Source organism: Serratia sp. FDAARGOS_506, from assembly GCF_003812745.1.
GTDB lineage: Bacteria > Pseudomonadota > Gammaproteobacteria > Enterobacterales > Enterobacteriaceae > Serratia.
This window is the reverse complement of record NZ_CP033831.1, coordinates 1,371,641-1,484,699: the sequence shown is the minus strand read 5'-3', so window position 1 is coordinate 1,484,699 and position 113,059 is coordinate 1,371,641. Positions and strand designations below refer to the sequence as shown.

Annotated in this window: 107 protein-coding genes, 1 tRNA gene and 3 rRNA genes (2 of these 111 cut by a window edge); 51 read left to right on the top strand and 60 right to left on the bottom strand. The window is 58.4% G+C overall.

Annotation, left to right across the window (positions count from 1 at the left end):
• Positions 1-987: the 5' portion of an ATPase RavA gene (ravA, locus tag EGY12_RS07305; protein ID WP_123893009.1), read on the bottom strand. Its footprint begins 522 nt before the window's first position; only the first 987 of its 1,509 coding nucleotides appear in the window; the start codon lies at positions 985-987; its stop codon lies off the left edge, out of view.
• A gap of 283 nt (positions 988-1,270) precedes the next feature.
• On the opposite strand from ravA, the gene kup reads away from it, so the two are divergent.
• The 7 genes from kup to rbsR all read left to right on the top strand — a co-directional run bounded on the left by kup (position 1,271) and on the right by rbsR (position 9,123).
• The gene (gene kup / locus EGY12_RS07300; protein WP_123893008.1) at positions 1,271-3,139 is read left to right on the top strand and encodes a low affinity potassium transporter Kup; all 1,869 of its coding nucleotides are present in this window, start codon (positions 1,271-1,273) and stop codon (positions 3,137-3,139) included.
• 171 nt (positions 3,140-3,310) lie between these two features.
• Positions 3,311-3,730 (top strand): D-ribose pyranase, encoded by a 420-nt coding sequence (gene rbsD / locus EGY12_RS07295; RefSeq protein WP_123893007.1) that lies wholly within the window; start codon positions 3,311-3,313, stop codon positions 3,728-3,730.
• 7 nt (positions 3,731-3,737) lie between these two features.
• Positions 3,738-5,243 carry a ribose ABC transporter ATP-binding protein RbsA gene (rbsA, locus tag EGY12_RS07290; protein ID WP_123893006.1) on the top strand — a complete coding sequence of 502 codons (1,506 nt, stop codon included), beginning with the start codon at positions 3,738-3,740 and terminating at the stop codon, positions 5,241-5,243.
• Between the two features lie 6 nt (positions 5,244-5,249).
• The gene (gene rbsC / locus EGY12_RS07285) at positions 5,250-6,218 is read left to right on the top strand and encodes a ribose ABC transporter permease (protein WP_019455467.1); all 969 of its coding nucleotides are present in this window, start codon (positions 5,250-5,252) and stop codon (positions 6,216-6,218) included.
• 24 nt (positions 6,219-6,242) lie between these two features.
• Entirely contained in the window at positions 6,243-7,130 is an 888-nt protein-coding gene (gene rbsB / locus EGY12_RS07280) for a ribose ABC transporter substrate-binding protein RbsB (RefSeq protein ID WP_060453010.1), read from the top strand.
• 60 nt (positions 7,131-7,190) lie between these two features.
• The gene (gene rbsK / locus EGY12_RS07275) at positions 7,191-8,117 is read left to right on the top strand and encodes a ribokinase (protein ID WP_123893005.1); all 927 of its coding nucleotides are present in this window, start codon (positions 7,191-7,193) and stop codon (positions 8,115-8,117) included.
• Between the two features lie 4 nt (positions 8,118-8,121).
• Complete coding sequence (gene rbsR, locus EGY12_RS07270; RefSeq protein ID WP_123893004.1) at positions 8,122-9,123, top strand: ribose operon transcriptional repressor RbsR; 1,002 nt, start codon at positions 8,122-8,124, stop codon at positions 9,121-9,123.
• Here rbsR and mdtD read toward each other — a convergent pair.
• Positions 9,120-10,535 (bottom strand): multidrug transporter subunit MdtD, encoded by a 1,416-nt coding sequence (gene mdtD / locus EGY12_RS07265; protein WP_123893003.1) that lies wholly within the window; start codon positions 10,533-10,535, stop codon positions 9,120-9,122. The genes rbsR and mdtD overlap by 4 nt on opposite strands.
• Before the next feature lie 67 nt (positions 10,536-10,602).
• Positions 10,603-11,292, bottom strand: a complete 690-nt coding sequence (locus EGY12_RS07260; protein WP_123893002.1) for a FadR/GntR family transcriptional regulator — start codon at positions 11,290-11,292, stop codon at positions 10,603-10,605.
• A 482-nt stretch (positions 11,293-11,774) separates the two neighbouring features.
• Here EGY12_RS07260 and EGY12_RS07255 point away from each other — a divergent pair.
• From EGY12_RS07255 to rrf, 4 genes are all read left to right on the top strand, one after another.
• A 16S ribosomal RNA gene (locus tag EGY12_RS07255) occupies positions 11,775-13,315 on the top strand.
• Positions 13,316-13,403: 88 nt separating this feature from the next.
• Positions 13,404-13,479 (top strand) — tRNA-Glu (locus tag EGY12_RS07250).
• Between the two features lie 239 nt (positions 13,480-13,718).
• Positions 13,719-16,623: ribosomal RNA gene (locus EGY12_RS07245) — 23S ribosomal RNA — on the top strand.
• Between the two features lie 106 nt (positions 16,624-16,729).
• A 5S ribosomal RNA gene (rrf, locus tag EGY12_RS07240) occupies positions 16,730-16,845 on the top strand.
• Together the 16S, 23S and 5S rRNA genes with 1 tRNA gene alongside form the textbook arrangement of a ribosomal RNA operon.
• A 72-nt stretch (positions 16,846-16,917) precedes the next feature.
• Here rrf and mobB read toward each other — a convergent pair.
• Positions 16,918-17,436, bottom strand: coding sequence for a molybdopterin-guanine dinucleotide biosynthesis protein MobB (gene mobB, locus EGY12_RS07235; RefSeq protein ID WP_123893001.1), 519 nt, complete (start codon positions 17,434-17,436; stop codon positions 16,918-16,920).
• Positions 17,433-18,023 carry a molybdenum cofactor guanylyltransferase MobA gene (mobA, locus tag EGY12_RS07230; protein ID WP_123893000.1) on the bottom strand — a complete coding sequence of 197 codons (591 nt, stop codon included), beginning with the start codon at positions 18,021-18,023 and terminating at the stop codon, positions 17,433-17,435. Before mobA ends, mobB begins: the two co-directional genes overlap by 4 nt.
• Positions 18,024-18,171: 148 nt before the next feature.
• On the opposite strand from mobA, the gene EGY12_RS07225 reads away from it, so the two are divergent.
• The 3 genes from EGY12_RS07225 to dsbA all read left to right on the top strand — a co-directional run bounded on the left by EGY12_RS07225 (position 18,172) and on the right by dsbA (position 20,179).
• Positions 18,172-18,441: a YihD family protein gene (locus EGY12_RS07225; RefSeq protein WP_004931268.1), complete on the top strand. Its 270-nt coding sequence runs from the start codon at positions 18,172-18,174 to the stop codon at positions 18,439-18,441.
• 98 nt (positions 18,442-18,539) lie between these two features.
• Positions 18,540-19,526, top strand: a complete 987-nt coding sequence (locus EGY12_RS07220) for a serine/threonine protein kinase (RefSeq protein WP_123892999.1) — start codon at positions 18,540-18,542, stop codon at positions 19,524-19,526.
• A gap of 29 nt (positions 19,527-19,555) precedes the next feature.
• Positions 19,556-20,179, top strand: a complete 624-nt coding sequence (gene dsbA / locus EGY12_RS07215; RefSeq protein ID WP_004931264.1) for a thiol:disulfide interchange protein DsbA — start codon at positions 19,556-19,558, stop codon at positions 20,177-20,179.
• A 42-nt stretch (positions 20,180-20,221) separates the two neighbouring features.
• Here dsbA and EGY12_RS07210 read toward each other — a convergent pair whose 3' ends face one another.
• Complete coding sequence (locus tag EGY12_RS07210; RefSeq protein ID WP_015379457.1) at positions 20,222-21,118, bottom strand: acyltransferase; 897 nt, start codon at positions 21,116-21,118, stop codon at positions 20,222-20,224.
• Between the two features lie 497 nt (positions 21,119-21,615).
• Between EGY12_RS07210 and polA the strand changes: the two genes are divergently transcribed.
• Complete coding sequence (polA, locus tag EGY12_RS07205; protein ID WP_123892998.1) at positions 21,616-24,414, top strand: DNA polymerase I; 2,799 nt, start codon at positions 21,616-21,618, stop codon at positions 24,412-24,414.
• 516 nt (positions 24,415-24,930) lie between these two features.
• Here polA and yihA read toward each other — a convergent pair.
• Positions 24,931-25,575 carry a ribosome biogenesis GTP-binding protein YihA/YsxC gene (gene yihA, locus EGY12_RS07200; protein ID WP_019452177.1) on the bottom strand — a complete coding sequence of 215 codons (645 nt, stop codon included), beginning with the start codon at positions 25,573-25,575 and terminating at the stop codon, positions 24,931-24,933.
• A gap of 734 nt (positions 25,576-26,309) precedes the next feature.
• Here yihA and yihI point away from each other — a divergent pair.
• Positions 26,310-26,849 (top strand): Der GTPase-activating protein YihI, encoded by a 540-nt coding sequence (gene yihI / locus EGY12_RS07190; RefSeq protein ID WP_074188611.1) that lies wholly within the window; start codon positions 26,310-26,312, stop codon positions 26,847-26,849.
• Positions 26,850-27,031: 182 nt separating this feature from the next.
• A complete protein-coding gene (hemN, locus tag EGY12_RS07180; RefSeq protein ID WP_123892997.1) occupies positions 27,032-28,405 on the top strand; it encodes an oxygen-independent coproporphyrinogen III oxidase in 1,374 nt (457 codons plus the stop codon).
• Positions 28,406-28,439: 34 nt separating this feature from the next.
• On the opposite strand, the gene EGY12_RS23315 is transcribed toward hemN, so the two are convergent.
• The 4 genes from EGY12_RS23315 to glnA all read right to left on the bottom strand — a co-directional run bounded on the left by EGY12_RS23315 (position 28,440) and on the right by glnA (position 32,749).
• Positions 28,440-28,562: a YshB family small membrane protein gene (locus tag EGY12_RS23315; RefSeq protein ID WP_015379453.1), complete on the bottom strand. Its 123-nt coding sequence runs from the start codon at positions 28,560-28,562 to the stop codon at positions 28,440-28,442.
• Positions 28,563-28,675: 113 nt separating this feature from the next.
• The gene (glnG, locus tag EGY12_RS07175; protein WP_015379452.1) at positions 28,676-30,088 is read right to left on the bottom strand and encodes a nitrogen regulation protein NR(I); all 1,413 of its coding nucleotides are present in this window, start codon (positions 30,086-30,088) and stop codon (positions 28,676-28,678) included.
• An 8-nt stretch (positions 30,089-30,096) separates the two neighbouring features.
• Positions 30,097-31,146 (bottom strand): nitrogen regulation protein NR(II), encoded by a 1,050-nt coding sequence (glnL, locus tag EGY12_RS07170; RefSeq protein ID WP_004931246.1) that lies wholly within the window; start codon positions 31,144-31,146, stop codon positions 30,097-30,099.
• A 193-nt stretch (positions 31,147-31,339) separates the two neighbouring features.
• Positions 31,340-32,749 (bottom strand): glutamate--ammonia ligase, encoded by a 1,410-nt coding sequence (glnA, locus tag EGY12_RS07165; protein WP_019452181.1) that lies wholly within the window; start codon positions 32,747-32,749, stop codon positions 31,340-31,342.
• 370 nt (positions 32,750-33,119) lie between these two features.
• Here glnA and typA point away from each other — a divergent pair, with 370 nt between their 5' ends.
• From typA to fabY, 5 genes are all read left to right on the top strand, one after another.
• A complete protein-coding gene (typA, locus tag EGY12_RS07160; RefSeq protein WP_004931243.1) occupies positions 33,120-34,943 on the top strand; it encodes a ribosome-dependent GTPase TypA in 1,824 nt (607 codons plus the stop codon).
• Between the two features lie 166 nt (positions 34,944-35,109).
• Positions 35,110-35,700, top strand: a complete 591-nt coding sequence (gene yihX, locus EGY12_RS07155) for a glucose-1-phosphatase (RefSeq protein WP_004931242.1) — start codon at positions 35,110-35,112, stop codon at positions 35,698-35,700.
• Between the two features lie 51 nt (positions 35,701-35,751).
• Positions 35,752-36,645, top strand: coding sequence for a virulence factor BrkB family protein (locus tag EGY12_RS07150; protein WP_123892996.1), 894 nt, complete (start codon positions 35,752-35,754; stop codon positions 36,643-36,645).
• Positions 36,642-37,079 (top strand): D-aminoacyl-tRNA deacylase, encoded by a 438-nt coding sequence (gene dtd, locus EGY12_RS07145; protein ID WP_025304712.1) that lies wholly within the window; start codon positions 36,642-36,644, stop codon positions 37,077-37,079. Before EGY12_RS07150 ends, dtd begins: the two co-directional genes overlap by 4 nt.
• Before the next feature lie 21 nt (positions 37,080-37,100).
• On the top strand, positions 37,101-38,048 hold the full coding sequence (gene fabY / locus EGY12_RS07140) for a fatty acid biosynthesis protein FabY (protein WP_025304711.1): 948 nt from the start codon (positions 37,101-37,103) through the stop codon (positions 38,046-38,048).
• A gap of 36 nt (positions 38,049-38,084) precedes the next feature.
• Here the strand turns inward: fabY and EGY12_RS07135 are convergent, their stop codons facing one another.
• Positions 38,085-39,746, bottom strand: a complete 1,662-nt coding sequence (locus EGY12_RS07135) for an AsmA family protein (RefSeq protein WP_123892995.1) — start codon at positions 39,744-39,746, stop codon at positions 38,085-38,087.
• 128 nt (positions 39,747-39,874) lie between these two features.
• Positions 39,875-41,275, bottom strand: coding sequence for an NCS2 family protein (locus EGY12_RS07130; RefSeq protein WP_123892994.1), 1,401 nt, complete (start codon positions 41,273-41,275; stop codon positions 39,875-39,877).
• A gap of 240 nt (positions 41,276-41,515) precedes the next feature.
• On the opposite strand from EGY12_RS07130, the gene gltS reads away from it, so the two are divergent.
• Positions 41,516-42,727, top strand: a complete 1,212-nt coding sequence (gene gltS, locus EGY12_RS07125) for a sodium/glutamate symporter (RefSeq protein ID WP_038872558.1) — start codon at positions 41,516-41,518, stop codon at positions 42,725-42,727.
• 42 nt (positions 42,728-42,769) lie between these two features.
• On the opposite strand, the gene recG is transcribed toward gltS, so the two are convergent.
• From recG to EGY12_RS07095, 6 genes are all read right to left on the bottom strand, one after another.
• Positions 42,770-44,851: an ATP-dependent DNA helicase RecG gene (gene recG / locus EGY12_RS07120; protein ID WP_019452188.1), complete on the bottom strand. Its 2,082-nt coding sequence runs from the start codon at positions 44,849-44,851 to the stop codon at positions 42,770-42,772.
• The gene (trmH, locus tag EGY12_RS07115) at positions 44,848-45,543 is read right to left on the bottom strand and encodes a tRNA (guanosine(18)-2'-O)-methyltransferase TrmH (protein ID WP_123892993.1); all 696 of its coding nucleotides are present in this window, start codon (positions 45,541-45,543) and stop codon (positions 44,848-44,850) included. Before trmH ends, recG begins: the two co-directional genes overlap by 4 nt.
• Before the next feature lie 5 nt (positions 45,544-45,548).
• Positions 45,549-47,660, bottom strand: coding sequence for a bifunctional GTP diphosphokinase/guanosine-3',5'-bis pyrophosphate 3'-pyrophosphohydrolase (gene spoT / locus EGY12_RS07110; RefSeq protein ID WP_019452189.1), 2,112 nt, complete (start codon positions 47,658-47,660; stop codon positions 45,549-45,551).
• Between the two features lie 18 nt (positions 47,661-47,678).
• The gene (gene rpoZ, locus EGY12_RS07105) at positions 47,679-47,954 is read right to left on the bottom strand and encodes a DNA-directed RNA polymerase subunit omega (RefSeq protein WP_004931221.1); all 276 of its coding nucleotides are present in this window, start codon (positions 47,952-47,954) and stop codon (positions 47,679-47,681) included.
• 54 nt (positions 47,955-48,008) lie between these two features.
• Positions 48,009-48,632 (bottom strand): guanylate kinase, encoded by a 624-nt coding sequence (gene gmk, locus EGY12_RS07100; protein WP_004931218.1) that lies wholly within the window; start codon positions 48,630-48,632, stop codon positions 48,009-48,011.
• 211 nt (positions 48,633-48,843) lie between these two features.
• The gene (locus EGY12_RS07095; RefSeq protein WP_025304704.1) at positions 48,844-49,461 is read right to left on the bottom strand and encodes a trimeric intracellular cation channel family protein; all 618 of its coding nucleotides are present in this window, start codon (positions 49,459-49,461) and stop codon (positions 48,844-48,846) included.
• A 253-nt stretch (positions 49,462-49,714) separates the two neighbouring features.
• On the opposite strand from EGY12_RS07095, the gene EGY12_RS07090 reads away from it, so the two are divergent.
• Positions 49,715-50,149, top strand: coding sequence for a DUF3574 domain-containing protein (locus EGY12_RS07090; protein WP_123892992.1), 435 nt, complete (start codon positions 49,715-49,717; stop codon positions 50,147-50,149).
• 33 nt (positions 50,150-50,182) lie between these two features.
• Here EGY12_RS07090 and EGY12_RS07085 read toward each other — a convergent pair whose 3' ends face one another.
• A complete protein-coding gene (locus tag EGY12_RS07085) occupies positions 50,183-51,367 on the bottom strand; it encodes a NupC/NupG family nucleoside CNT transporter (protein ID WP_123892991.1) in 1,185 nt (394 codons plus the stop codon).
• A 362-nt stretch (positions 51,368-51,729) separates the two neighbouring features.
• Here EGY12_RS07085 and EGY12_RS07080 point away from each other — a divergent pair, with 362 nt between their 5' ends.
• Positions 51,730-52,119, top strand: coding sequence for a hypothetical protein (locus EGY12_RS07080; protein WP_123892990.1), 390 nt, complete (start codon positions 51,730-51,732; stop codon positions 52,117-52,119).
• Positions 52,120-52,174: 55 nt separating this feature from the next.
• On the opposite strand, the gene EGY12_RS07075 is transcribed toward EGY12_RS07080, so the two are convergent.
• Positions 52,175-53,038 carry a YicC/YloC family endoribonuclease gene (locus tag EGY12_RS07075; RefSeq protein ID WP_015379441.1) on the bottom strand — a complete coding sequence of 288 codons (864 nt, stop codon included), beginning with the start codon at positions 53,036-53,038 and terminating at the stop codon, positions 52,175-52,177.
• A gap of 126 nt (positions 53,039-53,164) precedes the next feature.
• Between EGY12_RS07075 and rph the strand changes: the two genes are divergently transcribed.
• Positions 53,165-53,881 (top strand): ribonuclease PH, encoded by a 717-nt coding sequence (gene rph / locus EGY12_RS07070; protein WP_025160305.1) that lies wholly within the window; start codon positions 53,165-53,167, stop codon positions 53,879-53,881.
• A 96-nt stretch (positions 53,882-53,977) separates the two neighbouring features.
• Complete coding sequence (gene pyrE, locus EGY12_RS07065; RefSeq protein ID WP_004931204.1) at positions 53,978-54,619, top strand: orotate phosphoribosyltransferase; 642 nt, start codon at positions 53,978-53,980, stop codon at positions 54,617-54,619.
• Between the two features lie 31 nt (positions 54,620-54,650).
• On the opposite strand, the gene slmA is transcribed toward pyrE, so the two are convergent.
• The 3 genes from slmA to coaBC all read right to left on the bottom strand — a co-directional run bounded on the left by slmA (position 54,651) and on the right by coaBC (position 57,152).
• On the bottom strand, positions 54,651-55,247 hold the full coding sequence (slmA, locus tag EGY12_RS07060) for a nucleoid occlusion factor SlmA (RefSeq protein WP_025304700.1): 597 nt from the start codon (positions 55,245-55,247) through the stop codon (positions 54,651-54,653).
• 251 nt (positions 55,248-55,498) lie between these two features.
• Positions 55,499-55,957, bottom strand: coding sequence for a dUTP diphosphatase (dut, locus tag EGY12_RS07055; RefSeq protein ID WP_172962907.1), 459 nt, complete (start codon positions 55,955-55,957; stop codon positions 55,499-55,501).
• Positions 55,935-57,152, bottom strand: a complete 1,218-nt coding sequence (coaBC, locus tag EGY12_RS07050; protein ID WP_172962906.1) for a bifunctional phosphopantothenoylcysteine decarboxylase/phosphopantothenate--cysteine ligase CoaBC — start codon at positions 57,150-57,152, stop codon at positions 55,935-55,937. The genes dut and coaBC overlap by 23 nt, the downstream gene beginning before the upstream one ends.
• 183 nt (positions 57,153-57,335) lie before the next feature.
• On the opposite strand from coaBC, the gene radC reads away from it, so the two are divergent.
• The 4 genes from radC to mutM all read left to right on the top strand — a co-directional run bounded on the left by radC (position 57,336) and on the right by mutM (position 59,594).
• A complete protein-coding gene (gene radC / locus EGY12_RS07045; protein WP_123895567.1) occupies positions 57,336-58,019 on the top strand; it encodes a DNA repair protein RadC in 684 nt (227 codons plus the stop codon).
• A 262-nt stretch (positions 58,020-58,281) separates the two neighbouring features.
• Positions 58,282-58,518, top strand: coding sequence for a 50S ribosomal protein L28 (gene rpmB, locus EGY12_RS07040; protein ID WP_004931195.1), 237 nt, complete (start codon positions 58,282-58,284; stop codon positions 58,516-58,518).
• Between the two features lie 11 nt (positions 58,519-58,529).
• Positions 58,530-58,697, top strand: coding sequence for a 50S ribosomal protein L33 (gene rpmG, locus EGY12_RS07035; protein WP_002442576.1), 168 nt, complete (start codon positions 58,530-58,532; stop codon positions 58,695-58,697).
• An 81-nt stretch (positions 58,698-58,778) separates the two neighbouring features.
• Positions 58,779-59,594: a bifunctional DNA-formamidopyrimidine glycosylase/DNA-(apurinic or apyrimidinic site) lyase gene (gene mutM / locus EGY12_RS07030; protein WP_123892988.1), complete on the top strand. Its 816-nt coding sequence runs from the start codon at positions 58,779-58,781 to the stop codon at positions 59,592-59,594.
• 3 nt (positions 59,595-59,597) lie between these two features.
• Here the strand turns inward: mutM and coaD are convergent, their stop codons facing one another.
• From coaD to waaA, 3 genes are read right to left on the bottom strand one after another with little or no spacing between them, the layout of a single operon-like run.
• A complete protein-coding gene (gene coaD / locus EGY12_RS07025) occupies positions 59,598-60,083 on the bottom strand; it encodes a pantetheine-phosphate adenylyltransferase (protein ID WP_004931181.1) in 486 nt (161 codons plus the stop codon).
• A gap of 3 nt (positions 60,084-60,086) precedes the next feature.
• Positions 60,087-60,860: a glycosyltransferase family 2 protein gene (locus EGY12_RS07020; protein ID WP_123892987.1), complete on the bottom strand. Its 774-nt coding sequence runs from the start codon at positions 60,858-60,860 to the stop codon at positions 60,087-60,089.
• Complete coding sequence (waaA, locus tag EGY12_RS07015) at positions 60,861-62,138, bottom strand: lipid IV(A) 3-deoxy-D-manno-octulosonic acid transferase (protein ID WP_025304695.1); 1,278 nt, start codon at positions 62,136-62,138, stop codon at positions 60,861-60,863.
• 125 nt (positions 62,139-62,263) lie between these two features.
• On the opposite strand from waaA, the gene EGY12_RS07010 reads away from it, so the two are divergent.
• Positions 62,264-63,277, top strand: coding sequence for a glycosyltransferase family 9 protein (locus EGY12_RS07010; RefSeq protein ID WP_123892986.1), 1,014 nt, complete (start codon positions 62,264-62,266; stop codon positions 63,275-63,277).
• Positions 63,278-63,320: 43 nt separating this feature from the next.
• Here EGY12_RS07010 and EGY12_RS07005 read toward each other — a convergent pair whose 3' ends face one another.
• From EGY12_RS07005 to rfaQ, 3 genes are read right to left on the bottom strand one after another with little or no spacing between them, the layout of a single operon-like run.
• Positions 63,321-64,421: a glycosyltransferase gene (locus EGY12_RS07005; RefSeq protein WP_123892985.1), complete on the bottom strand. Its 1,101-nt coding sequence runs from the start codon at positions 64,419-64,421 to the stop codon at positions 63,321-63,323.
• Between the two features lie 2 nt (positions 64,422-64,423).
• The gene (locus EGY12_RS07000; protein WP_123892984.1) at positions 64,424-65,551 is read right to left on the bottom strand and encodes a glycosyltransferase family 4 protein; all 1,128 of its coding nucleotides are present in this window, start codon (positions 65,549-65,551) and stop codon (positions 64,424-64,426) included.
• Entirely contained in the window at positions 65,548-66,630 is a 1,083-nt protein-coding gene (rfaQ, locus tag EGY12_RS06995) for a putative lipopolysaccharide heptosyltransferase III (RefSeq protein ID WP_123892983.1), read from the bottom strand. Before rfaQ ends, EGY12_RS07000 begins: the two co-directional genes overlap by 4 nt.
• Positions 66,631-66,840: 210 nt before the next feature.
• Here rfaQ and EGY12_RS06990 point away from each other — a divergent pair, with 210 nt between their 5' ends.
• Positions 66,841-67,797 (top strand): polysaccharide deacetylase family protein, encoded by a 957-nt coding sequence (locus tag EGY12_RS06990; protein WP_123892982.1) that lies wholly within the window; start codon positions 66,841-66,843, stop codon positions 67,795-67,797.
• Between the two features lie 6 nt (positions 67,798-67,803).
• Positions 67,804-68,886, top strand: a complete 1,083-nt coding sequence (locus tag EGY12_RS06985; protein WP_123892981.1) for a glycosyltransferase family 9 protein — start codon at positions 67,804-67,806, stop codon at positions 68,884-68,886.
• Between the two features lie 43 nt (positions 68,887-68,929).
• Here EGY12_RS06985 and EGY12_RS06980 read toward each other — a convergent pair whose 3' ends face one another.
• From EGY12_RS06980 to rfaD, 7 genes are all read right to left on the bottom strand, one after another.
• Positions 68,930-69,706 carry an O-antigen ligase gene (locus EGY12_RS06980; RefSeq protein ID WP_123892980.1) on the bottom strand — a complete coding sequence of 259 codons (777 nt, stop codon included), beginning with the start codon at positions 69,704-69,706 and terminating at the stop codon, positions 68,930-68,932.
• Between the two features lie 123 nt (positions 69,707-69,829).
• On the bottom strand, positions 69,830-70,171 hold the full coding sequence (locus tag EGY12_RS06975) for a hypothetical protein (RefSeq protein WP_123892979.1): 342 nt from the start codon (positions 70,169-70,171) through the stop codon (positions 69,830-69,832).
• A 9-nt stretch (positions 70,172-70,180) separates the two neighbouring features.
• Positions 70,181-71,203 (bottom strand): glycosyltransferase family 8 protein, encoded by a 1,023-nt coding sequence (locus EGY12_RS06970; protein WP_123892978.1) that lies wholly within the window; start codon positions 71,201-71,203, stop codon positions 70,181-70,183.
• Positions 71,193-72,113, bottom strand: a complete 921-nt coding sequence (locus EGY12_RS06965; protein ID WP_253722946.1) for a glycosyltransferase family 2 protein — start codon at positions 72,111-72,113, stop codon at positions 71,193-71,195. The genes EGY12_RS06970 and EGY12_RS06965 overlap by 11 nt, the downstream gene beginning before the upstream one ends.
• A gap of 28 nt (positions 72,114-72,141) precedes the next feature.
• Positions 72,142-73,107 (bottom strand): lipopolysaccharide heptosyltransferase RfaC, encoded by a 966-nt coding sequence (gene rfaC, locus EGY12_RS06960; RefSeq protein WP_123892977.1) that lies wholly within the window; start codon positions 73,105-73,107, stop codon positions 72,142-72,144.
• A 2-nt stretch (positions 73,108-73,109) separates the two neighbouring features.
• Positions 73,110-74,156, bottom strand: a complete 1,047-nt coding sequence (gene rfaF / locus EGY12_RS06955) for an ADP-heptose--LPS heptosyltransferase RfaF (protein ID WP_123892976.1) — start codon at positions 74,154-74,156, stop codon at positions 73,110-73,112.
• A 22-nt stretch (positions 74,157-74,178) separates the two neighbouring features.
• Complete coding sequence (gene rfaD, locus EGY12_RS06950) at positions 74,179-75,108, bottom strand: ADP-glyceromanno-heptose 6-epimerase (RefSeq protein ID WP_074053592.1); 930 nt, start codon at positions 75,106-75,108, stop codon at positions 74,179-74,181.
• A gap of 240 nt (positions 75,109-75,348) precedes the next feature.
• Here rfaD and kbl point away from each other — a divergent pair, with 240 nt between their 5' ends.
• Complete coding sequence (gene kbl / locus EGY12_RS06945; protein ID WP_004931154.1) at positions 75,349-76,545, top strand: glycine C-acetyltransferase; 1,197 nt, start codon at positions 75,349-75,351, stop codon at positions 76,543-76,545.
• A gap of 9 nt (positions 76,546-76,554) precedes the next feature.
• Positions 76,555-77,580 carry an L-threonine 3-dehydrogenase gene (tdh, locus tag EGY12_RS06940; protein WP_123892975.1) on the top strand — a complete coding sequence of 342 codons (1,026 nt, stop codon included), beginning with the start codon at positions 76,555-76,557 and terminating at the stop codon, positions 77,578-77,580.
• 41 nt (positions 77,581-77,621) lie between these two features.
• Here the strand turns inward: tdh and EGY12_RS06935 are convergent, their stop codons facing one another.
• Genes EGY12_RS06935 through gpmM form a run of 3 tightly spaced genes read right to left on the bottom strand, consistent with a single transcriptional unit; the run spans position 77,622 to position 81,466 of the window.
• Positions 77,622-78,575 carry a divergent polysaccharide deacetylase family protein gene (locus EGY12_RS06935; protein WP_123892974.1) on the bottom strand — a complete coding sequence of 318 codons (954 nt, stop codon included), beginning with the start codon at positions 78,573-78,575 and terminating at the stop codon, positions 77,622-77,624.
• A gap of 2 nt (positions 78,576-78,577) precedes the next feature.
• Positions 78,578-79,912 carry a murein hydrolase activator EnvC gene (gene envC, locus EGY12_RS06930; protein WP_123892973.1) on the bottom strand — a complete coding sequence of 445 codons (1,335 nt, stop codon included), beginning with the start codon at positions 79,910-79,912 and terminating at the stop codon, positions 78,578-78,580.
• Positions 79,913-79,921: 9 nt separating this feature from the next.
• On the bottom strand, positions 79,922-81,466 hold the full coding sequence (gene gpmM / locus EGY12_RS06925; RefSeq protein WP_123892972.1) for a 2,3-bisphosphoglycerate-independent phosphoglycerate mutase: 1,545 nt from the start codon (positions 81,464-81,466) through the stop codon (positions 79,922-79,924).
• A 297-nt stretch (positions 81,467-81,763) separates the two neighbouring features.
• Here gpmM and EGY12_RS06920 point away from each other — a divergent pair, with 297 nt between their 5' ends.
• The 5 genes from EGY12_RS06920 (at position 81,764) to cysE (ending at position 84,947) form a co-directional block, all read left to right on the top strand.
• Positions 81,764-82,198 (top strand): rhodanese-like domain-containing protein, encoded by a 435-nt coding sequence (locus EGY12_RS06920; protein WP_038872623.1) that lies wholly within the window; start codon positions 81,764-81,766, stop codon positions 82,196-82,198.
• A 28-nt stretch (positions 82,199-82,226) separates the two neighbouring features.
• Positions 82,227-82,475, top strand: a complete 249-nt coding sequence (gene grxC / locus EGY12_RS06915; protein WP_004931142.1) for a glutaredoxin 3 — start codon at positions 82,227-82,229, stop codon at positions 82,473-82,475.
• A gap of 57 nt (positions 82,476-82,532) precedes the next feature.
• Positions 82,533-83,003 carry a protein-export chaperone SecB gene (gene secB / locus EGY12_RS06910; protein ID WP_123892971.1) on the top strand — a complete coding sequence of 157 codons (471 nt, stop codon included), beginning with the start codon at positions 82,533-82,535 and terminating at the stop codon, positions 83,001-83,003.
• Positions 83,003-84,022, top strand: coding sequence for an NAD(P)H-dependent glycerol-3-phosphate dehydrogenase (gene gpsA / locus EGY12_RS06905; protein WP_123892970.1), 1,020 nt, complete (start codon positions 83,003-83,005; stop codon positions 84,020-84,022). The genes secB and gpsA overlap by 1 nt, the downstream gene beginning before the upstream one ends.
• A gap of 103 nt (positions 84,023-84,125) precedes the next feature.
• The gene (gene cysE / locus EGY12_RS06900) at positions 84,126-84,947 is read left to right on the top strand and encodes a serine O-acetyltransferase (RefSeq protein WP_004931135.1); all 822 of its coding nucleotides are present in this window, start codon (positions 84,126-84,128) and stop codon (positions 84,945-84,947) included.
• Positions 84,948-85,008: 61 nt separating this feature from the next.
• Here the strand turns inward: cysE and EGY12_RS06895 are convergent, their stop codons facing one another.
• From EGY12_RS06895 to cpxR, 5 genes are all read right to left on the bottom strand, one after another.
• Positions 85,009-85,680, bottom strand: a complete 672-nt coding sequence (locus EGY12_RS06895) for a DUF3313 domain-containing protein (RefSeq protein WP_123892969.1) — start codon at positions 85,678-85,680, stop codon at positions 85,009-85,011.
• A gap of 104 nt (positions 85,681-85,784) precedes the next feature.
• Positions 85,785-86,558: a CHAD domain-containing protein gene (locus EGY12_RS06890; protein ID WP_123892968.1), complete on the bottom strand. Its 774-nt coding sequence runs from the start codon at positions 86,556-86,558 to the stop codon at positions 85,785-85,787.
• Positions 86,559-86,619: 61 nt separating this feature from the next.
• Positions 86,620-87,093, bottom strand: coding sequence for a tRNA (uridine(34)/cytosine(34)/5-carboxymethylaminomethyluridine(34)-2'-O)-methyltransferase TrmL (trmL, locus tag EGY12_RS06885; RefSeq protein WP_123892967.1), 474 nt, complete (start codon positions 87,091-87,093; stop codon positions 86,620-86,622).
• Between the two features lie 43 nt (positions 87,094-87,136).
• Positions 87,137-88,531, bottom strand: coding sequence for an envelope stress sensor histidine kinase CpxA (cpxA, locus tag EGY12_RS06880; RefSeq protein WP_123892966.1), 1,395 nt, complete (start codon positions 88,529-88,531; stop codon positions 87,137-87,139).
• The gene (gene cpxR / locus EGY12_RS06875; protein ID WP_004931124.1) at positions 88,528-89,226 is read right to left on the bottom strand and encodes an envelope stress response regulator transcription factor CpxR; all 699 of its coding nucleotides are present in this window, start codon (positions 89,224-89,226) and stop codon (positions 88,528-88,530) included. The genes cpxA and cpxR overlap by 4 nt, the downstream gene beginning before the upstream one ends.
• Before the next feature lie 148 nt (positions 89,227-89,374).
• Between cpxR and cpxP the strand changes: the two genes are divergently transcribed.
• From cpxP to EGY12_RS06855, 4 genes are all read left to right on the top strand, one after another.
• Entirely contained in the window at positions 89,375-89,854 is a 480-nt protein-coding gene (cpxP, locus tag EGY12_RS06870) for a cell-envelope stress modulator CpxP (RefSeq protein ID WP_004931122.1), read from the top strand.
• A gap of 132 nt (positions 89,855-89,986) precedes the next feature.
• Positions 89,987-90,889, top strand: coding sequence for a CDF family cation-efflux transporter FieF (fieF, locus tag EGY12_RS06865; RefSeq protein WP_123892965.1), 903 nt, complete (start codon positions 89,987-89,989; stop codon positions 90,887-90,889).
• A gap of 231 nt (positions 90,890-91,120) precedes the next feature.
• Positions 91,121-92,083, top strand: a complete 963-nt coding sequence (pfkA, locus tag EGY12_RS06860; protein WP_004931116.1) for a 6-phosphofructokinase — start codon at positions 91,121-91,123, stop codon at positions 92,081-92,083.
• Between the two features lie 186 nt (positions 92,084-92,269).
• A complete protein-coding gene (locus tag EGY12_RS06855) occupies positions 92,270-93,259 on the top strand; it encodes a sulfate ABC transporter substrate-binding protein (protein WP_123892964.1) in 990 nt (329 codons plus the stop codon).
• A 65-nt stretch (positions 93,260-93,324) separates the two neighbouring features.
• Here the strand turns inward: EGY12_RS06855 and tpiA are convergent, their stop codons facing one another.
• Together tpiA and EGY12_RS06845 are read right to left on the bottom strand one after the other, a co-directional pair.
• Positions 93,325-94,092 carry a triose-phosphate isomerase gene (tpiA, locus tag EGY12_RS06850; RefSeq protein ID WP_004931113.1) on the bottom strand — a complete coding sequence of 256 codons (768 nt, stop codon included), beginning with the start codon at positions 94,090-94,092 and terminating at the stop codon, positions 93,325-93,327.
• A gap of 127 nt (positions 94,093-94,219) precedes the next feature.
• Complete coding sequence (locus EGY12_RS06845; RefSeq protein ID WP_123895565.1) at positions 94,220-94,804, bottom strand: DUF1454 family protein; 585 nt, start codon at positions 94,802-94,804, stop codon at positions 94,220-94,222.
• Between the two features lie 199 nt (positions 94,805-95,003).
• On the opposite strand from EGY12_RS06845, the gene EGY12_RS06840 reads away from it, so the two are divergent.
• Positions 95,004-95,423 (top strand): DUF805 domain-containing protein, encoded by a 420-nt coding sequence (locus tag EGY12_RS06840; RefSeq protein WP_016929710.1) that lies wholly within the window; start codon positions 95,004-95,006, stop codon positions 95,421-95,423.
• Between the two features lie 11 nt (positions 95,424-95,434).
• On the opposite strand, the gene fpr is transcribed toward EGY12_RS06840, so the two are convergent.
• Together fpr and EGY12_RS06830 are read right to left on the bottom strand one after the other, a co-directional pair.
• A complete protein-coding gene (fpr, locus tag EGY12_RS06835; protein ID WP_123892963.1) occupies positions 95,435-96,181 on the bottom strand; it encodes a ferredoxin--NADP(+) reductase in 747 nt (248 codons plus the stop codon).
• Positions 96,182-96,184: 3 nt separating this feature from the next.
• A complete protein-coding gene (locus EGY12_RS06830; RefSeq protein WP_123892962.1) occupies positions 96,185-96,796 on the bottom strand; it encodes a metalloregulator ArsR/SmtB family transcription factor in 612 nt (203 codons plus the stop codon).
• 297 nt (positions 96,797-97,093) lie between these two features.
• Between EGY12_RS06830 and emrD the strand changes: the two genes are divergently transcribed.
• Positions 97,094-98,278 carry a multidrug efflux MFS transporter EmrD gene (emrD, locus tag EGY12_RS06825; RefSeq protein ID WP_004931102.1) on the top strand — a complete coding sequence of 395 codons (1,185 nt, stop codon included), beginning with the start codon at positions 97,094-97,096 and terminating at the stop codon, positions 98,276-98,278.
• 30 nt (positions 98,279-98,308) lie between these two features.
• Here emrD and glpX read toward each other — a convergent pair whose 3' ends face one another.
• The 3 genes from glpX to EGY12_RS06810 all read right to left on the bottom strand — a co-directional run bounded on the left by glpX (position 98,309) and on the right by EGY12_RS06810 (position 101,844).
• Positions 98,309-99,319, bottom strand: a complete 1,011-nt coding sequence (gene glpX / locus EGY12_RS06820; RefSeq protein WP_123892961.1) for a class II fructose-bisphosphatase — start codon at positions 99,317-99,319, stop codon at positions 98,309-98,311.
• Between the two features lie 128 nt (positions 99,320-99,447).
• Complete coding sequence (gene glpK / locus EGY12_RS06815) at positions 99,448-100,956, bottom strand: glycerol kinase GlpK (RefSeq protein ID WP_019452234.1); 1,509 nt, start codon at positions 100,954-100,956, stop codon at positions 99,448-99,450.
• Positions 100,957-100,998: 42 nt separating this feature from the next.
• Positions 100,999-101,844 (bottom strand): MIP/aquaporin family protein, encoded by an 846-nt coding sequence (locus EGY12_RS06810; protein WP_123892960.1) that lies wholly within the window; start codon positions 101,842-101,844, stop codon positions 100,999-101,001.
• A gap of 523 nt (positions 101,845-102,367) precedes the next feature.
• Between EGY12_RS06810 and zapB the strand changes: the two genes are divergently transcribed.
• On the top strand, positions 102,368-102,607 hold the full coding sequence (zapB, locus tag EGY12_RS06805) for a septal ring assembly protein ZapB (RefSeq protein WP_004931092.1): 240 nt from the start codon (positions 102,368-102,370) through the stop codon (positions 102,605-102,607).
• 60 nt (positions 102,608-102,667) lie between these two features.
• Here the strand turns inward: zapB and rraA are convergent, their stop codons facing one another.
• The 7 genes from rraA to priA all read right to left on the bottom strand — a co-directional run bounded on the left by rraA (position 102,668) and on the right by priA (position 110,737).
• Entirely contained in the window at positions 102,668-103,153 is a 486-nt protein-coding gene (gene rraA, locus EGY12_RS06800) for a ribonuclease E activity regulator RraA (protein WP_123892959.1), read from the bottom strand.
• 75 nt (positions 103,154-103,228) lie between these two features.
• The gene (locus EGY12_RS06795; RefSeq protein WP_123892958.1) at positions 103,229-104,146 is read right to left on the bottom strand and encodes a 1,4-dihydroxy-2-naphthoate polyprenyltransferase; all 918 of its coding nucleotides are present in this window, start codon (positions 104,144-104,146) and stop codon (positions 103,229-103,231) included.
• Positions 104,147-104,242: 96 nt separating this feature from the next.
• Positions 104,243-105,577, bottom strand: a complete 1,335-nt coding sequence (hslU, locus tag EGY12_RS06790) for an HslU--HslV peptidase ATPase subunit (RefSeq protein WP_049201789.1) — start codon at positions 105,575-105,577, stop codon at positions 104,243-104,245.
• Positions 105,578-105,589: 12 nt separating this feature from the next.
• On the bottom strand, positions 105,590-106,120 hold the full coding sequence (gene hslV / locus EGY12_RS06785) for an ATP-dependent protease subunit HslV (protein WP_004931085.1): 531 nt from the start codon (positions 106,118-106,120) through the stop codon (positions 105,590-105,592).
• Between the two features lie 102 nt (positions 106,121-106,222).
• Positions 106,223-107,155, bottom strand: coding sequence for a cell division protein FtsN (ftsN, locus tag EGY12_RS06780; protein WP_123892957.1), 933 nt, complete (start codon positions 107,153-107,155; stop codon positions 106,223-106,225).
• A gap of 65 nt (positions 107,156-107,220) precedes the next feature.
• Positions 107,221-108,249, bottom strand: a complete 1,029-nt coding sequence (gene cytR, locus EGY12_RS06775) for a DNA-binding transcriptional regulator CytR (protein ID WP_060435288.1) — start codon at positions 108,247-108,249, stop codon at positions 107,221-107,223.
• A gap of 292 nt (positions 108,250-108,541) precedes the next feature.
• Positions 108,542-110,737, bottom strand: coding sequence for a primosomal protein N' (priA, locus tag EGY12_RS06770; protein ID WP_123892956.1), 2,196 nt, complete (start codon positions 110,735-110,737; stop codon positions 108,542-108,544).
• Positions 110,738-110,937: 200 nt separating this feature from the next.
• Here priA and rpmE point away from each other — a divergent pair, with 200 nt between their 5' ends.
• On the top strand, positions 110,938-111,153 hold the full coding sequence (gene rpmE, locus EGY12_RS06765; protein WP_004931078.1) for a 50S ribosomal protein L31: 216 nt from the start codon (positions 110,938-110,940) through the stop codon (positions 111,151-111,153).
• Between the two features lie 77 nt (positions 111,154-111,230).
• On the opposite strand, the gene metJ is transcribed toward rpmE, so the two are convergent.
• Positions 111,231-111,548 carry a met regulon transcriptional regulator MetJ gene (gene metJ / locus EGY12_RS06760; protein WP_004931076.1) on the bottom strand — a complete coding sequence of 106 codons (318 nt, stop codon included), beginning with the start codon at positions 111,546-111,548 and terminating at the stop codon, positions 111,231-111,233.
• Between the two features lie 303 nt (positions 111,549-111,851).
• Here metJ and metB point away from each other — a divergent pair, with 303 nt between their 5' ends.
• Both metB and EGY12_RS06750 read left to right on the top strand, forming a co-directional pair.
• Positions 111,852-113,012: a cystathionine gamma-synthase gene (gene metB, locus EGY12_RS06755; protein ID WP_123892955.1), complete on the top strand. Its 1,161-nt coding sequence runs from the start codon at positions 111,852-111,854 to the stop codon at positions 113,010-113,012.
• A 2-nt stretch (positions 113,013-113,014) separates the two neighbouring features.
• Positions 113,015-113,059 carry the 5' end (the start) of a bifunctional aspartate kinase/homoserine dehydrogenase II gene (locus EGY12_RS06750; RefSeq protein ID WP_123892954.1) on the top strand. Its footprint extends 2,391 nt past the window's final position, so only the first 45 of its 2,436 coding nucleotides appear in the window; its start codon is at positions 113,015-113,017; its stop codon lies off the right edge, out of view.

Genomic DNA, 113,059 nt, shown 5'->3' with positions numbered 1-113,059 from the left:
CTGTTGCTGATCCTGCAGCCAGCGGGTATGGATTTGTTGCAGCTGGATCAGCATCGACTGCTGCTGATAGGCCGATTCGGTCAGCAGCTGGTCGATCTGCTGTTGCAGCAGCTTCAGCGAGGTGAGATCGTGCCACAGGCAGTCTTTCAGCAGCATCAGATCGAGCGGAGCGATGGCGTCGCGCCCGCTGAAGAAAGCGCAGGCCTGCAGCAGGCGCAGGGCTTTCTTCCAGCGCCGATCGGAGACGTACGGCGCCTGTTCCAGCGCGTCCAGCCGCTGGCGCAGCTGGAAAATCAGCTCAAAGCAGGCTTCCGGCAGCGCCACCTTGTCGATCTGCGGTTGCCACTGCAGAAACTCTTCGTCGCTGACGCTCAGCGCCGCCGGCACCGGGTTTTGGCTCTCGTTCTGGCGGTTGACCAGCAGCGCGCGGAAATTCTGTTTATCCTGCACCTTGTCCAGCCACAGGCGGATCAGCATGCGGTCATATAAGGCTTCGAGGCTGTTGTCCGCTTCGGGCAGTTCGTTGGAGGCGGTGACCAGCAGGCGCAGCGGGATCGGTTCTTCGCTGTTGCCGTTGCGAAAGCGCCGTTCGTTGATCGCCGTCAGCAGGGTGTTAAGGATCGCCGGGCCGGCCTTCCAGATTTCGTCCAGAAACACGATCTCCGCTTCCGGCAGGTAGCCGGCGGTCAGGCGCTGATAGCGCCCTTCATCTTTCAGCGCCTGAATAGAGAGCGGGCCGAAGACCTCTTCCGGCGTGGAAAATCGCGTCATCAGGTATTCAAAGGAGCGGGCATTGCGGAAGGCAAACTTCAGCCGGCGCGCGATCAGGCTCTTGGCGATGCCGGGCGGGCCGAGCAGGAATACGCTTTCGCCGCTCAGCGCCGCCAGCAGGCACAGGCGGATCGCTTCTTGCCGCTCATAAAGACCGCTCTCCAGCGCGCTGCTGAGGCGGGAAATTCGTTCTGCCAGAAGGGATGATGGCGTCATATAATTGTCGCATTGTCCGAGAGTTAGCCAATCTTGGTCGATAATCCGATGATAAACCACCATTATTTTTAGTGGTATAGCTTATTGATTAGTAATATTTTTCTAAGCTGTGTCGGATATCCGGTTCACATTTTGTTTATTTTTCGGCTCTGATATAAGGGTAGGCAAGCCGTATAAATGGTGCATACTGTGCGGCTTTCTGGTGGGCGTGACGGATCTTTGAGCCCGTATTTTGCCTGATGCGGATGCATCGCTAACGGATGTTCTGATAAAGAAACGAATTATGAGCGCAGAGCATAAGCAGTCCTTATCGGCGGTAACCCTGGCGGCCATCGGCGTGGTCTACGGTGATATCGGCACCAGCCCTCTCTATACGCTGAGAGAGTGTTTCTCCGGCCATTACGGCTTCGATGTTCGTCCAGACGTGGTTTTCGGCTTCCTGTCGCTGATTTTCTGGATGCTGATCGTGATCGTTTCCCTCAAATATCTCACCTATGTGATGCGTGCGGACAACGCCGGCGAGGGCGGTATTTTGACGCTGATGTCGCTGGCCGGGCGCAACACCTCGGCACGCACCACCGCGGTGCTGGTGATACTGGGCCTGATCGGCGGCAGCTTCTTCTATGGAGAGGTGGTGATCACCCCAGCTATCTCGGTGATGTCGGCGATAGAGGGGCTGGAAATCGCCGCGCCTGCGCTTGATGCCTATATCGTGCCGCTCTCCATTCTGGTGCTGACGCTGCTGTTCGCCATTCAAAAGCACGGCACCGGCAGCGTCGGCAAGCTGTTCGCTCCGGTGATGCTGCTGTGGTTCATCGTGTTGGCGGTGCTGGGCGCGCGCAGCATCATTTCGAACCCAGAAGTGCTGCAGGCGCTGAACCCCAAATGGGCGCTCAACTTCTTCATTGAATATAAGAAGGTGTCGTTCTTCGCGCTGGGTGCGGTGGTGTTGTCGATCACCGGCGTCGAGGCGCTGTATGCCGATATGGGGCACTTCGGCAAGTTCCCGATTCGCCTGGCCTGGTTCACCGTGGTGCTGCCTTCACTGGTGCTCAACTACTTCGGCCAGGGCGCACTGCTGCTGAAAAACCCTGAGGCGATCAAGAACCCGTTCTTCCTGCTGGCACCCGACTGGGCGCTGATCCCGCTGCTGATTCTGGCGACCCTGGCAACGGTTATTGCCTCACAGGCGGTAATTTCCGGCGTCTTCTCGCTGACCCGCCAGGCGGTGCGTCTGGGCTATCTGTCGCCGATGCGCATCATTCACACCTCGGAAATGGAATCTGGCCAGATCTATATTCCGGTGATCAACTGGACGCTGTACATCTCGGTGGTGTTGGTGATTATTGGCTTCGAACACTCCAGCAACCTGGCGGCGGCGTACGGCATTGCCGTCACCGGCACCATGGTGCTGACCAGTATTCTGGTCACCTCGGTGGCGATCAACAACTGGCACTGGAATCGCTTCCTGGCGATCGGCATCGTGACTATCTTGCTGATCATTGATGTGCCGATGTTCTCCGCCAACGCCCTGAAGCTGTTCTCCGGCGGTTGGTTGCCGCTGACCCTGGCGCTGGTGATGTTCCTCATTATGACCACCTGGAAGAGCGAGCGCTTCCGCCTGCTGCGCCGCCTGCATGAACACGGCAACTCGCTGGAGGCAATGATTGCCTCGCTGGAGAAATCGCCGCCGGTGCGGGTGCCGGGAACCGCGGTGTTCATGTCGCGCGCCACCAACGTCATTCCTTTTGCGCTGTTGCATAACTTGAAGCACAACAAGGTGCTGCATGAGCGGGTGGTGCTGCTGACGCTGCGCACCGAAGATGCGCCTTACGTGCACAATGTGCGCCGGGTGACCATCGAACAGCTGTCGCCGACCTTCTGGCGGGTGGTGGCCAGCTACGGCTGGCGTGAAACGCCGAACGTCGAGGAGGTGTTCCACCGCTGCGGGTTGGAAGGCTTGCCGTGCCGCATGTCGGAGACCTCGTTCTTCATGTCCCATGAATCGCTGATCCTCACCAAGCGGCCGTGGTACCTCTACCTGCGCGGTAAACTGTTCGTCGCCCTGAGCCGCAATGCGCTGCGCGCGCCGGATCAGTTTGAGATCCCGCCGAACCGGGTCATCGAGCTCGGTACGCAGGTCGAGATCTAACCCGCCTGATAAGGGGCTCAGCATAGCTGAGCCCCTTTTGTTTGTGCATTGTCCGGGTGTGAACGAAACGTTTCGATAGCGATCACACTTCTGCATTGTCCCGGTTGCCTTCCCCTGCCGTTTTTTTAAACTCCCTCAGAGAGCGAAACGTTTCGCTAGCGGAGTGAGAAGATGAAAAAAGGCGTATTACTGAATTCCGACGTGTCTGCCGTGATTGCCCGGCTGGGGCATACCGACCAGCTCACCCTGTGCGACGCGGGCCTGCCGATACCGGCGGAAACGCAGCGCATCGATCTGGCGCTGACGCAGGGCGTGCCGACCTTCATGCAGGTGTTCGCGGCGGTCACGCAAGAGATGCAGGTAGAAAGCGCCATCCTGGCGGAAGAGATCGTGAAACAGAATCCGTCGCTCCACGAGGCACTGTTGGCAGAACTGAGCGCACTGGGCCAACGCCAGGGCAATACCATCGGTGTGCGTTATATCAGCCATCAGGCGTTTAAAGCGCAAACCGAGCACAGCCGGGCGGTGATCCGCAGCGGGGAGTGTTCGCCTTACGCGAACGTGATCCTGTGCGCCGGCGTAACTTTCTGAGGCGCGTATGCAACCTTTACTGCAACTGAAAGGGATTGATAAAGCCTTTCCCGGCGTGAAGGCGCTTTCCGGCGCCGCCCTCAGCGTCTATCCCGGCAAGGTGATGGCGCTGGTGGGGGAAAACGGCGCCGGGAAGTCCACCATGATGAAAGTGCTGACCGGCATCTACCAGAAAGACGCCGGCAGCCAGTATTTTCTCGGTAAAGAGGTGGCGTTCAACGGGCCTAAGGACTCGCAGGAAGCGGGCATCGGCATTATCCATCAGGAGCTGAACCTGATCCCGCAGCTGACGATTGCGGAAAACATCTTCCTCGGCCGCGAGTTCGTCAACCGTTTCGGCCGCATTGATTGGAAGCGCATGTACGCCGAGGCCGATCGCTTGCTGGCGCGTCTCAACCTGCGTTACAGCAGCCACCGGCTGGTGGGCGAACTGTCGATCGGCGATCAGCAGATGGTGGAGATCGCCAAGGTGCTGAGCTTCGAATCGAAAGTGATCATCATGGACGAACCGACCGATGCGCTGACCGACACCGAAACTGCCTCGCTGTTCAAGGTGATCAACGAGCTGAAGGCCGAAGGGCGCGGCATCGTTTATATCTCGCACCGCCTGAAAGAAATTTTTGAAATCTGCGACGACGTGACCGTATTTCGCGACGGGCAGTTTATCGCCGAGCGGCCGGTGAGCGAGCTGCAGGAAGATTCGCTGATTGAGATGATGGTCGGCCGCAAGCTGGAAGAGCAGTACCCGCGCCTTGATTTGCCGCGCGGGGAAAAGCGGCTGGAAGTCAGCCACCTTTCCGGCCCCGGCGTTGAAGACGTCAGCTTTACGCTGTACCGCGGCGAGATCCTCGGCGTGGCAGGGCTGATGGGCGCCGGGCGTACCGAATTGATGAAGATTCTGTACGGCGCCGCCCCGCGCAAGGCCGGCACCGTCAGCCTGGACGGCCGCGACGTGGTCACCCCTTCGCCGCAGGACGGGTTGGCGAACGGCATCGTCTATATCTCGGAAGACCGCAAGCGCGACGGCCTGGTGCTGGGCATGTCGGTGAAGGAAAACATGTCGCTGACCGCACTGCGCTACTTCAGCCGCGCCGACGGCAGCCTGAAACAGGCCGACGAGCGACAGGCGGTGGGGGATTTTATCCGCTTGTTCAATATTAAAACGCCATCGATGGAGCAGCCGATAGGCCTGCTTTCCGGCGGCAATCAGCAAAAAGTGGCGATCGCCCGCGGCCTGATGACCCGGCCGAAGGTGCTGATCCTCGATGAGCCGACGCGCGGCGTCGACGTCGGCGCCAAAAAAGAGATCTATCAGTTAATCAACCAGTTCAAGCAGGAAGGGCTGAGCATCATTCTGGTGTCTTCGGAAATGCCGGAGGTGATGGGCATGAGCGATCGCATTCTGGTGATGCACGAAGGGCATCTCAGCGGCGAGTTCCCGATTGAACAGGCCACCCAGGAAGCGTTGATGGCGGCAGCCGTCGGCAAGCAATACGGCGTAAAGCAGGAGTAATCAGATATGAGTTCCCAGACTATCGCAGCTAAGCGCTGGTTCAGTAAAGAGTGGCTGTTAGAGCAGAAATCGTTGATTGCGCTGCTGGTGCTGATCGCCGTGGTCTCTTCCATGAGCCCGAACTTCTTCACCCTGAACAACCTGTTCAATATTCTGCAGCAGACCTCGGTGAACGCCATCATGGCAGTGGGGATGACGCTGGTGATCCTCACGTCCGGCATCGATCTGTCGGTGGGATCGCTGCTGGCGCTGACCGGCGCGGTGGCGGCGTCGATCGTCGGCTTTGAGGTCAATGCGCTGGTGGCGGTGGCGGCGGCATTGGCGCTGGGCGCCGCGGTTGGCGCCTGTACCGGGGTGATCGTCGCCAAAGGCAAAGTGCAGGCCTTTATCGCCACGCTGGTGATGATGCTGCTGCTGCGTGGCGTCACCATGGTGTACACCAACGGCAGCCCGGTCAACACCGGTTTCACCGACGTGGCCGACACCTTCGGCTGGTTCGGCATCGGCCGCCCGCTGGGCGTGCCAACGCCGATCTGGATCATGGCGATCGTGTTCATCGCTGCCTGGTATATGCTGCATCATACGCGCCTGGGCCGCTATATTTATGCCCTGGGCGGCAATGAAGCGGCGACCCGTCTGTCCGGCATCAGCGTCGATAAAGTGAAGATTATCGTTTACTCGCTGTGCGGCCTGCTGGCGGCGCTGGCCGGGGTGATCGAGGTGGCGCGCCTGTCGTCGGCGCAGCCGACCGCCGGCACCGGCTATGAGCTGGACGCCATCGCCGCTGTGGTGCTGGGCGGCACCAGCCTGGCCGGCGGCAAGGGCCGCATCGTCGGCACGTTGATCGGGGCGCTGATCCTCGGCTTCCTGAACAACGGCCTGAATTTATTGGGTGTTTCTTCCTACTACCAAATGATCGTGAAGGCAGTGGTGATACTGCTGGCGGTTCTGGTAGATAACAAAAGCAACAAGTAACCTCCCCCTACAGGAATCACGATGATGAAAATGAAAAAACTGGCAACCTTAGCTTCCGCCATCGCGCTGAGCGCCACCCTGAGCGCCAATGCCATGGCCAAAGACACCATCGCGCTGGTGGTGTCCACCCTCAATAACCCGTTCTTCGTCTCGATGAAGGACGGCGCGCAGCAAGAGGCCAACAAGCTGGGCTACAACCTGGTGGTGCTGGATTCCCAGAACAACCCGGCGAAAGAGCTGGCCAACGTGCAGGATCTGATGGTGCGAGCGCCCAAGCTGCTGCTGATCAACCCGACCGACTCCGACGCGGTGGGCAATGCCATCAAGATGGCCAACCAGGCTAAGATCCCGGTCATCACGCTGGATCGCGTGGCGAGCAAGGGTGACGTAGTGAGCCACATCGCTTCGGACAACCGCGTGGGCGGCAAAATGGCCGGCGACTTCATCGCCAAGAAAGTGGGCGCCGATGCCAAGGTGATTCAGCTGGAAGGCATCGCCGGCACCTCCGCCGCGCGTGAACGCGGTGAAGGCTTCAAACAGTCGTTGGATCAGAATAAATTCAAACTGTTGGCCAGCCAGCCGGCCGATTTCGATCGCACCAAGGGTCTGAACGTGATGCAGAACCTGCTGACCGCGCACCCGGATGTGCAGGCGGTGTTCGCCCAGAACGATGAAATGGCGCTGGGTGCGCTGCGCGCGCTGCAAACCGCCGGTAAAACCGACGTGATCGTGGTAGGCTTCGACGGCACCGCAGACGGCGTGAAAGCGGTCGAAGGCGGCAAGCTGGCGGCAACCGTGGCGCAGCGTCCCGATCAGATCGGCGTGATCGGTGTGGAAACCGCCGATAAAGTGCTGAAAGGCGAAAAAGTGCCGGCGACCATCCCGGTCGATTTGAAACTGGTTACTAAGTAAGTCATACCAGCGCCATCGGAACGGGCGTTTACGATGGCGCGCAATTCAGGAATCAATGCGATGGAAACAGGTAAGCTGGTGGTTCTTGGCAGCATCAATGCCGACCATATCCTCAATATTGAACAGTTCCCCCACCCGGGCGAAACGGTGATCGGGAAACAATATAAGGTGGCGTTCGGCGGCAAGGGCGCGAATCAGGCGGTGGCGGCCGGGCGCAGCGGGGCGGATATCGCCTTTATCGCCTGCGTGGGCGCCGACGACATCGGTGAACGTGTCCGCCGGCAGCTGGCGAACGATCGCATTGATACCCAACCGATTGAAGCCATCGCCGACAGCACCACCGGTGTGGCGCTGATCTTCGTCAACGCCGAAGGCGAGAATGTGATCGGCATCGATGCCGGCGCCAACGCCGCGGTGACGCCGGATTACCTGGCGCGCTACCAACAAAAAGTGATCGATGCCGATGCCCTGCTGATGCAGCTGGAGTCGCCGCTGGAGACGGTGATCGCCGCCGCCCGCCTGGCGAAGCAGCATCACACGCAGGTGATCCTTAATCCGGCCCCGGCGCGTGAGCTGCCGGACGAGCTGCTGGGCATGATCGATATGATCACCCCGAATGAAACCGAAGCCCAGCGCCTGACCGGCATCGCCGTGGACAACGACGCCGATGCGGCGCGCGCGGCGCAGGCGCTGCATGACAAGGGCATCGCGACGGTGATCATCACCCTCGGCAGCCGCGGCGTGTGGCTGAGCGAAAACGGCAACGGCAAACTGGTGCCCGGCTTCAAGGTGCAAGCGGTGGATACCATCGCCGCCGGCGATACCTTTAATGGTGCGCTGGTGACCGCCCTGTTGGAAGGCAAGAACATGGCCGACGCGGTGCGTTTTGCCCATGCGGCGGCGGCGATCGCCGTGACCCGCCCAGGCGCGCAGCCTTCGGTGCCGTGGCGTGAAGAGATCGACGCCTTCTTGCTGCAGCAGGGGTAATCTTTTGGCCACCATGAAAGATGTCGCCCGCCTGGCGGGTGTTTCAACCTCTACCGTTTCGCATGTGGTCAACAACAATCGCTTTGTCAGCGACAGTGTGCGCGACAAGGTCATGGCGGCCGTGGAACAGCTGAACTATGCGCCTTCCGCGCTGGCGCGCAGCCTGAAACTCAATCAGACGCGCACCATCGGCATGCTGGTGACCGCCAGCAACAACCCGTTTTATGCTGAAGTGGTGCGCGGCGTGGAGCGCAGCTGCTATGAACGCGGCTACAGCCTGATCCTGTGCAACACGGAAGAAGACGCCGCGCGCATGAACCGCAGCATGGAGACGCTGCTGCAAAAGCGCGTCGATGGTTTGCTGCTGATGTGCACCGAAAACCACCGGCCATCGCAAGATGCCTTGAGCCGCTACCCGTCACTGCCGATCGTGATGATGGACTGGGCGCCGTTCGAGGGCGCCAACGACATTATTCAGGATAACTCGCTGCTGGGTGGCGAGATGGCGACCGATCATCTGATCGCCCGCGGCTACCGCAAGATCGCCTGCATCGCCGGCCCGCAGGATAAAACCACCGCCCGTCACCGGCTGGAAGGCTATCGCAACGCGATGCGGCGCGCCGGATTGCTGGTTCCGTCAGGGTATGAAGTGCATTGCGATTTTGAGTTTGAGGGCGGTGTGAACGCCATGCACCAACTGCTGGCGCTGGACGAGCCGCCGCATGCGGTGTTCGCCGGTAACGACGCGGTGGCGGTGGGCGTTTATCAGGCTCTATATCAGGCCGGGCTTTCCGTGCCGCAGGATATGGCGGTGATGGGTTACGATGACATTGAGCTGGCCCGTTATCTGGCGCCGCCGCTGAGCACCATTCATCAGCCGAAGGATTCGTTGGGCGAACTGGCGATCGATGCGCTGATCAACCGCCTGCAAAACCCGGAGCGCGCACCCCAGGTGCTGGTGCTGACGCCCGAGCTGGTGGAGCGCGCCTCGGTGGGCCGCCGTTAACTCGCCGCTTTCGCTTCTTTCTTGCTTTCCTGGCCGCTAATCAAATTGCGGCCATCTTTCCTTCTCAGCAACATAAATACCAGCGCCGACGCCACGGTGACGATCCCCATCGTGATAAAGGTGTAATGGAAGTGGTCGATCATGGTGCCTAACGACAGAGATTCGTAAAAACGCAGTACCGCCGCGCTGATCGCCACGCCGAAGCTGATGGACAGCTGCTGAGTGACTGCAAGGACGCTGTTGCCGGCGCTGGCGTTGGCGTCGTTCAAATCCGCCAGGCTGATGGTGTTCATGGCGGTGAACTGGGTGGACATCGCCATGCCCAGCACGAACAGCGGCAGGATCATCAGCCACAGTGGCATGCCCGGGCTTTGTAGGGAGAACTGGGCGATCAGCACCCCGATGATAACGGTGATGCCGACCAGTGTTTTACGGTAGCCGAACCAGCGCAGCACTTGAGTCACTGTGGATTTCGCCATCAGCGAGCCGATGGCGGTTGGCGCCATCATGCAACCGGCGACGATCGCCGTATAGCCGAATCCCACCTGCAACATGAGCGGCATTAAAAACGGCACGCAGCCGGTGCCCAGCCTGGAAGCGACGTTGCCGGCGATGCCGACCGAGAAGGTGCGGGTTTTGAACAGGTCGAGACCGATCAGCGGCTGAGGGTGACGGCGTGCGTGCGCGATGTAGCCGAACAGCATCACAAAGCCGCTAAGCAGAATACCCAGCGAAACATAGCTCGCCAGTACCCGCTCGCCAAACAGCTCCAGCCCGGTAGAGATCAGCACCAGGCTCAGGCCGAACAGCATAAAGCCAAGGAGATCGAAGCGGCGCTTGGGCGTGGTGAAATCCGGCATGTATTTGCGCGCATAGAAGATGCCGAGCAGGCCGATAGGGATATTGATCAGGAAAATCCAGTGCCAGGTGGCGTAAGTTACCAGCCAGCCGCCCAGCAGCGGCCCCAGAATCGGCCCGACCAGACCGGGCATGGTGACGAAGTTCAGCACTGGCAGCAGTTCGCTGCGCGGGTAGGCGCGCAGCAGCGCCAACCGCGCGACCGGCATCATCATCGCGCCGCCGATGCCTTGCAGCACGCGAGAAGCAACCAGCACGCTCAACGTAGGGGACAGGGCGCACAGCAGCGAGCCGAGGGTGAATAACGTGACGGCGAAGATGAACACGCGGCGGGTGCCGAAGCGGTCCGCCAGCCAGCCGCTGACCGGGATCAGCATCGCCACCGTCAGCGTATAGCTGATGACGGCCGATTGCATCGCCAGCGGCGAACGCCCCAGGCTTTCGGCGATCGCCGGCAGCGCGGTGTTGAGGATGGTGGCGTCCAGCGCCTGCATAAAGAACGCCATTGCGGCGATCCACGGTAGTCCTGCCATACTGCGCGCGGATTGGGTCATGGTCGGTCCTGGTTAAATGGTCGTCTGTCCCTCGTCTCTTTCTTCTATATATAAGCGGGGAGCGTGTCTAGTCTTTCTCTTTCAGCAGCACCTGGCAGGCGACGAGCGCGCCGGCGCTGTCTCCGGCGAGTATCGCATCGACGATAGCCTGATGATGGCGCAGCTTGATCACTTCATTGCCGGTGATGGCGCGGAAGTAGCTTTGGTACACCGAACTGAACAGGTTGGCGAACGAGGTCAGGAACGGGTTGCCGCTGGCCTCGTAGATGAGCTGGTGGAATTGGGTATCGACCAGGATCCAGCGCTCGCGATCAAACTGGGTATGCAGTGCGCGCATTTCCGCCATCAGCTCCGCCAGCAGCTTGGTTTGCTGCGGGCTGGCGTGGTTTGCCGCCAACGCGCAGGCCTGCGGCTCCAGCGAAGTGCGCAGGATAAGGAAGTGTTGCATCACCTGATCGAAGTTTTCCCGCGTCATCCACCAGGTCAGTAAATCCTGGTCGAGAAAATTCCATTGGCTTTGCGGCATCACGCGGGTGCCGATGCGCGGGCGCGGCAACAACATGCCTTTGGCGGCTAACATCTTTACCGCTTCGCGTACAGCGGTGCGGCTGACGCCGAATTGCTCGCCCAGTTCCATTTCACCGGGCAGGATGCTGCCGGCCTGATAATCGCCCGCCAGAATTTGTTGGCCGAGTTTCTCTGCAAGCAGATAAGAAAGATTACGTTGGGCGGCCTGTTGTTGTGCATTTAGCGGCATGGCTGCGGGTCCTTACTGACATCGTTATTTCTATTTTACTCCAGTGATCGCCAGCTTTTATGGCTGTTTGCCGGAAAAAGTGACATAAATTCGCCGCTTTTTCGCCCTTTTGCTGAAAAAATCCGCGCTTGAAAAGTTTTTTGCATTTAGGGGTTGCGGCCCGCCGAGAACTCCCTATAATGCGCCTCCACTGACCGGGAACAACGACTGACAAGCCGCCGGGTCAGCGAGAGGAAAGCGAAATAATCGCTTGACTCTCCGGGTGAAAAGCGTAATATACGCCACCTCGAGTTAGCAAGCGAAAGCGCCTAACTCACTGCTCTTTAACAATTTATCAGACAATCTGTGTGGGCACTCCACAAGACGATATCCAGCATCTTCGGATGCAAAAAATATCAAGTCTTGAAGAGTGACTAACTGAAGTAAAATTCATGCAGTAAATCTTTGAGCATCGCTTCTCGAGTGGAAGCAAATCAAGCTTTTAATTGAAGAGTTTGATCATGGCTCAGATTGAACGCTGGCGGCAGGCTTAACACATGCAAGTCGAGCGGTAGCACAGGGGAGCTTGCTCCCTGGGTGACGAGCGGCGGACGGGTGAGTAATGTCTGGGAAACTGCCTGATGGAGGGGGATAACTACTGGAAACGGTAGCTAATACCGCATAACGTCGCAAGACCAAAGAGGGGGACCTTCGGGCCTCTTGCCATCAGATGTGCCCAGATGGGATTAGCTAGTAGGTGGGGTAATGGCTCACCTAGGCGACGATCCCTAGCTGGTCTGAGAGGATGACCAGCCACACTGGAACTGAGACACGGTCCAGACTCCTACGGGAGGCAGCAGTGGGGAATATTGCACAATGGGCGCAAGCCTGATGCAGCCATGCCGCGTGTGTGAAGAAGGCCTTCGGGTTGTAAAGCACTTTCAGCGAGGAGGAAGGTGGTGAACTTAATACGTTCATCAATTGACGTTACTCGCAGAAGAAGCACCGGCTAACTCCGTGCCAGCAGCCGCGGTAATACGGAGGGTGCAAGCGTTAATCGGAATTACTGGGCGTAAAGCGCACGCAGGCGGTTTGTTAAGTCAGATGTGAAATCCCCGGGCTCAACCTGGGAACTGCATTTGAAACTGGCAAGCTAGAGTCTCGTAGAGGGGGTAGAATTCCAGGTGTAGCGGTGAAATGCGTAGAGATCTGGAGGAATACCGGTGGCGAAGGCGGCCCCCTGGACGAAGACTGACGCTCAGGTGCGAAAGCGTGGGGAGCAAACAGGATTAGATACCCTGGTAGTCCACGCTGTAAACGATGTCGATTTGGAGGTTGTGCCCTTGAGGCGTGGCTTCCGGAGCTAACGCGTTAAATCGACCGCCTGGGGAGTACGGCCGCAAGGTTAAAACTCAAATGAATTGACGGGGGCCCGCACAAGCGGTGGAGCATGTGGTTTAATTCGATGCAACGCGAAGAACCTTACCTACTCTTGACATCCAGAGAACTTTCCAGAGATGGATTGGTGCCTTCGGGAACTCTGAGACAGGTGCTGCATGGCTGTCGTCAGCTCGTGTTGTGAAATGTTGGGTTAAGTCCCGCAACGAGCGCAACCCTTATCCTTTGTTGCCAGCGGTTCGGCCGGGAACTCAAAGGAGACTGCCAGTGATAAACTGGAGGAAGGTGGGGATGACGTCAAGTCATCATGGCCCTTACGAGTAGGGCTACACACGTGCTACAATGGCATATACAAAGAGAAGCGACCTCGCGAGAGCAAGCGGACCTCATAAAGTATGTCGTAGTCCGGATTGGAGTCTGCAACTCGACTCCATGAAGTCGGAATCGCTAGTAATCGTAGATCAGAATGCTACGGTGAATACGTTCCCGGGCCTTGTACACACCGCCCGTCACACCATGGGAGTGGGTTGCAAAAGAAGTAGGTAGCTTAACCTTCGGGAGGGCGCTTACCACTTTGTGATTCATGACTGGGGTGAAGTCGTAACAAGGTAACCGTAGGGGAACCTGCGGTTGGATCACCTCCTTACCTAAAGATATTAGTTCGAGTGGCGTGCTCACACAGATTGTCTGATGAAAAAGTAACGAGCAAAAGCGTCATAAAAGTACGGTGTCGTGTCCCCTTCGTCTAGAGGCCTAGGACACCGCCCTTTCACGGCGGTAACAGGGGTTCGAATCCCCTAGGGGACGCCAAGCTTCCGACCCACCCGGTGAAAGCGGCGGTCCTCAGTATCTGACGATACACCATATCTTAAAGATGACTTTCGAGTCATGTTTAAGATATTGCTCTTTAACAATCTGGAACAAGCTGAAAATTGAAACATGACGGCTGAAATTTGTCCCTCCGTAGATGTACTGGGATAAAGAGTAACCTGTCATAGAGTCTCTCAAATGTTTGCAGCGCGAACGATGGAAACATCTTCGGGTTGTGAGGTTAAGTGACTAAGCGTACACGGTGGATGCCTAGGCAGTCAGAGGCGATGAAGGGCGTGCTAATCTGCGAGAAGCGTCGGTAAGGTGATATGAACCGTTATAACCGGCGATACCCGAATGGGGAAACCCAGTGTGTTTCGACACACTATCATGTCATGAATACATAGTGGCATGAGGCGAACCGGGGGAACTGAAACATCTAAGTACCCCGAGGAAAAGAAATCAACCGAGATTCCCCCAGTAGCGGCGAGCGAACGGGGAGGAGCCCAGAACCTGAATCGGCTTGTGTGTTAGTGGAAGCGTCTGGAAAGTCGCGCAGCAAAGGGTGATAGCCCCGTACACTAAAATGCACAGGTCGTGAGTTCGATGAGTAGGGCGGGACACGTGACATCCTGTCTGAATATGGGGGACCATCCTCCAAGGCTAAATACTCCTGACTGACCGATAGTGAACCAGTACCGTGAGGGAAAGGCGAAAAGAACCCCGGCGAGGGGAGTGAAATAGAACCTGAAACCGTGTACGTACAAGCAGTGGGAGCACCTTCGTGGTGTGACTGCGTACCTTTTGTATAATGGGTCAGCGACTTATATTTTGTAGCAAGGTTAACCGTATAGGGGAGCCGTAGGGAAACCGAGTCTTAACTGGGCGATTAGTTGCAAGGTATAGACCCGAAACCCGGTGATCTAGCCATGGGCAGGTTGAAGGTTGGGTAACACTAACTGGAGGACCGAACCGACTAATGTTGAAAAATTAGCGGATGACTTGTGGCTGGGGGTGAAAGGCCAATCAAACCGGGAGATAGCTGGTTCTCCCCGAAAGCTATTTAGGTAGCGCCTCGTGAACTCATCTTCGGGGGTAGAGCACTGTTTCGGCTAGGGGCCATCCCGGCTTACCAAACCGATGCAAACTCCGAATACCGAAGAATGTTATCACGGGAGACACACGGCGGGTGCTAACGTCCGTCGTGAAGAGGGAAACAACCCAGACCGCCAGCTAAGGTCCCAAAGTCATGGTTAAGTGGGAAACGATGTGGGAAGGCATAGACAGCCAGGATGTTGGCTTAGAAGCAGCCATCATTTAAAGAAAGCGTAATAGCTCACTGGTCGAGTCGGCCTGCGCGGAAGATGTAACGGGGCTAAACCATGCACCGAAGCTGCGGCAGCGACGCTTAGCGTTGTTGGGTAGGGGAGCGTTCTGTAAGCCGTTGAAGGTGGCCTGTGAGGGTTGCTGGAGGTATCAGAAGTGCGAATGCTGACATAAGTAACGATAAAGCGGGTGAAAAGCCCGCTCGCCGGAAGACCAAGGGTTCCTGTCCAACGTTAATCGGGGCAGGGTGAGTCGACCCCTAAGGCGAGGCTGAAAAGCGTAGTCGATGGGAAACAGGTTAATATTCCTGTACTTGGTGTTACTGCGAAGGGGGGACGGAGAAGGCTAGGCTAGCCGGGCGACGGTTGTCCCGGTTTAAGCGTGTAGGGGGTGTGACCTGGTAAATCCGGTTGCATATCAACCCTGAGGCGTGATGACGATGCACTACGGTGCAGAAGTAGTTGATGCCCTGCTTCCAGGAAAATCCTCTAAGCTCCAGGTAACATTGAATCGTACCCCAAACCGACACAGGTGGTCAGGTAGAGAATACCAAGGCGCTTGAGAGAACTCGGGTGAAGGAACTAGGCAAAATGGTGCCGTAACTTCGGGAGAAGGCACGCTGGCATGTAGGTGAAGTCCCTTGCGGATGGAGCTGAAGCCAGTCGAAGATACCAGCTGGCTGCAACTGTTTAATAAAAACACAGCACTGTGCAAACACGAAAGTGGACGTATACGGTGTGACGCCTGCCCGGTGCTGGAAGGTTAATTGATGGGGTCAGCCGCAAGGCGAAGCTCTTGATCGAAGCCCCAGTAAACGGCGGCCGTAACTATAACGGTCCTAAGGTAGCGAAATTCCTTGTCGGGTAAGTTCCGACCTGCACGAATGGCGTAATGATGGCCAGGCTGTCTCCACCCGAGACTCAGTGAAATTGAACTCGCTGTGAAGATGCAGTGTACCCGCGGCAAGACGGAAAGACCCCGTGAACCTTTACTATAGCTTGACACTGAACATTGAGCCTTGATGTGTAGGATAGGTGGGAGGCTTTGAAGCGTGGACGCCAGTCTGCGTGGAGCCATCCTTGAAATACCACCCTTTAATGTTTGATGTTCTAACTCGGCCCCATAATCTGGGGTGAGGACAGTGTCTGGTGGGTAGTTTGACTGGGGCGGTCTCCTCCCAAAGAGTAACGGAGGAGCACGAAGGTTAGCTAATCACGGTCGGACATCGTGAGGTTAGTGCAAAGGCATAAGCTAGCTTGACTGCGAGAGTGACGGCTCGAGCAGGTACGAAAGTAGGTCTTAGTGATCCGGTGGTTCTGAATGGAAGGGCCATCGCTCAACGGATAAAAGGTACTCCGGGGATAACAGGCTGATACCGCCCAAGAGTTCATATCGACGGCGGTGTTTGGCACCTCGATGTCGGCTCATCACATCCTGGGGCTGAAGTAGGTCCCAAGGGTATGGCTGTTCGCCATTTAAAGTGGTACGCGAGCTGGGTTTAGAACGTCGTGAGACAGTTCGGTCCCTATCTGCCGTGGGCGTTGGAAGATTGAGAGGGGTTGCTCCTAGTACGAGAGGACCGGAGTGAACGCACCACTGGTGTTCGGGTTGTCATGCCAATGGCATTGCCCGGTAGCTAAGTGCGGAAAAGATAAGCGCTGAAAGCATCTAAGCGCGAAACTTGCCTCAAGATGAGTCTTCCCTGGGCCTTTAAGGCCCCTGAAGGAACGTTTAAGACTAAGACGTTGATAGGCTGGGTGTGTAAGTGCAGCGATGCATTGAGCTAACCAGTACTAATGATCCGTGAGGCTTAACCTTACAACACCGAAGGTGTTTTGGTGAGACCAGGACAATATTCAGCTTGTTTACAGATTGGTTCTGATGGCGACACGAAAGTGACGCGGTTGGAATGAAACAGAATTTGCCTGGCGGCAATAGCGCGGTGGTCCCACCTGACCCCATGCCGAACTCAGAAGTGAAACGCCGTAGCGCCGATGGTAGTGTGGGGTCTCCCCATGCGAGAGTAGGACACTGCCAGGCATCAAATAAAGCCGAAAGCCCTGAACTGACGTTCAGGGCTTTTTGCTGTGCGTAAAACGCAAAAAAGCGCAGCTACGCTGCGCCTTTCAACCATTCGACAATAAAGTCAGCGATGCTTTCCGGTTGATTGAGATCCAACTGCTTAGCCACGATGGATAGCGGTCGGTCACTGGCTACCGCTACGACAAACTGATCCAGCATGTCTTCCAAGGGTCTGCCGATCTCAGCCCGATAAAGCAGGATCTTGCTGACCGGCTCATGTTTGAACCCTTCCACCAGAATCAAATCGACCTTATCGGCATCAAAACGTTCTGCCAGGTAGCGTAGATCCAAAGGTTGTTGCTCCGGTGTCTCGGTCATCAATGCCCAACGACGATCGCTGGCGACCAGCGTTTGGTCGGCCCCCGCTTTGCGCAGCTCATAGCTGTCTTTACCCGGCGTATCCACATCCATGTCATGATGCGTATGCTTTATCAGCCCAACCCGTACCTGGCGCTGTTTCAGCATAGGGATCAACTGCTTGAGCAGGGTGGTTTTTCCCGTTCCGCTGTAGGCACCGATGGCCAGTAAGGGGGGCAATGAACGATTCATTTTTTAAGCTCTCGTGCTTGCTGCCAGCGTCGGCAGTCTTCCGGCGTATTCAGGTTATCAAATGCCGCTTGTTGCCCGTTGAACACCACGCGTTGTGCGTTAATCTGATGCAAGAACAGCATCAGTTTGCGTTCACCACGCGCCAGATAGTCAGCCAACTGTGGCGCTATTTGGGTGTGCAACAACGCCAACGTAGGGTGATCCCGTTCGCCATCGCTGGCAAAGGCGGCTGGCGCTGCGCCTTTTTGCCGCCAGAGTTGCGCGACTAAGTCGGCGGGAAAGTCGGGGACGTCACAAGGGACGAAGGCCACCCACTCACTGGGAGATTGCTTGAGCCCGGCGAGCATTCCGGCCAATGGCCCGGCGAAATCGGGCGTCAGATCGCCAATCACCGGCAAACCGCTCGCTTGGTAGCGTGCCTGATTGCGGTTGGCGCTGATGGCGACGGAAGCCACCTGCGGCCGTAGCCGAGCCAGAACATGCTGATAGAGTGCGGTACCGCCAATCAACACCAGGCCTTTGTCTTCACCGCCCATACGCGTGGCTTGCCCGCCGGCCAAAATTACGCCGCTGATTTCTTTATGCATCTTGTTTATTCCGCCTTGTCGATGCGCTGATTGTAGCGCTAAAGCTGGTGTGACATCAGGATTTACCTTTATTGACAAGCCGGTTCTTTCACTGTGTGGGTAAGCCTGTTACTTTGTGAGTTTATTCATGCTATTGGACGATATTGAGATGAAAACGCATCGCGTAAACGAGTTGATCGAGCTGTTGCACCCGGCCTGGCAGGAAGATCCCGATCTCAATTTGATGCAGTTTTTGCAAAAGCTGGCGAAGGAAGCGGGGTTTCAGGGCGAATTGTCCGAACTGAGTGACGACATTCTTATTTACCACCTGAAAATGCGCGGCAGCGCAGGCACAGATCAGATCCCTGGCCTGAAGAAAGATTACGAAGAAGATTTTAAAACGGCGCTGTTGCGCGCTCGCGGCGTTATCAAGGACTGATCCTCGTGCGGTGCGAGAAAGCTTAGCTCGTGAAATGCGCCATTAATGCTACTATTTCTCATTCCCGGCACCGTGCTGTCAGCGATCAAACGAACGTTATGAATAACTCTGCTTTTAATTTCGAAACTCTGTCGCCCGATGTGATTATGGACGCGCTAGAAGGGGTTGGCCTGCGCGTCGACTCCGGTCTGACGGCGTTGAACAGCTACGAGAACCGCGTCTATCAGTTTATGGACGAAGATCGCCGGCGCTACGTGGTGAAGTTTTACCGCCCGGAGCGCTGGAGCGCCGCGCAGATTGGTGAGGAGCACCAGTTCGCTCTGGATCTGGCGAATGCGGAGATCCCGGCGGTGGCGCCGCTGGCGTTGCAAGGTGCTACGCTGCATACGCACGGTGGTTTCTTCTTTACCCTGTTCCCCAGCGTGGGTGGACGGCAGTACGAAATAGACAACCTGGATCAGTTGGAATGGGTGGGCCGTTTCCTGGGGCGCATCCATCAGGTCGGCGGTGAGCGTTTGTTCGCCGAGCGGCCGACGATGGGGGTTGAAGAGTATCTCACCGCTCCACGTCAGGTGCTGGCCAGTTGCGAGCTATTGCCGGCAGCGCAGCGTGATGCGTTTTTGCAGGCGACGGATAACCTGATCGCGGCGATCCAGCCGCACTGGCATCTGAACTGGCAGCCGCGCCGTTTGCACGGTGATTGCCATCCGGGCAATATTCTGTGGCGCGACGGCCCGCTGTTCGTCGATCTTGATGACGCGCGTAATGGCCCGGCGGTGCAGGATCTATGGATGCTACTGCATGGCGAACGGCGCGATCAATTGATGCAGCTGGACGTCTTGCTGGAAGCGTACGGCGAATTTGCCGAGTTCGACCAACGAGAGCTGGAGTTGATCGAGCCGCTGCGGGCGATGCGCATGGTGTATTACCTGGCTTGGGTCGCCCGCCGTTGGCAGGATCCGGCCTTTCCTAAGAGTTTTCCGTGGATGGCGGAGTCTGATTTCTGGTTGTCTCAGACTGCGGCCTTCACCGAACAGGTTAAGCTGTTGCAGGAGCCTCCTCTGCAGCTGACGCCAATGTATTGAAGCTTTAACACAATGGAGAGTTTAGTCTTATGAAAAAAATATGGTTGGCGCTCGTTGGCATGGTGATGGCATTCAGTGCCTCGGCTGCACAGTTTAGCGATGGCGCTCAATACGTGACCCTGGACAAGCCGGTGACCGGCGAGCCGCAGGTGCTGGAGTTCTTCTCCTTCTACTGCCCGCACTGCTATCAGTTCGAGCAGGTCTATCACGTGTCCGAGAACGTGAAGAAGGCGCTGCCTGCCGGCACCAAAATGACCAAGTACCACGTTGAGTTCCTGGGGCCGCTGGGCAAACAGCTGACTCAGGCCTGGGCGGTGGCGATGGCGCTGGGCGTGGAAGATAAGGTGAGCCCGCTGATGTTTGAAGCGGTGCAAAAAACCCAGACCGTGCAAACGCCGGACGATATCCGTAATGTCTTCGTGAAAGCGGGCGTGACCGCCGCAGATTATGATGCGGCCTGGAACAGCTTCGTGGTGAAATCTCTGGTGGTTCAACAGGAGAAGGCGGCGGAAGATCTGCAGCTGCGCGGTGTGCCGGCGGTATTCGTCAACGGCAAATACATGGTGAAAAACGATGGCCTGGATACCAGCTCGATGGACGCTTACGTGAAGCAGTTCGCCGACGTGGTTAAATTCCTCAGCCAACAGAAATAAGCCAGACTCAACATGAAAAACGCCGGCATTGCCGGCGTTTTTTTATCCGTATTGCCGCTTCAATTTATCCAGCAACCGATCTTTTTCTTGCCACAGCGTATTCAGCCACAGCTGGAAGCGCCGCTTGAACTGTTTGTCGTTGAAATAGTCCCCGTGCAGGGTTTCATCGATCGGCAGCGTCTCTATTCTTACCACTATACGCGTCAGCCGCCCGCACAGCATATCCATAAAGGGCCGTTGGTTATTTTCCGGATAGAGCAGGGTAACGTTCAACACTTTGTCGAACTGATTGCCCAGCGCGCTGAGCGTAAACGCAATGCCGGCGGCTTTGGGCGCCAGCAAATTGCGGTACGGCGAATTGCTTTTAATTTTCTTGGCTTCAGTGAAGCGCGAACCTTCGACGAAATTGACGATAGTGGTTGGACGCTGGCGAAATTTTTCGCAGGAACGGCGCGTCGTTTCGATATCCTTGCCGCGCTTTTCCGGATGCTTAAGCAAATAGGCGCGGGAGTAGCGCTTCATGAATGGCATGTCCAGCGCCCAGCAGGCCAGACCGACAAAAGGCACCCAGGCTAACTGTTGCTTGAGGAAGTACTTGTTCATTGGGATATGATTTCTGAACAGCACGCACAACACGACAATATCCGACCAACTTTCGTGGTTGCTGATCAGCAGATACCAGTTTTTACGATCCAGTCCTTCCAGCCCTTCAATATCCCAACGCAATTGCCCGTTAATGCGCAATAACAGCGCCAACCCCTGACACCAACACCACATCATGAAATCGGCGAAAGCCGAGATATATCGCCAAACGGCGGGAATAGGCACCAAGAGTTTCACGATGCCGGCCAGCGTGATTGGGATAGAACACAACACCGTCACCAGAATGGTGAGTATGACGGAAATGATAAAGATAACAGGCGTTAACAATCTTGGCATGGTTATGGGCTGACGGTTGTTGAGAACATCGTTGCATGCCGAAGCGCATGAACAAAAACATATTTTAACAGAAATCATCGGGGTAAAGCGCCGCTAAAAATCACTGTTTTTCGTCTCATTGGATAACCATTTGCTGAGTTTTCGTGCAACTTTTCCAGTTTGTGCTAGGGTAATTGAGGCGCCGAATTTGATTAATAGTGCGATTAAAATCCGGCGAAAGTTATATCCACAAATTCAATAAAAGCCAGTAATAAAGCGTCGCCGGAATTCGTTCTTTTAACGCGGTGATTTAAATAGGAATTTTATTCGCCGTTATAACGATAATCGCAGCGTTATAATTCGGTCTCTTTTCTATGCACAAAGTTATCCACAGGCAAGATCTTGCGGATCCTCACGCACCATCACATCATTTTCGTCCGTAATGCACGCTAAGGTTCGTCTCCGGCGGCCAGCTATGGCATGCTTACCCCTATGTCCGATCACGATAAAGAAACGCTATGGCCCAGATTGCAGAAAACCCACTAATCCTGGTTGACGGTTCCTCCTACCTCTACCGCGCTTATCACGCCTTCCCGCCGCTGACCAACTCGGCGGGCGAGCCGACCGGCGCGATGTACGGCGTGCTGAATATGCTGCGCAGCCTGCTGCTGCAGTATCAACCGAGCCACGTTGCCGTGGTGTTTGATGCCAAAGGGAAGACTTTCCGCGATGAGCTGTTCGCCGAATACAAGTCGCATCGGCCACCGATGCCGGACGATCTGCGCGCGCAGATCGAGCCGTTGCATAGCATGGTCAAGGCCATGGGCCTGCCGCTGCTGGTGACGCCCGGCGTTGAGGCGGACGACGTTATCGGTACGCTGGCGCTGGAGGCCGAAAAGGCAGGCCATGCGGTGCTGATCAGCACCGGCGACAAAGACATGGCGCAGCTGGTGACGCCGAACGTTACCCTGATCAACACCATGAACAACACAATCCTTGGCCCGCAGGAAGTGTGCGACAAGTACGGTATTCCGCCGGAGCTGATCATCGACTTCCTGGCGTTGATGGGCGATTCATCGGACAACATTCCCGGCGTGCCGGGTGTGGGCGAGAAAACCGCCCAGGCGTTGCTGCAGGGCATCGGCGGGCTGGATGCCTTGTACGGCAATCTGGAGAGCATCGCCACGCTGAGCTTCCGCGGTGCCAAAACCATGGCGGCCAAGCTGGAGCAGAATAAAGAGGTCGCGTATCTCTCCTATAAGCTGGCGACGATCAAAACCGACGTCGAGCTGGATCTGACGTGCGCTGAGCTGACGGTGTCCGAGCCGGATGTCGATACGTTGCAACAGCTGTTCAAACAGTACGAGTTCAAACGCTGGCTGGCGGACGTGGAGGCCGGCGTATGGCTGGAAAACAAGAAAGGCGCGGGTGCGAAAGCTGCCGGCGGCGCCAAACCGGCCGTCGCCGCGGAAGCGCCGAAAGCGCAGGCGGAGGCCAAGCTGTCCCAGGACGGGTATGTCACTATCCTGGATGAAGCGACATTTACCGACTGGCTGGCGCGGCTGAAAAAGGCCGACGTGTTTGCCTTCGATACCGAAACCGACGGCCTGGATACCCTGACCGCCAACCTGATCGGCCTTTCCTTCGCGATCGCACCGGGCGAAGCGGCCTATTTGCCGGTGGCGCACGATTATCTGGATGCCCCGGCACAACTGGACCGCGCCTACGTGTTGGAAGCGCTCAAGCCGCTGCTGGAGGACGATAAAGCGCTGAAGGTCGGGCAAAACCTGAAGTTCGATATGAGCCTGCTGGCGCGCTACGGCATCGAGATGCGCGGCATCGCCTATGACACCATGTTGGAGTCCTATGTGCTGGACAGCGTCGGCGGCCGTCATGATATGGACAGCCTGGCCGATCGCTATTTGGGCCACAAAACCATCACCTTCGAAGAGATCGCCGGCAAGGGTAAAAACCAGCTGACGTTCAATCAGATCGCGCTGGAGCAGGCGGCGCCTTACGCCGCCGAAGACGCCGATGTCACGCTGCAGCTGCACCTGGCGATGTGGCCGCAGCTGAAGCAGAGCCCAGAGCTGATGACGGTGTTCAACGAGATTGAAATGCCGCTGCTGCCGGTGCTCTCGCATATTGAGCGCACCGGGGTGCTGATCGATCCGGCCATTTTGTCGGCTCACTCCCAGGAGCTGGCCAAGCGTCTGGCGGAGCTGGAGGCGCAGGCCCATGAGCTGGCGGAAGAGCCGTTCAACCTGGCGTCGACCAAGCAGCTGCAGGCTATCTTGTACGAAAAACAAAAGCTGCCGGTGCTGAAGAAAACTCCGGGCGGGGCACCGTCCACCAATGAAGAAGTGCTGGCCGAGCTGGCGCTGGACTACCCGCTGCCGAAGGTGATCCTGGAATACCGCGGTCTGGCGAAGCTGAAGACCACCTATACCGACAAGCTGCCGCTGATGATCAACCCGGTGAGCGGCCGGGTGCATACTTCGTACCATCAGGCGGTGACTGCCACCGGCCGTCTCTCCTCGAGCGATCCGAACCTGCAGAACATCCCGGTGCGCAACGAAGAAGGGCGGCGCATCCGCCAGGCCTTTATCGCACCGGAAGGTTACCGCATCGTCGCGGCCGACTACTCGCAGATCGAGCTGCGCATCATGGCGCATTTGTCACAGGATGAAGGGCTGCTGAAGGCCTTCGCCGAAGGGAAAGACATCCACCGCGCCACGGCGTCGGAAGTCTTCGGCGTGCCGTTGGATAAAGTGACCGGCGAACAGCGCCGCAGCGCCAAGGCGATTAACTTCGGTCTGATTTATGGCATGAGCGCCTTCGGTCTGGCGCGTCAGTTGGGGATCCCGCGTGGGGAAGCCCAGCGCTATATGGATCTGTACTTCGAGCGTTACCCGGGCGTGTTGGACTACATGGAGCGCACCCGCCAGCAGGCTTCCGAACAGGGCTATGTCAGCACGCTGGATGGGCGCCGCCTGTACCTGCCGGACGTCCGCTCCAGCAACGCCATGCGCCGTAAGGCGGCCGAGCGAGCCGCCATCAACGCCCCGATGCAGGGCACGGCGGCCGATATTATCAAGCGTGCGATGATCGAGGTCGACGCCTGGTTGCAAGGGCAAGAGAAGCCGCTGGTGCGCGCGATCATGCAGGTGCACGATGAATTGGTCTTTGAGGTGCACGAGTCGGTGATCGAAGAAGCCAGCCAACGCATCCGCCAATTGATGGAGGGCAGCATGACGTTGGCGGTGCCGCTGAAGGTCGATGTGGGCGTCGGCATGAACTGGGATGAGGCGCACTGATCGCCTTTTTATCGCTGGATGCGCTAACTGGCGAGAACCTAAGCATTTTTCGTAATTAAGCTACAAGATGCGGCGATAGTTTCCCCAACTTCGCCGTTCTTGCGCCGCAAATTGTGTAAGTAAACTACAAAAAATTCTTTTGCCCTGCGAAAAAATGATGTAGAGTTACAGGCGTAGGGTACAGAGGTAAGATGTTCTATCTTTCAGACCTTTTACTTCACGTAATCGGATTTGGCTGAATATTTAGCCGCCCCAGTCAGTATTGACTGGGGCGTTTTTTATTGTAAAAACAGCAGTAAACCATACGTTTTTCCTATCGCACCGCCCCGCTTTTCGTTCCCGCTTCCGCTCCCTCAACGCCGTAAACCGGCGAGATAAGCCTGCTTTGGCGATAAGTTTTTATGATGGCTTTATTTCAGAACTGTAATTAGATAACAAAAAATTCCGCCGGCGGCTGAACTGCGGGCATAAAAAAGCCGATGCGGTGAGGCATCGGCTCTGGCGTTCAGCCTGGGTTTATTCGCCTGCTTCGTCTTCCGGCAGCACTTCCGGCGGGATTTCGTTAAACCAGGTATCCAGTTTCTGGCGCAGCTTGTCGACGCCGATCTTCTTTAGCGACGAGAAGGCTTCAACCTGGATATCTCCCATAAACGGCAGCACCGCTTCACGCACCATATTGAGCTGCGCCTTGCGTGCGCCGGAGGCCAGCTTGTCGGCCTTGGTCAGCAGCACCAGCACCGGGGTGCCGACGTCGACCGCCCACTGGATCATCTGCTGGTCGAGATCTTTCAGCGGATGGCGGATATCCATCAGCACCACCAGGCCTTTCAGGCTGTTGCGCATCTGCAGGTATTCGCCCAGCGCGCGCTGCCATTTGCGCTTCATCTCTTCCGGCACTTCTGCGTAGCCGTAACCCGGCAGGTCGACCAGGCGGATGCCGTCTTCCACTTCGAACAGGTTGATCAGCTGGGTGCGCCCCGGCGTCTTACTGGTGCGCGCCAGGCTTTTTTGGTTGGTCAGGGTGTTCAGCGCGCTGGATTTCCCGGCGTTGGAACGGCCGGCAAAGGCGACTTCAATTCCTGCATCCCCCGGCAGATGGCGAATATCGGGTGCGCTGGTGACGAAATGGGTCACATGATAGTTGTAGTTCTTGCTGGTCAAAATTTTTCGTCTCCGTGAGGATGGCTAACTGGTTGGCGATTATAACTGCATCAGCGGTAAAAATGGCGTGTTTCTCGGTTTTTAAGCGGCGGGACGCGATAAAACGACAGTTATGCCGCGCGTAGGTTGTGAGACATTTGCCATTCGAATCGCGGGTAATGTCGCTTTATTCGAAAGTGATATTTCTTTTTTTATTTTAAAAACAACATGTTGTTTTTTCGTTGTAGGGAAATCTCGTCCAAATCGGCGTCAGGTGCCTTGAGCCTTCGCAACAATAACGTAAAGTAGTCGTTAACGCAGGGTTGCGCAGGATTAGGGAACATCCGGGAAGGATGACAAATCTCAGGGAAAGCACAGGGCGTGCAATGAGTGCCAGGATGAACGCAAAAGGAAGTGACCCTTTCGCACCGGAATAGGCGACAGGCACATCGGATGGTGAAGTATCGGCAATTTGGATGCCCGCAGGAAGCGCGCTCGGGAAGAGCGGATGCGAATGGATTGCGCCATGGACGATTTTTCTTTCAGGATGAAGGACGTAGTGGCAGGGAATGCGGTTATAGCAGAGGGAAAAACCGGGATGTTGCATGTGCGCAAGGAGCGCGTAACAGGAATACCCTTCGCGAGAAGGTGCGAAATAGGCGGCAGGTTTAACCTGCCGCCTTTTTTCTTTGTCCGCTTTCTGCTAGATTCCGCCGCAATTCTATACTGAATCTACATACCTAAGAGCACATGCTATGAACCAGCCATCAAAAGCACCTCGCGGCAGCGCGGCGAAGTCAAAAACGAAAAAGAAAAGCCGTATGGAGCTCGATCAGGAAGCGCGCGAGCGTAAGCGCCTTAAAAAGCGTCGTGGCCTCGCTTCCGGTTCGCGCACCCAGGTCGAGTCCGGCAACCAGAAAAACAAATCGGCGGCGGCAGCCAAAGATCCGCGTATTGGCAGTAAAGTGCCGGTTGCGCTGGTGGTAGACGAAACCAAAGTGAAGGCCAAACCGCAGCCGAAGCCAAAGGCCGAAGCGAAACCGCGCCTGTCGCCGGAAGAAGAGCTGGCGAAGCTGGAAAATGACGAACGCCTGAACGCGCTGCTGGATCGTATCGACGACGGCGAAACGCTGAACGCGGAAGAGCAGACCTATGTCGACAAAACGTTGGATCGCATCGATGTGCTGATGGACGTGCTGGGCATCGAGCTGGGCGAAGACGACGACGAAGAAGAAGAGAAGCAGGAAGATATTCTGAAGCTGCTGAAAGGCGGCAATCCGAAAGACGCCTTTTAACGCGCTATGTGGCTAATCCCGACAATAGCCCTACTCTTGATGTGTTATCTGCTGTGGTTATTCGGTAAACTATGGCGGCTGTCTAAGCGCAAAGCGCGTTTTCGCAGCGCTTCCGTGGCCAGACAGCGCAGACAACCGCCCCTCTCCCGGCCCGGTAGAAAAAGATATCGGAAGGAGTGAGCATGTCAGAGCAGACGATTGTCTGGGATTTGGCCCTGATCCAAAAATATAACTACTCAGGGCCGCGTTATACCTCATACCCTACGGCGCTGGAGTTTAACCAGAGCTACGACGAAGCGGCGTTTCAACGCGCCGCTGCGCGCTATCCTGATCGGCCGCTGTCGCTGTACGTGCATATCCCTTTTTGCCATAAGCTGTGCTACTTCTGCGGCTGCAACAAGCTGGTGACGCGCCAAACGCACAAGGCCGACGAATACCTGAACGTTTTGGCGCAAGAGATCGCCAGCCGTGCGCCGCTGTTTGCCGGACGTAAGGTCGGCCAAATGCACTGGGGCGGCGGTACGCCGACCTACCTGGATAAAGCGCAAATCAGCCGGCTGGTGGCGTTGCTGCGCGAACACTTTGATTTCCTGCCCGATGCGGAGATGTCGATCGAGGTCGATCCGCGCGAGATAGAGCTGGATGTGCTCGATCATTTACGCGCAGAAGGCTTCAACCGTCTGAGCATGGGGGTGCAGGATTTCAACAAGCAGGTGCAGCAGCTGGTCAACCGCGAGCAGGACGAGGCCTTTATCTTCGCCCTGATTGAGCGGGCCAAAGCGCTGGGTTTCCGCTCGACCAATATCGATCTGATTTACGGCCTGCCGAAACAGACGCCGGAAAGCTTCGCTTTCACGCTGCAGCGGGTGGCTGAGCTGAATCCCGATCGCCTCAGCGTGTTCAACTACGCGCATATGCCGAACTTGTTCGCCGCCCAGCGCAAAATCAAAGACGCCGACCTGCCGGGCGCGCAGCAGAAGCTGGATATCCTGCAGCAAAGCATCGCTTTCCTGACCGGCGCCGGCTATCAGTTCATCGGCATGGATCACTTTGCGCGCCCGGACGACGAGCTGGCAATCGCCCAACGCGAAGGCAAGCTGCACCGCAATTTCCAGGGCTACACCACCCAGGGCGACAGCGATCTGCTGGGGCTGGGCGTGTCGGCCATCAGCATGCTAGGCGACAGCTATGCGCAGAACCAGAAAGAGCTGAAGCATTACTATGACAGCGTACAGGCGCAGGGTAATGCGCTGTGGCGCGGGCTGGCGTTGACGGACGACGATTGCCTGCGGCGCGATCTGATCAAAACCCTGATCTGTAATTTCCGGTTGGCGTATCAGCCGCTTGAACGGCAATACGGCATCGACTTCACCACTTACTTCGCCGAAGACCTGCAGCTGCTGGCACCGTTTGAACGCGATGGGCTGGTGGAGCGAGACGAGCAGGGCATCCGCGTTACGCCGCGCGGGCGCTTGCTGATCCGCAATATCTGCATGTGTTTTGACCGCTATCTGCGGCAACAGGCGCGCAGCCAGCAATTCTCACGGGTGATCTGAGGATGAAAAAACAGCCGCTGATGCGGCTGTTTTTTTAACTGAAGAAGTTAATCAGCGCGGCGCACAACACCGCGGCAACCGCCGCCTGCGGGGTGTGGCTGGCAGCGGAGCCCAGCTCCGCGCCTTGAGAAATGAATACGATGAATGAGTCCAGCATCGTCAACCTCCAGAGTGTGCGACACGATCATACTGCGCCTGCACCGGCTGTAAAGCCTGCGGTTGGCGTTTTTTTGTGCGCTGGGCTGTGTTTCTTATCAACAATCTCGACACCTATTCCATGCCCAGTTCTTTGAGCTTGCGGGTCAGGGTATTGCGCCCCCAGCCCAGCAGGCGCGCGGCTTCCTGTTTGTGCCCCTGGGTGTGCCGCAGGGCGGTGGTGAGTAGCGTGCGTTCCATTTCCGGCTGCGCTTCCGACAGCAGGTTTTGATGACCGGAACGCAGCGCGCGATCGGCCCACTGCGCCAGCAGCGTGGCCCAGCTGTCCGGCAGACTGTGGCTGGGGCTTTCCGGCGCGGCGGTTTCGAACAGCTCACCCGGCAGATCCTGGATCAGCACTTCCTGCCCGGCGGCCATCACCGTCAGCCAGCGGCAGGTATTTTCCAGCTGGCGCACGTTGCCCGGCCAGGGCAGGCGGGTAAGCGCGGTTTCGGTTTCCGGGTGCAGGTTCTTGGCCTCTACGCCCAACTCTTTGGCGGCGATCTGCAGAAAGTGGCGCGCCAGCCGCGGGATGTCTTCACGGCGCTCGCGCAGCGGCGGCAGGTGTACGCGGATCACGTTCAGGCGGTGGAACAGATCCTCGCGGAACTTGCCTTCCTGCACCCGCAGCTCCAGGTTTTGGTGCGTGGCGGCGATGATGCGCACGTCGACCTTCACCGGCGCATAGCCGCCGACCCGGTAGAACTGGCCGTCCGCCAGCACCCGTAGCAGGCGCGTTTGCACGTCGAGCGGCATATCGCCGATCTCGTCGAGGAACAGCGTGCCGCCGTCGGCCTGTTCAAAGCGGCCCTGACGGATTTGGTTCGCGCCGGTGAAGGCGCCTTTCTCGTGGCCGAACAGCTCGGACTCGATCAGATCCTTGGGGATGGCGGCCATGTTCAGGGCGATGAACGGCGACTTGGCGCGCGGGCTGTGGCGGTGCAGCGCATGCGCCACCAGCTCTTTGCCGGTGCCGGATTCGCCGTTGATCAACACGCTGATCGACGAACGCGACAGCCGACCGATGATGCGAAACACATCCTGCATCGCCGGCGCTTCGCCGATGATGTCCGCCGCCGGATCGCTGGCCGGCTGGCTGCGCACCGGCTGCTGCTGCTCTTGGTAATGGCTGATGGCGCGCTCGACCAGCGCCACCGCTTCGTCGATGTCGAACGGCTTCGGCAGGTAGTCGAAGGCCCCTTGCTGATAGGCGCTGACGGCGGCGTCCAGATCCGAATGCGCGGTCATGATGATCACCGGCAGCATCGGATGGCGCTGTTTGATCTGCTTGAGCAGCGCCAGGCCGTCTATACCCGGCATGCGGATATCGGACAGCAGCACGTCGGGGGTTTGCGTGGCCAAGGCTTCCAGCACGTCATTGCCGCCTTCGAAGGTGGCGCAGCTCAGGCCAGCGCCGGTGAGCGCGCGCTCAAGCACCCAGCGGATGGAGCTATCGTCATCGACGATCCAGACTATCCCTCGTTGCATAGCAAACCTCACTGACGAATGGGCAGGTAGACCGAGAATTCGGTATGACCTGGCCAACTGTTGAATTCAATTTTTCCGCAATGCTGATCGATAAGATTGCGGGCGATGGATAATCCCAGGCCGGTACCGCCTTCACGGCCGCTGACCATCGGGTAGAACAGCGTGTCCTGCAGCTGCGCCGGTACGCCAGGGCCGTCGTCTTCGACGTCGATGCGCGCCGCCAGGCGGTAGCGGGTGCCGTGCAACGTAATCTGAAACGCGGTGCGGGTGCGCAGCGTGATGGTGCCGCCCGCCTCGCCCAGCGCCTGCAGCGCGTTGCGGGTGATGTTCAGCAGCACCTGTTCAATCTGATCCGGGTCGTGGGCCATTTCCGGCAGGCTCGGATCGTAGTCGCGCACCAGCGTGACGTTATCCGGCATTTCCAGCGACACCAGCTGGCAGACGCGCTCCGCGACCTGATGAATGCTCTGGGTAATGTGCTGGCCGGGCCGCTGTGGGCCGAGCAGGCGATCCACCAGATTGCGCAGCCGATCGGCCTGCTCAATGATCACCTTGGTGTATTCGGTCAGCGCCGGATCGGGCAGCGCCTTGGCCAGCAGCTGCGCCGCGCCGCGCAGGCCGCCCAGCGGATTTTTAATCTCGTGCGCCAAACCGCGTACCAGATCGCGGGCGGCTACCTGTTGGGCATGCTGCAGCTGTTCCTGGCTCAGGCGGCGCTGATTGTCCATCGGCGCCAGCTCGACCAGGATATAGCCTTCCGGCAGCGCCTGAGCGGTCAGGGAAAGGATGTGCGCGCGGCCGTCGACCACCAGGGTCACTTCGTTGTCGGTGAAGCCCTGACCGGCGCGCAGGCTTTCGCGCATCAAAGAGACGTTCAGCGAAAAATAACCGAGCAAATCGGGCAGCGGCGTGCCGAACAGCTTGCGGGAGCTTTGCGCCAGCAGCTGCTGTGCCGCCGGGTTGGCGTAGTGAACCGCCAGTGAGTCATCCAACAGCAGGATGCTGTTGATGAGTGAATTGAGGATCTGCCCAGCATCGGGCAGCTTGCCAGTTGCCATACAGCAGACTCCTGCACCTTTTTAGTGCATCTATCCTACTCCATCCGGGATCGGCGCGGTATGGAATAGTTTTGCAGAAAATACGGTGGAGAAAAAAACCCATCCGAAGATGGGCTGAAAGTTTCCACGGCAACAAAAAAGCGATAACAAAAATGTGGGCGCCATCCGCCTGTGCAGACGGCGCGGGTAGGGCTTAGACGCTGTAGTACAGTTCGAACTCAACCGGGTGTGGCGTCATGCGAACGCGGTCCATCTCTTCTTTGCGCAGTTCGATGTAGGCATCGATCGCATCGTCGGTGAACACGCCGCCGCGGGTCAGGAACTCGCGGTCTTCGTTCAGTGCGGCCATTGCTTCGTCCAGCGAGCCGGCCACTTTTGGGATCTCGGCTTCTTCTTCCGGCGGCAGGTCGTACAGGTTTTTATCCATGGCGTCGCCAGGGTGGATCTTGTTGATGATGCCGTCCAGGCCGGCCATCAGCAGTGCGGCGAAGCACAGGTATGGGTTAGCCGCCGGATCCGGGAAGCGGGCTTCGATGCGGCGCGCTTTCGGGCTGGAGACCACCGGGATACGGATGGACGCGGAACGGTTACGGGCGGAGTAAGCCAGCATCACCGGCGCTTCGTAGCCTGGCACCAGACGCTTGTACGAGTTGGTGGTCGGGTTGGCCAGGGCGTTGATCGCTTTGGCGTGCTTGATGATGCCGCCGATGTAGAACAGCGCGGTTTCAGACAGGCCGCCGTATTTGTCGCCGGCGAACAGGTTGGTACCGTTCTTGGACAGCGACATGTGGCAGTGCATGCCGGAACCGTTGTCACCGAACATTGGCTTCGGCATGAAGGTCGCGGTTTTGCCGAAGGCGTGCGCCACGTTGTGCACCACGTATTTGTAGATCTGAATTTCGTCGGCTTTCTTGGTCATGGTGTTGAAGCGGGTTGCCACTTCGTTCTGACCGGCGGTTGCTACTTCGTGGTGGTGCGCTTCAACCACCAGGCCCATCTCTTCCATGGTCAGACACATGGTGGAACGCAGATCCTGCGAAGAGTCGACCGGTGGAACCGGGAAATAACCGCCTTTCACCGCCGGACGGTGGCCTTTGTTGCCGCCGTCGTATTTTGTACCGGAGTTCCAGGCGCCTTCGATGTCGTCGATAGCCACGTGGGAACCGCGGATGCTGCTGCCGAAGCGGATGTCGTCGAACAGGAAGAACTCAGGCTCTGGCCCGAACAGCACGGTATCCGCGATGCCGGAGGAGCGCAGGAAGTCTTCGGCGCGTTTGGAGATGGAGCGCGGGTCGCGATCGTAGCCTTGCATGGTGCCCGGCTCGAGAATGTCGCAGCGAATGATCAGCGTAGGTTCTTCGAAGAACGGATCCAGAACCGCCGTGCTGGCGTCCGGCATCAGCACCATGTCAGATTCGTTGATGCCCTTCCAACCACCGATAGAGGAGCCGTCAAACATTTTACCTTCTTCGAAGAAGTCGGCGTTTACCTGGTGAGCCGGGATAGTCACGTGCTGTTCCTTACCCTTGGTGTCAGTGAAACGCAGGTCTACGAATTTCACTTCATGCTCATTCAGCATCGTCAAAACGTGTTCAGCGGACATACTTAACTCTCCCGGTTTATCATTGTCGTCGTCGTGGAACGAATCTGTGGAACTGGCTTTTTTTCGCCTTGAAAAGACTAAAGCGAAAAGCGTGCCAACTTTTAGAAAAGGCTTTTATCGCCTCTCTGCGCGGGTTTTACCCAGCCACAGTATGCACCATCAACGATAAATTGCACTGTTATGGTGCAATAAGGGTGAGCGTGAGCACCGAAATGGTGCAAAAGTGCAACGATTGCGGCTTTTTGCACCGTGAAAGGGATCACAAACTGACCGGTACGCGGTTGTTTATAAGAGATGGTTGTGATCTTGTTTAGTCCCTCGCTTAATACGTGTACAATAGCGCGCTATTTCTAATGCCCGAGGCAAAGCTGTGATCGAAAATTTGCGTAACATCGCCATTATTGCCCACGTTGACCATGGTAAAACCACCCTGGTTGATAAGCTGCTGCAACAATCCGGTACTTTCGGAGAGCGTGCGGAAGCCACCGAACGCGTAATGGACTCCAACGATTTGGAGAAAGAGCGTGGGATTACCATCCTCGCAAAAAACACCGCCATTAATTGGAACGGTTACCGTATCAACATCGTGGATACCCCAGGACACGCCGACTTCGGCGGCGAGGTAGAGCGCGTGATGTCGATGGTTGACTCGGTGCTGCTGGTTGTGGATGCAATGGATGGCCCTATGCCGCAAACCCGCTTCGTGACCAAGAAGGCCTTCGCCAACGGTCTGAAGCCGATCGTGGTCATCAACAAGGTTGACCGTCCTGGCGCGCGTCCTGACTGGGTTGTGGATCAGGTGTTCGACCTGTTCGTGAACCTCGACGCGACCGACGAGCAGCTCGACTTCCCGATCATCTACGCTTCTGCGCTGAACGGCATCGCCGGCGTTGACCACACCGACATGGCGGAAGACATGACCCCGCTGTATCAGGCGATCGTCGACCACGTGTCTGCGCCGCAGGTTGAGCTGGAAGCGCCATTCCAGATGCAGATCTCCCAGTTGGACTACAACAACTACCTGGGCGTTATCGGCATCGGCCGCATCAAGCGCGGTAAAGTGAAGCCGAACCAGCAGGTCACCATCATCGACAGCGAAGGTAAAACTCGCAACGGTAAAGTGGGCAAAGTGCTGGGTCACCTGGGTCTGGAGCGTATCGACAGCACCCTGGCGGAAGCGGGCGACATCATCGCCATCACCGGCCTGGGCGAGCTGAACATTTCCGACACCATCTGCGACACCAACGCCGTAGAAGCGCTGCCGGCGCTGTCCGTCGACGAACCGACCGTAACCATGTTCTTCAACGTCAACACCTCGCCGTTCTGCGGTAAAGAAGGCAAGTACGTGACGTCGCGTCAGATCCTTGATCGTCTGAACAAAGAGCTGGTACACAACGTAGCGCTGCGCGTTGAAGAAACCGACGATGCGGACGCCTTCCGCGTATCCGGCCGTGGCGAGCTGCACCTGTCGGTGCTGATCGAAAACATGCGCCGTGAAGGTTTCGAGCTGGCGGTTTCCCGTCCGAAAGTTATCTTCCGTGAAATCGATGGCCGCAAGCAGGAGCCATTCGAGAACGTGACGCTGGATATCGAAGAGCAGCATCAGGGTTCCGTGATGCAGGCGATGGGTGAGCGTAAAGCTGACCTGAAAAACATGGATCCGGACGGTAAGGGCCGCGTGCGTCTCGACTACGTGATCCCAAGCCGCGGTCTGATCGGCTTCCGTAACGAATTCATGACCATGACTTCGGGTACCGGTCTGCTGTACTCCACCTTCAGCCACTACGACGACGTGCGTCCGGGCGAAGTGGGCCAGCGTCAGAACGGCGTGCTGATCTCCAACGGCCAGGGCAAAGCGGTAGCGTTCGCGCTGTTCGGCCTGCAGGATCGCGGCAAGCTGTTCCTGGGCCACGGTGCGGAAGTGTATGAAGGCCAGATCATCGGTATTCACTCACGCTCTAACGACCTGACCGTAAACTGCCTGACCGGTAAGAAGCTGACCAACATGCGTGCTTCCGGTACTGACGAAGCGACTACCCTGGTTCCGGCCATCAAAATGACCCTGGAGCAAGCTCTGGAGTTCATCGATGACGACGAACTGGTAGAAGTGACGCCAACCTCGATCCGTATCCGTAAGCGTCACCTGACGGAAAACGATCGTAAGCGTGCCAGCCGCGGTCCTAAAGACGCTTAATCGCTGATTGAGTGTCTCATGCTTAGGGCGCGGTTCTCGCGCCCTGAGTTTTTTCCTCTGTTGTTCCCCGTTTGTGCGGCGCGCTATGCGCTTTTCCTTTCGCTCCCTGTTCAGCTGTTCCTTTTCCCGCTACAGTGAAATCTCACCGGCCCATCAGGAGAGGACTATGCTGTATATCTTTGATTTAGGTAATGTGATCGTCGATATCGATTTCAAGCGTGTGCTGGGCGTGTGGAGCAATTTGAGCGGCACGCCGTTGGCGGTGCTGTCCGATCGTTTCGCCATGGGTGAGGTGTTCCAGCAACATGAACGCGGTGAAATCAGCGACGAAGACTTCGCCGGCAAACTGTGCGATGAAATGGGCATTGCGCTCAGCTTCGAGCAATTCGCCACCGGCTGGCAGGCGGTATTCGTCGCGCTGCGCCCGGAAGTGATCGACATCATGCAGCGCCTGCGCAACGAAGGTCACCGGGTGGTGGTGCTGTCGAACACCAACCGTCTGCACTGCAATTACTGGCCGCAGCATTACCCTGAAGTGGCCGCCGCCGCCGATCATCTCTATCTGTCGCAAGATCTCGGCATGCGCAAGCCGGAGGCCGATATCTATCAACATGTGCTGGCCGCAGAAAACACCGCCGCCGCCGACGCGGTGTTCTTCGACGATCACCCGGCGAACGTTCTGGCCGCGCAGGCGCTGGGGATCAAGACGGTGCACGTCACCGATCGCGACGTGGTGCCGGCCTATTTTGCCCAATGAGCGCAGGGCGCGTTAAGCTTAAGGCGTATCAACGGACATCAAGGAGTGACCATGTCGTTTTTCCGCCGCAAGAAGCTGCCCTCTGCGATTAAACCCGGCGTTACCTTCGGACGGTTGCTGTACCAGCGTATCGATCACGATGGCCTGACGATGTTGGCGGGCCATCTCGCCTATGTTTCCCTGCTGTCGCTGGTGCCGCTGGTCACCGTGGTGTTTGCCCTGTTCGCCGCTTTCCCGATGTTTTCCGACATTAGCGAACAGCTGAAGAGCTTTATCTTTTCCAATTTCGTGCCGGCCGCCGGCAACGTTATACAGAACTACCTGGAACAGTTCGTCGCCAACTCCAACAAGATGACCGCCGTCGGCACCTGCGGGCTGATCGTCACCGCGCTGCTGTTGATCTCTTCGGTGGACAGCGTGCTGAACACCATCTGGCGCAGCAAAAACAAGCGGCCGATCGTCTTCTCCTTCGCCGTATACTGGATGGTGCTGACGCTGGGGCCGCTGCTGGTGGGCGCCAGCATGGCCATCAGTTCCTATCTGCTGTCGCTGAACTGGCTGGCGCAGACCGGCGTCAACGGCCTGGTGGATCAGGTGCTGCGCATCTTCCCGCTGATTTTGTCGTGCATCTCCTTCTGGCTGCTGTATTGCATCGTGCCGACGGTGCGCGTGCCACCCAAAGACGCGCTGATTGGCGCGGTGGTGGCCGGATTGCTGTTCGAACTGGGCAAGAAGGGCTTTGCGCTGTATGTCACCATGTTTCCCTCCTATCAGCTGATTTACGGCGTGTTGGCGGTGATCCCGATTTTATTCCTGTGGGTCTACTGGAGCTGGTGTATCGTGTTACTCGGCGCGGAAATCACCGTGACCATCGGCGAATACCGCGACTACCGCCGGCAGAAGGCGGAGCAACAGGAACAAAAATCAGAAGGGCAGCAGGAATGATTGCATTGATTCAACGGGTGTTAAACGCCAGCGTCACGGTGGGTGGCGAGACGGTAGGCAAGATTGGCCCCGGTTTGTTAGTGTTATTGGGCGTGGAGCAGGGCGATAACGAGCAAAAAGCGCAGCGCCTGTGCGAACGCGTGTTGGGATACCGCATTTTCGGCGACGAGAACGACAAGATGAATCTCAACGTCCAACAGGCCGGGGGCAGCGTGCTGGTCGTCTCGCAGTTCACCCTGGCGGCGGACACCCAAAAGGGCATGCGGCCCAGCTTCTCGCGCGGCGCCGCGCCGCAGGAAGCCGATCGGTTGTATCAATATTTTGTTGGCCAATGCCGCGAACGCGGCGTAGAGACCCAGACCGGCGAGTTTGCTGCCGACATGCAGGTGGCGCTGGTCAACGACGGTCCGGTGACATTCTGGCTACAGGTCTAAGCATTCGGAGAATAGGCGTCTATGTATCACCTACGAGTACCCGTAACAGAGCAAGAACTGAAGGAGTATTACCAGTTTCGCTGGGAAATGCTGCGCAAGCCGCTGCACCAGCCGGTGGGTTCGGAAAAGGATGCCTATGACGCCATGGCCCATCACCAAATGGTGGTGGACGAGGCCGGTAAAATCGTCGCCATCGGGCGGCTGTACATCAATGCCGACAACGAGGCGGCGATCCGTTTTCTGGCGGTAGACCCGACGCTGCAGGATAAAGGGCTGGGGACGCTGGTGGCGATAACGCTGGAGTCCGTTGCGCGGCAGGAAGGCGTGAAGCGAGTGGTGTGTAGCGCCCGTGAGGACGCGGTGGATTTCTTCGCCAAGTTGGGATTCGTCAATCAGGGGGAGATCACCGCGCCGCAGACCACTCCGATCCGCCATTTTTTGATGATCAAACCGGTAGCGACGCTGGACGATATCCTGCATCGCCCCGACTGGTGCGGCCAATTGCAGCAGGCCTGGTATGAGCATATCCCCCTGAGCGAAAAGATGGGCGTGCGCATCAGCCAATACACCGGCCAGCGCTTCGTTACCACCATGCCGGAAATCGGCAACCAGAATCCACACCATACGCTGTTTGCCGGCAGTCTGTTCTCGCTGGCGACGCTGACCGCCTGGGGGCTGATTTGGCTGCTGCTGCGCGAGCGCCATCTCGGCGGCACCATCATTCTGGCGGACGCGCATATTCGCTACAGCAAACCGATTACCGGCAGACCGCGGGCAGTGGCGGATCTCGGCTCGTTGAGCGGCGATTTGGCGCGTCTGGCGCGCGGCCGCCGCGCGCGCGTACACGCTGAAGTGCATCTGTTCGGCGACGAGGACAAAGGCGCAGTGTTCGAAGGCACCTACATGGTGTTGCCGGCCGAGCCGGATGTACCGCTGGACCAGGGTGGCTCTGAAGCGCTGGAGGAGTAGGGCGGCGGCCCTGCCTGAGGCGGGCCGCGCAGTGCATTATGGCAGTTGTTGGTTCACCGTCTGGCCGTCGCCGGCGGTGGCCTGCAGATTGCCCTTCAACGAGGCTTTGAACGGCCCGTCGCTGTTCAGCAACCCTTTCAACTGCAGTTCAAGATTGCCGTCGCCCGTTAGCGGTACTGGCTGCCATCCCCATTGCTGCAAGGTGTTGATTGGTATCGAGCGGCCGTGCAGCGTCAGCTGGAACGGTTTGCCCGGCAGCTGATCGACGACCGCTTTGGCCTCAAGCAACCCATTAGGCATAAAGGCGCTGAGCTCGGTGACATTGATCTGATTGGCGTCGGCGTTCAGCGCCAGCGAAGGGCGGCGCACGTCTATCTTGTTGAAGGTGGCCTCGCTGCCGTTCAGGTTCAGCGAGCCGGACCATATGCCCCACTGGTGATCGCGCGCCAGCAGCAGATTGCTGCCATAGCCGTCCAGCGCGGTGATCTGGAACGGGAATGCCGGGTTGATATCGATGATCAGATTGCGGTTGGTGGTCAGCTTGGTGACGTATACCTCCGCCAGCCAGTCCGGCAGCGGTTTCAGCCACAGCTCGCGCCAGTCGATCGGCAGGGTGTACTCCAGTGCCGCCATGGCCACTTCATCCAGCTGCAGGCGTTTGCCGGCGCGCAGCCAGTTGCCGGAGGTGCGCAGCAGCCCACCTTCCCAGCGGGTGGTAAATTGCTGAATGGCGATGCCGGCCGAAGAGAGCCGCAGAGTGGCGATCGGGTCGATCAGGTGGAAACCGCCGTTGACCACATCGCTGGTGTTGAAGTTGAGCGAGCCGTCTTCGCTGCGCCAGTCGCCTTTTTCGACGCTGACGTTTTGCAGCGACAAATCGAGATCGTTAAACGCCCACGCTTTACCTTCCAGGCGCGCGTCGATCAGATCGAAACGTTTGAGGGTGACCGGCGGCAGGGTGGTAAATCGCTGCATGAATTCTGTCAGCGTCAACGGAGTCTGCATGCGCACGCCGCTCAGCCGCAGGCGATCCACCTGCCAACTGCCGTCGGCGGCGCGGCTGGCCACGCCGGTCAGATCGCCCTGTGCCAGATCGGCGCCGAAGTTGTTCAACAGCAGCTGGCCCTGTTTTTGCTCCCCTTGCACCAACACCTTCGACGCGGGGATGCCGTTCAGCGTCATCGAACCGGCGCTGAACTGGAACTGGTTATTGTCGCCCAGCAGATGGCCGGCCTGCGGGCGCCACGGCGTGATGCCGGCAGTGACCTGCTGCGCGTTGAGCTGCCACTCGTTATCGTTGGACTGCAACGCCATGTTGCTCAGCTGCAGCACGTCGGCCTGTACAGGCAGCGCCGCCGCCTGCGGCTGCATGTTCAGCGTGCCGTCGCGCAGCGTGACGCTGTGAAAATAGCGCGGTTCGGTGATTTGGCGCAGACTGAGGCCGAGATCGACGCGTTTGGCGACCAGCGCCTGTGGCTGGCCGCTGCGCGCGAGCTGCACGTCTTCCAGACCGATCTGGTCCGGCTGGCTCCACGAATGGGTGATTTTCCCTATCGACAGGCGGTATTCGCTGTTGTCGCTGATCCAGGCGCTCAGGCGGCCTGCCGCCCAGCGGGTTTGCCCGACCAGGTACAGCACCACCACCGCCAGCACGATCAGCAGCAGCAACGTCAGCAACAGCTTTCCGATAAATTTCATCGTCTACATCCGCATCGGTCAAAAAAGATACCCTGTTTATGCCGCAATTGGCCGGGCATCTCAAGGGCAATGGTCTGATAGACAATAAAAAACGGCCGCAAGCGGCCGTTTGAACATCAATGGACGGGTTACTTTTTCTCGTGTTCCTGCGGGAACACCAGGTTCAGCACGATGGCGGTAATACCGCCGGCGGCGATGCCGGAAGAGAGCAGGGTTTTCAGCCAGTCCGGCGCGAACTGCAGGATCAGCGGCTGCTGGGAGACGCCCATGCCGACGGCCAGCGACAGTGCCATGATCATGATGGCGCGGCGGTTCAGACGCTCGCGCGACACGATGCGCACGCCAGAGGCGGCGATGGTGCCGAACATCACGATGGTCGCGCCGCCCAGAACCGGCTCGGGAATGTGCTGTACGAAGCCGGCCACCGCAGGGAACAGCCCCAGCGCGATCAGCATCAGCGCCACCACGAAGCCGACGTAGCGGCTGGCGACGCCGGTCAGTTGGATCACGCCGTTGTTCTGGCCGAAGCAGGAGTTGGGGAAGGTGTTGAACACCGCCGACAGCATCGAGTTCAGGCCGTTGGCCAGCACGCCGCCTTTCAGCCGCTTCATATACAGTGGCCCGCTGACCGGCTGTTCGGAGACGTCGGAGGTGGCGGTGATGTCACCGATGGTTTCCAGCGAGGTGACCATAAAGATCAGCATCAGCGGCAGCAGCAGGTTCCAGTCGAAGCCCAGGCCGTAATAGAGTGGCGTTGGGATGGTGATCGCCGCCGTTGGGGCCGCCGGTGCGTCGGCGGGCAGCATGTCCATCGCCCAGGCCAACAGATAGCCGACCGCCATGGCGATCACCAGCGAAGCCACGCGCAGGTAAGGGTTGCGCTGGCGATTCAGCAGAATGATCACGACCAGCACCGCGCCGGCCAGCAGCAGGTTTTTCGGCGAGCCGAAGCTGTGATCGTTCATCGCGGCGTAGCCGCCGCCGATCGAGGTCAGGCCGACCTGAATCAGCGACAGACCGATGATCATCACCACGATGCCGGAAACCAGCGGGGTGATGATGCGGCGCGCCAGATGCAGCACGCGCGACAGCAAAATTTCGGTGCAGGAGGCGACCATCAGGGTGCCGAACAGCGCGGCCATCATGGTCGGCACGTCGGCACCGCCGTTTTTCAGCGCCAGACCGCCCATGATCAGCGGCGAAACGAAGTTGAAGCTGGTGCCCTGAATGGACAGCAGGCCGGAGCCCACCGGCCCCCAGGTTTTGATTTGCAGAATGGAAGCCAGACCGGAGGCGAACAGCGACATGCTGATGATGTGCTGGGTATCCTGTGCCGGCAGGCCCAGAGCCTGGCAGATCAGCAGGGCCGGAGTGATCACCGCGACGAACATCGCCAGCAGATGCTGGCCTGCGGCAAACAGCGTTTGCGGCAGCGGCGGGCGATCTTCCAGGCGGTAAATCAGTTCACTGGCGCGGGGTTCAGAGGCGGCTTGGCGTGCGGCATCAAGCTCGGAGGATGACATGCTCATGGTGTGGCGTTTCCAGATACGGCAAAGCAGGCATTTTAATGCTCCGCCCCGCAAAAGCAAACGGTTGCGCGCAAATATTATGTTGCCGACTTTCTCGTTTATGTCGCATTTTCATTCATTTTTTCTTGTCATCTCAGCGTTTTTTACTTCTAATCCTGCACTCATCAAGTTTAAAAACTAAGTGGTTTTCTATAACTTATTATTTTTATTTGGATCTTTTCCCTTACATGGAGTACCTGGATGTTTCATCTTGATACTTATGGCACGTTGGTCGCGGCGACGCTGGTTTTGCTCCTCGGGGGCAAGTGCGTCAGAACCATTCCCCTGCTGCGAAAATATACCATCCCTGCTCCCGTCGCCGGCGGTTTGCTGGTGGCCCTCCTGCTGTTAGCCCTGAAAAAGCTCGTCAACTGGGAAATCAGTTTTGACATGTCGCTGAAGGACCCGCTGATGCTGGCCTTCTTCGCTACCATTGGCCTGAACGCCAATCTGGCGCGTTTGCGCGCCGGCGGCAAGGTGCTGGTGGTGTTCCTGTTCGTGGTGCTGGGGTTGCTTATCGTGCAGAACGCCATCGGCATCGGGATGGCGAAAATGCTGGGGCTGGATCCGTTGATGGGCTTGATCGCCGGGTCGATCACCCTGTCGGGTGGCCACGGCACCGGGGCCGCCTGGAGCAAGCTGTTCATCGAGCGCTACGGTTTCGAGAACGCCACGGAAGTCGCCATGGCCTGCGCCACCTTCGGCCTGGTGCTGGGCGGCCTGATCGGCGGCCCGGTGGCACGCTATCTGGTTAAACACTCCTCCACGCCGGAAGGCACGCCGGAAGACAGCGTGCAGCCGAGCGGTTTTGAGAAGCCGGAAAGCGGCCGCCTGATCACCTCGCTGGTGATGATCGAAACCATCGCCATGATCGCCATCTGTCTGAGCCTGGGGCAGTTGATTGCCGGCCTGCTGAGCGGCACGGTGTTTGAACTGCCGAACTTCGTTTGCGTGCTGTTCGTCGGGGTGATCCTCAGCAACACGCTGGCCTTCACCGGTTTCTATACCGTGTTCGAGCGGGCGGTATCGGTGCTGGGTAACGTCAGCCTGTCGCTATTCCTGGCGATGGCACTGATGAGCCTGCGCTTGTGGGAGCTGGCCTCGCTGGCGCTGCCGATGCTGGCGATCCTGGCGGTGCAGACGCTGGTCATGGCACTGTACGCGATCTTCGTTACCTACCGGGTGATGGGTAAAAACTACGACGCGGCGGTGCTGGCCGCCGGCCACTGCGGCTTCGGTATGGGCGCCACGCCGACGGCGATCGCTAACATGCAGGCGATCACCGATCGTTTCGGCCCCTCGCACGTGGCGTTTTTGGTGGTGCCCATGGTGGGGGCGTTCTTTATCGATATCGCCAATGCCATCGTCATCAAGCTGTATCTGCTGCTGCCGGTGTTCCCGGCGGTGGGGTGATATCGCGAGTCATAAGGAAAAGGGCGCCTGCGGCGCCCTTTTTTATGCGTTGGAATAACGCGCTTTCTCCGGCAGCCAGCGTTCGATCAACGCCTGGGCGTGCTCCGGATAGTGCTGATGGAGATGGCGAGCGACGCGCTGCACTTCGGGGATCATCGCCTGATCGCGCAGCAGATCCGCCACCTTGAATTCGGCGCTGCCGGTCTGGCGGGTGCCCAGCAGCTCGCCCGGGCCGCGGATCTCCAGATCGCGCTGCGCGATGACGAAGCCATCGTTGCTGTCGCGCAGCACCTGCAGGCGCGTTTGCGCAGTCTTGCTCAGCGGCGTTTTGTACAGCAGCACGCAGTGTGAGGCCACCGCGCCGCGCCCTACGCGGCCGCGCAGCTGGTGCAGCTGCGCCAGGCCCAGCCGTTCCGGGTTTTCGATGATCATCAGGCTGGCGTTCGGCACGTCGACGCCGACCTCGATCACCGTGGTGGCGACCAACAGCTGCAGCTCGCCCTGTTTAAACGCCTGCATCACCGCCTGCTTTTCCTGCGCTTTCATGCGGCCGTGCACCAGCGCCACCTTCAGCTCCGGCAGCGCGGCTTTCAATTCTTCCCAGGTGGCTTCCGCCGCCTGCGCCTCCAGCAGCTCGGACTCTTCGATCAGCGTGCACACCCAGTAAGCCTGCCGTCCCTCTTCCAGACAGGCGCTTTTCACCCGTTGAATGATGTCGGCGCGACGGGTATCGGGGATAGCGACGGTGGTCACCGGCGTGCGGCCCGGCGGCAGCTCGTCAATGACCGAGGTATCGAGATCGGCATAGGCGGTCATCGCCAGCGTGCGTGGGATCGGCGTGGCGGTCATGATCAGCTGATGGGCGTGGAAGCCTTGTTCTTCACCTTTCTCCCACAGCGCCAGCCGCTGATGCACCCCGAAGCGGTGCTGCTCATCGATGATCACCAGAGCCAGGCCGTTGAACTGCACCTGCTCCTGGAAGATGGCGTGGGTGCCGACCACCATTGATACCTGGCCGCTGGCGATGGCTTCCTGCTGCGCGATGCGCGCTTTGCCTTTCTGTTTGCCAGCCAGCCAGCCGACTTCCAGCCCCAGCGGCTCGAACCACTGACGGAAATTGTTGGCGTGCTGCTCGGCCAGCAGCTCGGTCGGTGCCATCAGCGCCACCTGCTTGCCGTGCGCGATAGCGCGCAGCGCCGCCAGCGCCGCCACCAGCGTTTTGCCGGAACCGACGTCGCCCTGCACCAGCCGCATCATCGGGAAGTCTTTTTGCATATCGGCTTCGATGTCGGCCACCACGCGCGTCTGCGCGCCGGTCGGCGAGAACGGCAGCTGGGCGAGAAAACGGTTTTTCAGCCGATCGTCCGGCAGCAGCGGCTGCGCCCGGTAACTTTGGGCGCCGGCGCGCACTGCCAGCATGCTGAGGTTATGCGCCAGCAGTTCTTCGAGGATCAGGCGTTTTTGCGCCGGGTGTTTGCCCAGCTCCAGATCCGCCAGCTGGATGTCCGGCGGCGGGCGATGCAGGGTGTGCAGCGCCTGCGGCAGGCTCATCAGGCCGCCGCTCAGCTCCGGCGGCAGCAGTTCGGCGATGGCGCAGGTATCCAGCAGCTCCAGCGCCTGGTCAGTCAGTTTGCGCAGCGTGGCTTGCCGAACCCCTTCGGTGGTGGGGTAGACCGGCGTCAGCGACTCCTGCAGCTCAACCTCGCTGGTTTCGCCCTGAATGCGGTATTCCGGATGAATGATCTCCGCGCCGTGGTTGCCGCGTTTGATCTCGCCGTAGGCGGTCACGCGGCGGCCGGTGGCCAGGCTGTTCTTCATTGCGGCGTTGAAGTTGAAGAACCGCATGGTGAGGATGCCGGTGCCGTCGCTGATCTGGCAGGTCAGCATGCGGCGACGGCCGAAGCTGATGTCGCTGCGCAGCACTTCCCCTTCTACCGTGGCGTAGATGCCCGGCAGCAGATCGTTGATCGGGTAGAGGCGGGTGCGGTCTTCGTAGCGCAGCGGCAGATGCAGCAGCAGATCCTGAATGGTGTCGAGGCCAAGCTTGGCCAGTTTGCCCGCCTGGCTGGCGCCAACCCCGGAAAGCGTGGTGAGTGGGACAGCATCCAGCAGGCGGCCTTTCATTTGCGCACCGTCGCCTGCATGGCCGCCCACCACTCGGCGCTGGCGACCACCTGGCCTTGCTCGTCAATCAGCGGGCGTGGCAGCCCTTTGCGCTTGGCCACGTTGGCCAGCACCGGATAGCCGCCTTCGAACAGCAGACGCTGCTGCTCTTCTTCATCCAACATGCTGTTGTCGCGGCGATACAATCCGGCGTTCTGCCGCTGGCGCTGCGCTTCATACAGGATCAGTGCCGAAGCCACGGAGACGTTGAGCGATTGCACCATGCCGATCATCGGAATGACGATGTCTTGATCGGCGAGCGCCAGCGCTTCTTCGGTGATGCCGGTTTTTTCCTGGCCGAGCAGCACGCAGGTGGGCCGGGTATAGTCCACTTCGCGGAAATCGACCGCGCGCGCAGACAGATTGGTGGCCAGAATTTGCATGCCCTGCGCTTTCAGATGACTGACAGCGTCGCCGATGGAGCGATGGGTTTTGACGCTGACCCAGCTGTTACTGCCGGCGGCGGAGGAAACCAGGGTGCGCATGCGGGTGGTGGGCCACACGGCATGAACCTGATGCACGCCGACGGCGTCGGCGGTGCGAATAATGGCGGAGACGTTATGCGGCTTGTGCACTTGCTCCAGGCAGACCGTCAAATCCGGCTGCCGGGTCGCGAGCATTTCACAAATCCGCGCATAGCGTTCAGGACTCATAAGCGCTAGTTTCGGTTGCGGTTAACTTTGATCACATCCGGCATGATACGGATTTTACGCATAATGTTTGCCAAATGGATGCGATCGCGGGTGGTCAAGCGGATAAAGGCGCTATAAACCCGACCGTCTTTCTCTTCGGTGTTCAGGCTCTGAATATTGGACTCGGCTGCATTGATCGCCGCCGTCAGGTTGGCCAGCGCGCCCTGGTGGTTGAACATGTCCACCTTGATCTCGGCGATGAACTCCTGCTCGGTCTCTTTATCCCACTCGACCGCCATGAACTTCTCAGGCTCTTTCTGATAGCCGCGAATATTGCGGCAGGATTCATGGTGGATCACCAGCCCTTTGCCCGGGCTGACGTGAGCAATAATCGGATCGCCCGGAATCGGGCGGCAGCACTTGGCGAAGGTGATCAACACCCCGTCGGCGCCCTTGATGGCCAGATTGCGCACGCCGGATGACGCGCCCAGGCTGGACTGATCGCCCTGCAGATTCTTCGCCACCACCACGCTCATGGCGTTGCCGAGGCCGATTTCCGCCAGCAGATCGTCCAGCGTTGCCAGCTTCATGCGGTCCAGCTCGTGCTGAATATTTTCCTGCGGGATTTCGGCCAGCTTGCGGCTACCGCCCAGCGCGTGGTTGAGCAGACGGCGGCCGAGGCCGACGGAGTCGTCGCGCTTGAGGTTCTTCAGCATCTGGCGAATCTTGGCGCGCGCTTTCGAGCTGACCACGAAGTTCAGCCAGGCGGCGTTGGGCCGTGCGCCCGGCGCGGTGATGATCTCGACGGTCTGGCCGCTGGTCAGCGACTGCGACAGCGGGTATGGCTGACGATCGACGCGCGCCCCGACGCAGGCATGGCCGATATCGGTATGCACCGCATAGGCGAAGTCGACCGGCGTGGCGCCGGCGGGCAGCTCAACGATGCGGCCTTCCGGGGTGAAAACGTAAATCTCATCCGGGAACAGATCGGATTTGACGCTCTCGATAAATTCAAACGAACTGCCGGCGCTTTGCTGCAGCTCCAGCAGGCTTTGCATCCAGCGCTGGGCGCGGATCTGCGCCGTAGTGCCGGTTTCGCCCTGTTCTCTTTCCTTGTAAGCCCAGTGCGCGGCCACCCCCATCTCAGCCATTTGGTCCATGTCTTCGGTGCGGATCTGCACTTCGACCGGCACGCCGTGCGGGCCGATCAGCGAGGTATGCAGCGATTGATAGCCGTTGGCCTTGGGAATGGCGATGTAATCTTTCACCCGCCCCGGGCGCGGTTTGTACAGGCTGTGCACCTGGCCGAGCACGCGATAGCAGGTATCGACCTCTTTCACGATCACCCGGAACGCGTAGATATCCATGATGGAATGGAAACGCTGTTCTTTGAGGTGCATCTTGAGGTAGATGGAGTAGAGGTGTTTTTCCCGCCCGCTGACGCGGCAGGCGATGCCGGCTTCGGTCAGCCGCCCTTCGATCTCGGAGAGGATTTTTTGAATCATCTCTTTGCGGTTGCCGCGTGCGGCTTTCACCACTTCCTTGATCACGCGATAACGGTTCGGGTACAGCGCCTCGAAGCCCAGCTCTTCCAGCTCGGTCTTCAGGTGATGAATACCCAGACGGTGGGCGAGCGGGCTGTAGATTTCCAGGGTTTCACGCGCGATGCGCCGGCGTTTGTCGGGGCGCAGCGAACCGAGGGTGCGCATGTTGTGCGTACGGTCGGCCAGCTTGATCAGCACGACGCGGATATCCTGCACCATCGCCATGATCATCTTGCGGAAGTTTTCCGCCTGCGCTTCTTTCTTGTCCTGGAACTTCAGCTTGTCGAGCTTGGAGACGCCCTCAACCAGTTCGGCGACGCTCTTGCCGAACAGCTGTTCCATATCTTGATAGGTGGCTGGGGTGTCTTCGATGACGTCGTGCAGCAATGCCGCCATCAGCGTCTCGTGATCGAGACGCATTTCCGCCAGAATGCAGGCCACGGCGACCGGGTGAGTAATGTAGGGCTCACCGCTGGAGCGTGTCTGGCCCTCGTGCGCGTCGCGCGCGACGAGGTATGCCTGTTTGAGGCGCTTAATCTGCTCCTCGGGCAGGTAACGTTGAATCAGCAGATTCAGGCTTTCAAACAGGTACAAGGCGGACTCGCAGTCTAATTAACGACGACCTTCAGCAATCGCGGTAACCGCTTGAATCTCTGCGGCTTCCTGCTCTTGCTGCTCCTGGCGCTCACGCACGTCGAGGATCTGGCTGGTGATCAGGCCTTCTTCGATTTCGCGCAGGGCGATAACGGTGTACTTGTCGTTCTCTTCCGGAACCAGTGCATCTTTGCCGCCGGTCTGGATCTGACGCGCCCGACGAGCAGCGACCAACACCAGGTCAAAACGGTTACCAATTTTCTCTACAGCGTCTTGAACAGTTACGCGTGCCATATTTGTGCTACTCCACAGGTGACGAAAAGACTGGGCATGATACTGAAACTGCCTTCAGTCTGCCAATAGTTTGCTGATTAAAGCGTCATGCCGCAGCAACTGGCGGCCCAAACGCAGGCGTTCGGCGCGAATGATGGTCTTCAGATCGGACAGCGCCAGATCGAAATCATCGTTCACGATCAGGTAATCGTACTCCGCGTAATGCGTCATTTCCGCCACGGCCTGAGCCATGCGCTTGGCGATCACCTCTTCGGAGTCCTGCCCGCGCCCGCGCAGGCGGCGGCCCAGTTCTTCCTTCGACGGCGGCAGAATGAAGATGCTGCGCGCCTGCGGCATTTTGGCGCGGATTTGCTGTGCGCCCTGCCAGTCGATATCCAGAAACACATCTACGCCGGTCGCCAACACTTGCTCGATGGCGGCGCGCGAGGTGCCGTAATAGTTGCCGAACACTTCGGCGTGCTCAAGAAACGCGTCCTGCTCGATCATCCGGCGGAATTCGTCTTTCGAGACGAAGAAATAGTGTTCGCCGTGATTTTCACCCGGGCGGCTGTCGCGCGTGGTGTGCGAAACCGAAACCTGCGTGTCGTACAGCGGTTGCGTCTTTAACAAAGCCTGAATCAGACTTGATTTACCTGCGCCACTGGGAGCAGAGACAATATAAAGCGTGCCTTGAGCCATGATGATGTTCGTTGATAACGGTTGATATGCCAATAACAGCGGATGTGTATTTTCTCCGCACAGTATACACGGCTAACGCGCCGGGTGCAGCGTTAGCTCGCATTTTGCCCGCCGCTTTGCGCGGAAAAAGCGGCGAATGAGCGAATTTGCGCGTCGAAGGGCAACATTTCTGAAGTTTTGGCCTCGGCGGCGGCGCGTTGCGGCTCCGAGATCAGTGATCCGGATGTTGGTAGTTAAACACCGGCAGGCCGAGGCGGAAGCGCAGGGCGATAAGACGCGCGCTCAGGCCGGCGACCAGGGTGAGGATTACCACCAGATTGTGCGGCAGGCTGAGGTGCTGCAGGCCGATATACAGCCAGGCGGCGCTGAAGGAGATGCCGGCATAGATCTCTTTCTGGAAAACCAGCGGGATACGGTTACAGAACATATCGCGCAGTACCCCGCCGAAAACGCCGGTGATCACCGCGGCGATGGCGGCGATAATCGCGCTGTGCCCCATGTCCAGCGCCACTTGGGCGCCGATGATGGAGAAGACGATCAGGCCGACGGCGTCGAGCACCAGGAACAGGCGGCGCAGATGGCGCATCAAAGGGGCCACCCAGGTGGTGACGATCGCCGCTATCGCGACGATGACAATGTATTCCGGGTGCTTGACCCAACCCAGCGGGAAATGCCCGAGCAGCATATCGCGCACCGACCCGCCGCCGATCGCCGTGACCGAGGCGATAATGATCACGCCGAACATGTCCATTTGGCGGCGGCCGGCCGCCAGCGCGCCGGTCATGGCTTCGGCGGTGATGCCGATGATATAAAGGATGCTCAGTAACATAAGGGGTTCACAGCGTACTTGCGTCAGAATGATGGCCGGCAGGGTAATCGCCGCCGATAATGTGCGCTACTGAGTTTTTTTCACCGATAACGTTTCGGATTAATGTGACTAATCCAAAATGTGTTTTTATTGCCGATAACCAGCCTTTATTAACATCTTGGTGTTAATGAAAGCATTAGAAATTTCGCGCTGATTTCCATCGCTGACTATGCTTTTTGCAGCGAATCCTTCAACCGAGAAACTGAGATTGCAGATGAATAACTCCCCGAAGCTGGCCGCCGGCACCTTGGTGGTTGCCCTGTTGCTGAGCGGCTGCGTGGCGCCGGGCCACCAGGCTGTTTCACCCGCCCCGGCTTGTCGCACCGGCGATCCGATGATGCAAACAACGCTCTACTTCGGCCTGAATCGCCCGGCAGGGCCGGCGATCACCGCCGCCGAGTGGCAAACCTTCGTCGATAGCCAGGTGACGCCGCGTTTTAAAGATGGGTTGACGGTCTTTGATGCCAAAGGGCAGTGGCTGGGCCACGACGGCAAGCTGGCGCGCGAGAACAGCAAGGCGCTGTTGTTGATTCATGCGCCGGGCAAAGAGAGCGAGGCGAATATCGAGGCGCTGCGCAGCGGCTATAAGCAACAGTTTGCGCAGGATTCGGTGATGCGGGTGGATGCGCCGGTGTGCGTGGCGTTTTAAAGCGAACCCCCGGCCATGCGGCCGGGGGGAGGATTACAGCACCAGGCCGGCGACGGCCGCCGACAGCAGGCTCACCAGCGTCGAACCGTAAACCAGCTTCAGGCCAAAACGGGAAACCACATTGCCTTGCTGCTCGTTCAGTCCCTTGATGGCGCCGGCGACGATGCCGATGGAGGCGAAGTTGGCGAACGACACCAAGAAGACCGATAGAATGCCCAGCCCGCGCGGCGACAGCTCCGCCGCGATTTTCTTCAGCTCAATCATCGCCACGAATTCGTTGGCCACCAGTTTGGTCGCCATGATGCTGCCCGCTTTCAGGGCCTCTTCCGCCGGAATGCCGATCAGCCAGGCCAGCGGATAGAACACATAGCCGAGGATCTGCTGGAAGCTGATGCCGAGCACCGCAGAGAACAGCGCATTGACGGCGGAGATCAGCGCGATAAAACCGATCAGCATGGCCGCGATGATCATCGCAATCTTGAAGCCGGCCAGAATGTACTCGCCCAGCATTTCGAAGAAGCTCTGATCTTCGTGCAGTTTGTTCAGTTTCAGCTCCGGCTCGTCTTCGACCTGATAAGGGTTGATGATCGACAGGATGATAAAGGTGCTGAACATATTAAGGATCAATGCCGCCACCACGTACTGCGCATCGATCATCGACATGTAGGCGCCGACGATGGAAAGCGATACCGTCGACATGGCGGTCGCGGCCATGGTGTACATGCGGCGCGGCGAGATATCGCCGATGATGCCCTTGTAGGCGATAAAGTTCTCCGATTGCCCCAGCACCAGCGTGCTGACGGCGTTGAACGACTCCAGCTTGCCCATGCCGTTGACCTTGGACAGCAGGGTGCCGACCAGGCGGATGATCAGCGGCAGGATGCGGAAGTGTTGCAAAATGCCGATCAGAGCGGAAATAAAGATGATAGGGCATAAAACGCCGAGGAAGATAAAGGCCAGGCCATCCTTGCTCATGCCGCCGAATACGAACTCCGATCCTTGGGCGGCGTAGGCGAGCAGGGTGTCGAAGAAGCCGGCGACGTGTTTGATCACGCCGAGCCCGCTGGCGGAGTGCAGGAAGAAGTAGGCCAGCGCGCCTTCGATCACCAGCAGCTGGATGATATAGCGTAGGCGGATTTTCTTGCGATTATTGCTGACCAGCAGCGCCAGGGCGATGATCACCACCAGAGCCATAATAAATTGCAGAATTTGTGGCATAAACGGTCCGTACGGTTCACGGGCAGGAAAAAAACACATTTAGCCACAGCATCGCCGTCCTTTCATTACCTTGCGTGATAATTAGAACAAAATACTTATGGCATGCGGTATATCTTGCCGAATGTCACCCACACGTGCTGTCCGACAGTTTTTCATAAGCTCCCCGATGAACCGTCTCCCCAGAAGCCTGCCGCCTCGCAACCTGATGCAATCGCCGTCACTCGCGTGCAAGCGCCTGGAATCTGACTCGCAATCGGCGCTTTTTCATCGCTTAAAGCGTGGTTTTTTCGACGCAGGCAGCGAAAAATGCCTGAACAAGGCGCCATGACCGGCGTGCATTCTCTTGGATAAGGAGGCGAACGATGAATACCGGCATGTTGCTTAGAGCGTTGGCCAACGGGGTTAATCCCGATACCGGCGAGCTGTTGAGACCGGCTTCGGCGGCCTGCGCGCCGGAGGCTATCCGCCTGCTGTTCGCGTTGGCCAACGAGTTTGACTGTGAATCCGAACTGCAGAAAAAAGCCAGGCTGACGCTGGAAGAGAAGCGGCAGAAGGATCAGGCCGAGGGGGGGCGGGCCAATGCCTACTTCCCCTGGCCGGAAGAGGAAAAGCAGCGGCTGCGCGAGAGCCATGCGTCCGGGGCGACGCTGGAAGCGCTGAGCGATGAGTTCGAGTGCTCAACCTGGAGCATTGCGGTGCAGTTGCAGAAAATGGGGCTGATCGGTGAGGAGCAGGTGGCTGCCCATCGCTGATCTGCAGCCATAAAAAAGCCCGCATGGCGCGGGCTTGATGGCGTGTGGGGCACGATCACTCGATATTCTGGATCTGCTCGCGCATTTGCTCGATCAGCACTTTCAGCTCGATAGCGGAAGCGGTGACGTCGGCATTGATCGACTTGGAGGCCAGGGTGTTCGATTCGCGATTGAACTCCTGCATCATAAAGTCGAGGCGGCGGCCGACGGCTTCTTTCTTCTTCAGGATGTTGTGCGTCTCTTTCACGTGCGCTTCCAGGCGGTCCAGCTCTTCGGCGACGTCGATGCGCTGCGCCATCAGCACCAGCTCCTGTTCCAGGCGGGTGTTTTCCAGCTGTACCTGGGCTTCTTCCAGCTTGCTGACCAGGCGTTCGCGCTGCCATTGCAAGATGTTCGGCATCTGGGCGCGCACTTTGACCACTTCGGCGCTGACGCCGTCGAGGCGCTGTTCGATCAGCGTTTTCAGCGCGGCGCCTTCGCTTTCGCGTGCGACGATGAAGTCATCCAGCGCGCCGTCCAGCGCCTGCATCAGCTCGGCGCTGATGGCGTCCAGATCCTGCTCCTGTGCGGACATTACGCCCGGCCAGCGCAGTACGTCGATCGGGTTGATTTCCCCTTCGTCGCTCTGCATTTTCACCCAGTTGGCGGCTTCAACCAGCTGTTTGGCCAGTTTTTCGTTCAGGATCAGCGAGCTTTGCGCGCTTGGATCCAGTTCGAAACGCAGGTTGCATTCGACTTTGCCGCGGGTCAGGCGGCCACGGATACGTTCACGGATCACCGGCTCCAGGCTGCGGAATTGTTCCGGCAAGCGGATGTAGGTTTCTAAGTAGCGCTGGTTAACGGAACGCAGCTCCCAGGCTGCGCTGCCCCATTCACCCTTGATTTCACGCCGGGCGTAGGCGGTCATGCTGCGGATCATTGATGCGTACCCGTAATAGGAAAAGATGGGGCGATTATAGCGTCGCGGCTGCGGGCAGGATAGGCATTACGTCACGAAGCCCGTATAATGCGCAGCCAATAGTTGATTTGAAGCCGGAGAGAGCCCATGCGTCCTGCAGGCAGAGCACCACAGCAAGTTCGCCCCCTGACACTGACCCGTCACTATACCAAACACGCTGAAGGTTCAGTGCTGGTTGAGTTTGGCGATACCAAAGTCTTGTGCACCGCCACGGTAGAAGAAGGCGTTCCGCGCTTCCTGAAAGGCCAGGGGCAAGGTTGGATCACCGCCGAGTATGGCATGCTGCCGCGCTCCACCCACAGCCGCAACGCCCGTGAAGCCGCCAAAGGCAAACAGGGTGGCCGCACGCTGGAGATCCAGCGCCTGATCGCGCGCTCGCTGCGTGCCGCGGTGGATCTGAAAAAGCTCGGTGAGTTCACCATCACCCTCGACTGCGACGTACTGCAGGCCGATGGCGGTACCCGCACCGCCTCCATCTCCGGCGCCTGTGTGGCGCTGGCCGATGCGCTGAACACGCTGGTGGCCAACGGCAAGCTGAAAGCCAACCCGATGAAGGGCATGGTGGCGGCGGTTTCAGTCGGCATCGTCAATGGCGAAGCGCTGTGCGATCTGGAGTATGTGGAAGATTCAGCGGCGGAAACCGACATGAACGTGGTGATGATGGAAGACGGCCGTATGATTGAAGTGCAGGGCACCGCCGAAGGCGAGCCGTTCAGCCACGATGAGCTGTTGGCGCTATTGGCGCTGGCCCGAGGGGGCATCGAAACCATCTTCCAGGCGCAGAAAGCGGCGCTGGCGGACTGATTTTTTAAGGCGACTGAGAAGTCGCCTTTTTTATGCCCGGCGATCGGGCGGCAGTAATGACAAGATCCAAACAGATTCAGACGAGGAGAAGCAGTAATGAAAGCCTATCAGCGCCAGTTTATCGAGTTCGCGCTTAACAAGCAGGTATTGAAATTCGGCGAGTTCACCCTGAAATCCGGCCGTACCAGCCCGTATTTCTTCAACGCCGGCCTGTTTAATACCGGGCGCGATCTTGCGCTGTTGGGGCGCTTCTACGCCGAGGCCCTGATGGATTCCGGCATCGATTTCGACCTGCTGTTTGGCCCGGCCTATAAAGGCATTCCTATCGCCACCACCACGGCGGTGGCGCTGGCGGAACACCATGAGCGCGACGTGCCTTACTGCTTCAACCGCAAGGAAGCCAAGACTCATGGCGAAGGCGGTTCGCTGGTGGGCAGCCCGCTGCAGGGGCGCGTGATGTTGGTGGATGATGTTATCACCGCCGGTACCGCGATCCGCGAGTCGATGGAAATCATCGGCGCCAGCGGCGCTTCGCTGGCGGGCGTGTTGATCTCCCTCGATCGCCAGGAACGCGGCCGTGCGGATATCTCCGCCATTCAGGAAGTGGAACGCGACTATCACTGCAAGGTGATCTCGATCGTGACGCTGAAGGACCTGATCGCTTATCTGGAAGAGAAGCCGGAAATGGCGGACCATCTGGCGGCGGTGCGCGCTTACCGCGAGCAGTACGGGGTATAAATAAAAACGCCGGGCATGCCCGGCGTTATCTTTATTGCAACTGCGCCGCCAACAGCGGCCAGCGGGCGTCGAATTCCTGCGTTGGGCGATAGCGGAACTCCGAACGCACATAGCGCGACAACATGCCCTCGCAGAAGGCCAGCAGCTGGCTGGCCAACAGCGTTTCATCGACGATGAAGCCTTTGCCTTCGCGCAATTTGCGCTCTTTCAGCACCTGGCGCAGCTGAGCCTCGATGCGTTCGAACAGCTGGTTGATGCGGCCCTGCAGGCGATCCTGTTCAAACATCAGCGCGTGGCCGGTCATGATGCGCGTCAGCCCCGGGTTGCGTTCCGCAAAGCCCAGAATCAGCAGTAAAATCAGGCGCAGGCGGTTAAACGTCTCTTTCTCGTCCTGCAAGATCAGGTTGATGCGGGTGATCAGGCTGTCTTCGATAAACTCGATCAGACTGTCGAACATCCGTGTCTTGCTGGGGAAATGCCGGTACAGCGCAGCTTCAGAAACACCCACGTTCGCAGCGAGCTTGGCGGTGGTGATGCGTTGGCTGCCGTCGCTGGATTCCAGCATCTGGGCTAATGCCTGCAATATTTCCTCGCGCCGATTCCTTTTCGTATTTTCTTTTTCTGCCATGTCTGATTAGACCCTTGCTAAAACTTAACTGACGGAAACCCGCGCACCGGCCGCTGCAGAGCAGGCTCTGTGCGGCTTATGTGATAGCTTTTTTACGATGCTGGGGTCAGCGGCCTTAACGGCCTTTTTCCGCGCTGCCTGGTGTGCGCTGCAATTGTCGCGGTAAAGCCTTGCCGCAGAGATGTCCTTCTCCCCGGAAAGGCAAGGTTCAGGCGACGTTTCCCTGCCGGCCATCGTGCATTGGGTGGCGCTTAATGGCGCCCCGAGTGGCCGAAGCCACCTTCGCCGCGTTCGCTGCCGTCGAACTCTTCCACCAGGTTGAATTCGGCCTGCACCACCGGCACGAAGACCATCTGCGCGATGCGTTCGCCCGGCTCGATGGTGAAGGACTTCTGGCCGCGGTTCCAAACGGACACCATCAGCTGGCCCTGATAATCGGAGTCGATCAGGCCGACCAGGTTACCCAGCACGACGCCGTGCTTATGGCCCAGGCCTGAGCGCGGCAGGATCACCGCTGCCAGGCTGGCGTCGGCGATGTGGATCGCGAGGCCGGTAGGCAGCAGCGTGGTTTCACCCGGCGCCAGCTCCACCGCGCTGTCCAGGCAGGCGCGCAGGTCGAGACCAGCAGAACCCGGAGTGGCGTAGGTCGGTAGCGGGAAATCCTGACCGATACGTGGGTCGAGGATCTTAACGTCGATTTTTTTCATCATAACGGCTGACTATCTCGTCTATTAAACGTTGGCCAAGGAGTGCCTTGTCGCTCAGCGCCAGGCGTTTTTCTCCATCCTGCCAAAAAAGATGCAGGGCATTGGTATCACTGTTGAACCCGTGCTCTGCAAGCGATACATCGTTAGCGCAAATCAAATCCAGCTTCTTACGCGCCAGTTTTTGCCGCGCGTATTCTTCCACATTCTGGGTTTCGGCGGCAAACCCCACGACAAACGGTCGATTTTTGGTCATCGCCGCCACGCCGGCGACGATATCGGGGTTTTTTACCATCTTGAGGACGATTTCATCACCCTGTTTTTTAATTTTTTCATCGGCGATCTGTTCGGGTCGGTAGTCGGCCACGGCGGCGCAGGAGATGAAAATCTGCTGTTGCGCGGCGCGCTGTTGCACCGCTTGCTCCATCTCCAGCGCACTGGTGACGTCCACTCGGGTGACCGATGGCGGCGTCGGCAGGCTGACCGGCCCGGCGATCAGCGTCACCTGTGCGCCGCGGGCGGCGGCGGCGCGGGCAATCGCGAAACCCATTTTGCCGGAGCTGTGATTGCTGATGAAACGCACCGGATCCAACGCTTCACGCGTCGGGCCGGCGGTGATCATAACCTGCAAATGTTGCAGATCCTGCGGGGCGGAGAAATGCGCGTTCGCCAGGTCGACGATGTCCAGCGGATCCAACATGCGGCCCGGTCCGACGTCACCGCAGGCTTGGCTGCCGCTATCAGGCCCCCAGAGCAGCATGCCGCGCGCCAGCAGCGTTTGCAGGTTGGCCTGCGTGGCGGCGGCGCGATACATCTGCTGGTTCATGGCGGGCGCGGCGGCGATGGGAGCATCGGTCGCCAGGCAAACGGTGGTCAGTAGATCGTTGGCCATGCCGGCGGCGACGCGCGCCAGCAGATCGGCGGTCGCCGGTGCCAGGACCACCAGATCTGCCCATTTGCCGAGTTCGATGTGGCCCATGGCGGCTTCGGCGGCGGGATCCAACAGATCGTCGGATACCTGATAGCCGGAAACGGCCTGCAGCGTCAGCGGTGTAATGAACGCCTTGGCGGCGTGGGTCATCACCACGCGCACTTCTGCGCCCCTGTCGCGCAGGCGGCGCACCAGCTCTGGGCATTTGTAGGCGGCGATGCCGCCGCTGATGCCAAGCACAATATGTTTGCCGGAAAGTCCCGTCATCATCATTGTCCGATTGAAAGCCGAAAGATGCGCCATTTTAGCATATCCGCCGTTCAGGTGAGCGATTCCGCAATGGCTGCAGGGCGTTACATTGTGCTTTGCGAAACACTTCGCAATGTTATCAAACACCTGTCGAACGCGCCGGGCAGCACATGGCATGCTGTAGCCCTTTCAGGGAGGAACACGATGAGCAACCCGATTGTGGCGTGCTGGCCGGGCGCGCTGGCGCCGCGCGAAAAGCTGTTGATGCAAGGGGCGGCGGCGCTGTCCGACGCAGAGCTGTTGGCCATTTTTTTGCGCACCGGGCTGCCCGGCGTGCACGTGATGCAGTTGGCTGAGCAGCTGCTGCGCCGGTTCGGCTCGCTTTATCACCTGATGTCGGCCGATCATCAGGCTTTTTGCAGTCAAAAAGGCCTGGGCGACGCCAGCTATACGCAGCTGCAGGCGATTGCCGAGTTGGCGCTGCGCTTCTTTTCCAGCCATTTGTCGCAGGAAAACGCCATGCACAACCCGCGCGTTACCCAGCATTATCTGCAAAGCCTGCTGGCGCACCGTGAGCGAGAGGTCTTTTTGGTATTGTTTTTAGACAATCAGCACCGGGTTATTCGCCATCAGGAGATGTTTGCTGGTACCATCAGCAGCGTCGTCGTCTACCCGAGAGAAATTGTGCGTGAAGCGTTGAAGGCTAATGCAGCCGCGCTGATTCTCGCGCATAATCACCCTTCGGGTAAGGCTGAACCCAGTCATGCCGACCGTTTGATAACGGAACAGGTGGTGAAAGCCTGCCGGTTATTGGAGATCCGAGTGCTTGATCATTTGGTGATCGGTCGGGGTGAATGCGTCTCTTTTGCCGAGCGCGGATGGCTTTAAGCGATTTTTTCGCGATCCTTGTGGGATCTTTAGCTGTTCGGGACTTGAGCACTTACGCTTCAGAGCGTATACTACGCCACCTTTGAGAATCTTGGGTTTGGCGCAAGAGCCTATCTCAGCAGGTTTCTGACCTGATGTGTGGTTTCTACCTGATGACGAGAGTCTCCTCAGTATGAAGTTTGCTGAGATGGGCTCTAAAAGCCTGACGAGGCAGCCATACCCTATACGAAGCTCGAGCTGATTTGATTTTTGGAGAATAGACATGTCCCGAGTCTGCCAAGTTACTGGCAAGCGCCCGGTGAGCGGTAACAACCGTTCCCACGCAATGAACGCGACCAAACGCCGTTTTCTGCCTAACCTGCACTCACACCGTTTTTGGGTTGAGGCTGAGAAGCGCTTTGTAACTCTGCGTGTATCTGCTAAAGGTATGCGTGTTATCGATAAGAAGGGTATTGAGACGGTTCTGGCCGATCTGCGTGCCCGTGGTGAGAAGTATTAAGGAACTGAATCATGGCTAAAGGTGTTCGCGAGAAGATCAAGCTGGTTTCTTCTGCTGGTACTGGTCACTTCTATACCACCACGAAGAACAAGCGTACTAAGCCGGAAAAATTGGAACTGAAGAAATTCGATCCAGTTGTCCGTCAGCACGTAGTATACAAAGAAGCTAAAATTAAATAATTTTAGTGGATTAATGAAAAACCCGGCCTTGGCCGGGTTTTTTGTTTTATAAAGGGTAGAAAACGTCGGAGGGGAAGCCAGATGCCTGAATTACCGGAAGTTGAGACGAGCAGACGCGGTATAGAGCCTTATCTTGTTGGCCACAGCATTCAGTATGCGGTGGTGCGCAACGCGCGCCTGCGCTGGCCGGTTTCCGAACAGATCCTGACGCTGAGCGATCAGCCGGTGCTTAGTGTACAGCGCCGGGCCAAATACCTGCTGATCGAGCTGGAACGCGGTTGGATTATCGTGCACTTGGGCATGTCGGGCAGCCTGCGTATGCTGCGTGAGGAAAACGAAGACGAAGCAGGCAAACACGACCACGTCGATCTGGTCATCAGCAACGGCATGATCCTGCGCTATACCGATCCGCGTCGTTTCGGTGCTTGGCTGTGGTGCGAAGATTTGGCGGCCAGCAGCGTGTTGGCGCACCTGGGGCCGGAACCGCTGAGCGAAGCGTTCAACGGCGACTACCTGTATGAAAAATCACGCAATAAGCGCACGTTGATTAAACCGTGGCTGATGGATAACAAGCTGGTGGTCGGGGTCGGCAATATTTACGCCAGCGAATCGCTGTTCAGCGCCGGGATCTTGCCCGATCGTCCGGCGGGATCGTTGAGCAAAGCCGAAGCGGAACTGCTGGTGAAAACCATCAAGGCGGTGTTGCAGCGCTCTATCGAGCAGGGTGGCACGACATTGCGCGACTTTTTGCAGTCGGACGGCAAACCGGGGTATTTCGCGCAGGAACTGCAGGTTTACGGGCGGGCGGGGGAACCGTGCCGCGCGTGCGGCACGCCGATCGAATCCGCCAAGCACGGGCAGCGCAGCACCTTCTTTTGCCGCCGCTGCCAGCGCTGAGCATTACTCGGCGGCGAGCTTCGCCATCAGTGCCTGGGTGACCACATCAGGCAGGAAAGGCGCGATATCGCCGCCGTGGCGGGCGACCTCCTTCACCAGTGAGGAGGAGATGAACGACCACTCTTCGGAAGGCATCAGGAACACGCTTTCCAGCGTCGGCATCAAATGGCGGTTCATGTTCGCCAGCTGCAATTCGTATTCAAAATCAGACACCGCACGCAGGCCGCGCACCAGGATATTGGCATTTTGATGAGCGGCAAAGTGCGCCATCAGCTCGCTGAAGCCCAGCACTTCCACATTATCCAGATGCGAGGTGACCTGCGTCGCCAACGCCACGCGCTCGTCCAGGCTGAACAGCGGTTTTTTGCTCGGGCTGGCGGCGATGGCCAGAATCACGTGATCGAACATCAGTGACGCGCGCGTCACTAAATCCAGGTGGCCGTTGGTCATGGGATCGAAGGTCCCGGGATAGATGGCTTTGCTGGTCATGATTCACTTCTCTGAGTAGTTGCGGCCCAATGCCCATAATGCGGCATATTTATTGAAGGTATATTGCGCGTTGACCACCGCTAACAGCAACCCCTGTTTGCCATCCAGGAAGCCGGCGCGCAGCAGCCAGGTTTTGACGAAGGCGCCGAGCGTGTGGGTCAGGATAGAAAGATAGCCGCAACGTTTGCCGGCCCGGTGGCGCTGCGTGGCCCACTCTTCGGCGTAGCGCAGCTGTTTGCGCTGGAAGGCGAAGAAATCGCGACAGGTCAGGTGCAACATATCGCCGTTGAGGGGGATCACTTTGGCGCCGCCGATGTTCAGCGATTCGTGCACCAGATCGTCGTTATAGCGATAGCGTTGGTTGGCGTACAGGCGGTTGACGCGGTCGGGATACCAGCCGCTGTGGCGCATGAAGCGGCCTAGAAACAGGTTGCGCCGCGCACAGCTGTAGACGGCGGCGTCGTCCGGCGCGCTCAACACCTGTTCGATGGATTGCCGCAGCTCGGGCGTGACGCGTTCGTCGGCGTCGATCATCAAAACGTAGTCATGGCTGGCGTAGCTTTGCGCCAGCTGACGCTGCTTGCCGAACCCTTGCCAGTCGGTGTGCGTGAAGACTTTGGCGCCCAGGCTTTCGGCGACGGCGACGCTGTCGTCTTCGCTGCCGGAGTCCAGAACGATGATTTCATCGGCCCACTCGACTGAGCGCAGACAGTCCGGCAACAGCCCGGCTTCGTTTTTGGCGATCATCACCACCGACAGGCTTTTGCGGCTGCTCATTCAGTGACTCCGGGGCGGAAGATGCGGTTCCAGCAGCTGCAGCAGGCGCTGCAACGCTCCCTGATTCTGATACAACACTTCCACCGCATGGCGGCCGTAGTAGCGGCGGTAGTCTTCGTCGGTCAGCAGGGTTTCCACTTCCTTCACCAACGAATCCACGTCGGTCACGGTGATCAGGCCTTCGGCCTGCGAGAGCTTGGCGCAGATGTCTTTGAAGTTGAAGGTATGCGGGCCCATCAGCACCGGGATGGCGTGCGCGGCGGCTTCCAACGGGTTGTGCCCGCCGCGCTCCACCAGACTGCCGCCGACAAAGGCCAGATCGGCGATGCCGTACAGTAGCATCAGTTCGCCCATGGTATCGCCAATCACCACCTGGGTGCTGCCGGATGGGATTTCGCCGCTGCTGCGCAGGGTGTAGCTGAAGCCGGCCTTCTGCACCAGCTCTTTGGCGGTCGGGAAGCGTTCCGGGTGACGCGGCACCAGGATCAGCAGCAGATCGGGGTGTTTTTCCAGCAGTTTGCGGTGCGCTTCCAGCAGGATGGTTTCTTCGCCGTCATGGGTGCTGGTGGCGATCCACACCGGACGGCGCGGGGCCCATTGGCGGCGCAGTGTAACGGCGCGGGCGGCCAGTTCCGGGGTGACGGAGATATCGAACTTCAGGCTGCCGGTGACGGCCAGCTGCGAGCGCTTCAGGCCCAGCTCGATAAACCGATCGCCGTCTTCCTGGTTTTGTGCGGCGATCAGCGTAATGCGGCGCAGCATATCGCGCATGAAGCCGCCAATTTTCTTATAGCCGGCGGCGGAGCGGGCCGACAGGCGAGCATTGGCGATCACCAAAGGGATCTGCCGCTGATGCAGTGCGTTGATCAGGTTGGGCCACAGCTCGGTTTCCATGATGATCACCAGCTTGGGATTCACCTGGTCTAGGAAGCGGTTCATGGAGCCGGGCAGATCGTAGGGCAGATAGACATGATGCACGTCTTTGCCGAAAGCAGACTGGACGCGTTCTGAACCTGTTGGAGTCATTGTGGTCACAGTTATCGGCAAAGCAGGGTAACGGTGGCGCAGTGCCCGTACCAACGGGATGGCCGCCAGCGTTTCACCGACGGAGACGGAATGCAGCATGATGCCGCCTGGCACGACTTTCCCGGCGCAGAATCCATAGCGTTCCGCCCAGCGTTTACGGTAGGCAGGAGCTTTGCGGCTGCGCAGCAGTAAGCGGAGCCAGATCAGGGGTTGGATGAGGTAGAGTAGTACCTGATATAAACGCAGCAACATTCTATCAATTTCATTTATATGGGTTATTCGGAATAGTACCATAACTGGAAGGGAAAGGCGCTAATTTGGTAACCTTGGGTGTCAGTTTCAGACAACCGGCGAGCGATTTCGCCGATAGGCTCGGAATGAAGAATATTTTAATTATTCGCCGCGATAACATCGGCGATCTTGTTTGCACCACGCCTCTGATTGAAGGGGTAAAAATTGCCTATCCGGACGCTAAAGTTTATCTGCTGATCAATAAAGTCAGCCAGGATGTTGTTAAAAACAATCCTCATGTCGAGAAGGTCTTTGTCTATAAAAAGGCCAAGCACAAGACGAAAGATGAAACGACGTTGGGTGTTTATTTCGAACGTCTGATGATCTTCCTGAAACTGCGAAAAATAAAGTTTGATGCGGTTATTCTGGCTAATCCAGTGCCTTGCAAATACAGTCTGCGTTTAGCGAAAATGGCCGGCGCTACCCATATCATCGGCGCCGATTTGGGCACGAAAGATATTCATCGCCCGTTCCGCAAGGAAGATTTCTACGGTCAACATCAGGTCGAACATACCTACAGCTATTTATCGGCGATCACCGACCAATCCATTCCGACCCCGCCGGTGCGGGTGTTTCTGACGCCTGAAGAGCGGCAATTGGCGGCGCAACGGCTGCAGGAATGTCTGCCACCGGTCGAACGGGTATGTGCCGTGCATATCAGCAGCCGCAGCCCGAAAAGGCGCTGGCCGGTTGAGCGCTATGCTGAAATCATTAACCGTCTGGTCGCAGACCCTCGCACCGGTGTGCTGATCTTCTGGTCGCCACAGGGCACGTTGGCGCCGGACGATATCGGCGACCAGCAGCGTGCCGAACAGCTGTTGTCACTGTGTCAAAGTGAACGCGTTGCGCTTTATCCGACGGCCTCGGTGCGCGAGCTGCTGGGCGGGTTTGATTTATGCGACCGCGTGCTGTGCAGCGATGGTGGACAGATGCATCTTGCTGCCGCGTTGAATAAAGACATGGTCGTGTTCTTTGGCGATACCGATAAAGCGTCCTGGCGTCCATGGACAGGTCGTCATCATATTTTGCAAAGTGAGTCTGGGCACTGTGAAGATGTATCTGTCGATGAAGTTTGGCAGAAAATACAGGAGCTCAACTAACCGATAAAATAAGGCAGGTATTCCCTGCCTTATTTAATGTCTATTATTGTTTTTTCAGTTCCAGATATTGACGGCAAATAGGTTCAAGCCCATAGCTCAGCAATTGTTGTTGATTTATCTGCGGCGGATTGGCGTAAATCTCTGCCATTTTTTCTGCCAGCGACGCTTCGTTTAATTCCGCCAGCGCGTTAGCCATGCCGGCTTTTTCCAGAATTTCCGCAGGGCCACCCGGGCAACGGGTGCTGACCACCGGCGTGTCGCACAACAGCGATTCTACCAGCACGTTGCCAAACCCTTCGCTGTCTGAGCTGAGCACCAGCAGTGAGGCATGGCGAATGAACGGGTAGGGATTGGCCTGGAAACCAAGGAACAGCACGCGTTCTGCTATGCTCAATTCCGTCGCCAGGTGTTTGATCTCGGCGACTCTGGCGTCACTTCCTGTGCCGATCAAGGCCAGCGGTGCCTGAATACCGGAGCGCGCATAGGCTTTCAGCAGGCGGTCATGCCGTTTGGTGGTGTGAAAGCGGCCGACGTGCACCAGGTAATCCTGGCCGGCCAGGTCGCAAGGTTCCGCCGCCTGTTGCTGAATGGCGTCAATATCGAACGGATTGTTGATCACTGCCAGCCGGCGTGGGCGGATAGGTAAATTCTGCTGCAGATCGTCGCTGACCGCCTGTGAAACGGCGACGATATTTCTTCCCTGGTAAACGTTGGCGATTTTGCGTTGCTTCAGCCAGCGGTCCAGACCCTTGCGGTGGCCGAGGTAGGAGGTGGAGAGAATGCCGTGAATGCAGAACCACAGGCGATCCGCGGCCAACCGCTTGCTGCGGCTGACGATGCGATCGGTTTTATGCAGGTTGGAGAACACCAGATCGAACGCGCCGTGTTGGCGTTCGTGTTCGGCTATTGCCCGATCCAGCGCGGCGGCGCGGCGCGACAGCTCGGTCAGCTTGCGCCAGGGAGCACGGCTGCGATCGGCCACCACCTGATAATCAATGCCTGGCGGGATAGGGTAATTGCAGACGTCGCGCAGCGAGATCAGACTGACGTCATGCCCCTGTTGCTGCATGCCCTGGCACAGGGTCAGCACCACTTTTTCCGCGCCGCCTCCCGGCAGGCCGTCGATGATCATCAGAATACGCATAGCTAATACAGTAACCGGTTATAGAGGGAAATCAGCTGTTCGGACAGATGCGCCGGCGTAGCTGTCATAATGCGCAATCTTGCCGCTTCGCCCATGGATGATCCCAGCGCCTGGCGCGGCAGCGCCCGAATGGCCTCCGTGATGGCCGGTACGTCGAGCGCGTCGGTCACGAAGCCGTTCTGGCCGGGGGTGATAAACTCGGCGCCGCCGCAGGTGGTGCTGGTGATCACCGGCAGGCCGCACGACATCGCTTCCAGAATCACATTCGGGAACGGATCGTAAAGCGTCGGCAGCAGCAACGCGTCCGCGGCCTGATAGAACGGCAAGGTCTGCTTCTGCACGCCCATAAAGTGAACCCGATCGCCGCAGCCCAGCGACTGCGCCAGCGCCCGGTAGCGTTTTTCGGCCTTGTCTTTGCCGACTACCAACAGGTGGCTGTCGGTCGCCGCCACGGCGCGGATGGCGGCGGCCAGCCCTTTGCGTTCAAAGCCGGAGCCGACGAAGATCAGGCAGTGCGCCTGTTGCGGGATCTGATACTGCTCGCGCAGACGTTGGCGCTGGGCCTCGTCGGCGGGTGGGAATTTTTGATTATCGATGGCGTTATAGATCACCGTGATTTTGTCGGCGGGCACGCCAAAGTCGGCGATGATTTCCTGCTTGATCATCTCGGCGTTGCAAATGACGGCTTTCAGCTCCGGTGCGGCGTACATGGCGCGTTCGGCGCACATCACATAGCGGTGATAACGGTTGGAGAACAGCCATTTGCGGCGCCATTCCGGCAGCAAACGCGCGCGTTGCAGCAGCCAGCGGCGGTGTACGCCATCGCCTGCGCGGTAGATGTCGCAGCCGGGAATACGCTCGTGGCTTTGCACCAGATCGAAACGCTCTTTCTGCCACAGCGCCCTGGCCGCCACGGCGAAGCCCCGTTCTCGGCTGATGCGGCCGAGCTTTAACGGATTGCACAGGTGGATGTGCCAGTTGGGATTGGCATCGCCCTGCCATTCGCGGGTGATGACGTTCAGATCGAGATCCTGTTGCTCCAGTGCCTCCAGGGCGCGGGAAACGAAACGTTCGGCTCCGCCGTCCGGGCGGTACTTTTGGCGAACGATCGCCAAACGAAATGCTTTCATGCCAGCGTGCTCCGCGCGGCTGCAATCACCGCGTCTGTAGGAATAAGGTCGAGATACCGTTCGTCGGTGCCGGTATCAATGGCGTCCGGATCGGGCAGCTCGCCGAAGTCGCCGGCCCAGATCACGGTGCCGATGGCTTGCCATGGCCGCCAGAAGGTGAGCTTGGAAGGGCCGAACAGCGCCACACACGGGGTTTGTAGCGCGGCGGCCATATGCATTGGCACCGAATCTACGCCGATAAACAGTTTGGCGTGGTCGATCAGAGCGGCCAGTTGGCGCAGCGTCAGCTGACCGGCCAACGAGATTACGCCCTGCGGCGGGCAAAGCGCCAAAATGCGCTCTACCATGGCTTTTTCTCTGGCGTCGGGGCCGGAGGTGATCACCAGCTGGTGGCCGTCGGCCTGCAAGGCGGTGAGGGTGGCGGCCATTTTCTCTTCGCTCCAGCATTTGAAGAACCAGCGCGACGTAGGCTGCACCACAATATAACTGCCGGCGACGCCCTGTTTCTGCAACAGTTGCTCACAGATCTGCCAATCCTGCGGATCATAACTCATGGTCACATGTTCATTGAGCGCAGGCAGGTTTAGCGGCGACAGCAGCGAAAGATTCTGTTCGACGGTATGCAGGTGGGCGTGATTGTCGACCGGCACCAGATGCGTGTGGCAGTGGCGCCACAGGAAGCCGCGGCGTTTGGGAAAATCGAAGCCCAAACGGATGCGCGCACCGGTCAGGCGCGTAAGGATGGCGCTGCGCCACTGATCGGCCAGATTGACCACCAGATCGTAGCGTTGCGCTTTCAGGCGACGCAGTAACGCCAGCTCGTGCCCCAGATGAGCGCGGGCGCCCTGTTTTTTCCATTGACGGTCGATGGCGAACAGGGTCGACAGTTCCGGATTGCTGGCCAGCATCTCCTGCGTTTCCTGATACAGCAGCACATCGATCTGCGCCTGAGGGTAGTTTTGCCGCAGGCTGTTGATGACCGGCGTGACCAACAGCATATCGCCATGGTGACGCAATTTTATGATCAGAATACGCTGTACGGATGGGGCGGAAGTTAGGACTGACGCGTCGTTCATCATGAGTCGCTTTCTGGGAAACCAATTCTTGATTCTAAATGACCCGATCGCATGTGGCTACTGTTGCACGGTTTTCTTACCGGGCCGCAAAAAAATCGCTGGGCAGGGGACGAATATGCCTCAACGTTGTCCAAACCAAGCAGCAAAGTCGTTTGCCCTGGTTAAACGGCCTGCGTAACATAACGTATTCTGTTGATATCAGGCTCGATATTCATGACTAAACCGGCGTTTCTCATCACTATTGATACCGAAGGCGATAATCTGTGGCAAAACCACGATCGCATCGCGACCGAAAACACGCGTTTCTTGCCGCGCTTTCAGGCGCTGTGTGAGAAATATGCTTTCAAACCGGTTTATCTCACCAACTATGAAATGGCGATGGATCCGGCTTACGTCGAGTTCGCACGCGACGTGATCGCCCGCGGTGCGGGCGAAGTGGGTATGCACCTGCACGCCTGGAACAGCCCGCCTCTGACGCCGTTGACCGACGACGACTGGCGTCACAAGCCTTATTTAATCGAGTATCCCGCCGATCAGATCCGCGCCAAGGTCGATCATATGACCAAGCTTTTGGAAGATGCCTTCCAGACTAAAATGCTCAGCCATCGCGCCGGCCGTTGGGCGTTCAACGAATATTATGCCTCGCTGCTGCTGGAGTATGGCTATCAGGTGGACTGTTCGGTGACGCCGCGGGTCAACTGGCAGTTTTCGCCGGGCAATCCGCAGGGCAACGGCGGCACCGATTACAGCCGGTTCCCGTCGCAGGCTTATTTCATCGATCCGCAAAACATTTCCAAACCGGGCGCTTCGCCGCTGCTGGAAGTGCCGATGAGCATTCAGTACAAGCACTCGGCGCTGATGAACGCGTTCAAGCAAGGTTATGATCGGCTGCGCGGCAAGCGGCGTTCGCCGTCCGTCAACTGGCTGCGGCCCAGCGGCGGCAACGTGGCCAAGATGATAAGCGTGGCTGAGGCGTCGCTGGCGCAGGGGCATGATTACGTCGAATTTATGCTGCACTCCTCCGAATTTATGCCGGGCGGCAGCCCGACGTTCAAAACCGAGCAGGATATCGAAGGGCTGTACCGCGATCTGGAGCAGCTGTTTGACTGGCTGCAGCAGCGTACGGTGGGCATGACGCTGGCCGAGTATTATCAGAGCAAAAAGAGCTGAGCATCGATGAAAAAAAACAAGATTGACACCGTCAATCGCTTTCTGCGTTCTTACACCCGGCTTTTTGGGAACTTAAAAGACGTAAATAGCTTGGGTGCCGAGCAAGAATTCAAGAGTATCGTTATTTACTCCAGCACAGCGCTTGGCGATCTGATGTTTAATACACCGGCTATCCACGCGTTAAAGAAACGCTACCCCAACGCAAAGTTCACGCTGGTCTCGAGTGATAAAAATCGCCACTTGGTGATGAATAGTCGCTATTTTGACAAAATCATCTATTGGGACAATAAGGTTAAGGATATTTTCAGCCTGGTGGCACGCCTGCGGAGAATGAAGCCTGAACTTTCGGTGATCTTACACTCTTATATTCCCTATGATGTTCTTAGCGCTGTGTTATCTGGTAGCCAATATATCATTCGTGATAATTACAGCTGTGATGGTGACTATATGAACCATTGGGTATATCACCATCAGGGACAGTATGACGGGCATCTGATTCAGCGAAAACTGGATCTGTTGAAGGTTCTTGGTTGCGATAACCAGGACACCCGCATGCATATTCCGGTGAGTTTTGACTCCTTGCCGAAGATGACTGACCAGACGCTGATCGGTTTCCAGATGGGTGCTTCCGAAGCCTCGCGCTGTTGGCCTAAAGAGCGATTTGTCGCCCTGGCCCGTCAGCTTTTTGCCGCCAATGAGAAGTACCATATTGTGTTGATTGGCAGCGGCAAAGAAAAAGAACTTGGGCAGCAGTTCCTGGCGGCATTGTCTGAGGAAGAGCGCCGGCGAGTGACCAGCCATATTGGCAAGACCTCGCTGCCGCAGCTGTTGGCGATCATCCAGCAGCTGGACGTATTGATTACCGGTGATACCGGTCCACTGCATCTTGCCGTGGCTCTACAGACGCGAACGGTTAGCCTGTTCTATACGGCTAATCCGCAGCATACCGGGCCATATCAAGATCCTGAACGGCACCGCATTATTTATATCAATCCGGATGAGAATAGGGCCTCGTTGAACGCCAAATACCCATTGGAAGTGATTGATGAAGACGTGGTTTACCGTTTGCTGAGAGAGATTTTAAACTGAAACTTCTGAGGTGCCGGGGTAACACCAGGCACCTCAGCGTTCGTTACTGCGCTTTTTTCAAAAACGGAAGTGAAAGTGCTAATGCAATAATGATCACTAATGCGCTGTTACTCTGTATCAATACCACGTCGGTAAGGCCGAAGGTGAAAACAGGAATAATAACGAAAAGCAGATTGCCGTTTTCAAACCTCTGTTGCCGATTCACCGCAAAGTACACGCCGAAACCGTAGAAGCACAGCAGTGAGAAAATGCCGAAAATGCCCTGAAGCGACAGCGTTTCCAACATGTCATTATGCAAATGATAAACTAAATTCCGCACTGCTTCCGGGTTATCCCGTTCATATAAACGAACATAATCCTCTACTTTCTGATAGCGGTCATCTGTGTTTTGACCGAACAGGCTAGGCTGCACGCTATACCAACCGGCTTTCCAGATAGAAAGGCGGGCACCCACTGAGGTGTCATTATTGGTGTGATATTCTGCAATATCCGTTTGGATTTGGGAAATGCGATCCCAAGAAAAATACAATACCGTAATCGCACCTGATAATATAACCACCGTCAGTAATGACTGTGCTTTTTTGCTTATTCCACGGTAATAGACTAGGAAGAACACCAGATAGAGAACCGGCGCAAAGAATATGGCTGCGCGAGTTTCCGTTAACAGTACCATGATCATGCTGAGTATAAAGATACCGAGAAAAAGCAGTAAGGAGAGTGCTGATTTTTGGAAACATTTACGAATCAGGATAATGGCGAGCATGGAAATGCATACAACCAGATAGGCTCCGGTAGTGGCTGCATCAGTGGTCCACTTCACTCTGGGTTCGAGCTCGGTTCGAGAAAGATAGCCAAACCAGAGCGCGGCAGCGAGGCCTATGAAAAGAACGGCGATGCTGGCTTTGAGCGTGTTTTTTTGGATTAAACAGCGACACTGATAAAATTAAAAAATCACGAAGGCTGCGAGCAGAAAGCGTTTGCCGACGGTACGGTAATTATCTCTGATATCGATAAATTGGGTATCTTTAAACAGCTGCGCCCAAATTATTTTACTGGCGGCAAAGAGCAATAACGAGAGGCAAAAAAGCATCAGCGGTTTATTGCCGTATAACGTTTCTCTTTTACGGTATGCGACCATGACAGTATAAATAACGGCGACATAGCTGACAAGATAAAAAATCTTCTCTGGATATCCCTTAATGAGCAGATTTAGAGAAATAGCACACGCCAATGCAAAAAAACAAAGGTTGAAAATAATAGTGCTGTTACGTGATGCTGTCGGCACGTTGTTTCCTCACTTACTGTAACGAAGTTTATAATAGGCTAGATACCAACGCAGGAATGATAAGTATTTTTTCTCTCTAAGCATAAGTTTATACATTTTCTTTGCTTGAGCGTCATTCTTTGGTATGTCAAAAACGTGGGAAGCCCACATCGAATTAGCATATATTCGGGTGTAGAAAACGGTGCCAGCTTGTTTATTCCATTGTTGCCACGGCTTATCTGCACCGGCATAGTGCAGAAAGACAGTGTCAGCGGGGGGCATAAGCTGATAATCGCGTTCCGTATGTCCAAGCATAAATATCGAGTTATATTTTTTCTCAACAAACTTGACGTGTCCCGCCAAAACAATATTCAGTGCGTCCTGATCCATGTATTTGAAGGTATGGCCACGCGACTCGAGTACGGACAAAACCTGAGCGCTGATCTTTTCCTGGAGCCAACGCTGAACGTTAATGAGCAGCATGCCCGAGTTGAAATAGTTCGTTCCTGGCGGAAGGCCAATATTGGCCGCTAAGGCGGGCGCCTGTTTTTCCCCTTCACTGACGACATGAGCGATCTCTTCGCTGGATGTCCTGCTGTTATAAAAGTCAGTAAAGGCGTTCAAGCAAACCATATCTGCATCCAAATACAGGACGGTGGCTTTATCTTGGAGTAAATAAGGGGCCAACAGGCGGTAGTAAATCGCTTTGCTGAATAATTCGGTCGAAGGTAAACGGGAGAAAAATTGCTCGGGCAGCTGGTGTACATGAATGCTGTGTGCTGTACCCGTGACAAGCGCGCGTAAGGTGTCTGCGATGCCAACCGTCTCTTCTGAGGTAATCAGATGGCAATGAAGTTGCCCTTTATCAATCTGTCCAATGAGCGATTGAATGGTGATACAGGCATGGCGGAGAAAATTGCCGTCCACGCCAAACGCGACGTGGTACTGTTCTTGCGCATTCTGATGCAAGTTGCCTGCATACAGCGTTTCTTTTATCATTCCATCAGCGTTTTGCAACGACTGAAACAGGTCATCGATAGCATTACTTTCCATTGCGGACCTTCAGGTATTTCTTCTTGAAACTCAGACGAATGGCGGGATCCAGCAAGAAAGAAAGCGAGTTTATGCTTTTGATCTTGCTTATGATTTTTCTTCTACTCTCTGAATTCTCCATCGACTGGCCATAGCGATGGAAGATATTGATCCAGTGGCACATGAGTAAATTGGCGTATTGTTTGCCAAACACGCGTTCCGTCTCTTCCATCGCCTCGATCAGCAGATCTATCTTTTGGTTGTCGATCTGATTTGACAGACTATTGCCTCGTTTGAAGTAGAGGTAGGGGCTGTGGCGAGAGAAAACGGTGTTCTGGCTGAGCGTCAATATCGTTGGGAAGAGGAAAGCGTCTTCATAGCAACGGAAGGCCGGGAAAGGATGCGCTGACAGAAGCTCGCGTTTAACGAACTGACCGATGAAATGCGCTTGTATGTCCTTGTGGATGAGGTATTTCTTTATTGCCTGGTGGCCTGACCACGATTGGGGGCGCAGTCCGTCCCAAGAGACGTTCAGATCGCTATCGTCATGGACTTCATTAAGCTTTGTCAGCAGCACATCAGGTCGCGATGCGGCCAGGAAGGGCACGATATCGCGCAACGCACCCGGCAATAGCCAATCGTCCCCGTCGAGCATCGTGATATAGTCGCCGGAACACTGTTGAACGCCATAATTCCTGACTTTGCCGATATTGCGAAAATCGACCTGGAATAGGTGAGCATGCGCCCGGTGCTCGGCAAACTGCTGCAATATGTCCGCCGTGCGATCGGTAGAAGCATCGCTAATCAGAATGATTTCATACCCTTCTTTCAGATCGGCAAGTGAATCCACCAAACTGGCCAGCGTTTTGTCCAGGTAGGCTTCGCAATTATGCGCGGTGAGGACAATACTGAGTAATTTCTGGTCCGCCATTATCAATATCCAGCTTAAGAAAACGAGTCTATTGCCTTTGTTCCAGCAAGGCATAAACCTGTTGTGCACCGATATCCGCCATGTCATTGCTGTTCGATGGGCGACACGCATGCTGATTTTGCCCGTAGCCGCCGATCAGGCCAGGATCGGTTGGCCCGAACAACGTGATATTGGGTTTGTCGAGCGCGGCGGTCAAATGGCTGAGCCCGGTATCGACCGAGACTACGCCTCTGGCGCCGGCCAGTACTTCAGCCACCTGCTGCAGGCTAAGTTTCGGCAACACCTCGACATGTGGAAAACCTTCCGCCAAGCGCAGCGCGCGCTGATGCTCATGCTCCGCGCCCCACGGCAGTTTGATCTTCAGCCCGCTGTCGGCCGTCAGCGCTATCAGCTCGCGCCAGTTCTGCTCCGGCCAGTGTTTGTCGTCACGGGTGGTGGCGTGCAAAAACACCAGATATTGGCCGGCATCGGCCGGCGGGTGGCTGAGAAAGCGCGCGGCGATGGCGTAATCGCCGTAGCTGCTCGGTTTATCGTAACCGAGGCTTTTGGCGAACAGTTCACGCGTGCGTTCCACCGCGTGCTGCTGTTTGTCTATCTCATGGCGTACATTGTAGAACCAGCTGGCGAACGGTTCGCGCGCGCTCTTGCAGTCCGGCCCATGCTTGTTGCCTTTGGCGATGCGCGTGATCAGCGCAGCGCTTTTGATCAGGCCCTGCGCGTCGATCACCACGTCGTAACGGCGTTCTTGCAGCGTGCGCTTGAAGTCGCAGCGCTGTTGCCGGGTGTCGTTGCCGAACCAGTTTTTGCGCCAGCGGCGAATGGCCACCGGGATCACGCGATCCACCGCCGGGTGCCAGGTGGGGATTTGGCTGAAGCCTTCTTCCACCACCCAGTCGAAGCGAATATCGGGAATGGCCTGCAGCGCGTCGGTCAGGGCGGGCAGCGTATGCAGCACGTCCCCCATCGAGGAGGTTTTTACAATTAACACCTGCATGACTATTCCTCGCTGGCGACAAGTAACGGCGTCAGCGCGTCCAACACTTGCTGCGGCTGAATATCGATCAAACTTTGGTGATACCCCTGCTCGGCATCGCCCTTACGCACTTTGTGATAGCCACTGATCAAGCGAATCACCCGCGCCTTGTCGGAGAGCGGCGGCGTGAAGTCGGGGCTGCTTGGGCCGTACAAGGCTATCAGCGGTTTGTTCAACGCTGCGGCAACGTGCATTAAACCGGAGTCGTTGCTGACCACTGCCCGGCAGGATGCGATCAGGATCACAGCCTGCTCCAACTGGGTTTTTCCGGCCAGGTTAAGGCAGAAATCGCGCGCGTCTTCCTGCAACGCAGCGCGGATCTGTTCGCCGGCCTCGTGATCTTTCGCCGAACCGAACAGCGCTATTTGATAGCCGCTCTCGATGAGCTTCTGAGCCAGCGTCGCGTAGTGATAGTGTGGCCAGCGTTTGGCGGGGCCAAACTCCGCGCCCGGGCAGAAGCCGACGATCGGTCGGCTGTCGGTCAGGTTGAAAGCTGCGGCGGTTTCGGCGATCTCTGCGTCGTTTACCTGCAGCCGCGGCCAAAGCAGCGGCTGCGGCAGATCGTCGGCGCGCTGAATGCGGCCTTTATCATAGGCCAGCGCCACATAGCGCTGCACCATCAGCGGGAAGGCCGCCTTGTCAAGCACGCGGAGGTCGTTCAGCAGGCCGTAACGCATTTCGCCCCGCCAGCCGGTACGCTGCGGGATATCGGCGAAGAAAGGCACCAGCGCGGATTTGAACGAGTTGGGTAGAACGTAAGCGCGATCGTAACGGTTGGCGCGCAGGGCACGCCCTAAGCGGCGACGCTCGCCGAGCCCCAGCGCGCCGTGGCCCAACGGCATCGCCAGCGCCTGATTGACTTCCGGCATGCGCGCCAGCAGCGGGCGGCACCAGGCCGGCGCCATCACATCGATCTCCGCCGATGGATATTCGGCCTTCAGGGTGCGATAGAGACTTTGCGACATCATCATGTCGCCAACCCAAGAAGGGCCGATAACCAGTATTTTCATACCCAGCGTTAATTCCTTCAGCTTATGCGGTGCGGTTCAACCAGGCCATGTACTCTTTCACGCCTTCGGCGACCGTTTTGAACGGTGCGTCGTAGCCGGCGGCGCGCAGCTTGGTCAGATCGGCCTGGGTGTACGCCTGATAGCGGCCCTTCAGCTTCTCCGGGAACTCGATGTATTCCACCGCGCCCTTCTGGTGGAAGTCCACCACCGCGTCGGCCACCGCCTGGAAGGTTTCCGCCCGGCCGGTGCCGCAGTTAAAGATGCCGGATTTGCCGGTCTCCCAGAACCACAGGTTAACCGCAGCTACATCGCCGACGTAGATGAAGTCACGCTTGAAATTTTCGCTGCCGGCGAACAGTTTCGGGTTTTCGCCGCGGTTGATCTGGGTATTCAGGTGGAAGGCGACGCTGGCCATGCTGCCTTTGTGGCCTTCGCGCGGGCCGTAAACGTTGAAGTAGCGGAAGCCGCAGATCTGCGAGTCCGCTTCCGGCAGGATCTCACGCACGTACTGATCGAACAGGAATTTGGAGTAGCCGTACACGTTGAGCGGCGCTTCATACTGGCGCTCCTCGATGAACTCTTCGCGGCCGCCGTAAGTGGCGGCGGAGGAGGCGTACAGGAACGGAATTTCGCGATCCAGGCAGTAGTGCAGCAGGTCTTTGGAGTACTGATAGTTATTGTCCATCATGTACTTGCCGTCCCACTCGGTGGTCGCTGAGCAGGCGCCTTCGTGGAAGACCGCTTCGATATCGCCCAGATCGTCGCCGGCCACGATGCTGGCGATAAAGTCTTCTTTATCGATATAGTCGGCGATGTCCAGATCGACCAGGTTGACGAACTTGGTGCCGTCTTTCAGGTTATCCACCACCAGGATATCGCGATATCCCTTGTCGTTCAGTGCCTTAATGATGTTGCTGCCGATCATGCCGGCGCCGCCTGTGACGATAATCATTGGGTTACCCCTGCTAAGCTGCCTGGTGGGGCACAATGCCCCACGCTCAATGGCGGTTATCATAGCATTTCATGCCGCGTCAAACAGCGGAAGGGCTCCGAATATCCCGCATTGCCATTGAAGTCCGCTTTTTGCCGTGATATCTGCTGCAATTTTAATATTCTCTCCCGCGCATTCTCGTCAGTTTGGTTACAAATCAGTAAAATATGCCGCAAATAGCCCAATCCTGGAGATAACCGAATGTCAGCGTCTTTTTATCAGCAGTTGGAACAACAGCTTGCCGCCACTCGCAGTGAAGGGCTGTTCAAGGAAGAACGCATCATCACCTCCGCGCAACAGGCGGATATCGCCGTCGCCGACGGCAGCCATGTGATCAACTTTTGCGCCAATAACTACCTGGGGCTGGCCAACCATCCGGCGCTGATCGCCGCCGCCAAGTCGGGAATGGACAGCCACGGTTTCGGCATGGCGTCGGTGCGCTTCATCTGCGGCACCCAGGACAGCCACAAGCAGTTGGAACAGAAGCTGGCGGCCTTTTTGGGCATGGAAGACGCGATCCTCTACTCCTCCTGCTTCGACGCCAACGGCGGGTTGTTCGAAACCCTGCTGGGCCCGGAAGACGCCATTATCTCCGATGCGCTGAACCACGCGTCGATCATCGACGGCGTGCGCCTGTGCAAGGCCAAGCGTTATCGCTACGCCAATAACGACATGACCGAGCTGGCCGCGCAGCTGAAGCAGGCCAAAGCCGACGGCGCGCGCCACATTTTGATCGCCACCGACGGCGTATTCTCGATGGACGGCGTGATCGCCAACCTGAAAGGGGTTTGCGATCTGGCGGACGAATACCAGGCGCTGGTGATGGTGGATGACTCCCATGCGGTGGGCTTTGTCGGCGCCAACGGGCGCGGCACCCATGAGTACTGCGAAGTGATGGGCCGCGTCGATATCATTACCGGTACGTTAGGCAAAGCGCTGGGCGGCGCTTCCGGCGGCTACACCGCCGCCAAGAAAGAAGTGGTGGAGTGGCTGCGTCAGCGTTCGCGCCCGTACCTGTTCTCCAACTCGCTGGCGCCGGCGATCGTCGCCGCGTCGATCAAAGTGCTGGAACTGTTGGAAGAGGGCGATGCGCTGCGCGATCGCCTGTGGGCCAACGCGCGTCTGTTCCGCGAAAAAATGACCGCTGCCGGCTTCACGTTGGCCGGCGCCGATCACGCCATCATTCCGGTGATGCTGGGTGAGGCGAAGTTGGCGCAGGAATTCGCCAATGCGTTGCTCAAGGAAGGTATCTATGTGACCGGTTTCTTCTATCCGGTGGTGCCGAAAGGCCAGGCGCGCATCCGTACCCAGATGTCCGCCGACCACACCCCGGAGCAAATCGAACGCGCAGTGGCGGCGTTTACACGTATCGGTAAGGATCTTGGCGTTATTGCATAAGGTAAAACCATGAAAGCACTGTCAAAACTGAAAGCGGAAGAAGGGATTTGGATGACCGACGTGCCTCAGCCGGAGCTGGGCCACAACGACATCATGATCAAAATCCGCAAAACCGCGATCTGCGGCACCGATGTGCATATCTACAACTGGGACGAGTGGTCGCAAAAAACCATTCCGGTTCCGATGGTGGTCGGCCATGAATACGTGGGCGAAGTGGTGGCGATCGGTCAGGAAGTCAAAGGCTTCAACATCGGCGATCGCGTGTCCGGCGAAGGCCACATCACCTGCGGCCACTGCCGCAACTGCCGCGGCGGCCGCACGCACCTGTGCCGCAATACCATCGGCGTGGGCGTGAACCGCCCGGGCAGCTTCGCGGAATACCTGGTGATCCCGGCATTCAACGCCTTCAAGATCCCGGATAATATCTCCGATGAACTGGCTTCGATCTTCGATCCGTTCGGTAATGCGGTGCACACCGCGCTGTCGTTCGATCTGGTCGGCGAAGACGTGCTGGTGTCCGGCGCCGGCCCGATCGGCATCATGGCGGCGGCGGTGTGCAAGCACGTCGGTGCCCGCCATGTGGTGATCACCGACGTTAACGAATACCGTCTGGAGCTGGCGCGCAAGATGGGGGTGACCCGCGCGGTGAACGTCAGCAAGGAAAACCTCAACGACGTGATGGCCGAGCTGGGCATGACCGAAGGGTTCGACGTCGGTCTGGAAATGTCCGGCGCGCCGCCGGCGTTCCGCACGCTGCTGAACGCCATGAACCACGGCGGGCGCATCGCCATGCTGGGCATTCCGCCTTCGGATATGTCGATCGACTGGAACCAGGTCATCTTCAAGGGGCTGTTTATCAAAGGGATTTACGGCCGCGAAATGTTCGAAACCTGGTACAAGATGGCGGCGCTGATCCAGTCTGGTCTGGATTTGACGCCGATCATCACCCACCGCTTCTCGATCGATGAGTTCCAGCAGGGCTTCGACGCCATGCGCTCCGGCAAGTCGGGTAAAGTGGTGCTGAGCTGGGATTGATCTCGGCAGACGTGAAGAGGGCCGGAGTTCCGGCCCTTTTTTTATGCTTGCGGTTTGGCTTGCGTCCAGTGCTGCCAGTGGCGTTTGATGAAGGTCACCGGCGGCGAGGTGGCGATGCCGTCGGCGATGACGCCCAGCGCGGTGCCGGCGTTGATTTTTTCCTTCGGCGGCTTGACCTTGCACTGCTTGATGCCGCCGCTGAACGGGTTCTTCGGCTGCGGTTTTTGCGGTTTGACCGGCGGTGGGACGTAGCTGCCGCCGCCGTTGCCCTGCGGTTCGTTCAGCAGCGCGCTCGGTTTGACCAGCACGATATCGGCGGGCAGCGACGGCAGCATTTGCTGCAGCACTTTTACCGTCGCCGGGCGCGGGTGGCCGATGGCGATGGCGGAGCCGTTGCGCCGCGCCAATTCGACCGCGCGGTTAAACTGGCGGCGGATGTCGGCTTCGCTCGCGGTATCGTCGAGGAACACCTTGCGTTTGATCACCTTCACGCCAGTGCCGGCCGCGGCGCGGGTCGCCTGGCTGCTGCCGATGGTCATGCTGTCGAGGAAGTACAGGCGGTAGCTTTCGAGCGCCTGCATCACTTTCTGCATGCCCGGCAGGCTGGAGGTCATGGCGCTGCCCATGTGGTTGTTCATGCCGACCGCGTAGGGTACGTTGTTCACCGCGTTGCGGATGATGCGCTGAATCTCTTCGCTGCTCATGGAAGGCTGCAGGGTATCGCGCTCCAGCGGTTGCTTGCTGAGCGGTGCCATCGGCATGTGGATCAGGACCTCGCGGCCCTGGCTGTGGGCGCGGGTGGCCATCAGGCGGGCATGCGGCGCGTTGGGCAACACCGCGACCGAGATCGCCGTTGGCATTTGCAGCACCGCGTTTTCTTCGTGAGGGCGGTAGCCCACGTCATCGATGACGATGGAGAGTTTTCCTGCCTGCGCAGCGTAAACCTGCAGCAGACAGCCTATTAACAGAGCTGTTCGGGTTTTGACATAGCGCAAATCTATCTTCCCAACCACGGCAGTGGGTTAACCGCCTGTCCCTGACGACGGATTTCGAAATAGAGCGACGGCGTTCCCTGGCCGCCGCTGGTGCCGACCAGAGCGATCGGCTGACCGGCGCGCACCTGCGCCCCGACGTTGACCAACGCGCTTTGGTTGTAGCCGTACACGCTCATGTCGCCTTTACCGTGTTCGACCACCACCATCAGGCCATAGCCTTGCAGCCAGTCGGCCAGCAGCACGCGGCCATCGGCGACGGCTTTCACTTCGCTGCCTTCGCGGGCTTCGATCACCATGCCTTTCCAGCGTAGCTCGCCCTGCTGCTGTTCGCCAAAGCCGTGCAGCGTGCGGCCGCGCACCGGCCACATCAGCTGGCCGGCCGGACGACCAAGGCCGCCGGTTCGCGCCATCAGCGAGCGATCGGCTTCGCTAGGTTTGTAGGTCGTGCCGGTTTTCTTCGCCTGCTGCTCCTTGATGCGCACCTGTTCGCGCACCTTGGCCGCTTCACGCGCTTCGCGTTCGGCGCGCGCACGGGCTTCGCGCTCCGCCCGAGCGATCTTGTCGCGCATGCGGGCTTCGTTCTGGCGCAGTTCCACCAGGCGTTGTTGGTCTTTTTCCAGCGAGGCTTCCAGCGCGGTCAGCGTTTTCTTACGGGCGCCGCGCGCCTGCTCCAGCTTCTGCTGCTGCGTCTGTTGCTCGCCCAGTAAGGATTTTTGCTGGCCCTGTTTGGCCACCAGCGTGGTTTTTTGCTTCGCCAGCTCGGCGCGGGTCTGCTTCAGCTCTTCGATGGTTTTCTGGCGCGCTTCGTTCAGATAGCCGAAATAGGCCAGAATACGTTCGCTGCGCTGGCTTTCTTCACCGCTGAGGATCAATTGCACGGCGCTGTGCTGCCCTTGCCGGAAGGCGGCGTCGAGCTGTTTGGCGAGGAGGTTCTGTTGGGTTGATTGCTGCTTTTGCAGTTTGGCTATCGAGGCGTTCAGGCCGGAAATGTCTTTGCCCAGCTGGGTGAGCGTGCCCTGGGTGTCGCGCAACTGGCGGCTGGCCTGGGCGATGGTTTTTTCCTGCTGACGTAGCTGATCCTGCAGAGCGCTGCGTTGCTGCTGCTGCTGTTTCACCGCTTTTTCTTTCTCGGCGATGCTCTGCTGGATGTCTTTCAACTGGGATTTATTGTCTTCCGCCGCCTGGCCGGCGAGCGGCAACAGCAAGACGCCAGCGCAAAATACGCTGGCGCACATGGCGGTGAACGTCCTTGGCGCGGTGCGTTCAGGCAGCGGTCGGCTGCCTGCGTTTGCGCTTCGGGTTACCCTTGATAGTGCAAAAAACGCCTTCTCCCTCATGGAGAAGGATTATTCCACGATGAACAGCGGCTTACCAGTCATCTCTTGCGGGATTTCCATTCCCATCAGCGTTAACAGGGTTGGCGCGATGTCCGAAAGCTTGCCGCCTTCGACCGCCCGCGCCGGTTTGCCGACGTAAATCAGCGGCACCGGCAGGTTGGTATGGGCGGTATGCGCCTGGCCGGTGGCCGGATCGCGCATCTGCTCGGCGTTGCCGTGATCGGCGGTGATCAGCAGCTGGCCATCGACTTCACGCACTGCGTCAACCACCTGGGCGATGCAGGCGTCCAGCGTTTCTACCGCTTTGACCGCCGCTTCATACACGCCGGTATGCCCTACCATGTCGCCGTTCGGGTAGTTGCAGATAATGGCGTCGTATTTGCCGCTGCGGATGGCGTTCAGCAGCTTGTCGGTCAGCTCGGCGGCGCTCATCTCCGGCTGCAGATCGTAGGTGGCGACCTTCGGAGAATTGACCAGCACGCGCTCTTCGCCCTTGAACGGCGCTTCCACGCCGCCGTTATAGAAGAAGGTGACGTGGGCGTATTTTTCGGTTTCCGAGATGCGCAGCTGGGTTTTGTCGTGCTTCATCAGCCATTCGCCGAAGGTGTTGGTCAGCGACGCCGGCGGATAGGCACAGGCGGTGTCGATGTCGGCGGCATACTCGGTCAGCATCACGAAATCGCCGAACTGCACCCGTTTGGCGCGTGGGAAACCGTCGAAATCCGCGTTCACGAAAGCGCGGGTGATCTGGCGCGCGCGGTCAGCGCGGAAGTTCATGAAGATCAACGCATCGCCGTCCTGCATCGTGGCATCGGCCTCACCGGCGGCGCGAATGACGGTCGGTTTGACGAACTCGTCGTTTTCACCGCGCTGGTAGGCAGCCTGCAAACCGGCTACCGCATCGTCGGCCATGTAGTCGCCTTTGGCCGCGGTCAGCAGGTCATAGGCTAGCTGCACACGTTCCCAGCGGTTGTCGCGATCCATTGCGTAGTAGCGCCCGATCAGCGAGGCGATGCGCCCGACGCCTAGCGTGGCGAAGGCGTCGCGGCAGCGTTGCAGCGGGGCTTCGGCGCTGCGCGGCGGCGTGTCGCGTCCGTCGAGGAAGGCATGCAGATAAACGGCTTTGGCGCCGCGCTGGGCGGCAAGCTTGATCATGGCCAGGATATGCTCGTCGTGGCTGTGCACGCCGCCCGGCGACAGCAGGCCCATGATATGCACCGCCTTGCCGGCCGCCACGGCCTTATCGACGGCGGCAGTCAGCACCGGGTTGGCGAAAAATTCGCCGTCGGCGATCGCTTTGTCCAGCCGGGTCAGATCCTGGTACACGATGCGCCCGGCACCCAGGTTGACGTGGCCGACTTCGGAGTTGCCCATTTGCCCATCGGGCAGGCCGACATCCAGCCCGGAAGCGGCGATCAGCGTATGCGGCTGCTCCCGCCACAGGCGATCCATCACCGGGGTGCCGGCGTTCAGGATCGCGTTGTCCTGCCGCTCTTCACGATGGCCGTAACCGTCCAGGATCACCAGTACCATCGGTTTTTTGTTGCTCGACATTGCATTGACCTCTTATGAACTTTTTAAGCTGCGAATAGCCATGCGCCCGCCGCAGGCATGGCTATTCGCCCTCGAAAAACCGGCTGATTTTACACCGCCGGCGGCGATAAATAGCCCAAAGAGATCAAGGTTGCGGCGAATCGCGCGGGCTTTTATGCTCTGACCTCGGGAATTTCTCAGCGCAGCCCGCAGTTTCTACAATCGCGCTTGCTTATTGGCTGTATTTGCCGCACTCGGCAGGTATACTCTGGAACCTTGACTTATTTATCCCTTAACTGACGGGAGTTGTTACACCCCATGCTGCAAGAAATTATGCCATTCGTAAGCAGACACCCTATTCTGAGCCTGGCTTGGATTGCTCTGCTGGTCGCCGTGATCGTCATGACCTTCAAAAGCCGTTTCTCCAAGGTCAAAGAGATCGCCCGCGGTGAAGCTATTCGCCTGATCAACAAAGAAGAAGCCGTGGTGGTCGACACCCGCAGCCGCGACGATTTCCGCCGTGGTCACCTGGCCAACGCCATCAACCTGACCGCCAGCGAAATCAAAAACGGCAGCCTGGGCGAGCTGGAAAAACACAAAGCGCAGCCGATCATCGTCGTGTGCGCCAACGGCACCGCCTCCCGCGAGCCGGCGGAGAACCTGAGCAAGGCCGGTTTTGAAAAGGTGACTATGCTGAAAGACGGCATTTCCGGCTGGAGCGGAGAAAACCTGCCGCTGGTGCGCGGTAAGTAACCGTTTAACCTATTTGAGGTGGCAATCCATGGCTAACATTGATATCTACACCAAAGCGACCTGTCCGTTCTGCCATCGCGCCAAGGCGCTGTTGAACAGCAAGGGCGCGGCGTTTAACGAGATCGCCATCGACGGCGATAACGCCAAGCGCGAAGTGATGATCGAGCGCAGCGGGCGCACCACCGTGCCGCAGATTTTCATCGACGGCCGGCATATCGGCGGCTGCGATGATTTATATGAACTCGATGCTCGCGGCGGCCTGGATCCGCTGCTTTAAGCAGCTTGCCGGTTCAGCGAGTGTCAATAAGGACGTTTAACCAAGGGTATTACTCACATGTCAGAACAAAACAGCACCGAAATGGCTTTCCAGATCCAACGTATTTATACCAAGGACATCTCCTTCGAAGCGCCGAACGCGCCGCAGGTTTTCCAGCAGGAATGGCAGCCGGAAGTTAAACTTGATCTGGATACCGCGTCCAGCCAACTGGCTGACGAAGTGTATGAAGTGGTACTGCGCGTAACCGTGACCGCGACCCTGGGCGAAGAAACTGCGTTCCTGTGCGAAGTGCAACAGGCGGGCATTTTCTCGGTAGCAGGCATCGAAGGCACGCAGCTGGCGCATTGCCTGGGTGCATACTGCCCGAACATCCTGTTCCCGTATGCGCGCGAGTGCATCACCAGCCTGGTTTCCCGCGGCACATTCCCGCAGCTGAACCTGGCACCGGTCAACTTTGACGCGCTGTTCATGAACTATCTGCAGCAGCAGGCGGAAGGCGAAGGTGCCGCAGCACATCAGGATGCCTGATGAACACCGTCAATGCTTCAATGACTGTCATCGGTGCCGGCTCGTACGGCACCGCATTGGCCATTACGCTCGCGCGTAACGGCCACACCGTGGTGCTGTGGGGGCATAACCCCGCGCAAATTCAAACGTTGCAGCAAGATCGCTGCAATCAGGCGTTTCTGCCCGACGTTCCCTTCCCCGATACCCTGCTGCTTGAAGCCGATTTGGCGCGTGCGCTGGCGGCGAGCCGCGACGTGCTGGTGGTGGTGCCGAGCCACGTGTTCGGCGACGTGCTGCGTCAGCTGAAGCCGCATCTGCGCCCGGACGCTCGCATCGTGTGGGCCACCAAGGGGCTGGAGGCGGAAACCGGCCGGTTGCTGCAGGATGTGGCGCGTGAGGCGTTGGGCGAGGCGATCCCGCTGGCGGTGCTCTCTGGGCCGACGTTCGCCAAAGAGCTGGCCGCCGGCCTGCCGACGGCGATCGCGCTGGCGGCGACCGATGCGCAGTTCGCCGACGATCTGCAGCAACTGCTGCACTGCGGCAAGAGCTTCCGCGTCTACAGCAATCCCGACTTTATCGGCGTGCAGCTTGGCGGCGCGGTGAAGAACGTGATCGCCATCGGCGCCGGCATGTCCGACGGCATCGGTTTTGGCGCCAACGCTCGCACCGCATTGATTACACGCGGGCTGGCGGAAATGAGCCGTCTGGGTTCTGCACTGGGCGCCGATCCTTCGACGTTCATGGGCATGGCGGGGCTGGGGGATCTGGTGTTAACCTGCACGGACAACCAATCGCGCAACCGCCGCTTCGGCATTATGCTGGGGCAGGGCAAAGGCGTGCAGGAAGCGCAGGACAGCATCGGCCAGGTGGTCGAAGGCTATCGCAATACCAAAGAGGTGTTGGCGCTGGCGCAGCGGCACGGTGTGGAAATGCCGATCACCGAACAGATTTATCAGGTGCTTTACTGCCATAAAGACGCCCGCGAAGCGGCGCTGAGCCTGCTGGGGCGAGCCCGAAAGGACGAAAAACCCAGCGCGTGACATAAAACGATATGCCGGGGCAGCATGCTGACCCCGCAAATGACCTGGGCCGCTTCGCGCTACCGTGTGAAGCGGCCCGTTTGGCAAGGCAGAGGGGAATGTGATGTCGTCAGAAGAGTTGGAGCAGGTCTGGAACAGCATTAAATCAGAAGCGCGAGCACTGGCTGATTGTGAACCGATGCTGGCCAGCTTTTTCCATGCGACGTTGCTCAAGCACGAGAACCTGGGCAGCGCGCTCAGCTATATGTTGGCCAACAAGCTGGCGACGCCGATCATGCCCGCCATTGCGGTGCGCGAGGTGGTGGAAGAGGCCTACAAGTCCGACAACCAGATGATCGTTTCGGCGGCGCGCGATATTCTCGCGGTACGGCTGCGCGATCCGGCGGTCGATAAATACTCTACGCCGCTGCTTTACCTGAAAGGGTTCCATGCGTTGCAGGCTTACCGCATCGGCCACTGGCTGTGGCAGCAAGGGCGGCAAGCGCTGGCTATTTACCTGCAAAATCAAATTTCCGTCGCCTTCGGCGTGGACATCCACCCGGCGGCGACCATCGGCTGCGGCATCATGCTCGACCACGCCACCGGCATCGTGATCGGTGAAACGGCGGTGGTGGAGAACAACGTCTCTATCCTGCAGTCGGTCACCTTGGGCGGTACCGGTAAAACCAGCGGCGACCGTCACCCGAAAATTCGCGAAGGGGTGATGATTGGCGCCGGCGCCAAAATTCTCGGCAATATCGAAGTGGGCAAGGGTGCGAAGATCGGCGCGGGCTCGGTGGTCTTGCAGGCGATACCGCCGCACACCACCGCCGCCGGCGTGCCGGCGCGCATCGTCGGGCGGCCGGAGAGCGATACGCCGTCGATGGATATGGACCAATACTTCAACGGCACCAATCACGGCTTCGAATACGGCGACGGCATTTGAGCGCCGTCTGTGCCACCATTCAGGGGGAGCTTCGGCTCCCCCTGTGTTTTTCAGGCAGCGGTTAACCCTGTTTCGGGAAGTTGGTGATATCGGTGACGATGTCGTCGATCGCCGCCTTGACGTCATCCGCCGTGACCGGCGTACTGTCGTTGTTGACGGTTTTGCCGTAGGCCTTGCGCACCACTTCCATCACCGTTTTACCGGTATCCTGGTCGATCAGCTCGCCTTCGATATACAGCGCGGTATTTTGCGTCCGGTGCCCGGTAGCCGCCATGGTGCTGGCAACGACCGCGGCGACCGGCACGACTTCATAGAACTTCATGTCTTCGTTTTCGGCGGAAACGGCGGTGATGGCGAGCTTGGCCACCAGCACGCGCGAACCTGTCGGGCTTGGCAGAATAGTGAAGCGATTCTGCAGCGCAGCTTTAATCCGCTGGGTCGCATACGCCTTAATTTTGTTCAGCGTGTCCTGACTGACGCGCGCCGTGGGCTTCTCCGCCGGGAAATAGACCACCGGTTGGAAATAGATGCCGCGATAGTTGGATTCCTTGTAGTTTGGATCGACCCAACGCAGCGTTTTATGGCCGCTTGGCGAGGTAGTTTCCTGCAGTTTGCTGTAATCGGACAAGAAGCCCGAGTATTGAGACGTTTGGGTGACTTTGGACGAACAGCCCGCCAGCAACAGGCCCGCTGCCAGAACCGCCATGGCAACGCTCAAGCGTTGTTTCTTCATATGGTTTCCTAAGATGAGTGGTGATTACCCTTACAAAACATAGCGCATTATCTGCGCCGCAGCGGGCATTTTCGGGGCTGGGCGTGCCCTGCCGCCGCCTTTTTTCAGGATCGTGATGCGCCGCCGGTTTTCGCCGCCAATACCGGTAAGAGGGCGGTGAGTAAGGCGTCCGCGTTGGCCAACGCCTGGCGTTGCTCAGCCTGCCACTGGGGTAATAATGGCCAGAGATCCGCCTGATGTTCGGCCAGTAGGCACCAGACCTCCCGATCGTGCCAGTCGCCGAGGGCGTTTTGCGCCGCCTTCAGGCAAGCCGTTGCGGCGGGAGAGAAGGGGAGGTATTGCGGATAGGCTTCGGCCGCGTAGCGCAGGCGTTTTATCAGCAACCGCAGGCGATGGCGATCGTAGCCGGCATCGGCCAATGCCCGGCGCAGTTGCCGCTGTTGGCGCTGCAGGCGTCGGTTCAAGCGGTGCTTGGCGGCGCGCGGTGCGGTACGGCGGAAGCGGCGCGGCCACGCGTGCAACCGTGAGGGAAAGTCGATGAGCTGCGGATGGGCGAGCAGTTGACGGAAGCGGGCCCGCAGATCGCTCTGGCGCACGTTGGCCTGCCAATCCAGGCGATGGTGCGTCAGTTCTGCGATCAGCACCTCGAGATCGCGCAGCGGCGTTGTAAGCCTGCCCAGCTCTGCGGCGGCCCGATCGAGCCGCATTGTGCCGGGGCAGCCGCGTAACGGTCGCAGCAGGCTGCGAATACGGCGCAGACAGACGCGCAGATCGTGCAGCGCTTCGCTGTCTTGCGCCTGCTGCAGCCGCAGCAGCGCCTCATTCAGCGCCGGCTCGAGCCGGCGAAGCTGGGTGACAATATCCTCGACGAAAGCCATGTGTCGTTCCTGGAGAGAACATCGCAGCGGTGATGCTTCCAGTATGGCGTGTCGTCGCGGATCACGCCTTGATCAGCGCGCCGGCATAATCCAACTGTCGCCAGGCTTCATACACCACCACCGATACGGCATTCGACAGGTTCATGCTGCGGCTTTGTGCCTGCATCGGGATGCGGATTTTTTGCTGCGCAGGTAACGCATCGAGGATATCGGCGGGCAACCCGCGGGTTTCCGGGCCGAACAACAGGTAATCGCCGGGCTGATAGCTGACGGCGCTGTGCGCCGGCGTGCCTTTGGTGGTGAGGGCAAACAGCCGCTGTGGATTTTCGGCAGCGAGAAAGGCGGCGTAATCGGCATGACGGCTGACGCGGGTGAACTCATGATAGTCCAGCCCGGCGCGGCGCAGGCGCTTGTCATCCCACGGGAATCCGAGCGGTTCGATCAGGTGCAGGTTAAAGCCGGTATTGGCACACAGGCGAATGATATTGCCGGTGTTGGGTGGAATTTCGGGTTCAAATAAAACGATGTTCAGCATGTTGCAGGCCCCTCGTTAACGAGGGGCGCAGGATAGCAAACTCTTACTGTTCTGTCTTAGTCGACAGACGTTGATGATGCAGCGGTAGCCACAGCACCAGCCGCAGGCCGCCAAGCGGGCTGTCCTCGGCCTTCACCCAGCCGCGATGCTGATTGACCGCCGCTTCGACGATCGCCAGGCCGAGGCCGGTGCCGCCGGATTCGCGGTCGCGCGCTTCATCGGTGCGGTAGAACGGGCGGAAGATCTGCTCGCGGTCTTCGGCGCTGACGCCGGGGCCGTCGTCGTCAACCTGGATGGTCACGCCCTGATTGTCGGCGCTGAACGCCACGGCGATGCGGGTGTGCGAATAACGCAGGGCATTGCGTACGATGTTTTCCAACGCGCTGTCCAGCGCGCTCGCGTTGCCGAACAGCGTCCACGGGCCGGGCGGCGCAGTGATCTCGAGCTGTTTGCCCATCTGCTCCGCTTCGAAACCGGCGTTGTCCAGCACGTCGGCCCACAGCTCGTTGGCCTTCAGCTGCTCGCGGGCCAGCTCGCCCTTCTGCTGCCCGCGCGACAGCGCCAGCAGATCGTTGATCATCGAATCCAGCCGCTGCGCTTCGGTTTCGATGCGCGCCAGCTCGTGGCCTTCGCCGTGGCGGCGGCGCATCAGCGCGGTGGCCAGCTGCAGGCGAGTCAGCGGCGTGCGCAGCTCGTGCGAGATGTCCGAGATCAGCCGCTGCTGCGCGTTCATCATGCGCTCCAGCGCGCTGACCATCTGGTTGAAGCTGGCGCCGGTGGCCAGGAACTCCTGCGGGCCGGCCTCCAGTTCCGGATGCTGCTTCAGGTTGCCGCGCGCCACGTCATCGGCGGCGTTCTTAAGTTTGCGCGCCGGTTTCGCCAAGCTCCAGGCGAGCCACAGCAGCAGCGGGGCGCTGATCAGCATGGTGACGATCAGCAGCAGCAGCGGCCGGTCGAACATGAGGTTGATGAAATCGGATTGCGGGCTGTTGGCGGGGCGAATCAGATACAGCTGGTAGTTGTCTTCGCCGTCGCGCACTGCGAACGGCCCGACCAGCTCAACGCGGCCGTACTTTTTCTTCTTCGGATGATCCGAGTTGTCGGATTGGCCGATGAAGTTACGGACGATCTGCATTTCATTGCGCTGAGCGCCGATCACCCGGCCTTCGCTGGTGACCAGCAGCAGGCGTTGGCCCGGTGGCGCCCATTTGTCGATAGCGCGGAACAGACGGCGCCACCACATCAGATCGTTGGCCGGATCGTTTTGCAACTCGGCCTCGACGTGCTGTTCCAGCATCAACCCCTGCCGCTGCTCGCTGTCGAGCAGAGAGGTCATTTGGCGGGAGTCGAGCTTAGGCACCATCAGCACCAGCATTAGCACCAGGGCTAACGTAAACCAGAAAATGGCGAAGATGCGTGCCGTCAAACTATTGATCATGTTGCAGATACCATCAAATAACCACGCCCGCGCAGGGTTTTGAACCACGGATGCCCGTCTTTGCGATCCGGCAGCTTACGCCGCAGGTTGGAGATGTGCATATCGATGGCGCGATCGAACGGGGTCAGGCGTTTGCCCAGTACTTCCTGGCTTAGCAGTTCGCGCGACACCACTTGGCCGAGATGCTGCGCCAGCAGATAAAGCAGGGTGAACTCGGTGCCGGTCAAATCCAGCACCTGGCCGTCGAAGCTGGCCTCTTGGCGGCCGGGGTTCAGCTGCAAGCCATCGACATCCAGCGTCGGGGCGCCGCTGTCGACCTGCTGTTGCTGTTCGCTCCAGTTGGAACGGCGCAGAATGGCGCGAATGCGCGCGACCAGTTCGCGATCGTTGAAGGGTTTCGGCAGGTAATCATCGGCGCCCAGTTCCAGGCCCAGCACGCGGTCCAGTTCGCTGCCGCGCGCGGTCAGCATGATGACCGGCGTTTGGTGATGTTGGCGCAGTTCTTTCAGCGTATCGATGCCGTTTTTCTTCGGCATCATGATGTCGAGCAGCAGCAGATCGACGGAGCTGTCCAGCAGCGACAATGCCTGCTCGCCATCGTGCGCGACGACGATATTAAAACCTTCCATTTCAAGCAGTTCTTTTAACAGCGAGGTCAACTCGCGGTCGTCGTCAACTAACAGAATCTTGTTCATTATGATTTACCTCCAGACGCAAAATACGTCATCAACTGTTGCCATTCCATGACTTTACGTAGTTTTACATGCACTGACGCAGGTTTTCAGGTGTAGCGGTACACTGCTCCTCGTTGATTCGCAAAGTGAGAAAGCTTGAGGAGTTGAAATGCGTAAGGTGACCGCATTAGTTATGGCATCACTGCTGGCAATTGGTTCGACCGCTGCCTTCGCTGCCGACACTATACCGGACACAGCCCAACCTCCCGGCAACGACGCGATGACCCGAATACCCGGCCAACACCATATGTTCGACGGTGTCAGCCTCAGCGAACAGCAGCGCCAGCAAATGCGCGATTTGATGCGCCAGGCCCGGCACGATCTGCCTGGTGTCAATGTAGCTGAAATGGAAGCCATGCATAAACTGGTGACCGCAGAGAAATTTGACGAAGCCGCCGTGTATGCCCAGGCGGAAAAGATGGCCCAACAGCAGGTCAAGCGCCAGGTCGAAATGGCCCGGGTGCGCAACCAAATGTATAACCTGCTGACGCCAGAGCAAAAAAGTGTTTTAGACCAGAAACATCAGCAGCGTATGCAGCAGATGGAGCAACAAATTTCTGGTTTGCAGCAAGCTTCTGCCCAGAAGTGAAGTACGACTGAGTAGTCCCCTGTTTTTCCTTGCCATAGACACCATCCCTGTCTTCCCCGCCATGATGGCGGGGTTTTTTTTATCCGACATTTCGCTATATTGAGCGCCACACCTTTTGACCGGGATCCCTTAATGGAACAGCGCTATGCTCGCCTGGTAAAGTCCGCTGCGTTGGCCGCTACCGCGCTGGCGTCGTCGCTGCTGTTGATCAAAATCGTCGCCTGGTACCACACCGGTTCGGTCAGCCTGCTGGCGGCGCTGGTGGATTCGCTGGTCGATATCGCCGCCTCGCTGACCAACCTTTTGGTGGTGCGCTATTCACTGCAGCCAGCCGATGCCGAGCACACCTTTGGCCACGGCAAGGCGGAGTCGCTGGCGGCGCTGGCGCAAAGCATGTTTATTTCCGGCTCCGCCCTGTTTCTGTTCCTCACCGGCTTCCAGCATCTGTATGCGCCGCAAACGCTGCGCGATCCCGGTGTCGGGGTCATCGTGACGGTGATCGCGTTGATCAGCACCCTGATTCTGGTCACCTATCAACGTTGGGTGGTCAGAAAAACCCGCAGCCAGGCGGTGCGCGCAGATATGCTGCATTATCAGTCAGATGTCATGATGAATGGTGCTATTCTTATCGCTCTTGGGCTAAGCTGGTACGGCTTCCAGCGGGCGGACGCGCTGTTCGCGTTGGGCATCGGCGTTTACATCCTCTATAGCGCGCTGCGCATGGGTTACGAAGCGGTGCAATCGTTGCTGGATCGGGCGTTGCCGGATGACGAGCGCCAGGCGATTATCGAGGTGGTTTCCTCCTGGCCCGGCGTGAAAGGCGCGCACGATCTGCGCACGCGGCAGTCAGGGCCGACGCGTTTCATCCAGTTGCATCTGGAGATGGACGATGCGCTGCCGCTGAGTGAAGCGCACCGGTTGGCCGATCAGGTGGAACAGGCGTTGCGGCACCGTTTTGCGGGGGCGGACGTCATCATTCACCTGGATCCGTGCTCCGTGGTGCCGCCGGGTAGGCAGGGGCATTGGGAGCTATAATCAGATAGAGGCACAGATCGAAGTATTATCATGAATATCTGAGTTAGCTCAGCGTGCCATGCGATGTTTTTACCGTTATATTGCGTGACTTGAATCAATTCAGCTGGGTGTTTTTGATATAATATCCAGCCATAAGCCGTAAAGCTGGTTTTCTGCAGCCGGAGAGGTTTCAAGACGATCGGCGGAGACAGAATTCTTAAGAAATTGCATCTACACAGTTCAGAGGTAGTCATGATCAAGAAAATCGGTGTACTGACGAGCGGCGGTGATTCGCCGGGTATGAACGCTGCCATCCGCGGCGTTGTGCGTTCTGCGCTTTCAGAAGGTCTGGAAGTTTTTGGTATTTACGATGGCTACCTTGGCTTGTACGAAGATCGCATGGAGCAGCTGGACCGCTATAGCGTGTCCGACATGATCAACCGTGGCGGCACCTTCCTCGGCTCGGCCCGCTTCCCGGAGTTCAGGGATGAAAACGTGCGCGCCAAGGCGATTGAAAACCTGAAGAATCGTGGCATTGACGCGCTGGTGGTGATCGGCGGCGACGGTTCCTACATGGGTGCCAAACGCCTGACGGAAGAAGGCTTCCCGTGCATCGGTCTTCCGGGCACCATCGATAACGATGTTGCCGGCACCGACTACACCATCGGTTACTTCACCGCGCTGGAAACCGTGGTGGAAGCGATCGACCGCCTGCGCGATACCTCCTCGTCGCACCAGCGTATCTCCATCGTGGAAGTGATGGGCCGTTACTGCGGCGATCTGACGCTGGCGGCGGCGATTGCCGGCGGCTGCGAATTCATCGTGTTGCCTGAAATCGAATTTAACCGCGAAGACCTGGTGTGCGAAATCAAGGCCGGCATCGCCAAAGGTAAAAAACACGCCATCGTGGCGATCACCGAGCACATCTGCGACATCGATGAGCTGGCGCGCCACATTGAGCAGGAAACCAAGCGTGAAACCCGCGCCACCGTGCTGGGCCACATTCAACGCGGCGGTTCGCCGGTTGCCTATGACCGCATCCTGGCTTCGCGCATGGGCGCCTACGCCATCGAGTTGCTGCTGCAGGGCTACGGCGGCCGCTGCGTCGGTATCCAGAACGAAAAAATGGTGCACCACGACATCATCGATGCGATCGAAAACATGAAGCGTCCGTTCAAGGGTGACTGGCTGGAAACGGCGAAAAAACTGTACTGATACGCCGCTCTCCGTACGACAAAAAAGCCTCCGCTTGCGGGGGCTTTTTTATGCCTGCCGGCTATATATTCCGGAATCATCTATCCCAAAATTTTTTATTCTTTAATTGCCGGGAAAGTTTCTGGCAGGCTCTGATGCTAAATCAACCGATTGAGGTTGCGCTTAATTTTCTGGGAGAGCCTGTCGATGCGTAAATGGGGTGTAGGTCTGACATTGGTGCTGTTGGCGTCCGGCGTCATGGCGAAGGATATTCAATTGCTGAACGTGTCATACGATCCGACGCGTGAGTTCTATCAGGCTTACAACACGGCATTCAGCAAGCACTACCAGGCGGAAACCGGCGACAAGGTGACGGTGCGCCAGTCGCATGGCGGCTCCGGCAAACAGGCGACCTCGGTGATCAACGGCATCGAGGCCGACGTGGTGACGCTGGCGTTGGCCTATGACGTTGACGCCATCGCCGAACGCGGGCGCATCGAGAAAGACTGGATCAAACGCCTGCCGGACAACTCGGCACCTTACACCTCGACCATCGTCTTCCTGGTGCGTAAAGGCAACCCGAAACAAATTCACGACTGGCCTGATTTGCTCAAGCCGGGCGTGTCGGTGATCACCCCGAATCCGAAAACTTCTGGCGGTGCCCGCTGGAACTACCTGGCCGCCTGGGGATACGCGCTGCACCACAACAACAACGATAAGGCCAAGGCGCAGGAGTTCGTCAAAAACCTGTACAAGAACGTCGAAGTGTTGGATTCCGGCGCGCGCGGCTCGACCAACACCTTCGTTGAGCGCGGCATCGGCGACGTGCTGATCGCCTGGGAAAACGAAGCGCTGCTGGCGGAGAAAGAGCTGGGCAAAGACAAGTTCGAGATTATCACCCCGAGTGAATCGATCCTGGCCGAACCGACGGTGTCGGTGGTGGATAAGGTGGTCGATAAACGCGGTACCCGCGACGTGGCGACCGCCTACCTGAAGTATCTGTATTCGCCGGAAGGGCAGACCATCGCGGCACAGCACTATTACCGTCCGCGTGATGCGGCGGTGGCGGCCAAGTTTGCCGGGCAGTTCCCGCAGCTGAAGCTGTTCACCGTGGATGACACCTTCGGCGGCTGGACCGAAGCGCAGAAGGTGCACTTTGCCACCGGCGGCGTGTTCGACGAGATCAGCAAACGCTGATCCCGTTTGAGCGGCAATAAAAAACCCCGGCAAGCCGGGGTTTTTTTATGGCAAGCCTAAGGTAATCAGGCTTTTTTCGCTGCGGCAGCGGCTTTGACGATCACGGCGAAAGCGTCGGCTTTCAGCGAGGCGCCGCCAACCAGCGCACCGTCGATGTCCGGTTGAGAGAACAGCTCTGCGGCGTTCTTGTCGTTCACCGAACCGCCGTACTGGATGATGATTTCAGCGGCAACCGCGGCATCGTGTTTGGCGATGTGATCGCGGATAAATTTGTGCACGGCCTGGGCCTGTGCAGGGGTGGCGGATTTGCCGGTACCGATGGCCCAGACTGGCTCATAGGCGATCACGGTGCCTTTCATCGCCGGAGCGCCCAACGTTTTCAGTACGGCGTCGATCTGGCGCGCACACACTTCTTCGGTTTTGCCTGCAGCGTTTTCCGCTTCGGTTTCACCGATGCACAGCACTGGGATCAGGCCGGCTTCTTTCAGCACGGCGAATTTCTCGGCGATGACTTCGTCGCTTTCTTTGTGGTAGGTACGACGTTCGGAGTGGCCGATGATGATGTACTGGGCGCCGACGTCTTTCAGCATGTTGGCGGAAACTTCACCGGTGAAGGCGCCGGACAGGTTAACGTCCACGTTCTGCGCGCCCAGCGCGATGCGGCTGCCGGCCAGCGCGTGCTTGGCCTGATCCAGATACATCACCGGCGGGGCGATTGCGACGCCGCAGCCGTCAACGCTGCTCAGCTCATTGCGCAGGCCGGCGATCAGTTCGTTGACCATGTGGGTGCTGCCGTTAAGCTTCCAGTTACCCATAACTAATGGATGACGCATGTTTTTTCCTCCAACTAGAAAACGCGAGAGTCGAAATGACAACTGCCGGACCGGCAGTTTACCTGCCCAACAGTATAGAGATCATTAAGCGCGAAGGCTTTGCTTTTCGTCATTAAATGCCGCGTCGTTACGGCTCGGAAAGCGCAAGCTTAATCGGTTCAACCGCGAAGGTTACGCCTTTATCGCCGTTGTCCGAGACAACATAGCGAATAGCGCCGACCTGCTGTTGGTAAAAGCGCGATCCTTTGCCTTTTTCCAGCAGGTTGTTCACCTTGTTTTGGCTCTGTTCCACCGTCAACGCCGGTTCGAACTGGCGCATCAGCGCCGCCATGTAGTTGATGGCGATGGTGCGCGCGGCTTTTTCTTCATTGGCCTGTTGCAGCGGCAGGTGAGTGATCTGCAACGTTTTGATTTTACCGGTACCTTTCTCCAGCGCGGTGGAAGCGTACAGGTTTTCGTTGAGTTTGCTGGCGGCGCGCGTCAGCAGCGGCGAATCGTCTTCAGCGGCGGGAATGGCGCGGAATTCGCCAATCGGTAGCTTAGGGTTGTCGCGATTGTATTTCTCGCGGAATTTGACCACCGTCAGATCGAACGTTGGCGCCCCGGCCAGCAGATATGGTGCGGTCGGTTTCACTTCGGCGGCCGGTGGATCGGCCCAGGCGCTGGCGGCCACCTGCAGCAGGCAGGCGATGACGAGGGTTTTTCTCAGCATGGCGTATGGCATCAAGGACAAAGATGGCTCCGATTAAAGCGATAACCCGCGGGGCTTGTCAAAGATCCCACGCCATTATCGGTTCGCTGACGAGAAAGCTGTGCGGCGCGCCGCGTTATGCGAGGCGGAAAACTCGGCCCGGCAGCGCCTATGTTACACTGCGGCGCAGAATATGGGCAGGCTTAGAGCGCAGGAATCGATGACGTTACAACAGTGGTGTTTTTCTTTTAAGGGTCGCATCGGGCGGCGCGACTTCTGGATTTGGATGGGGCTGTGGTTGGTGCTGATGGCGGCGGCGTTTACGTTGGCCAATTATCAGTTGATCGCCATCCAATCCATCGCCTTCTTTATCGTGGCGCTGCTTTGGCCGACGGCGGCGGTGCTGGTCAAGCGCCTGCACGATCGCAACAAGGCCGGCTGGTGGGCGCTGCTGCTGATCCTGGCGTGGATGCTGGCGGCGGGGAACTGGCAGATGCTGGCGCCGATCTGGCAATGGGGCGTCGGGCGCTTCATTCCGACGCTGATTATCGTGATGATGATGATCGATCTGGGCGCCTTCGTCGGCACGCCGGGGGATAATCGGTTCGGCCCGGAAGCCGAACCGGTGAAGTTCCGCTGACCCCGGCCGGGTTACCAGTAGTGTTCGCTGGTGATGTGGCCCGGCTTACGGCGCAGATGTTTGCGCATCTCGCGGTGATCTTTCAGCGTTTGCTGGGTGTCCCGCACCATTTGCGGGTTGCCGCACAGCATCACGTGGCTGGTCTCGGCGTCGATGGTTAAACCGATCGACGCCTCCAATCGGCCGTCCTCGATCAGCGCCGGTACGCGACCGGTCAGTGAACCGGGCGCTTCTTCACGGCTGACGACGGTCTGAATACGCAGCTTGCCGTTGTAGCGCTGCTGCAGTTGCTGCATCAGCGGCAAGTAGCTCAGGTCACGCGCAAAGCGTGCGGCGTGCACCAGTACCAGGTTGTTAAAGCGCTCCAGGCCGACACCCTGCTGCAGAATCGATAAATAAGGGCCGATGGCGGTGCCGGTTGCCAGCATCCACAGCGTGTCGCAGTCCGGCACCTCGTCCAGCACAAAGAAGCCGGCGGCTTCTTTGGTCACCATCACGTCCGATCCCGGTTGCAGCTGATTGAGGCGCGGGCTCAGTTTGCCTTCCGGCACGGTGACCAGATAGAACTCCAGATTGGCATCGTCGGGGGCATTGACGTAGGAGTAGGCGCGTTGCACCCGTTCACCGTCAATCTCCAGCGCCAGCTTGGCGAATTGCCCGGCGGTGAAAGGATCGATGGGGGCATTGACCACCAGGCTGAAAAGCCCGTCGGTCCATTGTTTTACCTGCGTAACCTTGCCGTTTACCCATTCAGCCATACTCTAAAGCTCCCGTGGTCGAATCAAATAAGCACAATGTCGTGAGCCGGAAATGGCGTGTGCGGTGCGCTCTACCCGGTAGTCGTGGCCGAACAGGCGGTGAAACAGCTGCAGCTCGGAATTGCACAGGCTGCTGCAGCTCGAGCCGGCGACGCCGATCGGGCAGTGGTTTTCCACCAACAGCGCACCGTGCGGGTGATCGAGCAATTCGGCCATGTAACCGTCGTGTTGCCGCAGACGCACCAGGCGGGCTAACCGATCTTGGTGGCTGCGCTCGGCGGATAGCTCTTCGGCATAACGCAGATAAAGCTGCTCTTCGCGCGCGTTGAGCAACGGTTCCACCCCGGCGCTGCCAAACAGCTGCAGCGCGGATTCCCGCAGTCGCTCCTGATCGGCGGCGGCAAAGGCGTGCCCCCGTTCGGTCAGAGACCAGTAACGCGTCGGACGACCGACCTTGCTGCGCGCTTCTTCGTAACAAACCAACTCACGTTTTTCCAGGGATTGCAGATGTTGTCGGATGCCCATCGGCGTGATGTCCAGACGCTCCGCCAGCATTTTGGCCGAGTGCGGGCCGAGAGCCTTTAACTGCAATAAAATCAGCTCAGGTGTTTTCATGAACCAAATCCCTATGGTGTTATTTTATTTCAAGTTGATGAAAAGAATTATCGATTAAATGCTAAAGCGCAGCTACTGCAAGGGCGCAATTTTTAACTCCAAAGCGTTAGACGTACAGTTTAATTTACGAGCCTGGTCGGGTTTGCTGCCAGTGTGACCTGGATCAATATCTGCCTGAAACTCGCTAAAAAAATCAGATTTGATTAGTTTATGCCGCCATAGAGGGCTGCTCGCCGTTCTGGCTGCTGCAACGGCCATACCGGGACGCTGTGACGAGTTGAAACGTTAACGAAGATAATGAGAAAACTAGAGAATTTTCACCTGCTGGTGATGCTTATCCTGTTGGTCGCCGTCGGCCAGATGGCGCAAACCATTTATGTTCCCGTTATTGCTGATATCGCTCACGATCTGTCGGTTCGCACCGGCGCCGTACAACGGGTGATGGCGGCGTATCTGCTGACCTACGGTTTCTCCCAGCTGATTTACGGCCCGATATCGGACCGTATCGGGCGTCGCCCGGTGATCCTGACCGGCATGATGATCTTCCTGGTCGGTGCGCTGGGGGCGCTGCTGTCCACCAACCTGACGATGCTGGTCGCCGCCAGCGCGATTCAGGGCATGGGCACCGGCGTGGCGGGCGTGATGGCGCGCACCATGCCGCGCGATCTGTATGCCGGCACCGCGCTGCGCTACGCCAACAGCCTGTTGAACATGGGGATTCTGGTTAGCCCACTGCTGGCACCGGTGATCGGCGGCGCATTGGCGATGGTGTTCGGCTGGCGCGCCTGTTACGCCTTCCTGCTGGCGCTGTGCGCCTGCGTCGCCTTCGCCATGTTTCGCTGGCTACCGGAGACCCGCCCGGTGCAAACGGAAAAACGCCGCATGCTGGCCAGTTTCCGTCAGCTGCTGGGCGACAGCACCTTCAGCTGCTATCTGGTGATGCTGATCGGCGCGCTGGCGGGGATTGCGGTATTCGAGGCCAGCTGTGGCGTGTTGATGGGCGGCGTGTTGGGGTTGAGCGGTTTGACCGTCAGCATCCTGTTCATTCTGCCGATCCCGGCGGCATTTTTCGGCGCCTGGTACGCCGGGCGCGACGGCAAGACCTTCCACACCCTGATGTGGCATTCGGTGATTAGCTGTCTGCTGGCGGGGGCGATGATGTGGATCCCGGGCTGGTTCGGCGTGATGAACATTTGGACGCTGATCGTGCCGGCCGCGCTGTTCTTCTTCGGCGCCGGCATGCTGTTCCCGCTGGCCACCACCGGGGCGATGGAGCCGTTCCCTTATCTGGCCGGTGCGGCGGGCGCGTTGGTAGGCGGCATGCAGAACATGGGGTCGGGGCTCGCGACCTGGCTTTCCGCCATGTTGCCGCAAACCGGGCAGTTCAGCCTCGGATTGCTGATGTTCGCGATGGCGCTGCTGATCCTGCTGTGCTGGTGGCCGCTGTCCAACCGGATGCAGCATCAGGGGCATACCGCATAACGACAGGGCGCCTTTCGGCGCCCTGTTTCGTTACAGCAAAAACTCGTGCAGCGCCGGGTCTTTGCGATCCAGATAGTGGGTCGAACGGATGCGGCGGATGGTGCGCGACTTACCTCGGATCAGCAGGGTTTCGGTCGTGGCCATATTGCCCTGGCGGCTGATGCCCTCCAGCAGATCGCCCTTGGTGATGCCGGTGGCTGAGAAGATCACGTTGTCGTTGCGCGCCATCTGCTCCATGCGCAGCACCTGACCGGCCTCAATACCCATTTCCTGGCAGCGCGCCAGCTCCTGCTCGCCGAGGCGGCGGTTTTCGGCGCTGTCGCCTTTCACCTCATGACGCGGCAGCAAACGCGCCTGCATGTCGCCGTCCAGCGCGCGGATCACCGCGGCTGAGATCACCCCTTCCGGCGCGCCGCCGATGCCGTACATCACATCAACCTCGCTTTCCGGCATGCAGGTGAGAATGGAGGCTGCCACGTCGCCGTCAGGAATGGCGAACACCCGCACGCCCAGCTTCTGCATCTGCGCGATGACGCCGTCGTGGCGCGGTTTGGCCAAGACGATCACCGTCAGCTGCGACAGCGGTTTGCCCAGCCGTGCGGCGACGTTCTGCAGGTTCTCCGCCAACGGCAGATTGAGGTCGATAGCGCCGCGCGCCGCCGGGCCGACCACCAGCTTCTCCATGTACATGTCCGGCGCGTGCAGGAAGGTGCCGCGATCGCCCACCGCCAGTACCGCCAGCGCATTGGACTGGCCCATGGCGGTCATGCGGGTGCCTTCGATCGGATCGACCGCGATGTCGACCGCGTCGCCCTGGCCGGTGCCGACCTGTTCGCCGATATACAGCATCGGCGCTTCGTCGATCTCGCCTTCGCCGATCACGATGCGGCCATCGATATCCACTTTGTTGAGCATGATGCGCATGGCGTGGACCGCCGCGCCGTCGGCGGCGTTCTTGTCGCCGCGTCCCAGCCATTTGTAGCCCGCCAGCGCGGCGGCTTCGGTAACGCGGGAAAATTCGATGGCTAATTCACGTTTCATGGCAAACCTGTCTGTGAGAAAGGGAAGAAAATATCGGCAAAGTCTATCACAGCGCGGCGGCGGCGGGGCGGGGCAAAAAAAAGCGCCGCCCGCAGGCAGCGCTTGTTGGAGAAACGGCAGCTTCGGGATTACTCGTGATCTTCCCATGCCTGAGCGCGAGCCACCGCTTTTTTCCAGCCGCTGTAGCGGTAGTTGCGTTCGGTGGTTTCGATGCTTGGGCGGAACTCGCGCTCAATCACCGCTTTGCTCTTCACTTCATCCAGATCGTTCCAGTAGCCGATGGCCAGGCCCGCCAGGAAAGCGGCGCCCAGCGCCGTCGATTCACGCACTTCAGGGCGTTCTACGCGGGTGCCGAGGATATCGGACTGGAACTGCATCAGGAAGTTGTTGGCGACCGCGCCGCCGTCCACGCGCAGCGATTGCAGGCGGGTGTTGGCGTCGGCCTGCATGGCGTCCAACACGTCGCGGGTCTGGAAGGCGATGGATTCCAGCGTGGCGCGGATGATGTGGTTGCTGTTGGCGCCACGGGTCAGACCGAAGATGGCGCCGCGGGCATACGGATCCCAGTATGGCGCGCCCAGGCCGGTGAAGGCCGGCACCACATAGACGCCGTTGCTGTCTTTCACCTTGGTGGCGAAGTATTCGGAGTCGGCGGCGTCGCTGATCAGTTTCAGCTCGTCGCGCAGCCACTGGATAGACGCACCGCCGATGAACACCGCACCTTCCAGCGCATAGTTCACTTCGCCGCGCGGGCCGCAGGCGATGGTGGTCAGCAGGCCGTTTTTCGAACGTACCGCTTCTTTGCCGGTGTTCATCAGCAGGAAGCAGCCGGTGCCGTAGGTGTTCTTCGCCATGCCCGGTTGAACGCACAGCTGGCCATACAATGCCGCCTGTTGGTCACCGGCGATTCCGGCGATAGGAATACGCGTGCCGCCCTTACCGCCAATGTTGGTCTGGCCGTAGACCTCGGAGGAAGGACGGACTTTCGGCAGCATGGCGCGCGGGATATCCAGCACTTCCAGCATGCGTTCATCCCAGTCCAGCTCATGGATGTTGAACATCATGGTGCGTGAGGCGTTGGTGTAATCGGTAACGTGTACGCGCCCCTGGGTCATTTTCCACACCAGCCAGGTATCGACGGTGCCGAACAGCAGCTCGCCGCGCTTGGCGCGCTCGCGGGCGCCTTCGACGTTGTCCAGGATCCACTTCACCTTGGTGCCGGAGAAGTACGGGTCAACCACCAGGCCGGTGTTGTGACGGATGTACTCTTCCAGGCCGTCGCGCTTGAGCTTCTCGCAGATGTCGGCGGTGCGGCGGCACTGCCAGACGATGGCGTTGTAAATCGGCTTGCCGGTCTCTTTTTCCCAGACGATGGTGGTTTCGCGCTGGTTGGTGATGCCGATGCCGGCGATCTGATCGGAACTGATGTCGGCTTTCGCCAGCACTTCTACCAGCGTCGAGCTTTGCGACGCCCAGATCTCCATCGGGTCGTGCTCAACCCAGCCGGCCTTTGGATAGATCTGCGGGAATTCGCGCTGCGATACCGCAACGATGTTGGCGTCGTGATCGAGCACGACGGCGCGTGAACTGGTGGTCCCTTGGTCGAGTGCGACAATGTATTTTTTTTCTACAGTCATGGTAATTATCCTGCTGTTGTTAACCGTTTAAAACTGCACCCATCACGCTTTGCGCTGCTGGGTCTTGGCGTCGGGCTCTTCTTCCGTCACGCAGACGTCACACGGCAGGTGGCGGCCAATCAGCGCGCGGTAACCGAAAGCGCCCAGGCCACAGCCGACGATAGGGGCGAAGATCGGCACCAGGAAGTACGGGATGTCGCGTGCGCCGGTGAAGGCGACTTTGCCCCAGCCGGCCAGGTAGGCGAACAGTTTCGGCCCGAAGTCACGCGCCGGGTTCAACGCAAAGCCGGTCAATGGTCCCATGGAGGCGCCGATCACGGCAATCAGAATACCGATCAGCAGCGGCGCCAGCGGACCGCGCGGAATGCCGTTGCCGTCGTCGGTCAGCGCCAGGATCAGGCACATCAGAATGGCGGCGATCACCGTTTCTACCAGGAAGGCCTGGCCGACGGAGATGTGCGCGTTAGGGTAAGTCGAGAAGATACCGGCCAGTTCGAGGCTTTCGTTGCTGCCGCGCACCATGTGGTGAGCCGTTTCGAAGTCGAAGAACAGGTTGTAGTACAGCCCATAAACCAGGGCTGCAGCGCAGAAGGCACCAGCGACCTGCGCAATGATGTAAGGCACCACTTTGCGCCCGTCGAAACAGGCGAACAGCCACAGGGCGAGGGTGACCGCAGGGTTGAGATGCGCGCCGGAAATGGCGGCGGTCAGATAGATGGCCATGGCGACGCCCAGGCCCCAAATGATGCTGATTTCCCACTGGCCGAAGCTGGCGCCCGCCAGTTTCAGCGCGGCAACGCAGCCTACGCCAAAGAAGATCAGCAGCGCCGTGCCGAGGAACTCGGCGATGCACTGGCCTTTTAATGTCGGACTGGTGGTTTGGCTCATAATGTTGTTGTCCTGCAAAACGGCGGTTGTTGGTTTATAGGCTCAGTTGGGTAGACATCCGGCCTATGGGCACAGTTTTTTCATCTCGTCCAATTATTGAATAAGGACGTGATGTAAATTTATCGTTAACGAACATAAACGAGAAATAGCGAAATCAAAATGTGTGTGGCTCGTCATAAAATTGAGCGATTTCGCGTCGTTTAGTGTTCTTTCTGAGCCATAAAAGTGTGATCTGACCAGTGATTTGGCGAGGGTTGTTAACAACTCGCGGCGGTAGGGGCGGGGATTTTCAGTTTTTGCTGATGGTGGGGGCAGGAAAATTGCAACAGACTGCGTGATGATCCGGTATGTTGCTAGACAGGCGGAGACTGGCTACTTACAATCGTTTTTAACGAATCGAGACCGGCGCGCCTTCCGTAACGGCGCGCGTCACTGAGTGCGATGCAATATTCGCAGTAGCTGCAGCCGATGTTGCGGCCGCTACTTATAGATGTACGCCTTGCTATCATGAGGGGACTGAAGCATGTCATTTGAAGTATTTGAGAAACTGGAAGCAAAAGTACAGCAGGCGATTGATACCATCACCCTGTTGCAGATGGAAATTGAAGAGCTGAAAGACAAAAACAACTCTCTGTCGCAGGAAGTTCAGGCTGCCTCCGGCAACCACGAAGCGCTGGTGCGCGAAAACCAACAGCTGAAAGAAGAACAGCACGTATGGCAAGATCGCCTGCGCGCTCTGCTGGGCAAAATGGAAGAGGTCTGATTCCTCACGCCATGCAGCAACGAAAAGGGCGCCTCAGGCGCCCTTTTTCATGACCGAAAATCACTCGATGTCGAGCGGGTCTTCGGAGAGGATGATGCCGGTGTTGTCGGCATACAGGTGGTCGCCGGAGAAGAAGGTGACGCCGCCGAAGTTGACGCGGATATCGCTTTCGCCCACGCCTTCGCTTACGGCACCCGCCGGGATCGCCGCCATCGCCTGAATGCCGATGTCGAGCTCTTCCAGATCGTCCACCTGACGCACCGCGCCGTACACCACGATGCCTTCCCATTCGTTCTGGGCGGCCAGGCGCGCCAGTTCGGCGTTGATCAGCGCACGACGTACCGAACCGCCGCCGTCGATCAACAGCACGCGGCCGCGGCCGTTTTCTTCAAGCAGATCGAACAACAGGCCGTTATCCTCAAAGCATTTCACCGTGGTGATCTGCCCGCCAAATGAAGTACGCCCGCCAAAATTGGAGAACAGAGGTTCAACAACGTTCACCTCTTCATGATAGATGTCGCAAAGTTCGGAAGTATCGTATTTCATAGGATTTTACGTCTGTTTGCCGCTGGAATGTTCAGTATATCCCTTTATTCGCCCTGTTGGCAAAATCATCAGTTTTTAACTGAGCGCCACGCCGATAGCGAACAGCAGGTTGGCCAACAATGCCGCTTTGACCATGTGCTCCAGCATCGGCCGCATGCCGACCGGCGTCGTATCGCGCAGCACGCGCAGGCCGTGGCGCACCAGCAGCGGGATCGCCAGCACGAACAGCCAGCCCCACGGGCTGTGGAGATTGAACAGCGTAAACAGCGCGAAACACAACACCGCGCCGCCGAGCAACAGGGCATGGTAAATGCGCGCCTTGTGCGGGCCGAGACGCACCGCCAGCGTGTTCTTGCCGTTTTCGCGATCGCTCTCGATATCGCGCAGATTGTTGATGTTGAGCACCGCCGTCGCCAGCAGGCCGCAGGCGGTGGCCGGCAGCATCACGACGCTGTCGAAGGTGTGCGTTTGCAAATAGTAGGTACCGGCCACGCTCAGCCAGCCAAAGAACACCAACACTGAGATGTCGCCCAGCCCCAAATACCCGTAGGGCTTGTTGCCGACGGTATAAGTGATGGCCGCCACGATAGACAACCCGCCCAGCACCAGGAAGCCCACCACGTCGCTGGGTTGCTCGCAGGCGACGGCGATCAGCGAACAGCCGGCGAGGGCGATCAGCACCACTGTCACCACCAGCGCCCGTTTCATCTGTGCCTGGGTGATCATGCCTTTTTGCATGCCGCGCAAGGGTCCGATGCGATCTTCTTTGTCGCTGCCTTTGACCGCATCGCCGTAGTCGTTCGCCAGGTTGGAGAGGATCTGCAGCAGGCCGGCGGTCAACAGCGCCAGCAGCGCCACTTCAGGTTTCAGACTGCCGTGCCAGGCGGCGATTGCCGAGCCGACCACGATGGAGGCAAAGGCCAACGGCAGGGTGCGGGGGCGTAGACTTTCCAGCCAGGCGGAGATCGGGGTGGTGGAGATTGATGAGCTCATGTTTCGCTTCTGTCAGTAAGTTGCGGTGTCCGTTAGAAATAATTGTGGGAGGCAATGCCTCCCACACAGATGACTGACAAGACAATGATTGAGCGATTATAGGATAAAACGACTCAAATCTTCATCCGCCACCAGTTCATCCAGATGACTGCGCACGTAATCCGCATCAATTGTAATGGATTGGCCATTAATTTCACTCGCATCGTAGGAAATATCTTCCATCAGACGCTCCAGCACGGTGTGCAGCCGACGTGCGCCGATGTTCTCGGTGCTTTCGTTGACCTGCCACGCGGCTTCGGCGATGCGACGGATGCCGTCAGCGGTGAACTCAATGTTGACGCCTTCGGTGCCCATCAGCGCTTTGTACTGCTCGGTCAACGACGCGCTCGGCTCGGTCAGGATGCGCTCAAAGTCTTCGGTGGTCAGCGCCTGCAGCTCAACGCGGATCGGCAGACGGCCCTGCAGTTCCGGGATCAGATCCGACGGATTGGCGGTCTGGAACGCGCCGGAGGCGATGAACAGGATGTGGTCGGTCTTCACCATACCGTGTTTGGTCGACACGGTGCAGCCTTCCACCAGCGGCAGCAGATCGCGCTGCACGCCTTCGCGCGAGACGTCAGGGCCGGAGCTTTGGCCACCGCGCTTACAGATTTTATCGATCTCGTCGATAAACACGATGCCGTGCTGTTCAACCGCTTCGATCGCCTGCTCTTTCAGCTCTTCCGGATTCACCAGCTTGGCGGCTTCTTCTTCCACCAGCAGCTTGAAGGCTTCTTTGATCTTCAGCTTGCGCGGCTTTTGCTTCTGACCGCCGAGGTTCTGGAACATCGACTGCAGCTGGTTGGTCATTTCTTCCATGCCCGGAGGCGCCATGATTTCCACGCCCATCGGCGCGGCGGCCAGATCGATTTCGATCTCTTTGTCATCCAGTTGGCCTTCGCGCAGTTTTTTGCGGAATGCCTGGCGGGCGGCGGACGGCTCCTGATGCTCTTCCGGCTGGCCCCAGTTGTTCTTGGCCGGCGGGATCAGCACGTCGAGAATGCGCTCTTCGGCCAACTCTTCGGCACGGGTACGGTTTTTCTCGATCGACTGCATGCGCACCATTTTGATGGCGGCATCGGTCAGATCGCGGATGATGGAATCCACTTCTTTGCCCACGTAGCCCACTTCGGTGAACTTGGTGGCTTCAACCTTGATGAACGGCGCGTTGGCCAGCTTCGCCAGACGACGAGCGATTTCGGTTTTACCGACGCCGGTCGGGCCAATCATCAGAATGTTTTTCGGGGTCACTTCGTGACGCAGCATCTCGTTGAGCTGCATCCGGCGCCAGCGGTTGCGCAGGGCAATGGCGACAGCGCGTTTGGCTTTGTTTTGGCCAATGATATAGCTGTCCAGTTCGCTGACGATCTCGCGCGGGGTCATTTCAGACATGGTATTCGATCCTTACGCTTTGGAAGGCAATTCTTCAATGGTGTGGAAATGGTTGGTGTAAATACAGATGTCGCCGGCGATGTTGAGGGATTTCTCAACGATATCACGGGCGCTCAGCTCGGTATTTTCCAACATGGCGCGGGCTGCGGCCTGGGCGTACGGGCCGCCGGAGCCGATGGCGATCAGATCGTTTTCCGGCTGCACCACATCGCCGTTGCCGGTGATGATCAGCGAAGCGGTTTCATCGGCGACCGCCAGCAACGCTTCGAGCTTGCGCAGCATGCGGTCGGTACGCCAGTCTTTCGCCAGCTCGACGGCGGCTTTCACCAGGTGGCCCTGATGCATTTCCAGTTTGCGTTCAAACAGTTCAAACAGCGTGAAGGCGTCAGCGGTGCCGCCGGCGAAACCGGCAATCACTTTGTCGTTGTACAGGCGACGCACTTTCTTGACGTTACCCTTCATCACCGTATTACCCAGGGTTGCCTGGCCATCACCACCGATGACGACCTGGCCGTTGCGGCGTACGCTTACAATTGTTGTCACGAGCAGACCCTCGTTAAAGACGGAAAGAAGTCCCCGCAGCGCCTGCTTTCGCAGACGCTACGAGGCATATTGAGAGTATAGATGGGGGGGGATTGACGCTTTTCAACCCCCAACGGAGAGGGGAATGCAACTCGACATGCCGACGCCCTTCAGGCGCGAAAGGGTTTTGTCCGCGGCGGTGCGGCTGCTGTACGGGCCGAGTACCACGCGATTCCAACCGCCGCCGGCGGTGATGCGGCTCTCGATGCCTTCGAACGCCAGGCGCGCACGCACTGATTCAGCCTGATCGGTGGCGCGGAACGAACCGCATTGCACCATCCACTTCTGTTTCGATTCCGGTTTGGTTTCCTGCTTGGCCGTTTCCTGCTTCACTTCCGGTTTGGGCTCCGGCTTCGGTTGCGGCTTTGGCTCAGGCTGTTTCACCTGCACCGGTTGCTGAGTAGCCGGTTTTGGCTGCTGGTGCTGCTGCACCGGCGCGGTAGTAGCCCCGTTATTGAACGGGTTGCGCGGTGGCTGGCTGACCTGCTGCTGTTGCTGTATCGGCTGCTGCTGCATTTGCTGTTGTTGCATCTGCTGCTGGCGGGTACTGCGCGCGTTGGCCTGGCCCGGATCGTTATATGGCACTTCGTTCAGCTGCGTCGGGCGCTGCTGCATGTCGGCCTGCATCTGCTCCAGCAACTGTCGCTGTTCGGCGGTCAGCTGAGTTTTGGAATTGAGCTCGCCGCCGGCCGTCGGCTCGGTCGGGGTTTGCACACCGATCTGCCGGTTTTCCAGCTCTTTGATGTAGCGCCAACGCTCTTCCGGCTTCGGCGGCAGGCCATTACCGGGGCGCGTGGTGTGCGCAGGCAACAGCGGCGCGTCTTCCGGCTTGTTGTGCGTAATGAAATAGAGGCCGCCGACAAAGACAACCAGCAACGCGGCGGCTAACGCCAGCACGGTTTTGGAAACCTTCGGAGAACTGCGTTTTTTACGGCTGGGGGTTTTACGCTTCGCTCCTGCTGCGCGCCCACGGCTTACATAGTCTTTTTGTGCCACTATTATTCCGCTGTGTCCTGATGAGAGGATAAGTCCGTCATGTTACTGAACCCTAAAATATTTGACTAGCGTTTCGGGGCAGCGGTGCTGCCTCTGATAATCAATTCACTGTCCAATAGCCGGGAGCCGCTGGCCACCGTCTGGCCGTTCAACTGCTCCAACAGCAATAACATCGCCTGCTGGCCAATCTGGAAGCGCGGCTGCGCCACCGTGGTCAGCGGCGGATCGCAATACTGCGCCAGCTTGAGGTCGTCAAAGCCGACGATCGACAGATCCTGCGGTACCCGCAGCCCCATTTTCTTCGCTTGGGACAGCACGCCGATCGCCATGACGTCGCTGTGGCAGAACACCGCCGTCGGCGGTTTCGGCTGAGCCATCAGCATGGTCAGCGCTTGCGCGCCGGCTTCATAGGTAAAATCACCCCGGGTAATATAGCTGCTTTCGACGGTAATGCCATTACGACGTAGCGCTTGAACGTAACCCTGCAGCCGATAATGGCTCAACGGCATCTGTTCCGGCCCGGCCACGCAGGCGATCTGTCGGTGGCCCAACTGGTGCAAATAATGCACGGCTTCGAAGGCGGCGGTCAGGTTGTCGATGTGTACCGTCGGCAGTTCCAGCTCGGGGGCGAATTCGTTGGCCATCACCATCGGCGGCAGGTTGCGCTGCTCTTCCTTGCTGGCGTCGAACGGCAGGTTGGAGCCGAGCAGCAGCATGCCGTCGATCTGTTTGGTGATGATCAGATTGACGAAGGTGCGCTCTTGCTGGTTTTGCTGCGCGCAGTCGCCGATCAGCACCAGATAGCCTTGTTGGGCGGCGGTCTGTTCGATCCCCTGGATCACATCGGCGAAAAAAGGATCGCAGATGTCGGGCACGATCACCAGGATGGTGCGAGATTCGTTGCGCTTGATATTGCGTGACAGAGCATGAGGAGAATAACCCACGGCCAGGACGGCCTGTTCCACTTTCTGGCGCGTCGGCGTTGACACCTTTTCCGGGTTCATCAGCGCACGCGATACGGTAGCCGTTGAAACGCCCGCCATTTCGGCGACGTCTTTCATGGTCGCCATGGATAACTCTTTCTTGTGTTCCAACGCCTTTCTCCTTGCGTCAGCCCCATGCCGACGCCACTACTGCTGTTTGCTCACAATGTCCGGCATGCGGTGGGCGAGATGCTTGTCATTGAGCGCCACTCGCGTTCGGGCACTCCGTCGCGCTGCGAGGTGGCGACAAAATTTGCCCTCGCAGACATTCTAAACAGAATACGCCCCGCCTTTGTTACCTAATTTGCATAAAAAATGTGACCTGAGAAGGTTTTTTAGCGTTCGCTCGCAATTTCAAGGGTAAACGTTTGCACTGCGGCAGCTAAATCGGACTTTTCCGGGATCAGCTGTCGATCGGATCGACATCCAGCGTCCATTTCACCTTGCGCGTTTGCGGCAGAGTGCCGATCAGCGGCAGCGAGCTTTTCATCAGCTGTTGCAGGACGCGCCGCGTCGGGTGTTGCAGCAGTAGCTGCCAGCGGAAACGGCCGCCGCGTTTGGATTGCAGCGCCGGCACCGGGCCCATCACCCACAGCGAATCATCTTTCAGCGGGCTGGCTTCCAGCAGGTTGCGCAGCTGCTGCAGGAACAGCGGGGCCTGCTGGTTGTCATGATCTTCGGCGCGCACGATGATGTGGCTGGTGTAGGGGGGCAGAAACACGCTGTTGCGCTCCGCCAGCGTCTGCTTGGCGAAGGCGTCGTAACCTTGTTGCAGCAGCACCTGCAGCAGTGGGTGCTCCGGATGGTGGGTTTGCAGCAGCACTTCCCCCTGTTTGCCTGCGCGGCCTGCGCGCCCGGAGACCTGGGTATACAGCTGAGCGAAACGCTCGGCGGAGCGGAAATCGGCGGAAAACAGCGCGCCGTCCACGTCCAGCAACGCCACCAGGGTGACGTCGGGAAAATGGTGGCCCTTGGCCAGCATCTGCGTGCCGATCAGAATGCGCGCTTCGCCGCGATGAATATCCGCCAGGTGCTGCTCCAGCGCGCCTTTGCGGCTGGTGGTGTCGCGATCGATGCGGGTGATCGGCGTATCGGGGAACAGTGGCGCCAACTCCTGCTCCAACTGTTCGGTGCCGACGCCGACCGATACCAGGTGAGTGGAGCCGCACTGCGGGCACTGGTGCGGCACCGGCCGCTGGCTGTCGCAGTGGTGGCAGCGCAGTTGGCGCTGGTGCTGGTGGAAGGTGTAGTAGTGATCGCAGCGCTGACACTCGGCGATCCAGCCGCATTCGTGGCACAGCAGCGCCGGTGCGTAACCGCGGCGGTTGAGGAACAGCATCACCTGATTGCCGGCTTTTAAATGGTGCTGCATGCGCTTCAACAGCGGCTGCGACAGCCCGACCTTCAGCGGCAGCCCCTTCAGATCGATCAGGTGCTGCGCCGCCGGTTTGGCGTTGCCCGCACGTTGGGTGAGCTTCAGTTGGCGATATTTGCCCAGCTGCACGTTGTGCAGCGTTTCCAATGCCGGGGTAGCGGAGCCCATCACCATCGGGATGTCCTCTTCCCGGGCGCGGAACACCGCCAGATCGCGGGCGTGATAGCGCCAGCCTTCCTGCTGTTTGTAAGAGCTGTCGTGCTCTTCGTCGATGATGATCACGCCCAACTGACGGAACGGCGTGAACAGCGCCGAGCGGGTGCCGATGACGATGGCGGCTTCGCCGCTGCGCGCGCGCAGCCAAACCGCCAGCCGCTCGCTGTCGTTCAGGCCGGAGTGCAGCACGTCTACCGGCGCGTTGAAGCGCTCGCGAAAGCGGGCGATAGTTTGCGGCGTCAGGCCGATTTCCGGCACCAGCACCAGCGCCTGCCTGCCTTTGGCCAGCACGTTTTCCAGCACGCTGAGGTATACCTCGGTCTTGCCGGAGCCGGTCACCCCGGCCAGCAGCCAGGCGGCGAACTGCTCATCCTCGCTTCTGATCGCCCCGACGGCGGTAGCCTGTTCGGTGTTCAGCCGCAGCCGCTCGCCGAGCACCGCGAAGTTGGGGCGCCAGTCTTGCGTATCCGCGACCTGAGCGCGCAGATCGATCAGCCCTTTGGCGCGCAGCGCCTGCAGGGCGCTCTCCGTCAGCTCCAACTGGCTGACCTGATGGCGATAGACCGGGCGTTGCAGTAGCGCCGCCAGCGCCTGCTGCTGTTTCGGCGCGCGTTTCAGGCTTTCGGGTGGGGTGGCGCGCCCCTCCTCGGTGGCGAACCATTGCCACAGCGGCGTGGCTTCGGCCGGTTTGCCTTGCCGCAGCAGGATCGGCAGCGCATGGAACAGCACTTCGCCGATGGGGTAGTGATAATAATCGCTGGCCCAGCGCAGGATGCGCCACAGGCTGGGAGAGAACAGCGACTCGGCGTCGATCACGCTGTCGATCGGCTTGAGCTTGTCCAGCGGCAGTTCGCTGGTGTCGCTGCAGCCGGTGACGATGCCAATCGCATGCTGCCTGCCCCAGGGCACGCCTACGCGCGCGCCGGCCACCGGCTGCATGCCGGGCGGCAGCAGATAGTCGAAGGTGCGGGCGAGGGGGACCGGCAAAGCAACGTGTACGACGGGCATGATCTCATCCAAATTGAAAAAAAGAAGGCATCAGTTTACACGGCGCATCGGCAAATGTACGGTTCCGATTGCGCGCCTCGGCTAATGCTGTATAATTTGCCGCCTTTGGTATAATTCGATACCAAAATTCTATTATCAACCACGTGTGGTGTCTGGCGAAACAGGGCTGGATAGCGACACGGCCTTAACTGAGGTTTCCCATGAAACAAGGTATCCACCCAAAATACGAAGAAGTTACTGCTAACTGCTCTTGCGGTAACGTGATGAAGATCCGCTCCACCGTGGGTCACGATCTGAACCTGGACGTTTGTGGCGCATGCCACCCGTTCTACACTGGCAAGCAGCGTGACGTTGCTACCGGTGGCCGCGTTGACCGCTTCAACAAGCGTTTCAGCGTACCAGGCGCTAAGAAATAAGATTTCTTATCGTCCGATGAAAAAGGCGCCTTTGGCGCCTTTTTTCGTTTCTGCCGCCGGCGTTCGCCGGGCGGTTATCAATATTCCCAGGTATCGGGATCGACACCCAGTTCGCGCATCAACGCTTTTGCGGCTTCCGGGATTTCATCACTGCGCTCTTTGCGCAGGTCTTCATCGTTCGGCAGCGGCTGGCCGGTAAAGGCATGCAGAAACGCTTCGCACAGCAGTTCGCTGTTGGTGGCGTGGCGCAGGTTGTTCACCTGGCGACGGGTCCGTTCGTCGGTGAGGATTTTCAGGACCTTCAGCGGAATGGATACCGTGATCTTTTTGACTTGCTCGCTTTTTTTACCGTGTTCAGCGTAAGGGCTGACATACTCGCCGTTCCACTCAGCCATGGGACACCTTAACTTGTCAGAAAAATTACAAAATTCTAAAAACCGGGCAATTATGCCCGATCTTCACTGTTCTCACTAAATAAATGTCAATTTTACGCGACCAGGGTCACTGAATGCCCCGCCTCGGCCGGACATTGTGGTTTAACATCTTATCGTCATGTCATATCGGCATAATTTTAGCGGGTATTGTGCCATTGCTCAATCTATACGCAGAGAAGTTTAGATGTCCAGATGTATTGACGTCTATTAATCCTGCGATTACTCTTTAGGCCTCATTCACCGAACCGAGAGCCGAGCGAGCCCATGACGCGTAAACCAGCCACGATTGCCGTACGCAGCGGCCTGAACGACGACGAACAGTACGGCTGCGTTGTCCCGCCGATTCATCTGTCCAGCACCTATAACTTTACCGACTTCAACCAACCTCGAGCCCATGATTATTCGCGCCGCGGCAACCCGACGCGTGACGTGGTGCAACGCGCGTTGGCGGAGCTGGAAGGCGGCGCCGGCGCGGTGATGACCGGCAGCGGGATGTCGGCGATCCATCTGGTGACCACCGTGCTGCTGAAGCCCGGCGATCTGCTGGTGGCGCCGCACGACTGCTACGGCGGCAGCTATCGGTTGTTCGACAGCCTGAGCAAGCGCGGTGCCTATCGCGTGCTGTTTGTCGATCAGGGTAATGCAGAAGCTTTGCAGCAGGCGCTGGCGCAAAAGCCGAAGCTGGTGCTGATTGAAAGCCCCAGCAATCCGCTGCTGCGCGTGGTGGACATCGCGGCGATCTGCGCCGCCGCACACGCGGCGGGCGCGTTGACGGTGGTGGACAACACCTTCCTCAGCCCGGCCCTGCAACAACCGATCGAACTCGGTGCCGATCTGGTGGTCCATTCTTGCACCAAATACCTGAACGGGCATTCGGACGTGGTGGCCGGCGCGGTGATTGCCAAAGATCCCGAGCTGGCGGTCGAGTTGGCCTGGTGGGCGAACAACATCGGCGTGACCGGCGGCGCGTTCGACAGCTATCTGCTGCTGCGCGGCATGCGCACGCTGTCGCCGCGCATCAAGGCGGCGCAGCAAAACGCCGAAGCGATTGTCGGCTATTTACAGCAGCAACCGCTGGTGAAAAAGCTGTATCATCCCTCCCTGCCGGAAAATCCGGGGCATGAGATCGCCCGCCGGCAGCAGCGCGGCTTCGGCGCGATGCTGAGTTTTGAACTGGACGGCGATGAAGCGGTGCTGCGCCGTTTTCTCTCTGCCCTTGAGCTGTTTACTCTGGCAGAATCGCTGGGCGGTGTAGAAAGCCTGATCTCGCATGCAGCGACCATGACCCACGCCGGCATGGCGGCGGAGGCGCGGGCAGCGGCCGGCATCTCCGAGAGCCTGCTGCGCATTTCAGTGGGTATTGAAGACAGTGAAGATTTGATTGCCGATCTGGAACGCGCTTTCCAGGCGGCGGCAACGAGGTAAGCATGAATGCAATTGCTGTAGCAGGGCCGGTGAGCGGGCGTCAACTG

Bases quoted from the DNA above. Each gene is read 5' to 3' on its own strand.
- kup (WP_123893008.1), top strand. From the start codon at position 1,271: ATGAGCGCAGAGCATAAGCAGTCCTTATCGGCGGTAACCCTGGCGGCC.
- rbsD (WP_123893007.1), top strand. From the start codon at position 3,311: ATGAAAAAAGGCGTATTACTGAATTCCGACGTGTCTGCCGTGATTGCC.
- rbsA (WP_123893006.1), top strand. From the start codon at position 3,738: ATGCAACCTTTACTGCAACTGAAAGGGATTGATAAAGCCTTTCCCGGC.
- rbsC (WP_019455467.1), top strand. From the start codon at position 5,250: ATGAGTTCCCAGACTATCGCAGCTAAGCGCTGGTTCAGTAAAGAGTGG.
- rbsB (WP_060453010.1), top strand. From the start codon at position 6,243: ATGAAAATGAAAAAACTGGCAACCTTAGCTTCCGCCATCGCGCTGAGC.
- rbsK (WP_123893005.1), top strand. From the start codon at position 7,191: ATGGAAACAGGTAAGCTGGTGGTTCTTGGCAGCATCAATGCCGACCAT.
- mdtD (WP_123893003.1), bottom strand. From the start codon at position 10,535: ATGACCCAATCCGCGCGCAGTATGGCAGGACTACCGTGGATCGCCGCA.
- EGY12_RS07260 (WP_123893002.1), bottom strand. From the start codon at position 11,292: ATGCCGCTAAATGCACAACAACAGGCCGCCCAACGTAATCTTTCTTAT.
- mobB (WP_123893001.1), bottom strand. From the start codon at position 17,436: ATGAATCGTTCATTGCCCCCCTTACTGGCCATCGGTGCCTACAGCGGA.
- mobA (WP_123893000.1), bottom strand. From the start codon at position 18,023: ATGCATAAAGAAATCAGCGGCGTAATTTTGGCCGGCGGGCAAGCCACG.
- EGY12_RS07225 (WP_004931268.1), top strand. From the start codon at position 18,172: ATGAAAACGCATCGCGTAAACGAGTTGATCGAGCTGTTGCACCCGGCC.
- EGY12_RS07220 (WP_123892999.1), top strand. From the start codon at position 18,540: ATGAATAACTCTGCTTTTAATTTCGAAACTCTGTCGCCCGATGTGATT.
- dsbA (WP_004931264.1), top strand. From the start codon at position 19,556: ATGAAAAAAATATGGTTGGCGCTCGTTGGCATGGTGATGGCATTCAGT.
- EGY12_RS07210 (WP_015379457.1), bottom strand. From the start codon at position 21,118: ATGCCAAGATTGTTAACGCCTGTTATCTTTATCATTTCCGTCATACTC.
- polA (WP_123892998.1), top strand. From the start codon at position 21,616: ATGGCCCAGATTGCAGAAAACCCACTAATCCTGGTTGACGGTTCCTCC.
- yihI (WP_074188611.1), top strand. From the start codon at position 26,310: ATGAACCAGCCATCAAAAGCACCTCGCGGCAGCGCGGCGAAGTCAAAA.
- hemN (WP_123892997.1), top strand. From the start codon at position 27,032: ATGTCAGAGCAGACGATTGTCTGGGATTTGGCCCTGATCCAAAAATAT.
- EGY12_RS23315 (WP_015379453.1), bottom strand. From the start codon at position 28,562: ATGCTGGACTCATTCATCGTATTCATTTCTCAAGGCGCGGAGCTGGGC.
- glnG (WP_015379452.1), bottom strand. From the start codon at position 30,088: ATGCAACGAGGGATAGTCTGGATCGTCGATGACGATAGCTCCATCCGC.
- glnL (WP_004931246.1), bottom strand. From the start codon at position 31,146: ATGGCAACTGGCAAGCTGCCCGATGCTGGGCAGATCCTCAATTCACTC.
- glnA (WP_019452181.1), bottom strand. From the start codon at position 32,749: ATGTCCGCTGAACACGTTTTGACGATGCTGAATGAGCATGAAGTGAAA.
- yihX (WP_004931242.1), top strand. From the start codon at position 35,110: ATGCTGTATATCTTTGATTTAGGTAATGTGATCGTCGATATCGATTTC.
- EGY12_RS07150 (WP_123892996.1), top strand. From the start codon at position 35,752: ATGTCGTTTTTCCGCCGCAAGAAGCTGCCCTCTGCGATTAAACCCGGC.
- dtd (WP_025304712.1), top strand. From the start codon at position 36,642: ATGATTGCATTGATTCAACGGGTGTTAAACGCCAGCGTCACGGTGGGT.
- fabY (WP_025304711.1), top strand. From the start codon at position 37,101: ATGTATCACCTACGAGTACCCGTAACAGAGCAAGAACTGAAGGAGTAT.
- EGY12_RS07135 (WP_123892995.1), bottom strand. From the start codon at position 39,746: ATGAAATTTATCGGAAAGCTGTTGCTGACGTTGCTGCTGCTGATCGTG.
- EGY12_RS07130 (WP_123892994.1), bottom strand. From the start codon at position 41,275: ATGAGCATGTCATCCTCCGAGCTTGATGCCGCACGCCAAGCCGCCTCT.
- gltS (WP_038872558.1), top strand. From the start codon at position 41,516: ATGTTTCATCTTGATACTTATGGCACGTTGGTCGCGGCGACGCTGGTT.
- recG (WP_019452188.1), bottom strand. From the start codon at position 44,851: ATGAAAGGCCGCCTGCTGGATGCTGTCCCACTCACCACGCTTTCCGGG.
- trmH (WP_123892993.1), bottom strand. From the start codon at position 45,543: ATGAGTCCTGAACGCTATGCGCGGATTTGTGAAATGCTCGCGACCCGG.
- rpoZ (WP_004931221.1), bottom strand. From the start codon at position 47,954: ATGGCACGCGTAACTGTTCAAGACGCTGTAGAGAAAATTGGTAACCGT.
- gmk (WP_004931218.1), bottom strand. From the start codon at position 48,632: ATGGCTCAAGGCACGCTTTATATTGTCTCTGCTCCCAGTGGCGCAGGT.
- EGY12_RS07095 (WP_025304704.1), bottom strand. From the start codon at position 49,461: ATGTTACTGAGCATCCTTTATATCATCGGCATCACCGCCGAAGCCATG.
- EGY12_RS07090 (WP_123892992.1), top strand. From the start codon at position 49,715: ATGAATAACTCCCCGAAGCTGGCCGCCGGCACCTTGGTGGTTGCCCTG.
- EGY12_RS07085 (WP_123892991.1), bottom strand. From the start codon at position 51,367: ATGCCACAAATTCTGCAATTTATTATGGCTCTGGTGGTGATCATCGCC.
- EGY12_RS07080 (WP_123892990.1), top strand. From the start codon at position 51,730: ATGAATACCGGCATGTTGCTTAGAGCGTTGGCCAACGGGGTTAATCCC.
- EGY12_RS07075 (WP_015379441.1), bottom strand. From the start codon at position 53,038: ATGATCCGCAGCATGACCGCCTACGCCCGGCGTGAAATCAAGGGTGAA.
- rph (WP_025160305.1), top strand. From the start codon at position 53,165: ATGCGTCCTGCAGGCAGAGCACCACAGCAAGTTCGCCCCCTGACACTG.
- pyrE (WP_004931204.1), top strand. From the start codon at position 53,978: ATGAAAGCCTATCAGCGCCAGTTTATCGAGTTCGCGCTTAACAAGCAG.
- slmA (WP_025304700.1), bottom strand. From the start codon at position 55,247: ATGGCAGAAAAAGAAAATACGAAAAGGAATCGGCGCGAGGAAATATTG.
- dut (WP_172962907.1), bottom strand. From the start codon at position 55,957: ATGATGAAAAAAATCGACGTTAAGATCCTCGACCCACGTATCGGTCAG.
- coaBC (WP_172962906.1), bottom strand. From the start codon at position 57,152: ATGATGACGGGACTTTCCGGCAAACATATTGTGCTTGGCATCAGCGGC.
- radC (WP_123895567.1), top strand. From the start codon at position 57,336: ATGAGCAACCCGATTGTGGCGTGCTGGCCGGGCGCGCTGGCGCCGCGC.
- rpmB (WP_004931195.1), top strand. From the start codon at position 58,282: ATGTCCCGAGTCTGCCAAGTTACTGGCAAGCGCCCGGTGAGCGGTAAC.
- rpmG (WP_002442576.1), top strand. From the start codon at position 58,530: ATGGCTAAAGGTGTTCGCGAGAAGATCAAGCTGGTTTCTTCTGCTGGT.
- mutM (WP_123892988.1), top strand. From the start codon at position 58,779: ATGCCTGAATTACCGGAAGTTGAGACGAGCAGACGCGGTATAGAGCCT.
- coaD (WP_004931181.1), bottom strand. From the start codon at position 60,083: ATGACCAGCAAAGCCATCTATCCCGGGACCTTCGATCCCATGACCAAC.
- EGY12_RS07020 (WP_123892987.1), bottom strand. From the start codon at position 60,860: ATGAGCAGCCGCAAAAGCCTGTCGGTGGTGATGATCGCCAAAAACGAA.
- waaA (WP_025304695.1), bottom strand. From the start codon at position 62,138: ATGTTGCTGCGTTTATATCAGGTACTACTCTACCTCATCCAACCCCTG.
- EGY12_RS07010 (WP_123892986.1), top strand. From the start codon at position 62,264: ATGAAGAATATTTTAATTATTCGCCGCGATAACATCGGCGATCTTGTT.
- EGY12_RS07005 (WP_123892985.1), bottom strand. From the start codon at position 64,421: ATGCGTATTCTGATGATCATCGACGGCCTGCCGGGAGGCGGCGCGGAA.
- EGY12_RS07000 (WP_123892984.1), bottom strand. From the start codon at position 65,551: ATGAAAGCATTTCGTTTGGCGATCGTTCGCCAAAAGTACCGCCCGGAC.
- rfaQ (WP_123892983.1), bottom strand. From the start codon at position 66,630: ATGATGAACGACGCGTCAGTCCTAACTTCCGCCCCATCCGTACAGCGT.
- EGY12_RS06990 (WP_123892982.1), top strand. From the start codon at position 66,841: ATGACTAAACCGGCGTTTCTCATCACTATTGATACCGAAGGCGATAAT.
- EGY12_RS06985 (WP_123892981.1), top strand. From the start codon at position 67,804: ATGAAAAAAAACAAGATTGACACCGTCAATCGCTTTCTGCGTTCTTAC.
- EGY12_RS06970 (WP_123892978.1), bottom strand. From the start codon at position 71,203: ATGGAAAGTAATGCTATCGATGACCTGTTTCAGTCGTTGCAAAACGCT.
- EGY12_RS06965 (WP_253722946.1), bottom strand. From the start codon at position 72,113: ATGGCGGACCAGAAATTACTCAGTATTGTCCTCACCGCGCATAATTGC.
- rfaC (WP_123892977.1), bottom strand. From the start codon at position 73,107: ATGCAGGTGTTAATTGTAAAAACCTCCTCGATGGGGGACGTGCTGCAT.
- rfaF (WP_123892976.1), bottom strand. From the start codon at position 74,156: ATGAAAATACTGGTTATCGGCCCTTCTTGGGTTGGCGACATGATGATG.
- rfaD (WP_074053592.1), bottom strand. From the start codon at position 75,108: ATGATTATCGTCACAGGCGGCGCCGGCATGATCGGCAGCAACATCATT.
- kbl (WP_004931154.1), top strand. From the start codon at position 75,349: ATGTCAGCGTCTTTTTATCAGCAGTTGGAACAACAGCTTGCCGCCACT.
- tdh (WP_123892975.1), top strand. From the start codon at position 76,555: ATGAAAGCACTGTCAAAACTGAAAGCGGAAGAAGGGATTTGGATGACC.
- envC (WP_123892973.1), bottom strand. From the start codon at position 79,912: ATGAGGGAGAAGGCGTTTTTTGCACTATCAAGGGTAACCCGAAGCGCA.
- gpmM (WP_123892972.1), bottom strand. From the start codon at position 81,466: ATGTCGAGCAACAAAAAACCGATGGTACTGGTGATCCTGGACGGTTAC.
- EGY12_RS06920 (WP_038872623.1), top strand. From the start codon at position 81,764: ATGCTGCAAGAAATTATGCCATTCGTAAGCAGACACCCTATTCTGAGC.
- grxC (WP_004931142.1), top strand. From the start codon at position 82,227: ATGGCTAACATTGATATCTACACCAAAGCGACCTGTCCGTTCTGCCAT.
- secB (WP_123892971.1), top strand. From the start codon at position 82,533: ATGTCAGAACAAAACAGCACCGAAATGGCTTTCCAGATCCAACGTATT.
- gpsA (WP_123892970.1), top strand. From the start codon at position 83,003: ATGAACACCGTCAATGCTTCAATGACTGTCATCGGTGCCGGCTCGTAC.
- cysE (WP_004931135.1), top strand. From the start codon at position 84,126: ATGTCGTCAGAAGAGTTGGAGCAGGTCTGGAACAGCATTAAATCAGAA.
- EGY12_RS06895 (WP_123892969.1), bottom strand. From the start codon at position 85,680: ATGAAGAAACAACGCTTGAGCGTTGCCATGGCGGTTCTGGCAGCGGGC.
- EGY12_RS06890 (WP_123892968.1), bottom strand. From the start codon at position 86,558: ATGGCTTTCGTCGAGGATATTGTCACCCAGCTTCGCCGGCTCGAGCCG.
- trmL (WP_123892967.1), bottom strand. From the start codon at position 87,093: ATGCTGAACATCGTTTTATTTGAACCCGAAATTCCACCCAACACCGGC.
- cpxA (WP_123892966.1), bottom strand. From the start codon at position 88,531: ATGATCAATAGTTTGACGGCACGCATCTTCGCCATTTTCTGGTTTACG.
- cpxR (WP_004931124.1), bottom strand. From the start codon at position 89,226: ATGAACAAGATTCTGTTAGTTGACGACGACCGCGAGTTGACCTCGCTG.
- cpxP (WP_004931122.1), top strand. From the start codon at position 89,375: ATGCGTAAGGTGACCGCATTAGTTATGGCATCACTGCTGGCAATTGGT.
- fieF (WP_123892965.1), top strand. From the start codon at position 89,987: ATGGAACAGCGCTATGCTCGCCTGGTAAAGTCCGCTGCGTTGGCCGCT.
- pfkA (WP_004931116.1), top strand. From the start codon at position 91,121: ATGATCAAGAAAATCGGTGTACTGACGAGCGGCGGTGATTCGCCGGGT.
- EGY12_RS06855 (WP_123892964.1), top strand. From the start codon at position 92,270: ATGCGTAAATGGGGTGTAGGTCTGACATTGGTGCTGTTGGCGTCCGGC.
- tpiA (WP_004931113.1), bottom strand. From the start codon at position 94,092: ATGCGTCATCCATTAGTTATGGGTAACTGGAAGCTTAACGGCAGCACC.
- EGY12_RS06845 (WP_123895565.1), bottom strand. From the start codon at position 94,804: ATGCTGAGAAAAACCCTCGTCATCGCCTGCCTGCTGCAGGTGGCCGCC.
- EGY12_RS06840 (WP_016929710.1), top strand. From the start codon at position 95,004: ATGACGTTACAACAGTGGTGTTTTTCTTTTAAGGGTCGCATCGGGCGG.
- fpr (WP_123892963.1), bottom strand. From the start codon at position 96,181: ATGGCTGAATGGGTAAACGGCAAGGTTACGCAGGTAAAACAATGGACC.
- EGY12_RS06830 (WP_123892962.1), bottom strand. From the start codon at position 96,796: ATGAAAACACCTGAGCTGATTTTATTGCAGTTAAAGGCTCTCGGCCCG.
- emrD (WP_004931102.1), top strand. From the start codon at position 97,094: ATGAGAAAACTAGAGAATTTTCACCTGCTGGTGATGCTTATCCTGTTG.
- glpX (WP_123892961.1), bottom strand. From the start codon at position 99,319: ATGAAACGTGAATTAGCCATCGAATTTTCCCGCGTTACCGAAGCCGCC.
- glpK (WP_019452234.1), bottom strand. From the start codon at position 100,956: ATGACTGTAGAAAAAAAATACATTGTCGCACTCGACCAAGGGACCACC.
- EGY12_RS06810 (WP_123892960.1), bottom strand. From the start codon at position 101,844: ATGAGCCAAACCACCAGTCCGACATTAAAAGGCCAGTGCATCGCCGAG.
- zapB (WP_004931092.1), top strand. From the start codon at position 102,368: ATGTCATTTGAAGTATTTGAGAAACTGGAAGCAAAAGTACAGCAGGCG.
- rraA (WP_123892959.1), bottom strand. From the start codon at position 103,153: ATGAAATACGATACTTCCGAACTTTGCGACATCTATCATGAAGAGGTG.
- EGY12_RS06795 (WP_123892958.1), bottom strand. From the start codon at position 104,146: ATGAGCTCATCAATCTCCACCACCCCGATCTCCGCCTGGCTGGAAAGT.
- hslU (WP_049201789.1), bottom strand. From the start codon at position 105,577: ATGTCTGAAATGACCCCGCGCGAGATCGTCAGCGAACTGGACAGCTAT.
- priA (WP_123892956.1), bottom strand. From the start codon at position 110,737: ATGCCCGTCGTACACGTTGCTTTGCCGGTCCCCCTCGCCCGCACCTTC.
- rpmE (WP_004931078.1), top strand. From the start codon at position 110,938: ATGAAACAAGGTATCCACCCAAAATACGAAGAAGTTACTGCTAACTGC.
- metJ (WP_004931076.1), bottom strand. From the start codon at position 111,548: ATGGCTGAGTGGAACGGCGAGTATGTCAGCCCTTACGCTGAACACGGT.
- metB (WP_123892955.1), top strand. From the start codon at position 111,852: ATGACGCGTAAACCAGCCACGATTGCCGTACGCAGCGGCCTGAACGAC.